Here is a 114,003-nt window from a genome sequence, read left to right on the forward strand (position 1 = left end):
GTCTCGACGGCCGGGACACCCGGCGCAGCGTGGCGGGCGGCTGGCACACGCACCTGGACCTCCTCGTGGACCGCCTGGAAGGGCGGCCTTCGCCCAACTTCTGGGCGACCTACGAGCGCGTCCACGCGGAGTACAACACGCGCCCGGGCTTCGACTGAGGCCGCTGGCGCCGCGCGGGGCAGCGCGTCTCCGGTCGAGTGGCTCGGCGGAGCAACGGAGGCTCGGGTGCGGCCCTGGGGGGGCCCGCACCCGGCGTTCAGCGCTTACGGCAGGTGCGGCGTCGGGTCCTCGGGCGTGAGGAAGCAGTCAGGGTCTCGGGTGAGGCACCGCGAGTTGCAGCAGCCGTCCGCGCGGCAGCTGCAGACGGGCTCGAGGATGGGCGAGCAGGACGAGGAGATGCCGTTGCACGTCACCGTGCCATTGTTGGCGCCGCTGGCGGAGCACGCGAACCCCGTTCCGGCGCACGACCTCGACGTGCCATTCGCGCACTGGATGCTGACCGTACAGTCTCCGGTCAGCGCGGACTCCTGCGTCTGGAAGTGGTCCTCGGAGGTGACCTCGTTGCCTCCCTGGACCTGCTCCTCGGCGGGCAGGGGCCCGCAGGACGTCAGCACCACCAGCGCCATGACGACAATTCCGGCCATCGACTTCATGAGGACCTCTCTTCGGTTGGGGGACACCGCGGGGGCTCCCGAGCGCGCTCGGGAGATGGCCTGACGTCAGTGAATCACTGGAGGCCATGGCGGCAGGGAATATGAGAGGAATTCCCTGTCGTCAATAGAGGGTGCCCGCGAGGGTTGGGTGTCTTTTCCAACTGGATGAGAGTGATTTGTGGCGTTTTATGTCTCGCCCGATGCGTCACCAGGCGTAGTCCTCTGGCGCGGGCTTGTGGCCCGGGAAGATGTCATCCAGTCGTGACAGTGTCTTGGTGTCCAGGGTGACGTCGAGCGCGCGGACGGCGGCGTCGAGCTGCTCGGACGTTCGAGGTCCAATGATGGGGGCGGTGACGGCGGGCTGGTGGAGCAGCCACGCCAGCGCGATATCCCCGGGCGCATGCCCCAGCTCGTCGGCGAGGGCCTCGTAGCGCTCGATGCGGTCGCGGTGCTTCTGGAGGGCTTCCTTGGCGCGCCCCTCCAGGCGGCGCTTGCCCTCCCGTTCCTTGCGGAGCACGCCGCCCAGGAATCCGCCATGGAGCGGAGACCAGGGGAGGATGCCCACGCCGTGGAACTGCGCGGAGGGAATCACCTCCAGCTCCACGGTGCGGGCCATCAGGTTGTAGAGCGATTGCTCGCTGACCAGGCCCATGAAGTTGCGCCGTGCCGCCGCGGCCTGGGCCTGGGCGATGTGCCAGCCCGCGAAGTTGCTGCTGCCGACGTAGAGCACCTTGCCCTGGGCGACGGCCACCTCCATGGCCTGCCAGATTTCCTCCCAGGGCGTGGCGCGGTCGATGTGATGGAACTGATACAGGTCGATGTAGTCCGTGCGCAGCCGCTTCAGACTGGCGTCCAGCGCGCGGCGGATGTTGAGCGCGGACAGCTTGCTCTCGTTGGGCCACTCGCCCATGGGGCCGTAGAGCTTGGTCGCGAGCACGGTGCGCTCACGCCGCTGGCCTCCTTTCGCGAACCAGTTGCCGATGACCTGCTCGGTGCGCCCCTTGTTCTCTCCGAAGCCGTAGACGTTGGCGGTGTCGAAGAAGTTGATGCCGTGGTCGAGCGCGGCATCCATGATGGCGTGGGACTCCGGCTCCTCGGCCGTCCAGCCGAAGTTCATCGTGCCGAGGCAGAGCCGGCTGACGGAGAGTCCCGAGCGGCCCAGGTGCGTGTACTTCATGGCGACTCCTCGATGGCCGGAGGCAAGGTCAGCTGCCATGGAGGACGGCCCGGCCGGTCGCCGTCCTCCGGGGCGCGGTGCCTGCTCCCCGCGGCGGGACGCGAGCGGTCCCCACCGGCCGCGAGCGCCATGCAAGGATGGGGCGACGCATTCAGGGCATCTGGAGCGGACGCCGGCCAGGGTTTTGCGATGGGCCTCGCGCCGGATGTCGAGCAGCCAACCGGGGCCGCCTCCCGCGCCGGGTGGACCGCGTCGGACCTGTCTGCGAGGGCGCGCTCCCGTCAGCACTGCGTGCCCGGGAGCCGACAGCGGTGGGGCCCTGGAGGGGGGCTCCCAAAACAACAGTGGGCCACCGCCGCGAAGGCAGTGGCCCACCGGTGCATCAGTCTGCGGCGCGGATTACGGGTACAGCGTGCGGGCGCCGCTGCGGTCGCTGCTGGTCAGCACCAGGTCGCCCGTCTGGGTGCCGCTGCACTGCGGGTAGTGCATGACGGAGCTGGCGTCATACGGCGTCAGCGCGCGCCACGCGTTGTCCTCGTAGCAGCCGGTGGTGGTGAGGCGGGTGTGCTCGTGGCGGAAGCCCAGCACGTGGCCCAGCTCGTGGCGGAGCACGCCCTCCAGCGTCCAGGGCGCGATGTTCTGGAACGACGTCGTCGAGATGAGGACGTTGGCGTTGCGGCGGGTGCTGTTGGGGAAGAAGGCGCGCGCCAGGTACTGGGCCGTCTTGGTCTGGTTCACGTCGAACACGACGTTGTTGTTGCGGTTGGTGCAGTTCGAGTCCTGGGAGCTGACGTGGACGAACTTCACGTTGGCGGCCGCTTCCCACTCCGCGGCGGCGCTCTTCATCGCGTTGACCACGCGCGTGTAGTTGTTACCGAACTTGGTGCTCACGCAGTACGTGAGGTTGAGCGCCTGGCTGGCGCTCCATTTGATGTCCCGGCCGCCGCTGTAATACACGGCCAGCTCGCCCCGCTGGGTGCCGATGCCGCTGACGGCCTGCTCGTAGAACTCGCGCAGCTCCGACTCCGTCGGCAGGAAGATGTCGCCGTCGACCACGAAGCCACCGGACTCGGGCTCCTGGTAGGCGCTGGCGCGGAACTCCTCGAAGGTGACCTGCTGCGTGTCCTGTGTCTCGGTCTCAGGGGCACCACACGCGGAGCCCAGCAGGGAGATGCCAGCCAGAAGAGCAACGGAGTGAAACTTGAACATGGTGAGCCCTCGAAGTGCATTCTCGGAATTGAATTGGAATGCTGGAAAAAGACCCCGGGACCGCGATATCGGACACACAGGACCAACCGAATTTTGAACCCAGCGTTTCGAGTCTCATCGGAGTCGTGGGGTCTTCGCTGACTCAGGAAATGTGCTCGAGGTTGTTCCAACTCCCAGCGGCTCTCGGTCCGCTCCGCTGAGACGCGACGGAGGCAGGGAGCGACGCCGATATTTGCGGGACGCTGGTTCACGGTGAGGAGGGGCTTGGTGATGCCATCTGTGAAGCCGCCACGTCCCTGGTGCCCGTGCCGACGCGTGTGTGCCGACGCTGGCATCCGCGCGGTGGCGCGGTAGCGGCCATCCGCCAGGTGCTGGCTCCCTGCGGACTCCATCTTCAGGTCGTAGGGCACGACCTCGGTCAGCCGTTGGTCCACGAGCGGCCGCGTCGTCCCGGTGGCCGCGTCATTCAGCAGGACGAGCAGGTCGCTCACGGAACTGCGGCTGGTAATCGGGAAGAAATCCCCGGGAAAATGTCGGTCGATTCCTGGGGGTTCCGTTCGACCACGGAAGCAGGGAGGCTCTTCTCCCCGCTGCCGTGAGGAACGACCCATGAAGTACCTGTTGATGATCTATGAGAACGAGAAGGCCTTCGAGTCGCTGCCCGAGGCCGAGCTCCAGCGGGTGATGGGGGAGCACGCCACCTTCACCGAGGCCCTTCAGAAGAATGGCAACTTCATCGCGGGCGAGGAGCTGGAGCCCACGGCGGCGGCCACGACGGTGCGCATCCGCGATGGCAAGCGCCTGACGACGGACGGCCCCTTCGCCGAGACGCGCGAGCAGCTGGGCGGCTTCTACCTGGTGGAGGCGCGGGACCTCGACGAGGCCATCGGCATCGCCTCCCGCATTCCGACCGCGCGCAGTGGCTGTATCGAGGTACGGCCGGTGCGAGAGTTCTCCCCGCCCCAGGGCTGACCGCCGGCCGGGCTGGCCACGCGCGTGATGACGGACCCTGCCTCCATTCTCGAACGGGTGCACCGTGAAAACTACGGGCGCATCGTGGCCACGCTCATCCGCGTGCTGGACGGCGACTTCGGCGCGGCGGAGGAGGTGGTGCAGGAGGCCTTCACCGCCGCGTTGACGCAGTGGCCACGCGAGGGCATGCCGCGCGAGCCGGCTGCCTGGGTGATGCGCGCGGCACGCAACAAGGCGGTGGACCGCGTGCGGCGCAACACGCGGCTGGGGACTCGCGTGGGCGAAGTGGAGGCGGTGGCGCGCATCGAACAGGCGCTGGCACCGCCTCCGGACGGTACGGAATGGCAGTCGGTGCCCGACGACTCGCTGCGGCTGCTCTTCACCTGCTGCCACCCTGCCTTGTCGAGCGAGGCACAGGTGGCGCTCGCGCTGCGCTGTCTGTGTGGGCTGACGACGGAGGAAATCGCGCGCGCCTTCCTCGTCTCGCCGGCCACCCTGGCCCAGCGACTGGTGCGGGCGCAGCGGAAGATTCGCGCCGCGCGCATTCCCTATGTCGTTCCGGAGCCGGATGCGCTGGCGGAGCGCACCGCGGGCGTGCTGCACACGCTCTACCTCGTCTTCTCGGAAGGCTATGCGGCCACGGATGGGCCCTCGCTGCTGCGGGTGGACCTCTGTGAAGAGGCCCTGCGGATGGCCCGGCTGGCGCGCTCGCTGCTTCCGGAGGAGCCGGAGGTGGCCTCGCTGCGAGCCCTGATGTTGCTCCACCATGCACGCCGCCGGGCGCGGGTCGCGGCGGATGGTGGGCTGGTGCTGCTGGACCGGCAGGACCGCGCGCTCTGGGACCGCGAGCAGCTGGCGGAGGGACTCTCCGAGCTGGACGCCGCGCTCGCCATGGGGGCCCGGGGCACGTACACCGTCCAGGCGGCCATCGCCGCGCTGCACGCCCAGGCGCCACGCGCGGAGGACACGGACTGGGCGCAGATTGCCGCGCTGTATGAGCGGCTGTCCGTCCTGACGCCGGGCCCGGTGGTGGCGCTCAACCACGCCGCCGCCGTGGCCATGGCGCGCGGGCCCGAGCACGGCCTCGCGCTGGTGGACGACCTGGAGTCCTCCGGGCTGCTGGCGGGCTACCACCTGCTGCCCGCCGCGCGCGCGGACCTGCTCCGGCGTCTGGGCCGGAAGGCCGAGGCCGCGGAGGCGTACCGGCGGGCCCTGGCGCAGGTCCGGACCGCGCCGGAGCGGCGCTTCCTGGAGGCGCGGCTGTGCGAGGTCGCGGGCGAGGCGTGAAGAAGCGCGCTCCCGCGACGGGGCCCGGGGCGTCACCTCGGCCAGCATCGAGGTGACGCGGTGGCGGCCGGCGCTCGATTCAGGGCGCCCGGCGTGTGCCTATAGCGCCACGGTCATCGCGCCGTCGATGACGAAGGTGGAGCCCGTCAGGTAGGGGTGGTCGTCCGAGGCGAGCATCAGCGCCGCCTGGGCGGTCTCCTCCGCGGTGCCGATGCGCTGGAGCCCGTGGACGTTCGCACGCGCCCACTCGGCGGCGAGCGCCTGGACTTCCTCCTCGGGGAGATGTTCCACGCCGAGCTGTCGCCGGACCAGGGGCGTGTCGATGGTGCCCGGGCAGAGGGCGTTCACCCGGATGCCCAGGGTGCCGTACTCCAGCGCGGCGGCCTGGACGATACCCACCAGGGCGCGCTTGCTCGCGGTGTAGGCCGAGCTGCCCTTTCGCGTGGCGAGCGCCTGCACGGACGAGGTCACCACAATCGAGCCGCCACCCCCGCTCAGCATGTGGGGGATTTGTGCATGCATCGCCGCGAACACGCCGCGCACGTTGGTGTCCATGAGGTCGTTCCACTCCTCCATGGACACCTCGTGGAGCCCCTTCGCCATGCTGATGCCCGCGTTGTTGAACGCGACATGCAGGCCCCCGTACTGCCCGACGACCGCGTCCACGAAGTCCTTCACCTCGCTGGGGTTGCGCACGTCGACCCGGTAGTAGGTGGCCTCTCCGCCCGACTGGCGGATGCGCTGTTGCACCTCCTGGCCCAGGTGCTCCCGCCGGCCGCAGAAGGCCACCTTGCCTCCTTCGGCGGCGAAGGCGATGGCCGCCGCGCGGCCAATGCCCGACGTGGCACCCGTCACCAGCACGACCTTGTTCTCGAAGCGTCTTCGGTTGGTCACCGAGGGCACGCCCACGGGCGAGCCGCACGCGACGTCCGCGGCGAGCACCGCGGTGCTCCCCAGTGCCGCCGTCAGCAAGGTCCTCCGCTCGAACCGCATGGTGTCCTTCGTCGTCATTCCAGCCTCCCAGGGCGAGTCCCGTTGAGGGCTCCACGAGTAGCAGCGCTGGACTGTGCGGATAATCCGCGTTAGTCGGCACGAGGCATGCGCTCCAGCTTCACAATGAAGCGAGACCAGCTCGACGGGGTGATGACGCTGCTGAGCGTCGCGCGGCTGCGAAGCTTCCGCGCCGCGGCGGCGGAGCTGGGCCTTTCTCCTTCCGCCGTGAGTCAGATTGTGCGGAGCCTGGAGGCCCGCGCGGGCGTGCCGCTGCTGTCGCGGACGACGCGCAGCGTGGGGCTCACCGAGGCCGGGAAGCGATTCCTCGAGCGCGCCGCGCCCGCGGTCGACGAGCTGCTCGCGGCCTTCGACTCGGCGCGCTCGCTGGGGGACAAGGCCAGCGGCCTGCTCCGCCTCAACGTGCCCCGCGCCGTCATTCCCTTCGTCATCGAGCCCATCCTCGAGGGCTTCTGCGCCGCGCATCCGGACGTGCAGGTGGAAGTCCATGCGGCGGACCACATGAGCCGCATCATCGAGGAGGGCTTCGACGCGGGCGTGAGGATGGGCGAGGCCGTGGACGCAGACATGGTGACCGTCCGTCTGACGCCCGCCTTTGGCTTCGCCGTCTTTGGCGCTCCGGCCTACTTCGAGCGGCACGGGCGTCCCAGGAAACCCGAGGACCTGCGCGCGCATACCTGCATCAACTACCGTTCGGGGGATGGCGCGTTGTACCGCTGGCAGTTCATGCGGAAGGGACAGCCGCTGGAGATGGCCGTCCAGGGGCGCGTCATCGTCAACGACTCCGCGCTCAACCTGTCCGCGGCCGTGAAGGGCCTGGGGCTGGCCTACGCGGCCGAGCCGCTCGCCGTGGAGCACGTGCGCGCGGGCCGACTCGAGCGCGTCCTGGCGTCGTACTGCCCGGGCACTCCCGGTTTCTTCCTCTACTTCCCCAGCCGCCATCAGGCGCTGCCGAAGCTCCGCGTCTTCATTGATTACGTGCGCAAGCACCTGCAGGTGCCGCGGCCCTGAGGCGCCGCGGCGGGCGGGGATGCGCCGCCCGCCGCGGTGTTGCGTGCCTCAGGCCGCCAGCCGCTGGAGGACATCCTCCAGTCGGACGTGTCCCTGGAAGGCGCCGCTGCCGCGGGGCGTCTCGCCCTTCTCGATGGCGTGGGCGAACTGTACGGCGGGGTCGGCCTCCAGCCGCTCGAACAGGGCCTGGAGCCCCGGATAGTCGCGGCGGTTCAGCACGTCGTGGTACTGGGTCCACCGGGCGATGCCGATGAAGTAGGCATCCGCCAGGGTGCGCTGTTCGCCCAGGAGCCACGGCTTGTTGTCCAGCAGCGTCTCGAGCTTCTGGTGCGCGGTGATGACCCTGCGCGCGCCATACGCGCGCAGGACCTGCTTCTCGGCCTCCGGCATCGAGTCGTGTTCGATGGCGTACCAGAGCGACCCGAAGGCGCTGAAGAACGTGGTGTTCAGGTAGCCGAGCATCTGGTTCAGGCGGTCGAAGCCCGGGGTGCCCTGGGCGAACCCCAGGCCCTTGTCCACGCCCCGCGCACCCAGGTGGTTGAGGATGGCCATGCTCTCGCTGATGAGCGCGCCCTTGTCGGTCATCAGGGTGGGCGTCTCCTCGACGGGGTTGATGCGGCGGTAGGTCTCGGTGGTGACCTCCTCGGGCATGACGATGCGGCACAGCCGGTAGGGCTGGCCCAGCCATTCCAGCGCGACGATGGAGCCGAACGAGCAGCCAGAGGGGACGCCGTAGAAGAGGGTAGGCAGTTCCATGGAGATTCTCCTGTCGAAACCCGAAGGCGCGATGCCTTCGATGCGGACAAGATGGCCGGGGGAACGTGCGCCGTGTAGACAGCGGAACGTGAACGCAAGGTCCACACCCGTGGACGATGAGGCGGGCCTTGAACCTCAATGACCTCCATATCTTCGTCCAGGCGGTGGAGAGCGGTGGCTTCGCCGCGGCGGCGCGGCGGCTGCGCATCCCCAAGTCCACGGTCAGCAAGCGGGTGGCCGAGCTGGAGGACGGGCTCGGCGCCCGGCTGATTCAGCGCACGTCACGGAGCTTCACGCTGACGGACGTGGGGCGGGACTTCTACGACCATGCCCGCGCGGCGGTGATTGAAGCAGAGGCCGCGGAGAACGTGGTCCGCCGCCGGCAGGTGGAGCCCAGCGGCGTGGTGAAAATCACCACCGCGGTGCCCACGGCGCAGTTCCGGCTCGCCGAGCGCCTGCCGCTGCTGGCGCGAACCTACCCCAAGCTCCGCGTCGAGCTTCACGCGACGGACCGCTTCGTGGACGTGGTGCAGGAGGGGTTCGACATCGCCGTGCGCAGCCACTTCGCGCCCCTGCCTGCCTCGGGCCTCGTGCAGCGGCGGCTGGCGGTGGAGTCCATCATCCTGGTGGCGTCACCGGGCTACCTGGCCGAGCACGGCAAGCCTCGCCATCCCGAGGACCTGAGCGAGCATGACGGCTTGCCGACCAGCGCCACGGCCACCACCTGGAAGCTGCGCGGCCGGAGCGGTGAAGCCGCCTTGGTGGTGCCGCGCGCGCGCATGATTGCCGACGAGTCCATCGTGCTGTTGAAGGCGGCCATCGCAGGGCTGGGCATCGTCTGCATGCCAGAGACGCTCGTGCGCGCGGACGTGGAGGCAGGGCGCCTGGTGCGCGTGCTGCCGGGCTGGACGGCGGGGATGGTGACGACGACGATTCTGACGCCGCACCGCCGGGGGCAGCTCCCCGCCGTGCGCGCGGTCATCGACTTCCTGATGGAGGGCGCGGACGCGGCGTGAGCGCCTCGGCCTCCGTCGTCACCCGCTCGAGCGTGGCGAGCCAGGCCTGCGCCCCCTGCGGGTCCGTCTGCTCGTAGTGCGCCTCCCGGATGGCCTGCACGCGCCAGCCCTCGCCAAAGGCGGCGCGGAGGGCCTCCGGGGAAACGGCGCGTGGGCCCTCCCGGAAGTACAGCGCGTGGTAGCGCCCGCCTGGGCGGAGCACGCTCGCGATGCTGGCGGCGAAGGCGGACCGGTCTCCGGGCTCGAAGACGTGCAGCAGCGCCGAGTCGATGACGGTGTCGAAGCGCCGTCCCAGCGTGGCCAGCGCCAGGGCGTTGCCCACGCGCAGGTCCACCGCGAGCCCCCGGGCGTAGGCCGCCTCGCGAGCCCGGGAGATGGCCGGCTCCATCATGTCCACACCGCACACCCGCAGCCCCTGGGCCGCGAGGAAGAGGGCGTTCTCCGCGAAGCCGCACCCCACATCGAGCACCTCGCCGGCAATCTCCCCGGCCTCCCACAGCTCGACGAAGGCCCGCTGGGGCCGCCCGATGTCCCAGGGCGCGCCCAGCATGTACGCCGAATGGAAGAACGCGCGCCGGACATCGCCCCCTTCAGGCACTTGCGACATGCCGCACCTCCCTGTCCTGTCCCTTGTGGGCGCGGGGCCTGGGAATCAGCCGGACGCCGAGCGGCTGGAGCGCCAGGGCGGGCCGGGGCCGCACCACGCAGCCCGGCGCCAGCTCCAGCCGGAACCGCCGCACCACGCACGCGGTGATGAGCACCGTCTCCATCATGGCCAGCGCCGAGCCGATGCAGAACCGGGGGCCGCCTCCAAACGGGAAGTAGACATACCGGTGCATGCGCTGGATGTCCTCGGACAGCCAGCGCTCCGGGCGGAAGGACTCGGGCGCGTCGAAGTAGCGCGCGTCGCGGTGGGTGACCCACTGGCTCACCGCCAGCATGGTGCCCGCGGGCACGTGGAACCCGCCGAGCTCGCAGTCGCGCAGGGCCTCCCGGCTGGTAATCCAGGCCGGCGAATACAGGCGCATGGCCTCCTTCACCACGGCCTCCGTGTAGCGCAGGCGCCCAAGGTCCTCGGCCCCGGGACGCCGGCCGCCGAGCACCGTGTCCAGCTCGTCCACCAGCCGGGCCTCGGCCTCCGGGTGCTGGGCCAGCAGGTACCAGGCCCACACGAGCGCGTCCGCCGTCGTCTCGTGTCCGGACATGATCATCGTCGCCAGCTCGTCGCGCAGCTGGGCCTCGGAGAGGGGCTCCGGCGCGGACAGCAGCAGGGCGAGCAGGTCCGTGCGCGACTCCGGCTGCTCCCGGTAGCGGCGCACCAGCGTCGCGAGCAGCGCGTTGAGCTGGTTCAGGGCCCGCCGCAGGCGGAGGTTGGTGGGCGTGGGGACCCAGATGGGGGGCCGCAGCGGGCTGTCGGTGTGCCGCATGACGGCGTCCACGGCGGCGGCGACGTGCCGGGCCTCGTCGTCGATGGGCGTGTGGAAGAGGAAGCGGCTGACGATGTCGAGCGCCAGCGCGGACACGTCCGCGTGCACGTCACGCGCATGTCCGGGGTGCCAGGCCTGGAGCATCCGCTCCGTGAGGGACACCACCGTGTCCCCGCACGCGGCCACGTGCTTGCGATGGAACGCGGGCTGGACGAAGCGCCGCTTGCGCAGCCAGTCCTCGCCCTCGCTGTTCATCATCGCCTCGGGAAAGCCACCTTTGTGACGCTTGCCTTGCCCCACACCCGCGAGCTTCACGAAGTTGCCGTCGCCGTTGACCAATACCCTCTCGATGAGGTCCGGCGCGTTGAGGAGGAAGTTCCGCTTTCCCAGACGCACCACGTCGCCGTACTCCCGGGCGCAGCGGGTGAGGAAGCCCAGCGGGTCTTCCGAGAACTCCACCAGGTTGCCAGCGATGAAGTGGCCCTTGGGCCCCGGGGGAAGGCGCACCTGCGGCATGGCAGATTCCTGAGAGGAGATGCAGGGGACGGAAACGGGGCAGGTGGAGCAAACCGTGTGCTCCACCCGCGTCGACCGGGTCATCCGACCCAACCGTCAGGGCGCATTGCCTGACGGTTGTTGACTAGTAATAGATATACGGGGCGGAGAGCTTGTCCGCGCGAGCAAACCGCATCAGCACAGCCAAAGAGTACAGAGCCTTCTTCATGGCGAACTCCTGGGTTGAAGTGTGGGCGTGTTGCTGTTCGCTGCCGCGTTGGCCAGCGCGGTGGAATGTGGCACAGCCCCGGAAGGCGGTGCAAGTGTCTGTGATTAATTATTGAGAGTGAGTTGTTTTCTGTCTTCGAGGGAACGGCGCGCGTGATTCTCTGAAGTCTTTACAGCCTGCTCGTGGAAACCCCTTGCATCCGGGCGTGGCGCGGTGTGCCGCGGTGTCATCGGTAGTGTGTGGCAATCCAGTCACCGTCAATCTGCTGGACGGAGATGTCGAGCTCGTAGATGGCGCGCAGGACGTCGGGCCGCATGATGTCCTCCGCGCGGCCCTGGAACGCCACCTGGCCCTCGCGCATGGCCACGATGTGGTCGGAGTAGCAGGAGGCGAAGTTGATGTCGTGCAGCACCAGCACGAAGCTCTTGCCGAGCGCGTTGGCGGCGTGCCGGAGCCGCTTCATCATGGACACCGCGTACTTCAGGTCCAGGCCGTTGAGCGGCTCGTCCAGCAGCACGTAGTCCGTGTCCTGGCAGAGCACCATGGCCACGAAGGCGCGCTGGCGCTGGCCTCCGGACAGCTCGTCCAGGAAGCGGTCGGCGAGCGCGCTCAGCCCCATGTGCTCAATCGCCCGCTCCACGTGCTCGCGGTCCTGCACGGTGGGCCGGCCCTTGGAGTGGGGGTAGCGGCCGAACGTCACCAGCTCGCGGACCGTCAGCCGCGCGGAGAGGGTGTTGTCCTGCCGGAGGATGGCCAGCCGCCGCGCGAGCACGTCTCCGGGCGTGGTGGTGACGTCCAGCCCATCCACCTGCACGGTGCCCGAGGACATGGGGAGCACCCGGCTCATCATCGACAGCAGGGTGGACTTGCCCGCGCCGTTCGGCCCGATGATGGAGGTGATTCCGCCCACGGGCAGCCGCAAGGTGACGCCCGCCACCACCACCGTCTCTCCGTAGCGCTTGGTGACGTTGTTCGCTTCAATCATCTCGTGGCCTTTCTCATCAGCATCGCGATGAACACGCCCCCGCCCACGAACTCGATGATGACCCGGGGGTTGGTGTCCAGGCGGAAGACGCGCTCCAGGATGAGCTGGCCGGCCACCAGGGCGATGGCGGCCACGAGCGCGGCGGCGGGCAGGACGAAGGCGTGCTTGTACGTCCGCATCACGGAGTAGGTGAGGTTGGCCACCAGCAGGCCGAGGAACGTCACCGGCCCCACCATCGCGGTGGACACGGCGACGAGGATGGCCACCAGCGCCAGCACCCATGACACCGTCTTCGTGTAGTCCACGCCCAGGTTGATGGCGGCCTCGCGGCCCAGCACCAGGACGTCGCAGGCGCGCAGGAGCCGCAGGCCCAGCACGGAGACGCCCAGCGTCACCACCGTGGAGAGGAGCAGCAGCTCGTGCTCGGGGTCGTTGAAGCTCGCGAAGAAGCGGTCCTGGAGGAAGACGAACTCGTTGGGGTCGATGATGCGCTGGAGGAACGCCGACAGGCTGCGGAAGAGCACGCCCATCACCACGCCCGTGAGCAGCAGCAGGTGGACGTTGCCGCGGGCCACGCCGAAGAGCCAGCCGTGCAGCAGCGCGGAGAAGGCCACCATGATGACGACCTCCGCGCCGAAGAGGAGCCAGGGGTCCAGGCCCGCCACCGCGGTGGAGCCCAGCAGGAAGACCAGGCACGTCTGGATGAGCACGTAGAGGTAGTCGAACCCCATGATGGCGGGCGTCAGCACGCGGTTGCCCGTCACCGTCTGGAAGAGCACCGTGGAGACCGCGACGGCGTAGCCCACCAGCAGCGCGGTGGCGACCTTCTTCCCCCGGAAGGCCAGCACGAAGTCCCACGGGCCATTCACCTCGACGAGCATGAACAGGGCCACGCAGGCCAGGGTCAGCCCGCAGAGGACGAGCAGGGGCCGCACGGGGCTGGTGGACGTGGCGCTAGCCGACACGGGCGCCTCGCTTCAGCAGGAGGTACAGGAAGAGCACGCTGCCGATGACGCCGGCGATGGTGCCGCCGGGAATCTCGTACGGGTGCCGCACCACGCGGCCCACGATGTCGCACAGCAGGATGAAGGCGGCGCCACTCACCGCGACCCAGGGGATGGAGCGCCGCGCGTTGTCGCCCAGGACCATGCTGACGAGGTTGGGGACAATCAGGCCCAGGAAGGGAATCATGCCCACGGTGACCACGACCATGGCGGTGACCAGGGCGACGATGACGAGCCCGAGCGCCACGATGCGCGGGTAGTTCAGCCCCAGGTTGGTGGTGAATGCCTCGCCCATGCCGGCCACGGTGAAGCGGTCCGCGGCGGCGTAGGCGGCGCAGGTGAGGCCCAGCGTCACCCATAGCAGCTCGTAGCGGCCGCGAAGGACGGTGGAGAAGTCGCCCGTGGTCCAGGCGTTGACGGACTGGAGCAGGTCGAACCGGTAGGCGAAGAAGGTCGTCGCCGAGTCGATGATGCCCCCCAGAATCAGCCCCACCACCGGGACGATGAGCGCCGAGGGCAGCGGAATCCGCCGCAGGACGAGGAGGAACAGCGCGGTCCCCGCCACGGCGAAGGTGGTGGCCACCAGCATCTTCCCGAGCACGGGCAGGGCGGGGGCCACGAGGGTGGCGGTCAGCAGCCCCAGGCTCGCGGACTCCGCGGTGCCCGCCGTCGTGGGCTCCACGAAGCGGTTGCGGGCAATCATCTGCATGATGAGGCCGGCGACGCCCAGGGACGTGCCCGCCAGCATGAGGGCGAACAGGCGCGGCAGCCGGCTGATGACCAGCACCTGGAGGGCACGGTCATCCGGCTGGGGCGCGAAGAGGGCGCTCCAGGACACGTCGCTGGCGCCGATGAGGAGGCTGACCACCGCCAGCGTGACGAGGACGGTGGCCGCGAGGAATGCGCGCTTCACGGCAGGGCGTGGCTACGGGGCCTGGGCGTAGGCGCTGGCGACCTGGTCGCGCAGCAGCTTGACGGAGTGGATGCCTCCACCCGTGAGGTAGATGGTCGCCGGGTCCAGGTAGACGACCTGCCCCTTCCGCCAGGCCGTGGTCTGCCGCACCAGCTCGTTGTCCAGCACCTGCCGGGCGTTGCCTTCCTTCTGGCCCGTGGCGGCGTCGCGGTCGATGACGAACAGCCAGTCCGGGTTCTTCTCGCGGATGAACTCCGCGCTGATGGACTCGCCGTGCAGGGAGATGTTCAGGCCCTCGGCGGCCTCGGGGACGCCGAAGTCGCCGTGGATGACGCCGAAGCGCGAGCCCGGGCCGTAGGCGCTCATGCGCCCGCCGGTGACGAGCACGACCAGGCCCTTGCCGCGCGCGGCCGTCACCTGCTGGAGCTCCGCCACCGACTTGCGCAGCGCCTCGGTCAGCTCGCGCGCCTTCTCCTCCTTGCCGAAGATGCCGGCCAGCAGCTCCGTGTTGGCAATCACCGAGGCGAGGTAGTCCTTGCCGCTCATCGGCACGTCGACAGTGGGCGCGATGCGGGAGAGGTTCGGGTACTTCGCGCTGGAGCGGCCCCCGGTGATGATGAGGTCTGGCTTCGCCGCCTGGAGCGCCTCGTAGTCGGGCTCGAACAGGGTGCCCATGCGCGGGTACTTCGCGTCACCGAACTTCGCCAGGTGCTGGGGGAACATGTTGCCGGCGACGGCGTAGACGTCCACCTCCAGGGCGTTGAGGATGTCCAGGGCCACCAGGTCGAACACCACCACCCGCTGCGGCTTCAGCGGCACCACGGTGGTGCCCTGGCCATGCGTGACGGTGCGGCCCTCCGCGGCGGCCTGCGAGGCGGGCGCTGCCGAGGGCTCGGCGGAGGTCGGACGCTGGAACCTCACGCCCACCCACAGGACGGCCAGCACGACGATGACGGAAAGCAGCGCGAAGAGGGGAAAGGGACGCCTGTCGGATGAACTCACGGTGGTCGCGGGAAAGGAGGGTGATTTTGAAATTGAGAATCAGTTTCACATCTTAGGCGCTGACGTGCGCACCGTCAAAGCCTGGATGGGGTGCGAGGTCCTGCCCTCGGGTCTGTCGCGCTCTGGGGCGGTCCCTCGCGCCGGGCTTCGGGCCGCAGGGCTGGCTGCTTGAATCCGGCCGCGCCGGCATGACCTTTCGCGCGAGGGGGGAGGACGCCATGCGCGAGGCACCGACGATTCGCACCGGCGCCGAGCCGGGCGTGCCCGAGCGCTTCTTCGGGGACCCGGACTTCGACTTCGAGGCACGGCTCGCGCTCGGGCTCGCGGCGCAGGGTGTGGGGGATGTTGGCCAGGTGTGGGTAACGCTGGCGGCCATCGAGGATGGCAGCGCGGACGGCTGGTTCCGCGCCTGGCACGCCCGGGGTGAGCGCCTGCGCGCGCAGGCGGAGGCGAGCCTCGCCACGGAGCAGGTGGAGCGCGCGCGGTGGGCCTACCTGGCCGCGTCAGAGGCCTATTCGCGGGCCCTGGTCTTCACCACGGGCATGGCGGACCCGCGCGTCCTGACACCGACATTCTCGCTGCACCGCAAGTGCTGGGAGGCGGTCGTCGACCATTCAGGGGGCTGCTTCCTGCGGCTGGAGGTCCCCTATGAGGGAGGCACGCTCCCGGGATACCTGCTCCGGCCCGACGCCACCGGCGCGGCCCGGCCCACGCTGGTGCTGACGAATGGCAGCGACGGTTCACTCACGGCGCTCTGGGGCTCGGGCGTCGCGGGCGCGCTGCGGCGCGGCTACAACGCCTTCGTCTATGACGGGCCCGGGCAGCAGTCCATGCTGTTCGAGCGAGGCATTCCCTTCCGGCCCGACTGGGAGGCGGTGCTCACGCCGGTGGTGGACGTCCTGGTGTCCCGCGCGGACGTGGATGCCCGGGCCCTGCTGGCCTATGGCATCAGCCAGGGCGGCTTCTGGCTGCCGCGGGCGCTGGCCTTCGAGCACCGCTTCGTCGCCGCGGTGGCGGACCCGGGCGTCATGGACGTCTCCACGTCGTGGACGTCGAACCTGCCGCCGGAGCTGGTCGCGTTGCTGCGCGCCGGAGACCGTGAGGCGTTCAACGAGGCCATGCGCCAGGCGGACGCGGACCCGGTGCTGGCGCGGGTGCTGGCCTTCCGCAGCCGCCCCTATGGCATGCGGACGCCCTTCGACACCTTCACGGAGGTGGGGCGCTACCACCTGCGCGACGTCGTGGACCGCATCACCACGCCGCTGCTCATCACCGACCCGGATGACGAGCAGTTCTGGCCCGGCCAATCCCAGGCGCTCTACCACGCGCTTCCGGGCGAGAAGGCGCTGGCCCGCTTCAGGCGGGAGGATGGCGCGAACTTCCACTGCCAGCCATTGGGCCGCACGCTCACCGACGCGCGCATGTTCGACTTCTTCGCCGAGCGGCTCGCCCGTCGCGTGCACTGAGGCGCGGCGAGGTCCGCGCCACGTCAGGGAGGCCGTGACGGTCGGGGCTCCGGGCGGCGGTCCGTGTTGGCCCGCTCGCCCAGGGGCACGAAGAGCGCACGGACGCCGTCCGCGAGCACCGGCACGGCCACCGTTGGCTGGAGGACGGCGCCCAGCCCCGTCTGGAGATGGAGCACGCGGTTGAACTGATGGTGGACGGCGGCGTCCCGGGAGGTCCGCTCCATCAGCCGCCGGATGTACCACTGCACCACCCCCAGGCCGGGCCAGCGCCGGCCCAGTGCCTGGGGATACTGCAGGTCCAGGCTGGTGCCCATGAACCAGGGCAGGCGGATGATGTCGGGCAGCCGCTTCCGGAAGCGCCGGGCCACGCCTTCGAGTGTCCCTGGCGCGCGTCGGGCCTGCTCGTGCAGGCAGTCGTCGAGCAGCGCCGCGCCCCGGGCCGCCACGGACATGCCCTGACCGAAGACGGGGTTGAAGGCGCACACGGCGTCACCGACGATGGCCCAGTGCTCCGGGAAGCGCGCGAGGCGCTCGTAGTGCCGCCACCGTGTGTCCTTCACCTTGTGCGTGGTGAGGGGCCCCAGCGGCCGGGCCTCGCGCAGATAGGCATGGAGGTCCGGCTGGCGCAGCGACCGGGCGAACGCGAGGAAGCCTTCGTCCTCCGTGGGCGGGTGGTCTCCGAAGTAGCCATTGAGGGTGACAATCCAGCGGCCCCCCTCCACGCTCGAGATGAAGCCGGAGCGCCAGCTCGCCGGAGGACACGGGTACTGCATGAGGACCTTCCACTCGCCCTGGAAGCGCGCGGGGGGCTCGTAGAGGCGGGTGGTATAGGCCAGGTCGACGTGAACCTGCTCCTCCTCGGGGCGCTCCAGGCCCATGGCTTCCAGCCACTGGGGCGCGCGCGAGCCCCGGCCCGTGGCCTCCACGACCAGCGCGGCCTCCAGCGGCGCTTCGCCACCGGCGGTGCGCAGCCGCACCCCCGTGACGCGCGAGCGGGACGCGTCCGTGAGCAGCCCTTCCACGGAGCAGCCTTCACGGACCTCGACGTTGGGCAGCGCCCGCACGCGGCGCAGCACGCTCCACTCCAGGAAGGGGCGGGTGCAGACCAGCAGCGGAAGGCCGCTGGTGTCGCGCGTCTTCCAGACGCCGAAGTGGTGCCACGCGACGTCTCGGCTCGAGTCGATGAGCCCGGCCCCCTGGGCCTGGAGCTCCTGGAGGAGGCCTGGGAAGAAGCGCTCCAGGAGGCGGTGGCCCGCGTCCAGCATGACATGGACATGGGTCCCCTGGGGGACGCACCTGCGCGCCGTGGGCGCTTCGGGGAGCGAGTCCCGCTCCAGGACGAGGACCTTCTCGAAGTGGTCCGCGAGCACGCGGGCGCTCAGCAGCCCCGCCATGCTGCCACCGACGACCACCGCCATTCCCAAGCGACGTCCAGATGTTTCCACGTTCCAGGCCCCCGACGTTCCATCCGACGCGCCGGCAGGGAAAAGGTGCTTCCCTTTTCCCTGCCGGGCTTCATCCGGGCGGCCATTTCATGCCGCGGGTCTGACGTGTGCCGTTGGAGGCGCTGCGCTTTGTATGGACTGGACGCGGCGCCTACTCGAGCGGGTTGCAGCCGGGGATGCAGTGCCGGACGTTGATGAGCGTGCGGGTGCTCGACATGCTGGACTGACACGCCGCGTACTGGACCGCCGGCTGGCCGGGCTTACGCGTCGTGCCGCACTGCGGCATACAGCCCTGCACATTCTCGAACCAGTAGATGAGGTCGTTGTTCGGGCAGTGCGGCGGGTAGCCCAGGTCCTGCTCGACGCTGACCGGCGCCTCGCCCTCGGGCGCGTCCATGGGGATGTCACCGCCGCCGCAGGCGATGAGGGACAGGGAGAAGCAGGCGGTCAGTGAGGTGATGAGGCGAGAGGTCTTCATGGACGGCTCCTTCCAGGTGAGGAAGCCATGGATGATGCACCATCCCCGGGTTTCACTGAAAGCACGTGCCGGGTGCGACTACGGAGGACAACCGCACCAGCACTTCCCATCGGGAGCGCAGATGCCACAGCCGGTGCCCGCAGCAGCCGCAGTCACACTGCCGCATTCGTTTCGTCCACGGGCCTGGCGCCAGCGGTGAAACCCATTCCCAGTCCCAACAGCAAAGAGGCTCCCAGTAACAGTCGATTCATTGCGTCATCACCCCGGGTCTGGCGCGAACCATTCGCGCCGCTTTGGATGGGTAAAGCGATACACATTCGCTGAATCGATAGCGGTACAGGTATGGAGGGAGAATTGAGTTGGTGGTGTTTGCGTATTTTCATTGATTTGCGAGTGGGTGTCTGGCTTCAGGCGAGGAGCCTCATCCCGCCGGCTCTGTCGACGAGCCGCTCTCTCCCTCTCGAAGGAGGCGCACGTGAACACACGAACTTCATTCTCCGCTTCGGTGACGGCCTTCGGACTCTGCCTGCTGACCGCCTGTGGCCCGGGTGGCGAGGACGTCCTGACTCCAGGCGCGGACCCTGGACCCGCGGCCCCGACAGCACAGCCGCTCGCCGCCGTGCACTGGGTGGATGACGATGGCGACCAGGCCCGGGCGGAGGGGCTCTCCTCCTGGTCCACCAGCATCGCCACGGCCATTTCCCAGGCCGCGTCGGGAGACACCATCCGTGTCCTTCCCGGCACGTATCGGGGGGCGTTGCTCATCAACAAGCCCCTCACGCTGGTGGCGATGAAGAACGCCACCACGCCGGTCAACCCGGGGTTCGACCCGAACCACTCGGACTGGCCCGTCATCATCGAGCCGAAGGCGGGAGAGACCTCCACCCTCATCCAGGTCAACGGCAACGGCGACGGGACGACGGTGCGCGGCTTCTACGTGCGCAACGCCGGGAGCAACGGCATCCAGGTGCGCATGTCCGGAAGCGCGAATGCGTTCACCAATCTCTGCGAGGACGTGCGCATCCAGGGCAACAGGGTGGAGAACAGCCGGCTGGATGGCATCAAGGTCCACCAGTGCAACCGCATCTTCGTGGAGGGCAACCGGGTCGCCGGCTTCAGCAGGGGGAGCGACTCCGGAAGCGAGCACGAGCACGGCATCGACTTCGTGGCGGTGGGCAACTCCATCATCCGCAACAACGTCATCACCAACACGGGCTGGGTCTCCGGACGCGGCGCGGGCATCACGGTGAAGAGCGGCTCCGTCAACGTGGTGGTGGAGGACAACCAGATTGGCGGCGGCCTGGGCTGGGTGGCCATCTCCGCGGGCGAGCCGGTGTCCACGACGTCGTCGTGGATATATCGCTCGGCGGTGACGGCTTCGCCGCCGTACGTGTCCCGGAACATCTGCATCCGTGACAACACGCTGACGGGGAGCCACCGCGACGCGGTGCTCATCGGCTGCCAGGAATGCGACGTCATGGGCAACACGCTGGGGAATGGCCGCATCCGGGTCGCGCACAACGACCCGTTCAAGAGCGCGGGCGTCTGCTTCTCCGGCAACAACCTCACGGCGCTGGAGAACGAGGTGGGCGGCGCGGTCGCCACCAGCGGCTGCTCGTGCCAGTGGACCCCCGCCGCGAAGGTGGACGCGGGCGGCTCGTTCGGGTGGACGCTGCGCCCCGGCACCACGTCCACGGCCATCCCGGCGGACCCGACGCAGAACCCGACCTCGCCACCGCCGCCGCCTCCGCCGCCGACGGGCTGTGACGCTTCGGGCTGCTCCCTCTACTTCGAGGCGGAGTCCGGCAGCGGGCGGTATGACGTGTTCGAGAAGCGCGCCTCGAGCGCCGCGTCGGGCGGGCAATACGTCCATGCCACGGCGGCGAACTACAACGCCGCCGCCGGGGACTCCGCGACGGCGGAGACGCTGACGTACTCGCTGCAGGTGAGCACCTCGGGCGTCCACTACTACTGGGTGCGCCTCATCGCTCCGGACAGCCTCCAGAACTCGTTCTTCGTGTCCATCAACGGGAGCGCCTTCGTGGCGCAGGACATGACAGTGGGCGCCGGCTGGCACTGGGTGAAGCTGCGCAACCTGGACACGCTGTCGCTCCAGCCGGGGACCGTCACCTTCCGCGTGAAGAACCGCGAGAAGGACGTGTCCATCGACCGGTTCTTCCTCACCAGCGACTCCAGCGCCGTTCCGTAGCCGGTTGCGCGTGCCGGCGGCGGGCACGGAAGCGTCGGGTTTTCTCCAGTGCATTGCCCTTCAGGGCACTGGGCGCTCGCCGCCGGGCTTCCCACTGTCCCCGGGCTTCGGGGCCGGCGAGGAGTGCACGTGCGTGTGAAAATCTGTTGTGTCTTGGTGACGCTTGGCGGTCTGGGCTGCGGCGGGGCCCTGGAGGAAGTGAGCGCCACCGGAGACGAGGCCGTCCAGGCTCTGGCCTGCGCTCCCGGGGGCGCCGTCTACAAGGTGAAGGACATCCTTCCTCCGGGCGCGCCGCTCCCGTCCCCCAGCATGCCGGTGCCGGACTGGCTGACGAACGCGCAGGGCACGCTCTACTTCGTGTCGGACCTCTACGGCGACCGCGCCACCCTGTGGCGCAGTGATGGAACGTCCGCGGGCACCGTGCCGGTGAAGGAGTTCCCCGCGTCGGGGCCGGGCTACCAGGGGCTGGGCGAGCTCACGCCGGTGGGCACCCGCATCTTCTTCATGGTGGATGCCCCGCCGTTCGGCCGGGAGCTGTGGGTCAGTGACGGGACGGAAGCGGGCACGCGGCTCGTCGAGGACCTGGAGCCGGGGGCCGCCAGCCCCGTGCTGTCCTCCTTCGCCCAGACGGGAGCCGCGTTGACCTTCTTCCGGAGGTCCCTCATGGCGCCCGGGTTGTCGTTGTGGCGCTCCGATGGGACAGAGGCCGGCACGTCCCAGGTCACGGACTTCGGCACGGGGCAGGAGGTGGCGCTGGATTCGCTTCCCGTGGCGGGGAGGCGCTTGTTCGCGCTGCGCAACGCCGCGGATGGCACGTCGCTGTGGCGCACGGATGGAACGGCCGTGGGAACCACGCGCGTCAAACGCCTGGACGCGGGGCAGGTCTGGATAACGGACGCGGCACACACCGAGACGGGCCTGGGCGTCTTCACCTTGAGCGACGCGGGGCCCATCACCGAGGTGTGGAAGACGGATGGGACGCCGGAGGGCACCGTGCGCCTGGAGTCTTTCGGCGGCGACTATCGGCTGCTGGGCGCCCTGGGGGCGCACGTCTACCTGGCCACCGCCATCAATGACGGTGCGGCCCTGCGGCTGTCCCGGGTGTCGCTCGCGGGCGGTGGCAAGGAGACGGTGACGACGCTGCCCAACCGCTACGCGGGCGAGCCCGGCGCGTGGCCCTTCGTGCAGATGGCGGTGCGCGCGGGCGGGAAGCTCTACCTGTCCGTGGGCATCGGTACGCCGGGGCCCGCCCCTCGCGAGGTCAGCCTGTGGGTGACGGATGGCACGGCGGTCGGGACGCGGGAGCTCAGCCGGGGGCTGTCGACGTCCGATGAGCGGGCCTCGCCGCTCTTCGACACCGGCGCCGGGACGCTGGTCTTCAGCTCGAGCGAGGATGGCACGGGGCTGGAGCCCTGGGTGACGGACGGCACGCCCGAGCGGACGGGCCTCATCGCCGACCTCGCTCCGCTGGGGAGCTCCCGGCCCGAGGCCTTCACCCGGGTGGGGAGCACCGTGTTCTTCCGCGCCTACTCCAACACCTGGGGCGACGCGCTGTGGGCCATGCCCGCCACCGTGGCATGCCCCACCCAGGCGCTTCACGCGCGCTGACGCGGACGCTCAGACCTTGGAGGGCACGGGGCGTCGCGCGCAATCAGGCCCTCCTGTTTCAGCGTCTCCCAGAAGGCGTCCGGACTGCTTGGACGTGAAGCCCCCAATCCCACGCATGGGGCGTGGGGGCTTCACGGGGCGCATCACCAGGGACCGATGCCCTTCTTCTCGTTGGGCGTCTCCGAGTAGGTGGACTTGTACACCGAGGCCAGCGCGTTGACGCCGGAGCCGAAGGCCTCCACGCTCGCCTGCTTGTAGTTGCCCTGCCTGGCGCTCTGGAAGGCGTCCCGGCCGAAGTTCATCGCCTCGCGCTGGTGGGCGTTGACCTCGCTGCGTGCCCCCGTCTCCACCTTCTTCACGTTGTCGATGACGCTGGCCTGGGAGCGCGAGGAGATGCCGATGTTGCCCCGGTCGAGAATCTGGTTCACGCCGCCGACCGCGTGGGCGTAGTCGCTCGTCTTGCCCTGCGTGGTCTCGTCGATCTGCTGCCGCCTCGGGTTCTGGAACGAGTGGTTCTGCTTGACCTTGAGCATGGCATCCCCCCCTGGGCGGCCTTCGCCGCCCGTAGCATGTGGTTCGTGTGAGTATTGTCGGGGCGTGTGGGTGAGAGTTTCCTGATTGCGTTCTTTTGTCCACAGGCGCGCCTGCTTGGCGGGGATGTCCGCATGCGTCAGTGGAGGAGGTTGCAGGCCAGGGTCCTGCAGCTCTTGAGTGGGATTGGGGCCTTGAGGGCCAGGACGAGCCCCACCTCGGTTCCATGGGCGGTGCGCTTGGGCCCGCCCGGGGCGGAGCTTCCCCAGGTACCGAGCGGGATGCCGAGGCGGAGCCCGATGGATGAGCCGAGGAAGCCGATGAACGAAGCAATATGCAGTCCCGTCGTGGCCAGGCGCGTATCCGTGCCTGTCTCATGCTTCACTCCCAACTCCAGCCCTCTGCCCGGGCCCAATATCAGGATGTCGCCACTGCCCAGTCCCGTCATCTGGATGCCGCCACAGAACCTCGTGTGGCCGCCTGTCATCCACTGCACCTGGCTGAACACGCCCGTAGCGGCAAGGGGGCCACCAACGTTGAAGGTTGCCTCGACTCCCAGTCCCAGCTGGGGGCTTCCCGAGCGGCCTGCCACGCTCAGCATGGGGCCGACGAAGAGCCAGGGCCTCTCCTTCAGCAGCTCCATCCCTGATGGATACGCATGGGCCGCAGGGGCGGCCAGAAGCAATAGCACCAGGATGTGTTTGGTCATACCCCGCGAGATTGCAACGGGCGTTCCCAGGTCTGTTTCAGTGAAAATGACAGGTTGCCCCGTGCAGTGATTTGCACAGCGCAAAGCGAGTGATGCACTGACTCGGTAGCGCCGGTGGCGGGTCTGTCTGGCCCCCTGAAACAGGGGTATGAAAACATATACAGATGGGTTCGAGATGGGTCGGTACAGTCATTGGGCTTGTATCAATCTCAGATATGCAGCGGGTCTCCAACCGCGCGCAGGCGCAGGTCCGCTGATGCCAGGGCCCCAAAGCATGACGGGATGCGTCAGGTTCGGCGGACTCGGGACCGCGGGCTGCAGATGCGCTGCGGGTGCATTCTCTGCTCAGCGTGGAGTGGCTATGCTGGTTGCCTCCATGCCCACGGATTCCACCTCCAGACGCACCGCTCAGGCGCCTGCCGCGTCCGACCTTCCCCGAGGCATCGGGAGGCCCGCGACGAGCGCGCTCGCCGTGGAGGGCGTCACGCGGCTCGACCAGGTCACCCGCTTCTCGGAACGGGAGCTGCTGGCGCTTCATGGCGTGGGGCCCAAGGCCGTGGGTATCCTCAAGGAGGAGCTGGCCGCGCGTGGGTTGTCGCTGGCTCCCGCGAAGCAGAAGTGAAGTAACGCGCCGCTGCCTGGCACGATTCAGGAGGCACCCATGTCCACATTCCTGCTGTGGCTGGCCTGGACTGTCTGCGGTTCGCTCCTCTTCCTGGTCCTCATCTTCGCCAGTGAGTCGCTCCATATGCGGGCACTGCGAAGACGGGCCCGCCTGCTGCGTTGCTCCGACTGTGGTGGTGGCTATGACCTGGCTTCGGTCATGAAGGTCGTTCCCGCCCTAGTTCGGGCAAATCCTCCTCCCGGCGTGAGCCGGTCCCCGTCGCCGCCGCCCTCGTTCAAGGTGACCTGCACTGTGTGTGGGCACGTCACCGCGTACGCGGAGGACGTCGTCCCACCTCAGGGTGTGCCGCTGGACGGGGCCCGCTGACCCGTGCCGTGCTTCACGGGGCACGTCTTGGGGAAGGTGCCCAGCGACTCGACGGCGAAGCCGTCCGGGTAGCTGCGGATGTTGGGGCGCTGCCTCGCGTAGAGGGGTTCCCTGCGGGGTGACAGCGCGTAGCGGACGAACTTGCCGCGGGCCTTGAGCGCGAGCCGGAACACCGTGCGGCTCAGCCTGGACGGGTGGGGGTATTGGAAGGCGTCGAGCAGCGCATCCTCCATCAGCGCCCGCGCGAACAGATGGACCAGCCGCTTGGGCGCGAGGTTCGTGGGAGGAAAGGTGGTGAGCAGCTCCAGCGTGGCGTCGGCCACCGCCTTGCCGCGCGCGTCGTAGGCGAAGTGCGCGGCTTCATAGTCATCCAGGAGCGTGGAGAAGGCGTCATACGTCTCCGGGATGTCCCGGATGCCCATGTGGCGGCCCACGGCGCGATAGTAGTTCACCCAGGCCGTCACCTCGTGCGGGGTGAGTGCGCGCCAGCCGAACTCCGCCAGCCAGCGCACGGGCATCACCACGAAGGTGGAGAGCACGTAGCGCATGTCGTCGTTGGAGATGTCGTAGGCGCCGTGCATCTGGTTCATGCGCCGGAAGGCACTCCGGCCCGCCGGGCTGGACATGCCGTGCTCCAGGATGGTGTCCAGGATGAGCACGGTGTCGTCGTAGCGCTTCTGGGTGCGCTGGTTGAACTCACCCGTCTCGTGCAGGAGCACGCCGATGCTGGGCACCGCATAGGTCCGGAACAGCGCGAAGCTGAGCGCCTGCTCGATGTCCCAGGGGAACTCCCGGGTGGAGAGGAGGCGGACAATCTCCTCGCACTGCGTCTGGGCGTCGAGCCGGTCCGTCTGGTCGCGTACCGCGAATCGGTTCATCGGGGGTCCTCCGAGGAGTCCGCCACGAAGTCTACCCGCCGGCCATGTCCTGATGCTCGCGGGGCACCGTCTCTGTCCACCGCCGGGCGCTCAGGCGGCCGGTGCCCCTGGTGCTTCGTCTTCGGGCCCAGTCCGCTTCGTCGGGGCCTTGCCCGCAGGGTTGCTGCGGCCCGCGTCCGGGTTGGCACCTTTCCGGCGGCGTCCGTCCGCGGACGTCCCACCAAGGAGCACAGAACCATGAACCTGGACCCTTCGACCCAGAAGTTCGTCTCGGACCTGGCCGCCTCGAACAGCCCGCCGCTGTACACGCTGACGCCGGACCAGGCACGAGACGTCCTCCTCAAGGCGCAATCCATCCCGGTGTCGATGCCGGAGGCGGACGTGGAGGAGCGCAAGCTGCCCGTGGGGCCCAAGGGTTCCGTCCGGACGCTGCTCTTCCGGCCGAAGGGAAGCAAGGAGCGCCTGCCGGTCATCATGTTCATCCACGGCGCGGGCTGGGTGATGGGTGACAGCAGGACGCATGAGCGGCTGGTGCGGGAGCTGGTCAAGGGGGCGAATGTCGCGGCCGTCTTCGTGGACTACAGCCGCTCCCCGGAGAGCCGCTTCCCGGTGGCCATCGAGGAGGCCTATGCCGCGACGAAGTACGTGGCGGAGCACCCGGATGAGTTCAACGTGGATGCCAGTCGAATGGCCATCGTGGGGGACAGCGTCGGCGGCAACATGACCACCGTGGTCAGCATGCTCGCGAAGGAGCGGGGTGGGCCGCCCATCCGCTTCCAGGCGATGTTCTATCCTGTCACCGACGCCAACTTCGAGAGCGGCTCCTACCAGGAGTTCGCCGAGGGACCGTGGCTGACGCGCAAGGCGATGAAGTGGTTCTGGGACGCCTACCTCCCGGAGGCGTCCAGGCGCGCGGATCCGCATGCGTCGCCGCTGAAGGCATCGCTCGACCAGCTCAAGGGAATGCCTCCCGCGCTCATCATCACCGACGAGAACGACGTGCTGCGGGACGAGGGCGAGGCCTACGCCGCGAAGCTCTCCGAGGCGGGCGTCAACGTCACCCAGGTCCGCTTCCTGGGCACGCACCATGACTTCGTCATGCTCAACGCGCTGGCCCAGACGCCCGCGACCCGGGGCGCCATCGAGCTCACCGTCACGAAGCTGCGGGAGTGGCTCCACCCGAGCTGAGGCTCGGGACGCGGGGCCTGCTCACCGGGCCCCGCGCCGTGCCACACGGAGCGGCTCACACGCGCTCGAGCACCGCCGCCACCGCCTGACCGCCGCTGGTGCACAGGGTGACGAGCGCCAGCGACTGGCCTCTTCGTTCCAGCTCGTCCAGGGCGGTGCCCACCAGGATGCTGCCGGTCGCGCCCAGGGGATGACCCAGGGCGATGGCGCCGCCGTTGACGTTGACGCGCTCCAGGTCCAGCTCCAGCGCACGCATCGTCTGGAGCACCACGGCCGCGAAGGCCTCGTTGATTTCCCACAGGTCGATGTCGCGAGGCTTCAGGCCCGCGGCGTCCAGTGCCTTGCGCGCGGCCACCGCCGGTCCGGTCAGCATCAGGACGGGGTCGCTGCCCACGGCGCTCACCGCGCGGACCCGCGCGCGGGGCTTCAGCCCGTGCGCACGCAGGTAGTCTTTGGATGCGACGAGCACGGCGCCCGCGCCATCCGCGATGCCGCTGGAGGTCCCCGCCGTGTGCAGGTGGCGGACTGCTCCCGCGCGGGGGTAGGCGCGCAGCGCCAGTTCGTCCAGCGTCTCGCCCGCGGGGCCCTCGGGACGGGCGCCGAGCTGGATGAAGGAGGGCGTGAGCGCGGCCAGCTTCTCCGCGGTCGTGTCCGGCCGCGGATGGTCATCCACCGCCAGCAGCACCTCGCCCGTCTGGGGATGCGTCACCGGGAACAGGCTGCGCTGGAACCGTCCCTCGGCCTGGGCCCGCGCGGCGAGCTGCTGCGAGCGGAGCCCGAAGGCGTCCAGCTCCTGCCGGGTGAAGCCCTCCAGCGTCGCGATGAGGTCGGCGGAGATGCCCTGGGGCACCTGGAAGAAGCGCCGTCGCAGGTCGACGTTGCCCCCATCCGTTCCGCCGCCGTCCGCGTTGAGGCCGTAGCGGCTCATCTGCTCCACGCCGCCCGCGACGACGAGGTGCTGCACCCCGGACGCCACGCCCATGGCGGCCAGTGACAGCGCCTGGAGTCCCGAGCCGCAGAAACGGTTGAGGCTGAAGCCGGGAATCCCGATGGGCCACCCGGCCGCCAGCAGCGCGTTGCGCGCGAGGTTCGCGCCCTGGGCTTCAATCTGGGACACCACGCCCACCACCACGTCGTCCAGGTCCGCGACGTCCACGCCCGTTCGCAGCGGGAGCTGCTTCAGCGTCTGGGCCAGCAGCTCCTGCGGGTGCAACCCGCTGAGCGCGCCCTTTCCGGGCCGGGCCCGGGCACGAGGGGTACGGACCGCATCCAGAATGTAGGCCTCCATCGACGAACCCTCCTGTGGCGGGGCCGCGTCATGGCGCGCCCTCGGGAGTCATGAATATGATGGTCATCATATTTTCGCAACGCCGAGTTGGCGACTGCGGCGAGGACTGGCGAGCGGCGGACGAGGGGCGGCCCTTCGAGGCAATGGCTGTCGTGAGGGGCGCTCTCAATCTTGGCGCCTCCCCCGCCGCTGTCCTGGAGGTCTCCATGAACCGCCTCTCTCTCAAGAGCTCATTCTCCGTTCTCAATTGCGTGAGTGGCATTGCCGCCATGCTGGCATCCGCTGTCGTCCCCGCGACGGCGTCCGCACAGGTCCTCCCGCCCGAGTTCACGCTGGTCGAGTGCTCGCAGGGGAATCAAAGCCAGAAATATTCACCCGCCATCTCCCTGTTTGCCCGGGCGACGAACGTGACGGGGACGGGGCAGTTCACCTCCTGTCTGGACCCAGCAGACCCTGGGATTGCCTTTGGCGCGTTCACCATCACTGGCAATGGCACGGCGAGCTGCCTGCTCGCGAGCGTGCCGACCCAGGACACAGTGACGTGGAGCGATGGCTCCCAGAGCATCATCGAGTTCGTCGGCGGCGCGGACGTGCGGCCCCCGGGAATGACGACCATCACCCTCCTGGGGCGCGTCTCCACCGGTCGCTATGAGGACGCGATCGCCATCAAGACGATGGACCTCTCCTCCGTGCCCGGCGTGACGCAGTGCCTGCTGGGCGGCGTGCGGTCCGCCAGCGCGAACATCTCCCTGACGCTGTTGCGGCTGTTCTAGGCGCTGCTCGCGGTGCCCGCCTCGCTGGGGCCGCCGCCTCCGGTCCCAGCGAGGCGGGCGGGGACGTGGCTGTCAGGATTGCGCGGCCAGGGGCGACGCGGGGCGCCGTGCGAATCCTGAAGCTCGAACCGGAGCCGTTGTCCCTGTGGCCCTACCTTGCCGCCGCCCCCAGGGGTGGTGCCGAAACCCAGAGCCTGCCTCTCCTGAAGGGGCAGGTCGACGCGCTGCCGGCGGGGCTGGATGCCCTGGTGGTGACGTCGGACCTGCAAGGGGTCGCGCCTTGCGCGTTGCGAGGAGGCGCGGTGGCCCTTCCTGGGGGAAGTCCTGGCGGATGGCCTCGCGGCCTTGAGCGAACAGGGCGCATTGCCTCCCTTGGCGCACACGGGCGTCGTGCTGGCGGGGGACCTGTATTCGGACGACACCGCCATGGTGAGGGGCGCTTCCGGGGACGTGCGGTCCGTCTGGGAGGCCTTCGGGCAGCAGTTCCGCTGGGTGGTGGGCGTGGCGGGGAATCACGACACCTTTGGGGGCACACGTGAGCAGGCGCGGTTCTTCCGCCAGCGCCCGGCGTTGCGGTTGCTCGATGGCGATGTGGTCGAGATGGATGGTCTGCGAATGGGCGGCGTGGGCGGCATCATCGGCCGCCCGGACAAGCCGGGCCGACGCGACGAGGAGACTTTCCTCCGGGAGGTCCGCCGCGTCATGCGGCAGCCGCCCGAGGTGCTGGTGTTCCACCAGGGGCCGGATGTGCCCGGGACGCGCATGCGTGGCAGCGCCGCCATTCGAGAGGCGCTGCCGGCCCGCGAGGACCTGCTGGTGATTTGCGGTCACGCGCACTGGGACACGCCGCTGGTCTCGCTACCTGAGGGGCCTCAGGTCCTCAACGTGGACAGCAGGGCCGTGCTCCTCACCCGCTGACGGTGGTGCGCTCAGCGCCAGCTCGCGGCGTGGGCCCTGGCGAAGTCCTCGAAGGAGCGCGGCTCGCGCCCCGTCACGCGTGACACCGTTTGTGTCACCCGGTCCTCCGCTCCATTCCGTATCGTCTCCTCGAGCTGGGCGAGGAACCTGGCGTAGGGCGCCGGCATGCCTCCCGCTTCCATGAATCGCTGTGCCTCGTCCGTGCTCACGGCCTGGTGCCGTACCGGACGTCCCGTCACCCGGGTGAGGATGGCCGCGATGTCGTCGTACCCCAGTGCTTGAGGTCCGGTGATGACGTGCGCGGTGTCATGGGCGCGCTCATCGGTGAGCGCCCGCACGGCCACCTCCGCGATGTCGTGCGCATCGACGAAGCCGACGCGGCCCTGGCCCGTCGCTGTCACCATCAAGCCGTCCCGCCGGATGGCCGCGCCGAAGTGATGCTTCGGGTCGGCGAAGTTCTGCATGAACCAGGAGGGCTGGAGCACCGTCCATTCGGGCATGCGCTCGCGAAGTGCCTGGTGCACCGTCCCATGGCCTGGTGTGCCTTCCGGGATGGCGGAAGCACTGAGCAGGACCGCGCGCCGGACGCCCCGCGCCAGCGCGCGCTCGATGAAGGGCAGCATCAGGGCGGAGGGGTCCTCCACCTCTCGCGGGGCAATCAAATACATGCGCTCCACGCCCGCCAGCGCCGCGTCATGGCTGGTCGCGTCCGCCCAGTCGAAGCGCACCGCCTCGACGGAGCCGCCCGGCAGCCCACCCTGGCGCGTCGCCGCGCGGACGGGCACGCCAAGCTCCGTGAGGCGCGAGACGATGTACCGCCCCGTGTTGCCCGCCGCCCCGATGACGAGGACGCGGCCACCGTTCTGTCGCTGAGGCGCCGTCATGACGGGTTCACCATCTGCTGGAGGTTCTCGGTGCCCCCGAAGGCCCTGAGCCCGAGGATGGGGTCCCAGTACTCGCGGTAGTGGACGATGCGCCCCTCCCGCGATTTCAGCACCAGGATGTAGTCCTGCTCGTACGGCTTGCCCGTGAGCGCGATGGTCGCGGAGCCGTGCACCTCCGCGATGGCCACGTCAGGGTCCGTCGTGAGGTAGCGCCGGACGTTCGAGAAGACGAGCCCCAGGAAGTGCTTCGGCGTTTCCGCGAAGTAGCCGCGGATGGCCTCCCGGCCAACCAGGCGCTCGGGCGCGCCGAGCGACGGCGCATAGGGGAACTCGACGACGGCGTCCTCGGCGAAGAGGCCGAGCCAGCGTTCGATGTCCGTGCCAATCAGCGCCAGGTGGGCGTCCATCAACGCCCCCGCATCTCGCGCAGGTGAAGAGAGGTTCATGTCTTGCTCCGGGTTTGTGATGGACGAAGGGTGCCGCCGGGGCTATGGATTCTCAATGCCAGTACGTCCATCTTTATTGCCCGAGCGTCCAAGCCCGGTGGCGGACCCGCCGGATGTCGTCTCCGACGTCCTGGAGACGCTGCGCCTCTCCACGGTGCTCTTTGGCCGCTTCGAGCTGGGGGCGCCCTGGGCGCTGCGTCTGCCGAAGAAGGAGAACGCGACCTTCTATGTGCTGGCGCATGGCCAGATGCGGCTTCGGGTGGATGGCGTGGCCCCGTCATTCCAGGTGTCCGCGGGCGACGTGGTGTTGGTGCCTCAGGGCTCGGCGCATGTGTTGGATGACGGCACCCGGCGAGCGCCCGCGGCCCGGGACTTCATCCCCGCCGAGGCGTTGCGAGGACCGGTGGCGGCCCCGTGCCGGCTCGGTGGCGCGGGACCGGTCAGCACGCTCATCACCGGATGCTTCCGGTTCAGCTCGGGCGTGCAGAGTCCGCTGCTGGCTTCGCTCCCGCCCGCCATCCACCTGTCGGCGCAGGAGCCCCAGGTGGCTTCGTGGCTCTCCTCGACGGTGCGGCTCATCGACGCCGAGAGCCAGGCGCGCAAGCCGGGCAGTGCGCTGGTCCTGGGACGGCTCGCGGATGTCCTGCTCGTCCAGGCGTTCCGCGCGCGGGCAGAGACTTCCGCCACGGACGGCGCGGGATTGCAGGCCCTGTCGGACCCGACCATTGGCGCCGCGCTCGGGTTGATGCACGGGCGCCTGGGCGAGCCCTGGACGGTGGAGCGGCTGGCGGCCTCGGTGGGGGTGTCACGCTCGGGCTTCGCGGCGCGGTTCCACCAGCTCGTCGGCGAGCCGCCGCTCCAGTATCTGGCGCGGTGGCGGATGACGAAGGCCGCGCAGTGGCTGCGAGAGACGCAGGACACCCTCCCCGAGGTGGCCGAGCGCGTGGGCTACGTCAGCCCCGTGGCGTTCAACAAGGCCTTCAAACGGTGGCACGGCGTGGGGCCGGGCGGCTACCGGCGCATGCAGGACGAGGTCCGTTACTGAAGCGCGAGCGGCGCACGGTAGTTGCCGCGCTCCATCTTCACGCCCAACCGGGAAAGCAACGCCGGCACGTCGACGCCGATGCGCTCGTAGTACGCACGCGCCTCCGCGCCCGCTTTCTCCAGTGCATCCGGGCTCTCCCAGGCCGCCACGGTCATGAGGTTGTAGCCCGAGGTGTCGTTCTGCCGTTCGAGGACGACGTGTCCGAGGAAGCCCGGCTGCGTCCGAAGGAACCGGGTGCTGCGATGGATGGCCGCTTCGAGCTCCGGCCGCGCGGCTTCGGGCACGGAGAAGCGGTCGATGCGGAACTGGATGTCCGGGTTCTGTTCGAGGTCGATGGTCAGCTTCATGGGCGGGGTGTTCTCCGGGATGGCGCGCGCCGCATGGGGGGTGGTGCAGGCGATGAGGAAGGAGGCAAGGGCCGCGGTAGCGAGTCTGCGAAGCATGGGCGCACCGTACCGATGGTGGCTCGCGGCGGGCTTGGACGAATTCAGTGCAGACCGTCACGTCGCCCGGCATGCTCGAGGCCGCCCATGGCCGTGACGGTGTTCACCCCAAGCGAGAGGCTGGCGCCCTTCGTCCGCGTCTTCGAGGTGATGGAGACGCAGGAGGAGATGACGCGTGTCCTCATTCCCGAGCCGAGCATCGTCATCGGCTTCCGCTTCCGAGGCGCCTCGCAGCTGGTCGAAGGCGGGGAGGCGCGCACCGTCCCCGACAGCGTCATCTCCGGACTGCGCGTCAGCGCGAGGCGCATGCGCACCCTGGCGGGCAGTGGCATCATCCTCGCCAAGTTCCGCGCGGGCGGTGCGGCGTTCTTCTTCGACACGCCCATGCACCTGCTCTTCGGAGAGACACTCGCGCTCGACAGCCTGGTGCCCCGTGCGCAGGTGGACCGCGTGGCGTCGCGAATCGCGGACGCCGGAGATGATGCCCGGCGCGTGGCCCTCCTGGATGCGTTCCTGCTCTCACGCTTGCGCCCCCATGCGGTCCCCGGCGCCGTCCAGGCCGCGGTGCAGGCGCTTCAGTCGGAGCCGGGAGCGGTGCGCATCGCCAGGCTCGCGCGCGACCTGGGACTCAGCCAGGACGCGCTGGAGAAGGGCTTTCGCCGTGCGGTCGGTGCCTCGCCGAAGCGGCTCGCTTCCATCCTGCGCCTGAAGAGCGCGGTGTCCGCGTACAGGCCCGGCATGCGCCTGTCCCAGCTCGCGCACGAGGCTGGTTACTACGACCAGTCACACTTCAACCGCGAGCTGCGAGCCGCTGTCGGCGAGGCACCGACGCGCCTGCTGGGCTCGAGCGACTATTGCTGAGCCCCGGGCCTCAAGGTTTCACTGACTTGGACGTGGGCAGCCGGGCTCACGGCTTCAGGCGAAGGAGGAACCCATCCCGCGGGCGGGGGTAGGGCGTGCCCTCCGGGTAGATGCGCGCGAGCGCGCCGGCCACCACCGCGTGGCCACCCAGGTCCACCGCCACCGAGCGCGCCTGCGGGGCGCTGGGACTGGAGAACGTGCGCACCCAGAGCGAAGCCCCGTCCTCGGGGTGGAGCCGTGCCACGTAGAGCCCCGCGGGGGCGCCGCCGCGTGCGCCCAGGTCCAGGCCACCATCATGCGAGCCCACGAGGGTGAGCTGGCCCGCGTCGTCCGTGGCCAGCGCGGAGGCGGTGGCCGCGAAGGAGCGCGCCCAGCGCTCCTTGCCGGCGGCGTCAAAGGCCGCCACGAAGCCCTGGGCGCCGCTGGACGTGTGAGGCTCTCCCCGGAAGTAGAAGCGCCCGGAGAAGTTGCCGCCGACGAAGACGCGGTCGGGGCCCACCGCCACGGCGCTCGCGGTGCCCTCCGTGCCGCGCAAGTCCCGGCTCCACACGTGGGCCCCCTCGGGCGAGAGCTTGAGGGCAAAGGGCGTGCGCTGCCGCACCGTGACCAGCGCCGGGCCGCCAAAACAGACACCGCCCGCGTAGGCGCCCGTGACGTAGACGCCGCCAAAGACATCCACGGCCACCGCCCGGGCCGTCACCAGGCCCTCGGCGCGCGCGCTCCACACGCGGCTCCAGCGCGTCTGGCCATGGCCGTCCAGGCTCACCACGAAGGCGGAGCGCTGGCCCTCGGGCGCCTGCCTCACGGCGTCCCCGAAGTGCCGCTGTCCGCTGAAGTCTCCCGCCACCACCACGCCGCCGGTGCCGTCCGGCGCCAGGGCGTTGATGGCGAGCGTGCCTTCTCCGTCGAAGCGCCGCACGCGCTCCAGCGCGCCCTGGGGTGAAAGCCGGGCGAGGAAGGGCCCCGCGGGCAGCTCCCGCGCGCCCAGCGTGAAGCCCGCGGACGTGCCGCCCAGCCACACGTTGCCCTCGCCGTCCACCGCGAGCCCGCCGACGCGTGCGCGCGTGGATGCCATTGCAGGCGTCAGCCCGTGCGCCCAGCGCAGGGTGCCGCCCGGTGAGAAGCGCGCCACCACCAGGTGCGGCGCGTTCGATACGTGGTTGAAGGGCAGGGGACCTCCCCCAAGGTCCAGAGGTTCACGGTAGGTCGCCGCGACGAGGACGTCCCCGTCGGGAGCCACCACGGTATGTGGCGCCTCGCTGTCCCCCAGCACCAGCGGACGCGTCCACGCCAGGACCCCCTCGCCCTCACCTGCGGCCGACCCCGCCACCTCCAAGCCCGGAGCGCGGGCCGCCGCGTGCGCCCGCTCCCCGCACCCCGCGAGGAGAAGCCCGCACGACAGCACCCCGATTGCCCATCGCCACCCCTCCATCCCCGCCCCGGCCTCTCCCCCAACCCCAGCCCCGACAGCCCCCTGCCCCTCAACCGGAGTGGTGCTTGTGCAAGGGCACTGCCAGATGCCCCTCCGGGGCGGATTCCCTCGGGAGCGCAGCGGAACATTGCCCCCGGGGCAGAGCGGCGTGTCGGGTGTGCTGAAAAAACTCCCTGTCCTCCAGGGAACGTCGGGGGAAAAACGACGGACCTGGAGGGCAGATGTCTGTCCATGGCCCTCCAAAGCGAACGCCCGCCAGGTGGTCTGGCGGGCGCCGGGTGCTTCGGCCTGCTTCAGGCGCGAATCAGAGGACCTTGACCTGAATCTCCTTCAGGACCTGGTCACCGCGCAGCACCGACACCGTCCAGGCGCCGGGCTTGCTCAGCCGCAGGCCCGTCCACTGCCGCGCGCGCCAGCCCTCGCCCTTGATCTTCACGTCCTTCGTCTCGCGGACGACGGTGCCCTGCTTCGACTGCACCATCAGGTCATCGATGGCGTCGCCCTGCGGCACCAGATAGGCCTGCCACAGCATGACGGTGGTGCCGGCCTTGATGCCCTCGGGGCCCACCTCGGCGATGCACTCGTACTTGTTGGGGCCTTCCTTGGCGACCTCCGTGCAGACCTTGGCATCCACCAGCACCGGGCCCTGGCCCTGGCCCTTGTAGAAGTAGTTCCAGGTGTCGCGCACCGCGTCCGCGTCCGGCGCCTTGACCGGCGTGGCGGCGGGCGCTCCGGCGGCCGGCGCCGCGTCCTGCGCCAGTGCCACCGACGACATCCCCAGCACCGCGCACAGCAGGCTCCGCGTCAGCATCTTCGCCATCTCAAGTCCCCTCGTTCTCGTGATGAGGCGGGCCCCCAGGCCCACCATGCAAGAGGGGGTGTAGCACAGAATCACGCCGCTTCCTTCCGCCACGCCCCCGCGCCGCTCAGCCGAAGAGGAAGAAGGCCAGCGTCACCAGCGGCAGGTACACGAGGAAGGCCACCAGCAGGAAGCCCAGGAGCTCCTTGAACTCCAGCCGCGCCACCGCCAGCAGCGGCAGCGCCCAGAAGGGCTGGATGAGGTCGGTGGCCATGTCTCCCCACGCATACGCCAGCACGACCTTCTGGGGTTCCACGCCCAGCCGTGTCGCGGCGTCCAGCAGGTAGGGCGCCTCGATGGCCCACTTCGAGCCGCCGGAGGGGACGAAGTAGTTCACCACGCCGCTGTAGAGGTAGACGATGGCGGGGAAGGTCTCGCGGGTGGACAGCGACACGAACAGCTCGCCGATGCGCTCCGTCAGGCCGGTGGCCTTGAAGATGCCGTAGATGCCCGCGTACAGCGGGAACTGGAGGACGATGCCGTGCAGCACGGTGCCGGCCTCCTCGCTGGCCTTGAGCAGCCGCGCGGGCGTGCCGTGCAGCAGCACCGCCAGCACCAGGAAGGTGAAGTTCACCACGTTGAGGTTGAGCGCGCGCCAGCCGCCATTCATCCACAGGTGCCGCGCCAGCCACAGCAGGCCCAGCACGCCGATGAGGGTGTTGAGCAGCCGCGAGTGGTCCAGCCAGAGGGCGAAGCTCCGCTCCGAGGGGCGCGAGGGGGGCACGAAGTCGCCCAGCGACTCCAGCACCGCCGGGTCCACGCGGACGGTGTTCTCCGGCCGCGGGTGCAGCACCCACGCGAGCAGCGTCAGCCCCGCCACCACGGCGAGCGTGAGGCCCACGTTGAAGGGGGAGAACAGCGTCGTGTCGATGGGCAGCACCCCCAGGCTCTTCTCCAGGAAGTGGCCCGGCGTGGCCACCAGCAGCGGCGCGGAGGCGGACAGGCCCGAGTGCCAGGTGGCGCCCAGGCCGAAGTACGCGCACGCCACCAGCAGCCGGTAGTCCACGTCCGGCCGGCGCTTCACCATGAAGCGGACCAGCATCGCGCTGGCCACCAGCGACAGGCCCCAGTTGATGTACGCCAGCGCCATGGAGACGAACGCCATCCACGCCGCCGCGCCCCGGGGCGTTCGCGGCACCCGCGCCGCGCGCTCCAGCAGCGCGCGCACCGGCGCCGTGAGCGCCAGCAGGTAGCCGGTGAACATCACCAGCGCCATCTGCATGGAGAAGCCGAGCAGCTCCCAGAAGCCGCTGCCCCAGGCATCCAGCACCGCGGGCGGCGCGGCGCCGGCCCAGCCCGTGGCCAGCGCCATGGTGAACAACGTGAGCAGGACGGCGATGGCGAACGCGCTGGGCACGAAGCGCGACGAGAAGCGGCCCAGGCCTTCGGCGATGCGGACGAGGGTCTCCACGAGGTGTCGCTCCTTGGCGGGGACGACACGTTACGGCATGTGTGGCGCGGCCGGTCCGTGAAACCCTTTTTCGGAACGTGTGGCCGCGCGGGCCCGGGCGCCCTGGCTCCCCTGGCCGCTGGGGTGCCCGGAGGAGAAGGGCAGAGGTTCCTTCCGCGCCTCACGTTGCCAACGCTCTCAGGATGCGCCGACTGTTTCGACACCTGCGCTCCGTTCTCCGGGTCCGGCCAGGCAAGCCCGCCGTCGGGGCGGGGCTCCGGACCGCGCTGGCCACCGCCGTCCCCCTGGTCCTCGCCTTCCTGCTCGGCGTGAAGGATGCGAGCTGGGGAGGCTTGTCTGGACTCCTGGTCTCGCTGGCCGACAAGGGCGGCTCGTACCGGGCGCGCGCGAAGGAGCTGGGCGCGGTGACGGTGCTGGGCGCCGTGGTGGGGGCGCTGGGCGCGCCGGGCGGGTCGACGCCCTGGCTGGACGTGACCCTGATGTGGCTGGGCGTGACGGCCGCCGCCTTCGCGCGCAGCTACGGCGAGACAGCGGGCTCGGTGGGCGGGCAGCTCGCGGTCATCTTCGTGGTGTCGCTGGGCGCGCCCGCGGTGGAGCTGGAGGCCACGCTGGCCCGTGGGTTCTGGCTGCTGTTCGGCGGCGTCTGGGCCATGACGTTGTCGCTGGTGCTGTGGCCCCTGCGGCCCTACCGCCCGGCGCGCCGGGCCATCGCGCGCGTGTACCGGGAGCTGGCGGAGGCGTGCTGGGACCTGAGCCGGCTGTCGCGCGAGAGCGCCAGCTCCCAGGAGTGGGTGGAGGCGGCCGAGCGGCACCTGGGCGTGCGGCCCCTCATGGAGCACGCGCGCGCCACCCTGGGCGCCACCCGCGGCAGTCACCTGGGCAAGTCCCGGCGGGGCGAGCATCTGCTGGTGCTGCTGGAGACGTGCGAGCCGTTGTCCGCCCAGCTCATCGCCCTGGCCGAGGCCATGGAGGCGGCCGTGCGCGAGCCTCGCTTCCTGCCGCTCCGGGCGCGGGTGGAGTCGCTGTGTGATGCCTACGCGGCCATGGCGTCCTGGGTGGAGCAGGTGCTGGTGTACGAGCGCAACGAGGGGGCGCCACGCGCGCCCCGGCTGGTGCCTCGCTCGCGCCGACGCCGCGGCTACCACCGGCCCTCGTCGGGCATCCGCACGCGCGAGGACCCGCTGTCGCTGCACGTGGACGTCATCTTGAGGAAGCTGCGGGAGATGGCCGGGGTGGTGCACGAGACGGCCGCGGGCCTCTTGCACGGGGACCCCGTGTCCGACCGCGGGCGCAGCGTGGTGGGGAGCGAGCCGCGGCATGCGCGCTCCTGGCTGGCGCCGCTGCGCGACCACCTCCACTCGGACTCGCTGGTGTTCCGGCACGCGCTGCGGGTGGGGCTGGTGGCCACGGTGGCGCTGGTGGTGACCCAGCTCGTGGGCATCCGTGACGCCCACTGGGTGAGCCTCACCGTCATCGCCATCCTCCAGCCCTATTCGGCCATCACCGAGGAGCGCGCGCTCCAGCGCGTGGGCGGGACGCTGCTGGGCGCGTGCCTGGCGGCGGTGATTGCCACGCGCGTACATTCCCCCTCCGCGCTGCTCACCGTCATCGTCCTGCTGACGGCGGTGTCGGTGGCGCTGCTGCCCATCAACTTCGGCGCCTTCCAGGTGCTGCTCACGCCGGACTACCTGCTGCTGGCCACGTTGAGCTCGGGAGACTGGAGCCTCGCGGGACAGCGCGCCCTGGGCGTGCTGCTGGCCTGCGCGCTCGCGCTGATGGGGGCGTGGCTCCTGTGGCCCATGCCGGAGCGCCGGCGCTTCCCGGAGGCCGCGGCGGCGGCGCTGCGCGCGGATGGGGACTACCTGCGGGAGGTCATCTCCCGCCACAACGCCGCCCTGCCGGAGGCCGCCGCCGCGCGCCGCCACTTCGGCCTGGCCCTGCTGGACGCGGAGGCTTCCTTCGAGCGCCTCACGGCCGAGTTCCACGGGCCGCCCCAGCAGCTCGAGTCCGGCATGGCCGTCATCACCTATGCGCGCCGCTTCGCCACCGTGGTGACGGCCCTGGGCATGGAGCGGCCGGAGGCGGAGGTCCCCGGCCAGCTGAAGCTCCTGGCGCACCAGGCCGGCCGCGCGCTCGACGACCTCGCGGAGGCGTTGCGTGCCCGGCGCGTGCCGCCGCCGCTGCCCCCGCTGCAGGTCTCCTGCAAGACGGACGACCCCGTCTTCGGCGCGCTGCTCGAGAGGGTGCCCCGCCAACTGGGCATGCTCCATGGCGCCGTCACGCGGCTGAGCAGCGGTCCCATCCTGCGGTGAGGCCCGTCAGGGCCGCGCCTCGTGCCGCGCCCGCGGGGAGAGCACGGGGAGCGAGACGTAGAACGTGGAGCCCCGGCCCGGCTCGCTCTCCACCCAGATGCGGCCGCCGTGCCGCTCGACGATGTCGCGGCAGACATAGAGGCCCAGCCCCAGTCCTCCATAGCGGGACACGGGGGCGTTGCGGGCGCGGAAGAAGCGCTCGAAGAGGTGCGCCTGCTCCTCCTTCGGAATGCCGATGCCCACGTCCGCCACGGCCAGCAGGGCGTCCGCGTCCACGTGGGCCAGCGTGATGCGCACGGTGCCGCCCTGGGGGCTGTACTTGAGGGCGTTCTCCATGAGGCTGGTCAAAAGCTGGGTCAGCCGGCCCCGGTCGCCCATCACGACGAGCTCCTCCTGGGACAGCTCGCACGCGAAGTCATGGTCCGGGCTGATGGCGCGGAAGTCCGAGCACACCTCCCGCGCCACCTCGAGGAGCGGCACGGGCGCGCGCCGCAGCTTCAGCCGACCCGCCTCCACGCTGGAGGCGTCCACCAGGTCGTTGACGAGCGACGTCAGCCGGTGCACCTGGGCCATGGCCTTGTCCACGCGCTCCTCGGGGATGCCGGTCTTCTCCTTCAGGGCGCGCTTCATCAGCTCCAACTGGAGGCGCAGCGGCGTCAGCGGGGTCTTCAGCTCGTGCGCGGCGATGGAGAGGAAGTCGTCGCGCACGCGGATGGCCTCGTGGGCTTCCCCCAGCAGCCGCTCCTGCGTGCGCTCCGCCCGCACGCGCTCGGTGACGTCGCGGAAGCTCCAGACGCGGCCGGTGATGGTGCCCCGGTGCCACTGGGGCAGCGAGTAGCGCTCCAGGAGGCGTCCGTCGCGCAGTTCGATGACATCGAAGCTCTCCTCGGCCGGTGCCGTGTGCAGCGCCTGGAGCCGCGCGAAGAAGGCTTCCGGGTCCTTCACCTTCTCTCGCACCGCCTCCAGCACGGCCGCGTCCTGCACGAAGCCCTGCAGCTCGCTCAGGCCCCAGAGGCGCTTGAACTGGCGGTTGTGGGCGGTGATGCGCCCGTGCCGGTCCACCACCAGGAGCCCGTCCGTCGTCGAGTCCAGCGTGGCTTCCAGCAGGGACACGGTCTGCGCGAGCCGCTCCTGGGCGCTGTGCTGTTCGGTGACGTCGACCATGATGCCGTGCAGCCTGAGGGCGCGGCCGTCCTCGGACTGCACGGTGACGATGTCGCGCAGCCAGACGGTGCGGCCGTCGGCGGCCAGCATCCGGTACTCGAACTCGTGGGGACGGCCTTGCCTCGCCGCGGAGAGACAGTAGGCGGACGCCCAGTCGCGGTCCTCCGGGTGCAGGTGCTCCACCCAGAAGTCAGGCTCGTCGAGCCAGCGCTCCACCGGGTAGCCGAGCAGCCGCTCCGCCTGCTTGCTGACGAAGACGAAGCGGAAGGAGGGGTCGGCCTCCCAGACGATGCCGTCCAGGTTGTCCACCAGCGCGTCCTCTCCCCGACGGGCGCGGGGGCTGCCTCGCCCGCCTGTTTCCAGGCCTGGCTCCGTCTCCGCCATGGCGCGCTCCCTCCCCTGGAGCGGGGCTTTGTCCCCATCAATCAATGCACCCTGGCGCGCGCGTGCCACCGGACCCAGCCTCCGACAGGCGCATCCACGGACGAATCCCCGGGGCGTCGCTCGGTCATGCGAGGATGCGCGCCGAGCAAGCCCATGACACCTCCTCACCGCGCCCGCCGAAGCCCGCGCGCCTCCCGGCCGGCACAGTGGCTGGGGCGCGTCTTCTTCGGCGCCCGGTGGTTGATGTACGCCGGGCCGCTGGCGCCCACCGACCCGCACGCGCACCCGACCTTCCAGGTGCTGCTGTCCCTGGGAGAACCGGTGCGCCTGCGCGACTGCGTCCAGCGGGAGGTCGAATGCCGCGCGGCTGTTGTCCCTCCGGACGTCGAGCATGCCGTCGTCCAGGGCGCGCTCGACACGGTGCTGCTCCATGTCCCCGCGGAGGACCTGGTGGGGCGCCGGCTCCGGACGCTGGGCATTGCCGCGGACGCGGCGGCATGGGGCCGCGCGGGCGACGCCCTGCGGGGCTGTGGCATCGGCCGGCTGCCCGTGCGCTGGGCGGAGGCCGAGGCGCAGACGCAGGCGCTGCTTCAAGCGCTCCAGGCCAACGCCGGGCTCGCGCCGCCCACCCACCCCGCGGTGAAGAAGCTGCTGCGGCTCTTGCCGGACGCGCTCGATGAAGACGTGCGCCTGGCCGCGCTGGCGCCGCGCGTGGGGCTGTCGGTGGGACGGCTGTCTCACCTCTTCACCGCCGAGGTGGGCTTCCCCTGGCGCCCCTACGTCGTCTGGCTGCGGCTGCACCGTGCCGCCGAGCAGCTGCAGCAGGGCGCGTCGCTCACCGAGGCCGCGCACGCCGCCGGCTTCACCGACAGCGCGCACCTGAACCACGCCTTCCGTCGCACCTTCGGGCTCAGCCCCTCGGAGATTGCCGGCGTGGTCGAGTGGGTGCGCCCGCCGTCGCGATAGCGCGTTCCTACAAGCCCGCGCGGGCCTTGTGCGGCCAAGGTGGCGTCATTCCCTGTCCGAGAGGAATCGATGTCGATGAAGCCGATGCTGCGCGCCGCCTTCGAGCGCGAGCTGCGCGAGGCCACCGGGGCCGAATCCCGTTCGGAGCTGGCGCGCGCCTGGCGGCATCTGGAGCGAGCCCATGTCCTCAGCCAGGCCCACGCGGGGCCTCATGTCCGCGTGCACTGGCGCATGCTGGCGTTTGGCTGGCGCCGTCGGGATGCGGCCGAGCTGTGGGGGCAGGTGGTGAGGCTGCTGGTCGCCGCTCCGGGCTCGTGGCTTGGCCGGGCCCCGCTGGGCAACACGGGAGGCGCCAACGTGGGCATCCTGACCCCCATGCCCATTCCCGAGGACCTGCAGGCCCTGTTGGACGCGGACGTCCGCTGAGACCCGGGTCATGCGGCCCGCCTCGGGCTGATTTCTTTGCACATCAGCAGCGGCGCGCCCAGGCGAATTACGGTATGCAACGGGGCATCATGTCCTCTTCCGAGCAACCCTCGCGGCAGGACGCACGCGTCTCCACCGGTGTTCCTGGGCTCGATTCCGTGCTGGGCGGTGGTCTCGTCGCCTCGGGTGTCTACATCATCGTGGGCGAGCCGGGCGCGGGGAAGACCCTCTTCGCCAACCAGCTCTGCTACCACCAGGGCCGCGCGGGTGCGCGCTGCCTGTACGTCACGCTCCTGGCGGAGTCCCACGCTCGCATGTTGGCCAACATGCGGGACATGGCCTTCTTCGACTCGGCGCTGCTGCCCGAGGGGGTCTACTACGTCAGCGGCTTCCGCATGCTGGAGGAGCAGGGCCTGCCAGGCCTCCTGGAGCTCCTGCGGCGCGAGGTGCGCAACCACAACGCCAGCATCCTGGTGCTGGACGGCCTGGTGCAGGCACAGGAGGCCGCGGGCAGCAGCCGTGACTTCAAGAAGTTCATCCACGAGCTGCAGGTCGCCGCGGGCCTGGCGCGCTTCACGGCGCTGCTGCTGACGAGCGCCAACGGCCCGGCCGTCCACCCGGAATACACCATGGTGGATGGCATCCTGGAGCTGCGCGAGCGCACCCTGGGCGTGCGCTCCTGGCGCGAGCTGCAGGTGCGCAAGTTCCGGGGCAGCGCCACGCTGCAAGGCGTCCACACCTTCCGCATCTCCAATGAGGGACTGGAGGTCTTCCCGCGCCTGGAGTCGCGCGTGTCGCGCACGCCGCCGCCGGACCCCGGTGCCCAGCGCGTCCACTTCGGCGTGCCGTCCCTGGACGCGCTCTTCCCGGAGGGGCTGGCGGCGGGGTCCACCTCGCTGGTGCTCGGTCCGCCGGGGGCGGGCAAGACGCTGCTGGGCAGCAGCCTGCTGGCCGAAGGCCTGAAGCAGGGCGAGCCGTGCCTCTACATGGGCTTCTACGAGGCGCCCAACCGGCTGCTGGGCAAGGTGGCTGCCGCGGGCATCGACCTGGGGAGTGCCTCGGGCGACGAGCGGCTGCGCATCCTCTGGCAGCCTCCCGCCGAGTGCGTCCTGGACATGCTGGCCGATCAGCTCCTGGCGGACGTGAAGCGGCGCAAGGTGAAGCGGGTGTTCGTGGACGGGCTCAGCGCGATGCAGCAGTCCTCGCCGGACCCCATGCGCATCAATTCCTTCTTCGCCGCCCTCACGCAGGAGCTGCGCTGCGCGGGGGCCACGACCCTCTTCGGCATGGAGACGCCGCGGCTCTTCGGTCCGGTGTTGGACGTGCCGATGGAAGTGGGCCCTTCCGCTGTGGCGGAGAACCTCTTCTTCTTGAGACATGTCGAGCTCGAAGGCCGCCTGCGCAGGCTGCTGAGCATCTTCAAGATGCGTGACACCCACTATGACCCCACCCTGAGGGAGTTCGTCGTCACGCCCCAGGGCATCGAGGTGCTGCCACCCTTCAAGAACGTTGTGGATACCCTGCTCACGGGACTTGCCCGCCACCCGGGCACTGGCCATTTCTGAACGAACCGCGAGGAGTAGTGCCACCTGTATGGAGACGGTCCTGGTGGTGGATGACGAGCAGGGCATCCTGGAAGCCCTGGCGGACCTCCTTCGAGAGGAGGGCTACCGCGTTCTGACCGCCTCTCACGGACGTGAGGCGCTGGAGCGGATGGCGGAGCTCCGGCCGGACCTGGTCCTCACCGACTGGATGATGCCTGTCATGGATGGACCGGCCCTCATCGAGCGCATCCGGGCCGAGCCGGCCTACAAGGATGTCGCGCTCATGGGGATGAGCGCCGTGGACGTCTCCGCGCTGCGGCGCCTGTACCCAGGGATGCCTTTCCTCCAGAAGCCCTTCGATATCACCGCGCTGATGCGACAGGTCCGCAAGGCCCTGGATGCGAAGCGCGCCTGAGGCCCTCATGTACTACCTGTTCAAGCTGGGCCCCGTGCCACTCAGCCAGGGCACCACGCAGGTGCAGGTGTACCTGCGAATCTCCGAGTCCGGCGAGCCGGCCGCTCCCGTGTTCGAGGCGGAGGATGACGTGGGGCTGCGGGCCCTGCTGGACGGCGTGGACGCGGCGGAGGTCCGCTGCGAGCCGGCCCTGGCCGCCGCGGGCGCGGCGCTGGGACTGGCGGTGGCGGAGCCCTCGCAGGCGGCCCTTGCGTCGTGTGCGGCCATCGCCACCTTCCTGGCGTGGGGGCAGCGAGGCTTGTCGGGGCTGGGGTCCGACAAGGCGCTGCTCTTCGTGCAGGCGGCGACGGAGTACTGGGAGGCGCGGCCCTGGACGCACTGGGACGACAGCCAGCCCTTCGAGGTGGCCGTCACCGGGCCCCTGACGCACACCTTCGAAGGGTGTGTCTTCCACATGGGCGACGGGCGCGCGGGGCTGGCGCTGTACTTCAAGCCGGGCGCGCTCCAGATGCTGATGGAGATGCAGGCGCGCGGCCAGGGTGACGCGGCCACCAGTCTGCCCGCGATTGCCGTCACGCTGGACACGTCTCCCGCCTATGCCGTGGAGGCGCTCACCGCCGCGGGCCGCGCGCCCCGCTTGCCCTTGCCGTTGAAGACGGGGCCGGACGGCATCAGCGTGCCCACCACGCTGGAGTCCCTGGTGCTGGTGGCCGCGCTGCGCGCCGTGGCCCGGCTGTCTCCCACGCAGCAGGAAGTGCTCAGCAACGTGGTGGCGGGCGAGGCGCAGATGCAGGTGCGGGTCCGCGCGCCAGCGCCGCGCGTCCGGAACTGAGCCTGCCTGGCCATTCCGCGCGAGCGCCGCAGCTTCACGCCGTGTGGTGCCTCGCTCCAGGCAATGTTGGCTGCCCGACGAAGGGCTTCCGGAATGTCGCCTGATGGCCAGCCGAGCTGCCCGGGGGGGCTGGCTCAAGTATGCGAAATCGGGAGAGAACGAGCTCCTGCTGCGAGATTCCCGCAGGCCGGCAGCCGGTGCTTCGCCGTCCCGGGACCGACCAGGAACGCATATGGCCACGAAGAAGGTTTCCTCCCGCCGCGCACCCGTCGCGGCTCCCCCTCCGCCGCGAGCCCGGGAGGATGATGCTCAGTCGCTCGATTCGCGTCAGTTGCTGCGCGTCCTCACCGCCGTCCGCAAGGGCGACTTCACCGTGCGGATGCCGGTGGACAAGGTGGGCAGCGCCGGCAAGGTGGCGGACACGCTGAACGAAATCATCGAGCTCAGCGAGCGCATGGCCCGCGAATTCGCCCGCATCGGCACCGTGGTGGGCAAGGAAGGCCGCATCACCCAGCGCGGCAACGTGGTGGGGGCCCTGGGCTCCTGGGGCGACTGCGTCGAGTCGGTGAACACGCTGGTGGCGGACCTGGTCCAGCCCACGACGGAGATGGGCCGCGTCATCGGCGCGGTGGCCAAGGGCGACCTGTCGCAGACCATGGCCCTGGAGGTGGACGGCCGGCCCCTGCGTGGCGAGTTCCTCCGCACCGCTCGGCTGGTGAACGGCATGGTGGAGCAGCTCGGCGCCTTCGCGTCGGAAGTGACGCGCGTGGCCCGCGAGGTGGGCACCGACGGAAAGCTGGGGGGGCAGGCCAAGGTGAAGGGCGTGGCCGGCACGTGGAAGGACCTCACGGACAACGTGAACTCCATGGCCTCCAACCTGACGGCCCAGGTGCGCAGCATCGCGGAAGTCACCACCGCCGTGGCCAAGGGTGACCTGTCGAAGAAGATCACGGTCGACGTGCGCGGCGAGATTCTGGAGCTGAAGAACACCATCAACACGATGGTGGACCAGCTGTCGTCCTTCGCCTCGGAAGTGACGCGTGTGGCGCGTGAGGTGGGTACGGAGGGCAAGCTGGGCGGTCAGGCCGTGGTGAAGGGCGTGGGCGGTACGTGGAAGGACCTCACCGACAACGTGAACTCGATGGCGTCGAACCTGACGTCCCAGGTGCGCAACATCGCCGAGGTGACGACGGCGGTGGCCAAGGGCGACCTCTCCAAGAAAATCACGGTCGACGCCAAGGGCGAGGTGCTGGAGCTGAAGAACACCATCAACACGATGGTGGACCAGCTCAACTCGTTCGCCTCGGAAGTGACGCGTGTGGCGCGTGAGGTGGGTACGGAGGGCAAGCTGGGCGGTCAGGCCGAGGTGAAGGGCGTGGCCGGCACGTGGAAGGACCTCACCGACAACGTGAACTCGATGGCGTCGAACCTGACGTCCCAGGTGCGCAACATCGCCGAGGTCACCACCGCCGTGGCCAACGGTGACCTGTCGAAGAAGATCACGGTCGACGTGCGCGGCGAGATTCTGGAGCTGAAGAACACCATCAACACGATGGTGGACCAGCTGTCGTCCTTCGCCTCGGAAGTGACGCGCGTGGCGCGTGAGGTGGGCACGGAGGGCAAGCTGGGCGGTCAGGCCGTGGTGAAGGGCGTGGGCGGTACGTGGAAGGACCTCACGGACAACGTGAACTCCATGGCCTCCAACCTCACGTCCCAGGTGCGCAACATCGCCGAGGTGACGACGGCGGTGGCCAAGGGTGACCTGTCGAAGAAGATCACGGTCGACGCCAAGGGCGAGGTGCTGGAGCTGAAGAACACCATCAACACGATGGTGGACCAGCTCAACTCGTTCGCCTCGGAAGTGACGCGTGTGGCCCGCGAGGTGGGCACCGACGGAAAGCTGGGTGGTCAGGCCGACGTGAAGGGCGTGGCCGGCGTGTGGAAGGACCTCACGGACAACGTGAACTCGATGGCGTCGAACCTGACGTCCCAGGTGCGCAACATCGCCGAGGTCACCACCGCCGTGGCCAACGGTGACCTGTCGAAGAAGATCACCGTCGACGTGCAGGGAGAAATCCTGGAGCTGAAGAACACCATCAACACGATGGTGGACCAGCTCAACTCGTTCGCCTCGGAAGTGACGCGCGTGGCCCGCGAGGTGGGTACGGAGGGCAAGCTGGGTGGCCAGGCCATCGTGCGCGGCGTCGGTGGAACGTGGAAGGACCTCACCGACAACGTGAACTCGATGGCGTCGAACCTGACGTCCCAGGTGCGAAACATCGCCGAGGTGACGACGGCGGTGGCCAAGGGCGACCTGTCCAAGAAGATCACGGTCGACGCCAAGGGCGAGGTGCTGGAGCTGAAGAACACCATCAACACGATGGTGGACCAGCTGTCGTCCTTCGCCTCCGAAGTGACGCGCGTCGCGAAGGAAGTGGGTACGGAGGGCAAGCTGGGCGGTCAGGCCATCGTGCGCGGTGTCGGTGGAACGTGGAAGGACCTCACCGACAACGTGAACTCGATGGCGTCAAACCTGACGTCCCAGGTGCGCAACATCGCCGAGGTGACGATGGCGGTGGCGCGCGGTGACCTCTCCAAGAAGATCACCGTGGACGTGCGCGGCGAGATTCTGGAGCTGAAGAACACCATCAACACGATGGTGGACCAGCTGTCGTCCTTCGCCTCGGAAGTGACGCGCGTGGCACGCGAGGTGGGTACGGAGGGCAAGCTCGGCGGTCAGGCCGTGGTGCGCGGCGTTGGTGGAACGTGGAAGGACCTCACGGACAACGTGAACTCGATGGCGTCGAACCTGACGTCCCAGGTGCGCAACATCGCGGAAGTGACGACGGCCGTGGCGAACGGCGACCTGTCGAAGAAAATCACGGTCGACGTGCGCGGCGAGATTCTGGAGCTGAAGAACACCATCAACACGATGGTGGACCAGCTCAACTCGTTCGCGTCGGAAGTGACGCGTGTCGCACGCGAAGTCGGAACGGAAGGAAAGCTGGGCGGTCAGGCCGTGGTGAAGGGCGTGGCCGGCACCTGGAAGGACCTCACGGACAACGTGAACTCGATGGCGTCGAACCTGACGTCCCAGGTGCGAAACATCGCCGAGGTCACCACCGCCGTGGCCAAGGGCGACCTGTCGAAGAAAATCACCGTGGACGTGCAGGGAGAAATCCTGGAGCTGAAGAACACCATCAACACGATGGTGGACCAGCTCAACTCGTTCGCGTCGGAAGTGACGCGCGTGGCGCGTGAGGTGGGCACGGAGGGCAAGCTGGGCGGTCAGGCCGAGGTGAAGGGCGTGGCCGGCACGTGGAAGGACCTCACGGACAACGTGAACTCCATGGCCTCCAACCTCACCACCCAGGTGCGTGGCATCGCCAAGGTCGTGACGTCGGTGGCCAACGGCGACCTGAAGCGCAAGCTGGTGGTGGACGCGAAGGGTGAAATCGCGGAGCTGGCGGACACCATCAACGGCATGATTGACACCCTGGCGGTGTTCGCCGACCAGGTGACGACGGTGGCCCGCGAGGTGGGTATCGAAGGGAAGCTGGGCGGACAGGCGCGCGTGCCTGGAACGGCCGGCATCTGGCGCGACCTCACGGACAACGTGAACCAGCTCGCCGCCAACCTCACCACGCAGGTGCGCGCCATCGCCGAGGTGGCCACCGCCGTGACGAAGGGGGACCTCACGCGGTTCATCACCGTGTCCGCCCAGGGCGAAGTGGCCGCCCTGAAGGACAACATCAACGAGATGATCCGCAACCTGAAGGACACCACGCGGAAGAACACGGAGCAGGACTGGCTCAAGACGAACCTGGCCAAGTTCACCCGCGTCCTCCAGGGGCAGCGGGACCTGCTCACGGTGTCCAAGGTCATCCTGTCGGAGCTGGCGCCGCTGGTGGATGCCCAGCACGGCGTCTTCTACATCTCCGAGCGCGCGGACGGCGGCGACCAGATGCTCAAGCTGCTGGCGTCCTACGCGTACCGCCAGCGCAAGGGGCTGGCCAACACCTTCAAGTACGGCGAGGGGCTGGTGGGCCAGTGCGCCCTGGAGAAGGAGCCCATCCTCCTGTCGGACGTGCCGGACAGCTACATCCGCATCTCCTCCGGGCTGGGCGAGGAGGTGCCGCGCAACATCGTGGTGCTGCCGGTGCTCTTCGAGGGCGAGGTCAAGGCCGTCATCGAGCTGGCCTCGTTCCACAGCTTCAGCGAGGTCCACATGGGCTTCCTGGAGCAGCTCACGGAGTCCATCGGCATCGTGCTCAACACGATTGCCGCCAACATGCGCACCGAGGCGCTGCTGAAGCAGTCGCAGGCGCTGACGGACGAGCTCCGCAAGCAGCAGGAGGAGCTGACGGAGACGAACAAGCGGCTGGAGCAGCAGGCCACCTCGCTCCAGCAGTCCGAGGAGCTGCTCAAGCGCCAGCAGGAGGAGCTGCGCAGCACCAACGAGGAGCTCCAGGAGAAGGCGCGGCTGCTCTCCGAGCAGAAGTCGGAGGTGGAGCGCAAGAATGGCGAGGTGGAGCAGGCCAAGCTCGCCCTGGAGGAGAAGGCCGAGCAGCTCAGCCTCACGTCCAAGTACAAGTCCGAGTTCCTGGCGAACATGAGCCACGAGCTGCGCACGCCGCTCAACTCGCTGCTCATCCTCAGCCAGACGCTCAGCGACAACGTGGACGGCAACCTCACGTCGCGGCAGGTGGAGTTCGCGAAGACGATTCACGCCTCGGGCGCGGACCTCCTGGAGCTCATCAACGACATCCTCGACCTGTCGAAAATCGAGTCCGGCACCATGGCCGTGGACGTGGGGCCGCTGCGCTTCGGCGACCTGCGCGAGTTCGTGGACCGCACCTTCCGGCAGGTGGCGGACAAGAAGAGCCTGGAGTTCCACATCGCCCTGGCGGACTCGCTGCCGGGCGAACTGGAGACGGACGCCAAGCGCCTCCAGCAGGTGCTCAAGAACCTGCTGTCCAACGCCTTCAAGTTCACCGAGGCCGGCTCGGTGGCGCTGCACATCGGCCTGGCGAAGAGCGGCTGGTCCACGGACCACGCCACGCTGTCCGCCGCGCCCGCCGTGGTGGCCTTCACCGTGGTGGACACCGGCATCGGCATCCCCAAGGACAAGCATCAAATCATCTTCGAGGCCTTCCAGCAGGCGGACGGCTCCACCGCGCGCAAGTACGGTGGCACCGGCCTGGGGCTGTCCATCAGCCGCGAAATCGCGCGGCTGCTCGGCGGCGAAATCCGGCTGGAGAGCGACGTGGGCAAGGGCAGCGCCTTCACCCTCTACCTGCCCCTGGCCTTCATGGCGGAGCGCCCGCAGCAGGAGTCGGTGCGCTGGGAGTACAACCCGCTGGCCGCCCCCGTGGCGTCCGCGCCGGTGGAGGCGACGTCCGTCGAGTCCCCCCTCCCGTCGCTGAACCGGATGGACATCGATGACGACCGGGCGTCCATCCAGCCGGGAGACCGGGTGCTGCTGGCGGTGACGCACCTGGCGGACCATGCCGCGCGCCTGCGCGCCGCGGCCCAGGGCACGGGCTTCAAGCTGCTGGTGTCCACCGAGGTGGAGGGCGCGCTGGACGCGGTCCGCAACGCGCGGCCGGCGGCCGTGGCGGTGGACCTGGACCTGCCGGAGATGGCGGGCTGGGTGGTGCTGGACCGGCTGAAGCATGACGCCTCCACCCGCGCGCTGCCGGTGTACACGGTGTCCGTGGAGGACCACCGCGAGCGCTCGCTCAACCTGGGGGCCATTGGCCACCTGCGCGCGGCGGCGGACCCAGAGGCCGCCCAGGCGGCGCTGGAGGCCCTGAAGCACTTCGTGGAGCGCAAGGCGCGCGGGCTGCTCATCGTGGAGGACGACCCCGTCCACCGCCAGACGTTGATGGAGTTGCTCGGCAGCGACGACGTGGAGATGGTGGCGGTGGGCACCGCGGTGGAGGCGCTGGCCGCGCTGGCCGAGCGCCGCTTCGACTGCATGGTGCTGGACCTGGGCCTGCCGGACATGCCCGGCACGGAGCTCATCCGCCGCATCCGCGAGACGCACGGCGCGGGCGGGCCGCCCCTCATCGTCTACACGGGCCGCGAGCTGACGCGCGCCCAGGAGACGGAGCTGCGCCAGGTGGCCGAGGCCATCGTCGTGAAGGACGCGCAGAGCCCGGAGCGGCTGCTGGAGGAGACGAGCCTCTTCCTCCACCGCTCGCCGGCGGAGCTGACGGAGCCCAAGCGCCGCATGCTGGAGAAGGCGCGGGAGCGCGACCCGCTGCTGGTGGGGCGCAAGGTGCTGGTGGTGGACGACGACGTGCGCAACATCTTCGCCCTCAACACCGTGCTGGAGCGCTACGGCATGAAGGTCGCCTTCGCGGAGAGCGCGCGCGAGGGCCTGGAGCAGCTGGAGAAGTCCTCGGACATCGAGCTGGTGCTGATGGACGTGATGATGCCGGAGATGGACGGCTACCAGGCCATGCGCGCCATCCGGCGCATGGAGCGCTTCGCCCACCTGCCCATCCTGGCGCTGACGGCCAAGGCGATGAAGGGCGACCGCGAGAAGTGCCTGGAGGCCGGCGCGTCCGACTACATCACCAAGCCGGTGGACATCGAGAAGCTGCTCAGCCTGCTGCGCGTGTGGCTGCACGCGCCGCGAGGCACGTCGGGCAAGGGCGCGCGCACGGAGGTCTCCGGATGACGGGGCCCGGTGCGCGCGGCGCGGAGCTGGAGGCGCTGGAGGTGGACCTGCTCCTGGAGGGCGTGGCCCGGCAGTGGGGCTTCGACCTGCGCAGCCGGTCGCGTCCGCAGCTCCTGCGGCGGCTGCGGCGCCACCTGCGCGAGGAGCGGCTGGACAGCTTCTCCGCCCTCCAGGGCCGGGTGCTGCACGACGCCGAGGCGATGGACGCGCTGCTGCGCACGCTGTCCTGCACGCCGCCCGCCCTGTTCTCGGATGCCGCCTTCTTCCGCGACTTCCGCGCCCGCGTGGTGCCGGTGCTGCGCACCTGGCCGTCCGTCCGCGTGTGGCACGCGGGCTGTGGCACCGGTGAGGACACCTATGCCCTGGCCATCCTGCTCCATGAGGAGGGCCTGTGGGGCAGATGCCGGCTGTATGCGTCCGACACCAGCGAGGGCCTGCTGGCGGACGCGCGCACCGGCGTGCTGCCGCTGCCGACCCCGGAGGACGCGCGCCGGTACGTGGAGGCGGGCGGGAAGGGCGCGCTCACCGACTACTACACGCGCGACGGCAACTGGGCGCTGCTCCAGCCGAGGCTGCGCGACGGCATCTTCTTCACCCAGCACAACCTGGCCACGGACGGCTCGTTCAACGAGTTCCACGTCATCGTGTGCCGGGACACGCTGCTGACCTTCAACCGCGCCCTGCACAACCACGTGCACGGCCGCCTCTTCGAGAGCCTCGCCCGCTTCGGCTTCCTGTGCCTGGGCCGCAAGGAGTCAGTGGCGCGCACGCCCCACGCGGGGGCCTACGAGGCGCTGGAGGACTGCGGCCGCATCTTCCGGAGGGTGGCATGAGTCCCTTGGGCTTGCTGGTGGTGGGCGCGCCGCGCAGCGCGGCGGCGGACGTGGAGTCGGTGCTGGCGCTGCTGCCGCCGCACCTGACGGTGCCGGTGGTGGTGGCGCTGCACCGGGGGCCGCTGGATGCGCTGGCCGCGCCGCTGGGCCGCCGCTGCGCGCTGCCCGTGGTGGAGCCGGACGACAAGGACGAGCTGCAGCCGGGCTGCGTGTACCTGGCCCCCGCGGGCTACCACCTGCTGGTGGACGGAAGCAGCGTGGCCCTGTCCGTGGAGCCGCCCGAGCACGGGCAGCGGCCCGGCCTGGACGCGCTCTTCGAGTCCGCGGCGGACAGCCATGGCGCGCGGGCCGCCGGGCTGCTCTTCGCGGGACACGAGGACGGCGTCGCGGGGCTGCACGTGCTCCAGGCGCGCGGCGGGCGCGTGGCCGTGGTGGGAGCGCTTCAGAGCGGGGGAGAAGGAGAGGAGGGCGAGATGGAGCAACTGACCCTGGGCACCGTGGGAGGGTGGCTCGCGCGGCTGGCCTATGTGCCGCGTTCCAAGGTGCAACCGTGAGCGGTGGGCGCACGCTCACGGCGCCGGAGCCCGTGTCCCTGTTGCTGGTGGACGACCAGCCGGAGAACCTGCTGGCCTTGGAGGCCACCCTGGCGCCGCTGGGGCAGCGGCTCGTCACGGCGCGCAGCGGGCGGGAGGCGTTGCGCCACCTGCTCACCCAGGACTTCGCCGTCATCCTCCTGGACGTCGTGATGCCGGACATGGACGGCTTCGAGACGGCCCAGCTCATCCGCGAGCGCGAGCGCAGCCGGGGCACACCCCTCATCTTCCTCACCGGCCTGTCGCGCGGCGTCCACCCCGAGCTGCGGGGCTATGCCATGGGCGCGGTGGACTACCTGCTCAAGCCCTTCGAGCCGGCCATCCTGCGCTCCAAGGTCAGCGTCTTCGTGGAGCTGTTCCGCAAGACGGAGCTGGTGCGGCGCCAGGCGGAGGCGCTGCGGGACGCGCAGCAGCGCGAGCATGCCCGGGAGCTGCTGGACGCGCAGCGGCGCATGGAGGCGGAGCGCTTCCGCTCGGAGTCCCACCGCAACCAGCAGCGCTGGCTGGAGGCGGTGTTGGCGGCGCTCCCCATGCCGCTGGCGCTGGTGGAGCCCCAGAGCGGGCGCACGCTGCTGGCGAACAAGGCGGCCCAGGGGCTGGCGGGAGGAAGCCTGGCGTATCGCGAGGCACGTGCGCTGCATGCGGACGCGCGCTTCCGGGGCGCGGACGGACGTCGGCTCGACGATGACGCCTTGCCGCTGCCGCGGGCCGCACGGGGCGAGGTGTTCCAGGCGTACCCGGTCGAGTGGGAGTTGAACGGGCAGCGAGGCTCGGTGCTTGCTTACAGCGAGCGGCTGCCGCGCATGCATGGGCGTCCCGAGACGATGCTGCTGGCGTTGATGGACGTAAGCGCCCTGCGAGCCACCGCCAGCCACGGTTGGCTCCCGCTGCCGGTGACGGAGCACATCGCTACACTGGAGGCACGGGGTGAGGACACGGAGCCGCTCACCCGGCTCATCGACGTGCTGCGGAACCTGCCGGGCCTGGCCACCGGGAGGCCCGCCCAGGAGCATGGGAGTGGCTCCTCTCCAACGGAGGACAGCGGCCAGGCGAACAACCCCGACGCCCCGAGCGATGAACATCGCCGGGCGAGAAATGGTTGACGCACAAAATAACATGGGCAAGGTGGACGTGTGAGTGACGCCGGAATCCCTCAGCGGGTCCAGCGCTTCATCACGACGCACATCGATTCCCTGGAGAAGCTGGAGGTGCTCCTCCTGCTTCGTGCGCGCGCGGACAGGGAGTGGACGGCATCGGCGGTGAGTCTGGAACTGCGCATTACAGATGCTTCCGCCGCCTCCCGACTGGAGGACCTGACCAACCGCCGCATGTTGGTGAGCGATGGTGGTACGCCTCCGTCGTATCGCTACAGCCCGGCGTCTTCGGAGGATGTCCAGGCGGTGACGGAGCTGGCGGCGGTGTATAGCGTGAAGCGCGTCAGCATCATCTCGTTCATCTTCTCGCGGCCGCTGGACAAGGTGCGAGGCTTTGCCGAGGCATTCATCCTGAAGAAGGACAGGGACGGCGATGGCTGAAGCGGTCTACATGCTCTGCGCGCTGACGAGCCTGGCGTGCGCGGTGTTGCTGCTGCGGGCCTACAAGCGCACGGGGACGCGGCTGCTGCTGTGGAGCGGCCTGTGCTTCGTGGGGATGGTGGTCAGCAACGTGCTGCTCTTCGTGGACCTGGTGCTGCTGCCCACGACCATCGACCTGTACATGCCGCGCATCATCGCCACGCTGTCCAGCGCTTCCATCCTGCTCTATGGCCTCATCTGGGACGCATCCTGAGGTGCCCTGATGCTCAAGCCCATGCTCAATGGTGCGGTGGCGATGGCGTGGCTGGCCTGCGCGCTGTTCTTCCTGCGCTTCTGGGTCCAGTCGAAGGACCGGCTCTTCGCCTTCTTCGCGCTGGCCTTCACGATGCTTGGGGGCAACTCGGTGGTGGCGGCGCTGCTGGACGCGGATGACGAGCGGCGCCACTACATCTACGTGGTCCGGCTCTTCGCCTTCCTGCTCATCCTCTACGCCATCTGGGACAAGAACCGCGCGGGCCGCCGCGGGGCCGGCTAGGGCCGCGCCGCCGTCCGGCAGGTCGCCCACCTGACAGTTGTCTCAGACCGGCGTCCGAGCGCCGTTGTCGCCACCACGACGGCGTCATTATCTCGGGCTCGCATGTCGCGCCGCCCATCTGCACCCCTGCGGCCCACGTCCGTGGACGCGCGCGCGCCCGAGGGGCCTGGCTCCACGGAGAGGGAAGCGGTGTGCCCACCGCCAGTGGCAGACGGCGTGGCGGGGAGAGTCGGGCAGGCCGCCCGCCTTCGCGGGAGCGATGACGCGGAGGAGCGCCTCGCCTTCCTGGCCAGCGCGGGCGAGCTGCTGTCCTCGTCCCTGGATTCGCGCACGGTGCTCCAGCGGCTCGCGGAGCTGGCGGTGCCGCTGCTGGCGGACTGGTGCGCGGTGGACGTGCTCACCTCGGACGGGCAGGTGGAGCGTGTCGCCGCCGCGCACCGCGTGCCGGACCGGGTGGCGCTGGTGCACGAGCTGGCGCGCCTGCACCCCCTGGACCTGACGGCCCCGGGCGGCATCCCGGAGGTGCTGCGCACCGGGAAGGCCGCCCTCCTGCCAGAGGTGCTGGACGCGCTGCTGCCGGGGCTGGTGCACACGGAGGCGCAGCTGGCGGTGGCGCGGCGGCTGGGCATCCGGGCGGGGCTCATCGTGCCGTTGCTGGCGCGCGGCCGCGTCCTGGGCGCGCTGTCGCTGGTGCGCGGCGACGGAGACGGCGTGCCGGGCGCGTCCGACCTGGAGCTGGCGCTGGAGCTGGCCCGGCGCGCCAGCCTCTCCTTGGACAACGCGCTGCTCTATGCGGAGGCACGCGGCGCGCAGCAGCGCACCGAGCGGCTCCAGGCCGTCACCGCGGCGCTGTCCCGCGCGGCCACCGCCGAGGACGTGGCGGAGGCGCTGATGCGCGAGGACCTGCGCCCCGAGGGGCCAGCGCGCGGCGCGGTGCTCGGCATGCTGGAGGATGGGCGCCTCCACGTGCTGGGCTCCTTCGGCTATCCGCCGCAGGTGCTCGACAGCCTCCGGGGGCTGTGGGCGGACCAGGTGCCCCTGGTGGAGCAGGCGCTGGCGCAGCTCGAGCCCCAGTGGTTCTCCTCCCACGAAGCGCTGCTGCGCGCCGCGCCGGAGTCGGCGCGGGGCATCATTGGCGTCATGGGGACGGGCGCGGGGGCCGTGCTGCCCCTGCGGGTGGAGCACCGCATCCGGGGCTTCCTGGTGTTCGCGTGGGACGCGCCGCAGGTGTTCCCCGCGGAGGAGCGCGGGCACCTGGCCTCGCTGGCGCAGCAGTGCGCGCAGGCGCTGGAGCGCGCGGCGCTGTACGAGGCGCTGCGCGAGCGCGGCGGGAAGCTGCACCTGGCGCTGGAGGCCGGCAAGGAGGCCGAGGAGCGGCTCTTCTTCCTGCTGGAGGCGAGCCGCGCCCTGGCCGAGCACCTGGACGACGTGGAGTGGACGCTGGAGCAACTGGCGCGGGTGGCCGCGCGGAACGTGGCCACCTACTGCCTGGTGGAGCTGGTGGGCGCGGACGGCGTGCTCCGGTGCGTGGCCGCGTCCCATCGCGAGCCGGAGCGGGACGTGTCGGTGCTGGCGTCGCTGTCGCCGTCCTGGGTGGAGGGCACGCTGAATCCGGCGCGCGAGTGCTTCCTGTCGGGCGAGACGCGCTTCCTGCCGGAGGTGGGCCCGGCGCTGCGCGAGCGCATGTATCAGGGGCCCGAGCACCGCGCGTTCCTGGAGGCCCTCAACCCGCACTCGGTGCTCGCGGTGCCGGTGCACACGCGCGGGCGCACGCTGGGCGTCATCACGCTGGGCACCTCGGCGCCCTGCCGCAGGCTGGTCACCGCCGACGTGGCCATGGCGGAGGAGCTGGCGCGGCGCGTGGCGGTGGCGCTGGAGAACGCGTCGCTCTACCGGGACGCGCAGGCCGCGGTGCGCCTGCGCGACGAGTTCCTCTCCGTGGCCAGCCACGAGCTGAAGACGCCGCTCACCAGCCTCAAGCTGCAGCACGGCCTCATCGACCGCGCCATGGGCGAGGACTGCCGGGAGAAGGTGCAGCCCCGGCTGGCCACGGCCATGCGGCAGGTGCAGCGGCTGAGCGCGCTGGTGGAAAGCCTGCTGGACGTCAGCCGGATTTCGCTGGGGCGGCTGGCGCTGGAGCCGTCGGACGTGGATCTGGGGCAGGCGGTGCGCGACGCCGTGGACCGGCTGGAGGAGGTGTTCACCCAGGCGGGGTGTCCGGTGCGCGTGGAGGTGCCGGGCCCGCTGCCGGGCCGGTGGGATTCGCTGCGGCTGGACCAGGTGCTGGTGAACCTGCTGACCAACGCGGCCAAGTACGGCGCGGGCCGGCCCGTCCTGGTGGAGGCGTCCTCCGACGGCGAGGAGTCGGTGCGGGTGTCGGTGCGCGACGAGGGCATCGGCATCGCCGCGGAGGACCTGCCGCGCCTGTTCGGCCGCTTCGAGCGCGCGGTTTCCGACAGGCACTACGGCGGCCTGGGCCTGGGGCTCTACATCAGCCGACAGATTGTCGACGCCATGGGTGGGCGTATCGAGGTGGAGAGCCAGCCCGGCGCGGGCTCCATCTTCACGGTCCGTCTGCCTCGCGGCGGCCCCGGGGCTCGCTGAGCGGGTCGCGGCCCGCGTCGGGAAGTCGTCAGCGTGCAGGTAACGCGTGCCTGGCGCGCGGGCCACGGCACAATGCGCGCCATGGTGACTTCAGGGACGGGGCCCGGCGCGCCGGGAAGGGCCGGGGTGCCCCAGGTGCTGTCGGTGGCGAACCTGCGCAAGGCGTATGGCGACAAGGCCGCGGTGGACGGGGTCTCGTTCGAGGTGAAGCGGGGCGAGATTGTCGGGCTGCTGGGGCCCAACGGCGCGGGCAAGACGACGACCATCAACATGGTGCTCGGCGTGCTCGAGCCCACCGCCGGCACCATCCACATCGAGCGGTTGAATCTGGCGGCGCAGCGCTCCGCCGCGCTGGAGCTGACGAACTTCGCCGCCGTGTACTCCCCGCTGCCCGGAAACCTCAGCGTGTACCAGAACCTGCGCGTCTTCGGCCTCATCTACGGGGTGAAGGACCTGGGGGCACGCATCGCGGAGCTGCTGGAGCAGTTCGACCTGGTGGAGTACCGCGACGTGAAGTGCGGCGTGCTGTCCTCGGGAGAGCAGACCCGCGTGGCGCTGGCGAAGGCGATGCTCAACCGTCCGCACCTGCTGCTGCTGGACGAGCCCACCGCGTCGCTGGACCCCGCGACGGCGCGGGACCTGCGCGCCCGCATCCGTGAGTTCGCCGCGCAGGGCACCGGCGGCGTGCTGTGGACGTCCCACAACATGTACGAGGTGGAAGAGGTCTGCGACCGCGTGCTCTTCCTGTCGCACGGCAAGGTGCTGCTGGAGGGGGACCCGCGGTCGCTGCCCCGCGAGCACGGGCAGCCTTCGCTCGAGGAGCTCTTCATCACCGTGGCGCGCGAGCCGCTCGCGCTGGAGCGGAGCTGACCATGCGAATCCACCGCGCCGCCGCCGTCGCGCTCCGTCACTACTACCTGCTGCGCGGCAGTCTCGCGCGCTTCCTGCCGCTCTTCGCCTGGGTGGCCATCGACATGGTGCTGTGGGGCTTCATGAGCCGCTACCTCAACACCGTCACCTCGCAGGCGTACAACTTCGTCCCGGCGCTGCTGGGCGCGGTTCTCCTGTGGGACTTCTTCATCCGCGTCATGCAGGGCGTGACGATGGTGTTCTTCGAGGACGTGTGGTCGCGCAACTTCCTCAACATGTTCGCGTCCCCGCTCTCCATCTCCGAGTACCTGGGCGGACTGGTGCTCTCCAGCATCGCCACCAGCACCATTGGCCTGCTGGTGATGCTCGTGCTGGCCAGCGCCGTCTTCGGCCTGTCCTTCGCCGTGTACGGCGTGCTCTTCGTGCCCTTCCTGCTGGTGCTGTTCCTGTTCGGCATCGCGCTGGGCATCTTCGGCTGCGCGCTGGTGCTGCGGCTGGGGCCGGCGTCGGAGTGGTTCGTCTGGCCCATCCCCGCGCTGCTGTCGCCCTTCGCTGGCGTCTTCTATCCCCTATCCACGCTGCCCGCGTGGATGCAGATCATCTCCCACGTCCTGCCACCCTCGTACGTGTTCGAGGGTATGCGGGCGCTCGCCGCGGGTGGCACGTTCCAGGTGTCGACGTTGCTATGGGGCGGAGGGCTGGCCGTGGTGGAAATCCTGCTCGCATGTGCCTTCTTCACGCGGGTTCACCGACAGGCCGTGCGCACCGGACTCATCGCGCGATACAGCGCCGAAAGTGTGAGCTGACAGCGCACGTTTTCATTGTCGTTGTTGCGCGGCGCGCCACCTCGCTTCGTGGGTGGCCGGAGTGACGCGGGGTGGGTCTCTTCTTCGCAGTGCCGATATCCGCGGGGGGCTGAGTCCTGGGCGAGCCGCGCGGGCGGTGCCAGGCGCGGGACCTTGACCGCTGCCTGGCGATGCCGTGCACGCGGGGTGAAGGAGGCTCGTCGCGGGAGGAGGCCCGGCGCGGTTGGCGGTACTCGTACCCCCGTACCTGGAGCGTAACGATGCGAAGCCTCAAACTTGTTTTCTCGTCCGCGGTGGCGGTGGCCCTGTGCTCCTTGCTCGCGGGTGGTTGTGGTGGTCCGCCGGCGAGCGACGACTCCCCTGACACGCAGGTCCCGCAGAGCGGGGGCCTGGGTGGCAAGGCGGGCGATGGCGTGACGTCCGGCGAGGGCGAACCGTCCTACGACGAGGCCACGCCGGGCAAGATCACCATCTGCCACTACCCGCCGGGCAACCCGGCCAACGCCCACACCCTGTCGGTGGGCGCGCCGGCCTGGCCCGCGCACGAGCGGCATGGCGACACGCTGGGCCCGTGTGAGTGGAGCGGTGAGCCGGACGCGGGCAGCGGCGAGGAGCCGGGCGGCGAGGCGCCGGGTGGCGAGGAGCCGGGTGGCGAGGAGCCGGGTGGTGAGGAGCCGGGTGGTGAGGAGCCGGGTGGCGGCGAGCCGGACGGGGGCGCTCCGACGTGCGCGCCCATTGGTGAGACCTGTGGTGATGAGGCCTCCTGCTGCTTCGGCCTGATGTGCGGTGTCGACGGCTTCTGTGAGCCCATCATCGGCTGAGGAAGCGTCGACGGCGTGCCTCCCTGCCTCGCCCCGGGCAGGGAGGCACCGCCCTTCGGGTGCCATGCCCGAGGATAGTGCGGCAAGGAGACGCTGGGCGCCGCATACGTGAGCCCATCGTCGGCTGGGGGAGCCGGTGTTGCGCCTCTCTGTCTCGGCCCGGGCAGGGAGGCACCGCTGCTCGGGCTCTGCGCCCGAGGACGGTGGGGCGGGGGGACGTTGAGCGGTGCACGCGTGAGCCCATCGTCGGCTGGGCGGCCGGTGGTGCGCTTCCCCGCCTCGGCCCGGGCAGGGAGGCCCCGCTGCTCGGGCTCTGCGCCCGAGGACGGTAGGGCAGGGGGACGTTGAGCGCCGCACACGTGTGCGCGCTCCGTTCCGCGGCGCGACCTGCTCCGCGCGCGGATGGAAACTTCCGCCGCATGACGCTTGGACCGCGTGCGTGCTCCGGCCAACACCGCGGCCGTTGCGCGTTCGACGCACGCTCGGAAGGGGCCTCGCGAGCCGTGTCGCCGCGTCGTTAGGGTTTCCAGGCCGCTGGCGGTTGCCCGTGTACGAAAGGAGGGGGACTTCGGAGCGCCATCGCGCGCGTTCCGCACGGTGCCGTCACAGCTCCAACTCTCTTTCGCGCTTGCTCGCGCGCGGTGTCGGCCTCGTGCTTCGTGGGGCGGAAACCGGCTGCGCGGAGGACTGCACCTCCATGTCCCGGATGGACCTCACCACCTCCGTCCCCGTGTTTGCTCCGGCCCTCGGGTCCCCCTGTGGCTGTGTGCCCGCGCACGCGCGCCCCTGTGCATGTCCGGCCCGGGCGCGGCCGTACGCCGTGGAGGGCGCGCCCCGCTTCCTGATGCCTGCCGCCGCGGAGGCGCGAGGCCCTTCCGGTGCGGCCTCGCTGGTGGGCCAGCAGTTCGGGCACTTCCGGCTGCTGCGCGAGCTGGGCCGCGGCAGCCTGGGCACGGTGCTGCTCGCGGAGCATGCGCTCATCCAGAAGCGGGTGGCCATCCAGGTGCTGCACGCGCACGTGACGTGGGACGCGGCCCGGGTGGCGCGCTTCCTCTCCGAGGCGCGCACCTTGACGCTCATCCAGCACCCGAACGTCGTTTCGCTGTACGACCTGGGCCTGCGCGAGGGGCGTCCCTACCTCGTCAGGGAGTACCTGGAAGGGCAGAGCCTCGCCTCCTTCGCGCAGGGGCCGCTGGCGCCCGCGCTGGTGGTGGACCTGCTGTGCCAGGTGTGTGACGCGCTGGCGGCCGCGCATGCGCATGGCATCGCCCACGGCAGCCTCCAGCCCGCCAACGTCTTCCTCGTCCCCGACGCACTGGGACGCCAGCACGTGAAGCTGCTGGATTTCGGCATCGCCAGGCTGCTCCCGCCGTTCGAAGGCGCGGCGACGGACGCGCTCGACACGCCGGCATCCGCCGCTGGCGACGACACGTCGCGGGCCCTGCGCGCCGACCTCCATGCCGTCGGGGAGCTGGGGGCCCTGCTCGCCACCGGCCGCGCGTCCGCTCTCGGGGGCGCGGCGGAGGACGCCCTGCCGGGCCCTGCGCGGCGAGCGCCGTCAGCTCCCCGGGACATGCCCTCGGCGCTGTCACGCGTGCTGCTCAAGGCCATGGCACGCCGCCCGGCGGAGCGCTACGCCAGCGCGGGTGCGCTCCGGGACGCCCTGCAGGCGTCGCTGGCGCTCGACGGGGCCGCGGTGGGCCTGGGCCCCGCCAGCCTCCAGCGGCGCGTGGGCTGGGACGCGCCCGCCTCCAGGTAGAGCGGCCTGGCTGTCGCCGTGAGGCGACATGCCTTGCGTCTGGCGAGGCCCTCCTCGTTAATCCACCTCGTTCCCATGGCTTCGGACTCCGACGACAAGCTTCCTCCCCAGGGGCGCTTCAACCGCCTGCGCAAGCTGGCGGGCCTCTCCATGCAGGTGGGCACGGACGTGCTCAAGAGCGGCGCGAAGCGCCTGGCCGGCGGCGCGCCCGACATGCTCAGCAAGGAGGCCGCCGAGAAGCTGGTCTCCACCCTGGGCGAGCTCAAGGGCGCCGCCATGAAGCTGGGGCAGGCCGTGTCCATGGACCCTGACCTGCTCACCCCCGAGGTGCGCCAGGTGCTGGCGCGGCTGCAGAACCAGGCGCCCGCGATGTCCTACGCGCAGGTGGCCCGCGTGGTGGAGGAGGAGCTGGGCGCGCCGCCGGAGTCGCTGTTCCGCGAGTTCAGCCAGCAGCCGCTGGCCGCCGCGTCGCTGGGGCAGGTGCACCGCGCGGTGCTGGAGGACGGGAGGGCGGTGGCGGTGAAGGTGCAGTACCCCGGCATCGACGCGTCCCTGGCCCAGGACATGCAGAACCTGGAGCTGGTGTCGAAGACGGCGTCGAAGGTGCTGCGCGTGTCCAACGCCGCCGCCTACTTCCACGAGTTCCGCGACGAGATGCTGCTGGAGCTGGACTACCACCGCGAGGCCGAGCTGGCGCAGGGCTTCGCGCGCGGCGTGGCGACGCGGCCCGAGCTGTGCGTGCCCGGCGTCGTCACCAGCCACAGCGCGAAGCGGGTGCTCACGCTGGAGCTGCTGGAGGGCCTCACCCTGAAGGACTGGCTGCCCACCCAGCCCTCGAACGAGGAGCGCTTCCGTGTGGCGCGCCAGCTCATCCTCGCCACCTACGTGCCCTTCTTCGGCGCGGGCGAAATCCACGCGGACCCGCACCCGGGCAACTACATGGTGATGCCGGACGGGCGGCTGGGGTTGCTGGACTTCGGCTCCATCAAGCGCTTCTCCCCGCGCTTCGTGGAGACCAACCAGCGCATGCTCCGGCAGACGATGCGGATGGAGCCCCTGGACATCCTGGCCCTGAGCCGGGAGGTGGGCTTCACGGTGGAGCTCCCGGACGAGGAGGCCGAGGCGCTCATCGCCGAGGTGCTGCGCATCGCCGGGCGCCCCATGCGCATGCCGGACTACGACTACGCGGCGTGCGAAATCACCCGCGACATGCGCAACCACTTCTCGCGCAACGCGCCGCGCTTCCTCAAAATCCGGCCGCCGCCGGAGGCCATGATGTTCTTCCGCGCCACGGGCGGGCTGGCGCAGAACCTGCGGCTCATCGGCGCGCGCGGTGACTTCCGCGCCGTCTTCCTGGAAGTGACGGACCTGCCCGTCTGAGGCCGGCGCCGCGGCTACCGGGCGGCCGGCACGGGCTCGGGGGCCGCGGGCTTCTGGTGGAGCGCTTCCAGCTTCCGGACCAGGTCCTCGCCCTGCACGCTCTTGCTGATGTAGCCATCCGCGCCCGACGCGCGCGCCAGGGCGCGCAGCTGCGACTCGTCCGAGGCGGAGTAGAGGATGAACTTCGTGCCCCGGGGCGCCTGCCCGCGCGCGAGCGTCAGCACCCTGTCGCCACTGAGCGCGGGGATGTTCACGTCCAGCAGCACCAGGTCCGGCTGGGTGGTGCGCACCAGGTTCGACACGCCCAGGGAGGAGCGGTGGGTGCGGACGTCGAAGCCGAAGGCGGAGAGGGTGCGCTCCACGAGAGAGAGCTGGTCCTGCTCATCGTCCACGATGAGGACGCGGATTTTCGACTCCGGCATGGCTTCCCCCTTCAGCGTGTGGATGGGCACTACGGAATCTCCCTGACGTCCCCGCCAGGGCAGGCAACGTGGAGAGTATCCTCCAGACGTCATTCCGTGTCGCCCCCCGCCTGAGGGAATTCCCTTAGAGGGGTTGAACTTCGACGGACGAAGGAGAAGTGTGGTGCTGTCAGCCGTCGTCCCGTGCCCGGCCCACCACGGGGACGCCATCTGACACCCGCATCTGAGCGGTGGCGCGCGCCACGTGGCTGGAAGGGATTCTCGGGAGTCGGACTGCCATGGAATCGGAACGCATCCGCGTCGCCATCCTCGAGGACCAGCAGGTCTTCCGGGAGGCCTTGGTGGCTGTGCTGGAAGGTGCGGGCATGGACGTGGTGGCGGGCTTCGGGGAGCCGGCGCCCTTCTTCTCGCGTGTGCGTGAGACGCTGCCCCACGTCGCGCTGGTGGACCTGCGGCTGGAGCCGTCGGAGCGGGATGCGCCCGCCAGCGGCATGTCGGCGCTGCAGTGCCTGCATGACTTCTTCCCGGCGGTGAAGCCGCTGGTGCTGTCGGGCCACCGGGAGACGGAGCTGGTGGAGCAGTGCCTCCAGGCCGGCGCGGCCGGCTACCTGTGGAAGCAGAACATCGGCTGCGCCGAGGTGGTGGAGGCGGTGGAGCGGGTGGTGAAGGGCGAGCGGCTGCTGCCCGTGGGGCTGTCTCTGTCCCCGCCGTCATGGGGCTTCCAGCCGCAGCCGGAGGCGCCTTTCCGGGGAGAGCTGAGCCGGCTGACGCCGCGTGAGCGCGAGGTGCTGGGCTACATCGCCGCGGGCGCGGACAACCTGCGAATCGCCACCCACCTGCGCATCACCGAGCGCACGGTGAAGGCGCACATCACCAGCATCTACAAGAAGCTGGGCTCGGAGAACCGCACGCAGCTGGCGGTCCTCGGGTGCCAGCTGGGTGTGCAGCGCCCGGCAAGCCTCTGAGGCTCCAGGGCCTCCGCGTGAGACCGCGGGGCGGCGGCTCCTGGACCGCTGGCCACTGGGAGCGCGCCACGCGCCATGGCACCGTGCCAGATGCCTCGGCGTCAGGCGCACCCGCGCCTTCTCCCCCCACGTCAGGGCGTCCCCTGGGGGCCAGGGCAGCGACGCTGGCTGCCCTGGCCCGCCATCTCAGCGAAAGCGTGCGTCAGCCTCCGGCGACGCGCTGCTCGGGCAGGGACTCCCAGCGGGGCGCGCCCAGGTGCTGGAGGAACCACAGGCAGGCCAGGTCCACCATCTGCGTCAGCGCGCCGGGCTCCTCGAAGCGGTGCGTGGCGCCGGGGATGACCTCCAGGCGCTTCTCCGCCGTCATCGCGCCAAAGGCGCGGCGGTGCGGCTCCAGCGCGGAGCTGTCCTCCGCCCCGACGATGAGCAGCGTGGGCGCGCGCACCTTCGACAGCGTGGCGCCCAGCTGGCCCAGGCGCCCGCCGCGGCACACCACCGCGTCCACGAGCTCGGGGCGCATGGCCGCCGACGCCAGGGCCGCGCCCGCGCCGGTGTACGCCCCGAAGTAGCCGATGCGCAGGCCCTGGGTTCGCGGCGAGCGCCGCAGCCAGCGCGCCACGCCCGCCAGCCGCCCGCCGAAGAGGCCCAGGTTGAAGCGCAGGTCGCGCTCGCGGCACGCCTCCTCCTCCGCCGCCGTCAGCAGGTCCACCGCGAGGGTTCCCAGGCCTTCGTTCCGCAGCAACCGCGCGACCTTCAGGTCCGTGGCGCCCCGGCGGCTGCTGCCGTGGCCCCGGGCCAGCACCACCACGCCCGTGGCGCCCGGTGGCACCTGGAGCAGGCCTCGCAGCTCCAGGCCCTCCTCCACGGGGATGCGGACCTCCCCGTCCGCCATGGGGGGCGTCCAGGCCGCTGTCCCGGGCTCCGGCGTCACCAACCCGCGGACCGCCTTCCCCGAGCCTTCATCCGACCTGCGTGAACCCTGCTTCTTCATGCGGAGTCCCTCCTCTTTGTCGGACTGCGTCGCTGCCGTGCTACGTGCTCTGTCTTTGAAGATTTGCAGAACCCGTGCCAGGGCTTCAACGAACAGGGGAACGCCTGGCTGGCCTCCTGGGGGCCCGGGGATGGGCCCATTCTACCAGGGCTTCCGCGCCGCGATGCGGCAGCCCCGGTGACTTTTGGGGGGCAAACGGATGGACCCACCCAGCAGGTCCTGTCGTTTTTACCGGCGCGCGACGATGAGCTCGAAGGGACCGGGGAGGACCTCGGCGTCCCGGAAGCCGGTCTCCTCCAGCACGCGCAGGTAGTGCTCCACCTCGCGCAGGCGGCTCACGCAGGAGTCCACGCCCATGAGGAAGTAGGACCAGAAGAACTGGGCGGCGAGCCGCTCCGGCGTGCGGAACTCCTCGCAGATGAGGACGCGGCCTCCGGGGGGCAGCGCCTCGTACGCGGCGGCCAGCAGCGTGCGCGCGGTGTCCGCGGGCCAGTCGTGGAGCACGCGCACGAAGCAGAGCGCGTCGTAGCCCCGCGGCAGCGGCGCCTGGAGGAAGTCGCCGCCGCGGAAGCCCAGCCGCGCCTCGGGAAGGCCGAAGCGGGCGCGGGTGCGGGCCACCAGCGGCGCGGTGGCGGGCAGGTTGAAGACGTCCACCTGGAGGCGGGGGTGCTCGCTCGCCAGGTGAGCGGCCAGCGTGCCGTCGCCGCCCCCCACGTCCAGCACCCGGCCTCCGTCCGGCCACAGCCGGGGCGCGTGGGCGCGGAACGTCTCCAGGATGGGGGGGAGGCCCGCAGCCATGCTGGCCTCGAAGCCCGCCACCTGCTCGGCGGTCCGCGGCGGCCAGTCGAAGGCGGCGGGCGGCATGGAGCGCTCGCCGCGCAGCACCTGCGGCAGCTGCCCGTGCAGCTCGCGCCACGCATAGCGCTCCCTGTCCTTCTCCAGCGACTGGGGGCCCAGCACGGCCTGGGCGGCCGCGCGCAGCCCGGGCACGGCCTGGTAGGACGCGGACTCCAGCGCGTCGGTGGGCTGCTCGCGCCGCACCAGCCCCAGGCTCTCCAGGCAGTCGAGCAGCTTGTAGAGCCGCCCGGGCACCAGCTGGTGCCGCGCGGCCAGCGCTCCCAGGGTGATGGGGCCGGGCTCCAGCGCGTCCAGCAGTCCCAGGTTCAGCGAAGCCTCCAGCACGTCCACCGCGCGGGCGCCGTTGTAGAGCAGGTGCAGCAGTGCGCGAGGGGAGGGGGCCAGGGCCGTGGCCGCCTCCTTCATGGCCGCTCCACCTGCTCGGTGCGGGCCGCGTGGGCCATGGGACAGCCGCCGCCCTGCGGCACGCGGCGGGTGCCCGGGGCGATGCCGCCCTCGCGCTGCCACCCGGCCGTCAGCTCCAGCCGCACGTCCCAGAGCTGCCGGAACAGCGGCAGCGTCATCCGGCCCTGCAGCACCTGCGTGGGCAGGCCGTCCAGCGCCTTCACGGTGCGGTCCACGCCGATGGTGCGGCGCACCAGCTGGAAGTGCGCGTGCAGCCAGCCCTGGAAGGCCTCGTCCATGTCCAGCAGCTGCTCGCAGATGCGCTTGAGGTCGTCCGGCCCGCCGGCGGCGTAGACGGACGCCAGCGTCTGCTCACGCCGCGCGAGCAGCCGCTCCAGGGCGCCCTCCAGCCCCTGCGCCACCCGCCGCAGCATGTTGTAGCCGGGGGACTCCTGGCCGCTGCCGTTGCCCAGGCTGCGCCGGATGACCTGGTAGGTGTCCGGCGTCATCGTCTCCAGGATGGCCAGCTCCTGCTTCACCGCCTGGAGCACGCGGCAGATGCGCTCCAGCCGCGCCGAGGCCGCCCACAGCGCGTCCCGGTCCAGCTCGGCCACCACCTCCACCGCCTCGCGCGAGGCCAGCTTCAGCCAGAGCTCCTGCGCCTGGTGCACCACCTGGAACATCAGCTCGTCGTGCGCCACCCGCTCGCCGTCCGCCGCCTGGAGCGACAGCAGCGTGGGCGTCTTCAAGTAGACCTCGTAGTCGAGCTCGCCCTTGCCGACCCACTTCTTCAAGAGGGGGTTGAAGAGGGGCTCTGCCAGTTCGAGTCGTAGTTTTTCGGCGTGACTGTAATTGATGGACGCGCTCATGCGGCCCTCCAGAGTGGGGGGAGGCTCGGAAGGTGTGGAAGCGCGGGCCCCGTGCCAGGGGGACCCGCGGGCATGTCAGCAGCCGGCGCTCAGGTGGCGGGAGCAGGCGTCGGTGTGGGCGGCCGGGGCTTCAGGTGGAAGGCGCGCAGGCGCTGAGCCAGCTCCTCGCCCTGCACGCTCTTGGAGATATATCCGTCCGCACCGGACGCCAGCGCCAGGGAGCGCAGCTTCGATTCGTCGGATGCTGAATAGAGGATGAACTTCGTCTTCGGCAGCGCGTACTGGCGGGCCAGGTTGACGACCTTGTCGCCCTTGAGGGCGGGGAAGTTCACGTCGATGAGGACGAAGTCCGGCTCCGCGGAGCGGACGAGGTTGGAGACTCCCAGCGCGGAGGTGTGCGTGAGCACCTCGAAGCCGTAGGCGCTCAGCGAGCGCTGTACGAGGTCGAGCAGGTCCGGGTCGTCGTCCACCACCAGGACGCGCGCTTTTTCTTCAGACATGGGTTCTCCCTAGATGCTTTCGAATCATCTCGAGCAACTGGTCACGATCAAGGGGCTTGGTCAGGTACGCGGTGCAGCCCGCCGCGTGTGCCTTGTCCTGGTACTCCCGCCCCGCGTGCGCCGTCACTGCGATGACAGGAACATTGGCCGCGGCCGGTAGGGCACGCAACCTGCGGGTGACCTCCCAGCCGTCCAGGCGGGGAAGCGACAGGTCCATCAGGATGAGGTCCGGCGCGTCGCGGATGGCGCGCTCCAGGCCGTGCTCGCCGTCCTCGGCCTCGATGACCTCGAAGTGGCCGTTGAGGTAGCGGCGGACGATGTCCCGGTTCTGCGCGCTGTCCTCCACGTAGAGCACGCGGGGCAGCTTGCCGGCGGTGGCGGCGCGCTGGGACAAGAGCAGGCCCTTGGCCTGGGCGATGACGTCCTCCAGCGCGTGGCCGCCCTTCTTCACGAAGCCGGCGAAGCCGTCGCGCAGCAGGGCCTCCTCCTCCGAGGACAGCGTCTTGCCGGTGAGCACCACCACGGGCACCTGGAGCTTCTCCGCGCGCAGCCGGCGCAGCACCTCGAAGCCGTCCAGGTTGGGCATCATCAAGTCCAGCACCACCAGCGCGGGCGGCGAGACGCGCGCCTTGAGCAGGGCGTCCTCGCCGCTGCGGGCCTCCGTGGTGGAGAAGCCGGCGCGGCGCAGGTTGCGGCTGACCAGCTCGCGGGTGGCCGAGTCGTCGTCCACCACCAGCACCTCGCCCACGCTGGTGGACGTGCCGCGGCTCTGGCTGAGGCTGCGCTGCACCACCTCCACCAGCCGCTCGGGCTCCACCGGCTTGACGAGGTACTCGCACGCGCCCAGCGAGAAGCCGCGCGCGCGCTGCTCCTCCACGGAGATGAGGATGACGGGGATGCCGGCCAGCGAGGGCTCGCTCTTGAGCTGGCTGAGCACGGACCAGCCGTCCAGCTTGGGCAGGTGGATGTCCAGGAGGATGGCCTGGGGGCGCAGCTCCCGGGCGCGCTTGAGGGCGGCGATGCCGTCCTCGGCCACCACCACCTTGAAGCCCGCGGGCTCGAGCTGCCCGGCGACGAGCTGCTGGATGAGCGGGTCGTCGTCCACCACCAGCACCGTGCTGCCCGGCTGCGCCATGGCGCCCACGTGCTGGGCCACCTCGGCCACGGGCACGCCGCGCTCCAGGTGCGCCCCGCCGCCGTTGTCCGGCATCTCCAGGGTGGTGGGCAGGCGCACCGTGAAGGTGGTGCCGCGGCCCAGCGTGGACGTCACGGACACGTTGCCGCCCAGCACGCGGGACAGCTCCCGGACGATGGCCAGCCCCAGGCCGGTGCCGCCCACCTTGCGGGTGGTGGAGCCGTCCACCTGGCGGAACTTCTCGAAGATGAAGGGCAGCTGGTCGGACGGGATGCCGACGCCGGTGTCCTCCACCGTCATGATGACCTCGCCGCCCGCCGGCACCACGCTCAGCGACACCTCGCCCGCCTCGGTGAACTTGGCGGCGTTGCTGAGCAGGTTGAGCATGATCTGCCGCAGCTTCAGCGCGTCCGAGCGGAGCATGCGCGCGGCCGGGTCGATGTTCGTGGTGAGGGCCACGTCCTTGCCCTTGAGGTACTCCTTCACCGTGGCCAGGCACTCGTCGGCCAGCTCCTGCACGTCCACCGGCTCGGTGACGACCTCCACGCGGCCGGATTCAATCTTGGACAGGTCCAGGATGTCGTTGATGAGCGCCAGCAGCGTCTTGGCGTTCGTCTTGACGACGTTGAGGTCGCGGCGGCCGTGGGCCGTCAGCCGCTGGCCCTCCTCGCGCATCAGCAGGTCGCAGTAGCCGATGATGCCGTTGAGCGGGGTGCGGATTTCGTGGCTGAAGTTGGCCAGGAACTCGCTCTTGAGGCGGGCGGCGGCCTCGGCCTCGCGGGCGCGCTCCTCCTCGTTGCGCTTGGCCACCGCCAGCTCCTGGGCCAGCCGGTCCAGGTCCTCGTTCTGCTGGCGGATGATCTCCATCTGCAGCGCGCGCTGCTGGTAGGACGCCAGCGAGCGGGCGGAGACGGCGCGGGTGCGCTTGATTTCCTCCAGGCTGGCGGCGAGCTGCTTGTTGGCCGCCTCCAGCTCCGCCTTGGAGGCGCGCAGCATCTCCTCATGCTGCTTGCGCTCGGTGATGTCCTCCGTGACGCCCATCACGTAGCGGGCCACGCCGTGCTCGTCGAGCAGGGGCAGCTTGCGCGTGGAGAAGATGCGGTCCACGCCGTCGGCGCGGGCCACCTCCTCGAAGGACTTCATCTGCTTGGTTTCCAGAATCTCCGTGTCGATGGCGATGAACGACTCGGCCTGCTCCTTGGGGAAGTAGTCGTGGTCCAGCTTCCCGAGCAGCCACTGCTTGGTGACGCGGAAGGCGTCCGCGAAGGTCTTGTTGGCCACCACCAGCCGGCGCGTCTGCGCGTCCTTCACGAAGAGGACGAACGGCAGCGCGTCGATGATGTTCTCCATCAGGTAGTGGGTGCGCTCCAACTGCTCCGCGGTGGCGGTGTGGCGGCGGCGGTCGGCCGTCATCGCCAGCTCGCGCTGCACCACGGGCACCAGCCGGCTGAAGCGGTCCTCGGTGATGTAGTCCAGCGCACCGGCGCGCACGCTGGCCTCCAGCGTGTCCTCGCTCCAGTCGCGCGACATCACCACGAAGGGCAGCTCCTTGCCGTGCTTGCTCCAGAGCGCCCGCACCTCGGCGAAGCCCATGCCGGGCACCTCGGAGCCGCACAGCACCAGGCCCCACGTGCGCGACAGCGCCGCTTCCGCCGCGTCGGCCGTGGTGGCGCGCTCGGTGGGCACCGACACGCCCGCGCGCGCCAGGGCCTCCTCCACGCGCTGGCACTCGCGCTCGCTGGCCACGAGCAGCAGGGAGGCGTTGTCCGCCGGAGCGTCGGCGGAGGACTGCGAGGGAGGCTGCGTTGAGGCCATGGCTCAGTTCGCCCCGAAGACCAGCGTGGTCAGCGTGGTGTTGATGTGGAACCCCGAATAGATTTCGAAGTGCACATTCATACCAGCGGCGGTGGGTGCGGCCCTCAGCGTTTCCGCCAATTGCTGCACGGTGTTGGTGGCGCTGGCGTACCACATGCGTCCACCGCAGTGGAAAAGGAGGGCGGCCTGGGGGTTCTGCACCCGACGGGGCACCTCGTCGGTGAAGAAGCTGCGCGTCATGCCGGCCATGTCGCCCAGCTTCATCAGCTCCAGCTCGGTGCCTTCCTCCAGCAGGTTGGCGAAGAGGATGGAGCCATCCTCCTGCGGGCTCCAGGCGGCGCGGATGAAGTACTCGCGGCCCACGCGCAGGGCGGTGGGGCGCACGGCGAAGCCGCGCGGGGTGCCGAACTCCAGCTCGTCCACGCCCACGCCCAGGATTTCCGCGTAGCGTCGGGCGGCCGGGTGCCCGTCGATTTCGAGCGCGCGGGTGTGGCTCTCGTCCACCTTGGTGATGGTGATTTTCTCGCCGGTGGGCACGTACCAGTGCGAGCGCAGCGCGGCCCAGGGCGCGTTCGTCCTGAAGAGGGCCACCAGCACCGCGTCGGTGGCGACCTCGCCGTCCACGTGGACCATGGCGGACTGCTTGGCCGGGTCGCGGTTGGCGTCGCTGGCGCCGCCGCCCACGAGCACCAGCGTCTGGCACTTCTCCAGGATGCCCAGCAGCAGCTCTTCCTTCTTGTAGCGGAAGCCATCGTCGATGACGAGACCGACGTAGCGGCGCGGGTCCAGGTCCTGCTGCCGCACGCCCAGGTCGTCACAGGCGTGCTTGATGGCGGCGGCGCCCGCGCTGATGGCGTCCACCGTCAGGCCCTTGCCCAGGCCCAGGCCCACCTCGATGTCACCGAAGAGGGCGCTCATGACGACGCTGCCCTCGTGGATGCCGGTGTTGTCCAGCTCGCCCGCGGTGGTGGCGCCAATCAGGCGCGTGCCGGGGGGCAGCCGCTGACGCACCGCGCGGTTGAGCGCCTGCTGGTCGCGCTCCCGCGAGGCGAACATCGTCACCAGCCGGGGCGTGCCCGCGCCCAGCTGCCCCAGGAGGTCCTCCGCGGCTGCTTCCGGCTCCTTCAACGTGGTGCGAGCCGTCTGCATCTTCACTTGGGCCATGGGGAGGACCTCCGAGGGTGCGCGAGCGGGGGTTAGAGGCCGCTGCCGGGGTGGCGAGTATGACAGGCGCCGGTGCACTGCTGGAAAGACTCCGCGCCTCCACCCACGTACATGCTCTCGATGGGTCCGAACTGCGCCACGTGGCTGTCCGGGTAGCTCTTGTGGCAGGACAGGCAGGCGGCCTTGCTGGTGCGCTGGATGCTCTCCTTCGTCAGGTGGCAGGACGAGCACTGGTGGAGCGGCGCGTCAAAGCGGTTCGAGCGCGAGTGGATGAAGTGGGTGCGCACGAAGATGGGGCCCTCCAGCTCGAAGGCGAGCGGGGCGTGGCACCCGGCGCAGGCGGCGCGGTTCTCGTTGCCGTGCAGCACCTCGCTCAGCTCGCCGCCCTTGCTGTGGCAGGACGTGCAGGGGCCGGTGGTGAGCTGGGGCTCGGTGCGCTGGCGGGTGCCCACCTGGATTTCGATGGTGGTCGACGCCGGGAGGTCCTCGCCCAGGTACGCGCGGCGGCCCTTCACGGTGACGAGGTAGGTGCCGGGCGCGGCGTTGTCCGGCAGCTTGAACTGCCAGGTGTCCGTGTTGGGCACGTCCCACAGGGCCGGGTCCACGAAGGCGCCGCCGAAGAGGACGTTGGCGAAGGGCAGGGTGGCGAACTGCGAGAAGACGCCGTCGCGCTCGGGCGTGGCCACCACCTGCTCGTCGACGGCCGGGTCCAGGAACGCCTCCAGCGCGACGATGGAGCGGATGGGCTGGATGTCCTGCGCCGGGCCGATGATTTGCGTCATCAGCATCCGCTCGCGGTGCTTGCGCCGGTAGTAGGTCGCCGTCGCGTCGAAGAAGGCCCGGTAGTACTGGAGGCCGGACTCGGTGCCGTCGGGCGCCACCTGGTTGTACGGCGGCAGGTAGCCCCGGGGGTGGAGCGGGTTGCCGGCGCCGTCCCGCAGGGTGAGCTGGAAGGTGATTTCCGTGCCGGGGGCATAGGTGCCGTCCGGGCCCGGCGGGGTGAGGGGCTCCACGCCGATGCGGAAGCCATAGGCATACGGCGCGTCGCGCACCTGCTCCACCGGGATTTCATAGGGCGCGGCCGGGCGCAGGCTCCAGCGCAGGCGCAGCTTGCGGGTGTCGGGGCGCAGCGTCAGCGTCTGGCGCCTGGCGTGCTCGTAGGCGTTGCGCAGCTCCAGGATGGCCTCCTCCTCGAACGAGGTGGACGCCGAGCAGTCGTCGGGCGTGGCGCAGCCGGTGGCCGTCTGGATGCCGCGGAAGCGGCGGATGAAGAAGTCGTCCACGTTGGAGCGGCGCTGGTGCTCGGAGCCCGCGTTGAGGATGATGGGCACGCCGTTGAGCCGGCCGCGCGCGTCCACCTGCTCCACGATGAAGTGGCTGGGCAGGGCCATCCACGCCGCGTCCCGGTAGAAGCGGCGGCGGGTGTAGGGCCCCGGCGCACCGATGGACTCCTGGTCCACCTGGCGCACGCCCAGCCAGCCCAGGCCGCCGAAGTCGCTCTGGCGGATGAGGTTGCGCAGGCCCTCGTCCTTCGTGGACGTCACGAAGGCGCGGATATCAATCTGGTTGATGAAGAAGGTGGTGCCCTCCTTCACGCGCAGGGGCTTGCCCACCCCGTTCTCCACCTCGAGCGCCAGCGCGACCGGCGGCGTGGTGGGTCCCGACGGCCGGGGCCAGCCGCCCAGCAGCGCCTGGGACTCCTCACCCAGGAAGGCCTCCTCCGATTGCGGCGGCAGCGTGTCCACCGAGGCCTCGTCCGTGACGTCCTGTCCGCCGCAGGCGACCAGCAGCCCAGCGAGCGACGCGAGCAGGGCCCGGGGGGCTCCAAGTCCACCCATGGTGCAACTCCTCGTACGTGTAAAAACCGACGCCGGCATGGCGCCTGGGCCAGTGGGTCCTGTAGCCCGTCGCCTGTGGGACGGTGTGGGCCGGACCTCTCCCGTTTCCGGGTTTCCCCGGTTCGAGCCTTTTTAGCCGTACGAAGATTATCTGCAACGAGCAGATTTGTTCAACTTCTGGGAAAACAATCCACCCAGAGTCGAACCCCAAGTGTTTTCAAGGAGATGACTCCCTGCCCTCCAGGGTAGGCCCTCCTACAGCGTCACACCTGTGCTTCAGTCATCAAGCAGGATTCCTTGTTTACCGCGCGGGGGAGTTCAATAGTGAACTCCGCCCCCTCTCCGGCCCGGCTCTGGACGTGGACGGTGCCCCCGTGGGCCTCGACGAGCTGCCGGACGATGTAGAGGCCCAGGCCGGTGCCCGGGTGCTGGGCCCCGGGGTGCACGCGCTGGAAGCGGTGGAACAGGCGCTGCTGGGCCTCCACGCCAATGCCGATGCCGCCGTCGCGCACGCTGAAGCGCACGCAGTGGGCGCTGGCCTGGACGCGCAGCTCCACCGGGTGGCCCCGGCCGAACTTGAGGGCGTTGCTCAGCAGGTTGGTGATGACGCGGTCCAGGCGCTGCCGGTCCCACTCGCCCGTGGCGCCCTCGTCCACGCGGAGGGAGAGGGCGCAGCCCGCGGCGGTGGCCTGGTCGCCGTGGCGCTCGGCCACCTCGCGCACCAGCTGCGCCAGGTCCAGCTTCTCCGTGTCCAGCACCATGCGGCCGGCGGACAGGCGCGACAGGTCCAGGAGGTTGTGGACCAGCCGGCCCAGGCGCCGCGTCTCGCCCTCGGCGCCGGCCAGCCCCTCGCGCAGCCGCGCGTCGGGCGTGGTGGCGCTCTGCAGGACCAGGCGCCGCAGCCGCAGCTGCAGCGAGCTGAGCGGGTTGCCCAGGTCATGCGCGGCGATGCCAATGAGCTCGAGCGCGTCCTGCGCCTGTGACAGCAGCCGGGCGTTGTCGAGCGCGAGCGCGGCGCGCGCCGCCAGCTCCTCCATGAAGGCCCGGTCCACCTCGCCGAAGCGGCGGTGCGTCCCCGTGGTGGACATCAGGCACAGCGCCCCCAGCACGCGCGAGCCCACCGCCAGCGGCACCGTGAGGGCGGACGTCACCCCCAGCGCGCACAGCAGCTCGCCGTGCGCGGTGCCCGCCAGCGCCTGGGGCGGGCGGGTGGCGTCCAGCTCCGGCACGAGCTCGCTGCGGCCGGTGCGCACCACCCGGGCGGGCCCCACCTCGCCATCCTCCGGACAGCGCAGGAGCGGCTCCCACATGCGGTGGGACGTGGCGGCGTCCGCGCAGGCCACCGCGTGCGGCCGCACCGTGCCGTCCTCGGAGGGCAGGAAGAGGATGCAGGCGTCGGCCACCTCGGGCACGCACAGCCGGGTGAGCGCCTCGCCCACCTCGCGCGCCCCCGACAGCGGCTGGAGCACGCGCCCGGCCTCCGCGAAGAGCGCCTGGGCCCGCTCGATGCGGCGTCGCTCGGTGATGTCGCGCGTCACCTTCACGAAGCCGCGCAGCCGCCCGTGCGCGTCGTACAGCGCGGTGAGCAGCGTCTCCGCCCAGAAGCGGCTGCCGTCGCGGCGCATCCGCCAGCCTTCCGCCAGCAGGCGCCCCTCGCGCGCGGCGCGCTCGAGGTGGGCGCGGGGGACACCGGCGGCCACCTGGTCGGCGGGGTAGAGCCGGTCGGCGTCGCGGCCGGCGAGCTCCACCTCGGCCCAGCCGGTGAGCCGCTCGGCGCCGGCGTTCCAGGCCGTCACCCGGCCGTGCCGGTCGAGGAAGCACAGCGCGTAGTCCGTCACCCCATCCATGAGGAGCTGCAGGTGCTGCTCGCTGGACTCGTGCCGCGCGTGCAGCGGCGCCAGCGCGCGGTGGAGCACGAAGCCCAGCGCCGCCACGCACCCCAGGCCCAGCAGCCCCGCGAGCAGGGCCTGCGGGAGGGCGCCGCGCCCCACCGGGGTGGTGGCCTCCGCGTACACCGCCGACAGCAGGGTCGCGAGCAGCAGCAACCCGGCGAACAGGCAGGCGGACAGGCCCGCGCTCACTCGCTGGGCGAACGTCCAACGGCGCATCATGTGGCACTCCCCCCCAAGGCACCCCTCCGGGCGTGCCGTCGGTGAAGAAAGCATCACCCATACTGCACGCTGGAAGACATCGTCCCCCTGGACGGGGCGGCTCCACCCCAGGGTGTCCTGGGGCAGGGCAGCCCGAGGGCCCGGGGAGGCCCGTTCCAGACGGGCGCCACGGAATGGCCTTCGTCAAGACAGGGGGTTATGAGCGGACCCTCCATGTCTCTCGTCGAAGGTTCGAAGGTCCGTTACCTCCCGCAGCCCGAATGGGGTGTGGGTCATTTGTTGTCGCTGCAGGAGGACGGCGCCAAGGCGCTCGTCGCCTTCCCCGCCCGGGAGGACGCCCCGGTGCTGGTGTCCACCAAGGGCGGCGCCCTGGTGCAGTACCCGCTGCCCCCCGGGGAGCCGGTCATCACCTACAAGGGCCGCCTGGCGGTGGTGGTGCGGGAGGAGCCCGGCGCCCGCGGCCTGCGCCGCTACGTGCTGCGCTACGTGGAGACCGGGGAGGAGGACGAGCTGCCGGAGTCCTCCGTCCGCGCGCTGCCGCCCCGCTCGGACCTGCTGTCCACGCTGCGTGAGGGCCGCGTGGGCGAGGCGCGGGCCTTCACCCTGCGCAAGCAGGCGCTGGTGCTGGACGACGAGCGGCGCTGCGACGCGCTGGGCGCGCTGCTGGCCAGCCGCATCATGGTGAAGCCGCACCAGGTGGGCGTGGTGCAGCGCGTGCTGTCCGCCCGCCGTCCGCGCTTCGTGCTGGCGGACGAGGTGGGCCTGGGCAAGACGATTGAGGCGGGCATGGTGTTCAGCGCGCTGCGCCTGTCCGGGCTGGCGCGCCGCTGCCTCGTCGTGGCGCCCAGCCACCTCACCGTGCAGTGGCTGGTGGAGCTGTTCCACAAGTTCAACCAGCTCTTCACGCTGATGGACTCGGACCGCTACGCGCAGTCCCTGAAGGAGGCGCCGGACGTCTCGCCGTGGGCGCGCTTCCCGCTGGTGGTGACCAGCCTGGAGATGCTCCAGCGCAGCGAGGAGCACCGCCGCGCGCTGGCCCGCGAGGACGCCTTCTGGGACCTGGTCATCATCGACGAGGCGCACCACCTCAAGGGCGAGCGCGCCTTCGAGGCCGCGCAGGTGCTGGCGAACAATTCCTGGGGCCTGCTGCTGCTCACCGCCACGCCCATGCAGCTGGACCCGGCGGAGTACCACGGGCTGCTCACGCTCATCGACGCGGCGACGGCGCCCACCGTCGCGGGCTTCGAGGAGCGGCTCAAGCGCCAGGAGGAGCTGTCCGCCGCGGTGCGCGCGCTGATGGAGGGCGGCAAGCCGTCCGCCGCGGTGCAGGCGCTGGCGAAGCGCTTCCCCGAGGACACGAAGCTGTCGTCGCTGAAGGACCGGGACGCGCTGCTCCAGCACCTGGCGGAGACGTACAGCCTGAGTGACCGGCTGGTGCGCAACCGCCGCGCGGTGGTGGGCGGCTTCTCCACGCGCCGGCTCCACCGCCACCCGGTGACGCTGCCCGCCGAGGAGCTGAAGGTCCGCGACGCCGCGCTGGCGGTGCTCGCGGGGGCCAGCCTGCGCGGCGCGCCGCTGGGCAACGTGCTGCGCCGGCTGGAGTCCAGCCCCGCCGCCTTCGCGGGCGCGGTGCGCGCCAACCCCGTGTTCAAGGGCCACGCGGACGCGCTGAAGCTGCCCGCGCGCGACGCGAAGTTCGGCGCCTTCCTGGACGTGCTGCGCGGCATCTGGAAGTCGGAGCCGGCGGCGAAGGTGCTCGTCTTCACGGAGAGCCGCGACACGCTGGACGCGCTCCAGGCGGAGCTGGGCCGCGAGGGCGTGGAGGCGCTGGGCTACCACGGTGACCTGCCGCTGGTGGAGCGCGACCGGCAGGTGGCGCGCTTCCGGGACCCGGAAGGCCCCAGGGTGCTGCTGTGCACCGAGGTCGGCGGCGAGGGCCGCAACTTCCAGTTCGCCCACCACCTGGTGCACTACGATTTGCCCTGGAGCCCGGCCACGGTGGAGCAGCGCATCGGCCGCCTGGACCGCATTGGCCAGACGCACCCGGTGGACATCCACGTCTTCGACCCGGCGGGCACGCTGGCCTCCGACGTGCTGATGCTGCTGGCGGACGCGGTGGGCGTCTTCGGCGAGACGGTGGGCGGCCTGGACGCGGTGCTGGAGGAGGTGGAGGCGCGGCTGGCCGAGCTCGCGCTGATGCCGCGCGAGGCCCGCATGGCCTACGCGCAGGAGCTGAAGGCCCGCGTGGAGGCGGCGCGCGCGCAGGTGAAGCGCGCGTATGACCCGCTGCTGGACGTGCGCAGCTTCGACCGGCCCGCGGTGGAGCGCCTGGTGAAGCGCGCCCAGGAGCGCATGGGCATCGAGGCCGACGAGGACGAGGACGGCGAGGCGGAGGCGTCCAGCGTGGAGGATGGCCTGTGGGGCATCGCGCGCGACCTGGACGAGCGGCTGGAGGAGACGGTGACGGAGCTGGCGCGCCGGGTGGGCATCGGCGTGGACACCGACGAGCAGGTCGAGGCCTTCCAGGTGGCCTTCCAGTTCGGCCACGCGCTGAAGGTGGACGGGCTGCCGGGCATCGACGTCATGGAGGACCGCACGCAGCTGGGCACCTTCTGGCGCGACACCGCGGTGGAGGCGGAGGAGCTGGAGTACTTCGCCACCGGCCACCCGCTGGTGGAGGCCCTCTTCGGCTTCCTGCGCGACGGCCCCTATGGCCGCAGCGCCTTCCGCTTCATCGAGCGGCGCGGGCCCCAGAAGGGCCGCGGCGTGGAGATGCTCTTCCACGTCCAGCTCCCGGAGCCGGAGGACACCTCGCCCGGCGCCCGGGTGCCCAGCCGCCAGCTGGCCCGCTTCCTGGAGCGCACGCTGGTGCACGTCGCCGTGGCGGACGCCGCCGGAGGCCCCAGGGCCGATGCCGCGCTGCTGCCCGCGCTGGAGAAGGAGGGCAAGTCGCTCAAGGGCGACGAGGTGTCGCTCGCGTTCCCGGGCTTCGCGAGCTTCGTCGACGCGGCGGTGCCCGTGGGGCAGAAGGCCGCGGAGGCGGAGCTGGCGAAGCTGGCCTCCCAGGCGCGCAAGGCGATTGAGGCCGAGCGCGACGCGGCCGTGGCCCGCCTGCGCCTGTCCCTGGGCCACCAGGGCCTCTCCGCCGAGGCCGTGGAGGCGCAGCTGGACGCCGAGCGCACCCACTATGAGCGCCTGCTCGGGGCCCTGGCGGGCGCCAGGGTGGTGCTCGACTCCGCCTGCGGCTTCGTGCTGAACCGTTGAGGCGGGACGGGCCCGGGGAGTGTCCACTGTCGAGGTGTGAGCGTTTGTTGCTGGGGGTTCAAGGAATACTTGTTTTGTTCTCCCAGTGAAATCGGGCGTCTTCGCGCCGCCGGGCCATTTGACCGATTCCTCAATCAACGAGAAATAGGATGGTGGAGGCACGCATGATCCACCGGGGCACCCCACGCACACGACGACAGTCGGGACAAGCCGCGGTGGAGGCGGCGCTGACCCTTCCGCTGGTGGTGTTCCTGGTGTTGGGGACGCTGCAGCTCTTCATGATGCTGCAGGCGCGCATCCTGGCGCAGGTGGCGGCGTACCGGGCGGTGCGCGCGGGCAGCATCAACCACGGCAACTGCCTGCCGATGATGCACGCGGCCCTGGTGACGATGCTGCCCACGGTGGCGCGCACCGACAGCCCGGAGACGCTCGCGGCGGCCTTCTCTCCGCGGCGCCACAACCACTACCGGGTGCGCAGCTCCTACGGCCGGGACTTCAACGAGCCGCTCATCGAAATCGTCCGGGAGTCGCCGGATGCGGGGTGGGCGCAGGAGCTCACGGGGGGCGAGGACCTGCTCTTCGACCAGCCCACGGACAACGCGGCGGCGCTGCGCGCGCGCACGTTGGAGATCCGCATGGTGGCCTGGTACTACATGCGCGTCCCGTTCGCGAACTGGGTGATGAGCCGCATGCTGCTCGCCCACTTCCGGCTCCAGCGCTACACGGCGGCCAACCCGCTGATGCCGGTGCAGCGGCGCTCCGCGTGGTGGGGCGAGACGGACGCCACGCTGGGCCGTGACGGCTGGCCCGGTGGGGACCTGGGCACGCGCATGCTGCGCTGGAGCGAGCAGGGCCACTTCCTGTTCCCCATCCAGGTCAACGCGGCCATGCGGATGATGACGCCCGTCATGTCCGAGTACTTCATGGGAGGTCCCGCATGCAATCTCCACGGCTCGTGACGCGCGCGCGGCGAGGGCAGGCGCTGGTGCTCTTCGCGCTGACGCTGCTGCTCCTGGCGCTGATGGTGCTGATGACGCTGGGCTTCGGCATGCGGGCCAAGGAGCGCGTCGAAATCCAGATGGCCGCGGACGCCGCCGCCTACAGCCAGGCCGTGGCGACCGCGCGCGCCTTCAACGCCATCGCGGTGATGAACCGCGCGCAGGTGGCGCACATGGTGGCCATGGCCGGCACCCAGGCGCTCATCAGCCACAGTAGCCAGGTGTACGCGGCCCATCAGGTGGCCTGCCCCGGGGTCATCCCGCCGCCCGCGTGGTTCGCCGCGGACACGGCCGCCGCCACGCAGGTGCAGCAGCTCCAGGGCCGGGCCGGCAGCCTGTACCGGGCGAGCCTCAACATCTACGGCAAGCTCCTGAGCGAGCACATCGCGGGGCAGGAGCTCACCCGGCGCGTCGCCCAGGCGGTGCACCCGGAGCTGCGCGCCCCACCCGAGGGCGCCGCCAAGAGCTTCTCCGAGCTCAACGGGGGAAACGACGTCCCGGAGCGCGACGCCGTCATCAACTCCATCAAGGCGGGCACCTATAGCTGTGGCGTGGGCGATGGCACGATGTGCCCCTCCGGCGGCGGCACCCCCGCCCTCAACGCCACCATGGGCAGCATGGGGTGGACCTGGGTCCACAACCGCCCGGGCGGCACCGCCGGCTTCGGCACCGGAGGCGCGGCCGTCTCCACCGCCTTCCGCCGCTACAGCTCGGTGTCGCAGATGGATCCGTCGACCTACGACACCGTGTCGGGCCGCAACTCGACGGCGCATGACCACGGGCGCGTCGTCATCCCCACGCTCTGCCCGTCGGCGCCGCCCATCCTTCCCGTGGCGACGGACGCGTGGGTGATGTCCGACGAGGAGCAGACGCACGAGGACCAGCACGTGTACGGCGCGCGCCTGCCGCCGGGCCAGGCACCAGAGGATGGCAAGCCCCCCTACGAGACGCACACGCTGGGCGCGTGCGTCGTCTGCCCCGGCATCTGGCCCTACTCCGTGGGCTACAACGTGGACGAGCTCCAGGCGGGGGCGTCCAACCACTACGGCCAGCCCAAGCTGTACAGCATCCTGTACCGCGATTACGCGAGCGCCGAGCGCCGCGCCCGGCCGGACCCGTGGAACCTCTTCTTCCGCTTCAAGTTCTCGGACGAGTCCGACACGGTCTTCGACAACAGCAGCCCGCTGGGCCGCATCCGCCCCACCGGCCGCGAGGACGTGCACCGCAACCAGGTGGCCCTGTCCGCGGGGCAGGTCTACTACCACCGGCCGCGAGCCCCGGTGGCCGGTGGTGGATGGCGCGAGCCTCCCAACTTCCTCAACCCCTTCTGGCGCGCCACGCTGGTGAGCGCGGAGGGGGCGCGGGACGACCGGCCGGCGGACAGCCTGGGCGCGGCGGGCTTCGCGGGGCACGCGCGGACGCTGCGTGAGCTGCACTCCGTGGGCTACCGGGGCGGTGGCCCCAGCGACAGGGGCTACTGACATGCGGAATCGCCACGCACGAGGCCAGTCGTTGGTGGAGACGGCGCTGGGCGCGATGGTGTTCGTCACCATCCTCCTGTTCGGCATCTACTTCGCCGAGGTGGGCGTGTTGACGCTCAAGGTGCAGGAGGCCGCCAACTTCGCCATGTGGAACGCCACCGGCCGTGTGGCGCACGACCCACAGGACAACGAGTGGGGCCGGCGCGGCACGGTGCTCGGCGCCGAGGCGGAGGCCAACAACCGCTACTCGGACTTCGACGGGCGCGAGCGCATGGGCGCCACGGGTGTGGCCATCCAGCAGGCCATCGCCCGTGCGCAGCGCATCCAGGTCGACTGCCGCCCGGAGCTGCCGGGCGACATGCGCGGCCTCTCCATGGCGGACGCGGACCCGGACCTCGGGGGCACCCTCGTCATGGGCACGCAGGGCATGGGGTGCACGGCGTCCTCGAGCATCCGCGGCGTGCGCATCGGCCGCTACCTGGAAGACGGGCGGTCGGGCTTCTTCCAGGTGTCCCAGCGCCGCATCGCCGATGCCTTCACGGTGTGCGCCGCGGGGCGTGCCTCGGGGGGGCGCTGCACGGCGCGCTTCGGCATGCTGCTGGACGACTGGGGCCTGGGGGGCGTGGACGAGGGGCGCGCCTGCGCGCTCAACATCGACGGCGCGCGCCGGTGCGCCAACCCGGACTACTACGAGTGGGCCCAGCGCGTGTACCGGGCCAACGGCGGCGGTGGCAACGCGGGGTCCGCGCTCGCGGCGCTCACCGGCACGACTGGCGTCAACGAAGACCAGTTCTTCATGAGCTTCCGTGGCGAGGAGGACCGCTACGAGGAGAACCTCGGCTCCACGCACGCTGGGGGCCAGACGCGTTGGGAAGTGACGCCCTTCGATGCGCCCAACATCCGCTCGCACAACGTCAATCGGGCGAACCGCTGGCTCGGGGTTCCGCGGTGACGTGGCGGTGGGGGCTGTTGGCCGCGGCGTGCCTGCTGGGCCCGGCACCCGCACTGGCCCGTGACACAGATGCGAGCAAAGTGTCCGGTGCGGCGCCTCGGGACGCGGGGGCGAGCAAGGCCCCCGCGGCTGTGCCGGCGCCGTCCGCTGCGTCCTCGCGACCGCGCTTCGCCTGGCCGCGGGTGCAGGTCCTTGAATCCGTCGAGGCGAGCGAAATCGTCGAGGCTTCGGGCATCCCTGTCGCGCTGCGCGCGGTGCACGCGAAGGAGCGGATGGACGACCTGGTGCAGCGCTTCGCGGATGCCTTCATCCAGGCGGGCCTCCACGTGCCGCCGGGCAAGGAGCAGCCGCAGCTCGCCAGCGGCGCGGTGATGCTCACCGCCATCGACGGGCACCGGGGCATCACGTACACCGTCATCTTCCAGCCGCGGCCGGACCACACGACGCTGCTGTACCTGGGCGAGGCCAACCACGCGCTGCGCAGGGACCCCGCGGCGGCGGGCGATTTCGCGCCCATGCCGCCCAACGCCAACCAGGTGCTGCGCGTCAACGGCGAGGGCTCACGGACGCTCGCCTTCCATGTCCCGCTGTCCGGCGCGGAGGTGGACGCCTTCTATGTCGACGCGCTGAAGCGCGCGGGCTGGCGACTGGAGGAGGGCGAGACGTCCTTCTACGTGCGCCCGGGCGAGGAGCTGCGCGTGGTGCACGAGCCCGGTGAAGCCAACCAGCGCGCGGTGGTGCTGGTGTACCGGAGCGGGCGGAGCGTGGTGCCTCCGGAGCCCGGGCCCGGCCCCGCCGTCGTCCGCTGAGGCCCGCGCGGCGATGTCAGGCGCGCAGCTTCTCGCGCAGCGCCTTGGCGCGGCCCTGCATGTCCGGGTCCATGCTGGTCAGCTCCACGGACTTCAGGCGCTGGTCCAGGCTCTGCGGCACCTTGGTCTTCAGCTTGCCCTCCTCGCCCAGCATCTCCAGCTTCGCCAGCGCCTTGTCGACGATGCGCTCACGCGGGTGGTCCAGCAGGCTGTCGAGGAAGTACGCGTCGTCGGGCAGCTCCGGGTACTTCTCCAGGTAGTCCACCACGGCCTTCACCCAGTCGGCGCGTGTCTCGGACTCCGTCACCTTCTGCATGGCCTGCTTCTGGGCCTTGCGCTTGCCTTCGGGGTCGAACGTCTTGGCCAGCCCCTCTGGCAGCTCGCCGCCGGTGAAGAGCGCGTCCGCGGCGGCCTTGTACTTCTGGTAGCTCGCGCTGCGCTCCAGCTTCTGCTGCGCCGGGTCGTCCTGGCGGGAGGTGTACCTGCTGCCCTTGCCGCGCCCCGCGTCGATTTCGCGCCAGGTCTTGGAGCGCTTCCCGGAGAAGCCGCCGCCGTTGTCGTCCCTGTCCTTGGCCATCCTCATCTCTCCTTGCGAGCGCCCCAGAGCGCCGCGAGTCCGCGATGGACGAGACGCCGCACCGCCTCCAACTCCTGGGAGGACAGGGGTTGCTCCTCGTCCTGCTCCGCCTCGAAGAGCGCCTCGTCCGCGTAGTCCTTCAGCGGTTGGGGCACTGGCGGGGCATCCGTGTCCGCCTCCAGCACCGCCGGGCTGACGGACGTGAGTCCCGGCGGCCAGCCCAGCTCCAGCATGGCGTACAGCTCGAGGAGCAGGTGGCGGGCGACGCCGTATCCTTCGTCCGTGAGCGCCGCCGCGTCAAGCGCGCCCAGCAGCGCGTCCTGGCGGTTCTCGAAGGCATGGTTCAGGCGCGTGCGCGCCTTCTCGTCGTCTTCCAGATAACGCCAGGCCGCCTCCACGAATTCGCTCGTGGGAACCCCCGGGTGGAAGGGCGCGGGGGCGGGGGCCTTCACCTTCTTCGGGCGGGGCGGGCGCGCGCCGTCGTCCAGCCGGATGTGCTTCCCTTCCGCCACCAGCTCCCAGAGGCCCAGCAGGTTCTGGTACAGGCGCCGGGCGATGTCGGGGGAAGGGAAGCGCGGCTCCTCGTCGAACAGCGTGGGGATGAAGTCGCTGGACGGCGTGCCCTGCGCATGGGCAGCCCGCATGCGCTCGAGGACCTGTGCGCTGTCCAGCGCGGCCCCCGTCAGGTCCAGCAGACCATCGAGCGTGGGGGCGCCCTCGAAGTGGCGTTGGAACTCGGCACCTCTGTCACGGGAGCGGCTCATGGGGACGGCACGCTAAGCACAGCAGGCAGGCGGGCGCACGCGGCTTCATGACTCTTCGGGCCACTCGCCCATCAGCGCGTCCTGACGTTCCTTGGGATTGGAGGTCCAGGCGTAGTCCTCGGGCACGTGTCCGCCACCGTGGGCGGCCCAGCCGTCCCAGCTCACCTGCTCCTTCATGAAGGCGTCGGTGGGCTCGTCCGTCACCTCGGGACGGTTGCTGGGGACCTCGAACGGGGTCTCGATGGGTTTGCTGGGGACGATGATGGACATGGGCCTGCTCCTCCGGGGAGACGCCGGACGCGCGGGATGTCCGCTGCCACACGCGGCGTGCTCCTCTCAGGCAACGTAGGACGGCCAGGGCCGCGCGAGGAGCGGGGATGCCGGGCAGACGAGCGGTGGGCCGTCTTCCGTTTCCGGCCCTCCGCCCCTAGTCTCCGTTCACACATGGCAGAAACCTCCGTGGAGACGCTGAAGTCCGCGGTGCAGGCGCTCTACCGCGTCCACGCGGTGGAGGGCCCGCCGGGCGAGAATGGGCTGCGCACCGTCTGGCACCTGTGCCCGGACGGCGCGGAGCTGATGTCCCTGGTGGACTCGGAGGGCCGCGTCCGCCGGCAGGAGCTGACGCTGCTGGAGGACCACTACGTGTGGTCCAGTGGCGAGGGCGTGCGCACCGGCTACCTGGAGCGCGGGTCGGGCGGCAAGGCGTCAGCCACCGCGGTGGTCCAGACGGACCCGGAGCTCGTCCCACAGCGGCTGATGCGCGCGGCGCTTGCCATGGGCACGTACACGGGGCAGGACCGCTACCTGCTCCACATGCAGCGCGTGCTGGCGCTGGCGCGAGAGGGACTGGAGATGAGGGGTGACACGCAACGTCCGTCGGAGCCCACGCTTCCCACGGTGGAGTCGCCGCCGGTGACGGCTCAGGCCCTCTTCGACGTGCCGCCGGCCGAGGTGGTGGTGGAGGAGGTGAAGCCGCCGGTGGTGCGGCCCTCCGAAGGCATGACGATGGTGTGGGTGCTCTGCCTGGGGCTGCTGGTGGGCCTGGGGATGCTGGCGTTCATCCTGATGGGCTGAGCCGGAGGTGCTTCCCGTCCGGACGGTGCCTGGGGCGTCCCCGACGAGGGGATTTCGCCGGGCTCGGCGGGAATGGCCACCGGCGCGTGCTCGGTGGCGGAGCTCACCGGGTGGGCATCCAGCACCAGCAGCGCGCCCACTGCGATGGCCGGGACGAGCCGCGCGGACCAGCCCAGCGGCGTGTGGGCGTCCTCGCCGGCCCGCCGCGCCATCAGCGTGAGGCCCAGCGCCGCCAGCACGCCGGTGCACGTCCACCGCAGCGCGCGCAGGTTCGCCGTCGCCGCCAGGCCGGCGGCAATCAAGTCCGCGCGCTCCGACTCCGGCATGCGCGCCAGCCCCGTGAGGCACCCCAGCAGGTGACGGGCCTCGAACGCGCCCACCATGGCCACCGACGCCAGGGACGCGGACACGCCGCTGGCCAGCAGCAGCCCCCGGCCGCGGTAGCCCGTGACTTCCCGGAAGCTCACGGCCCCGACGTGCACCAGCACCAGCCCCAGGGCCACGCCCAGCAGCAGCGCGGTGCTCGTCCACGCGCCCAGCAGGCGCGGCGCCATGGCCTCTCCAGTGCTGGCCGCCAGGACGACGCCCGCCTCCACCGCGTCCAGCCGCGGCAGGGTCGCCAGCGCCCGGTCCACCAGGACCTCGGTGCCCATCAACCCCAGCATCCACGGCAGCGTGGCCAGCCCCAGCATGGCGGACAGCGAGACCCGGCGCTCCATGCCCAGGCTCACCAGCGCCATCCCCAGCAGCGGCACCTCCAGCAGCAACACCCCTCCCACCAGCGCGGCGAACGGTCCGGCCGCCCGGAACGCGTGCATCACCCCTGCCGTCCCCTCGAGCAGGGGACCCAGGGTGAAGCACCCCACGAGCACTGTGAAAGGCACGGCCAACGCGACGGGGAGACCGGACGCGAGGCGGAGCCGGAGCGGAACGAGCATTTCAGGAGAGAGTAGTCTCTCCAGTTAAGCCTGTGAAATTAGACCGGGGGACGACCCACGAGCCAGTAGATGACGCTCGCCAGGGCCCCGGCGACGGGAGAGATGAGCACACCCATCAGGTAGAGCCTGGGGCAGCCGCCCTCCTCGCAGCCGATGCGGCCGTAGGCCAGCACGCCGGCCAGCAAGAGCGGCACGTGCATGCCCATGAGGAAGACGCCGACGCCGCGCAGCACCAGCCCGCGGTACCAGGTGCGTGTCCACAAGCGGAAGACGACGGGGAGCAGCACCAGCGTCAGGGTGGCCGCGATGGCCAGGCTCACCTGACGGGCCGATACAGCCACACACGCCACGGCCGCCAGCACCAGCGCGGGGACGAGCAACAACGCGTTGAGGGACAGGGGCTCCCGGGGACGCATCGAACCTGGAGGGGACCGTGGCAGAGCGGCGGTGCCCGTGCAAGGACGGAAGCGGGGAGGGTGTCCGGCAGCGGCCAGGTCGCGCCCTGGCCCCGCACCGCGGGTGTCAGGCTGCGACGGCGCCCTCTCCCAGGAGCTGGGTGTAGCGGCCCCGCAGGGCGAGCAGCTCCGCGTGGGTGCCGGCCTCCACCACGCGGCCGCCCTCCACCACGGCAATCAGGTCCGCGTCGCGCACGGTGGACAGCCGGTGGGCGATGACCAGCACCGTGCGCCCCTGCATCAGCGCGACGAGGCCCTCGCCCACCGCCGCCTCGCTCGCCGCGTCGAGCGCGCTGGTGGGCTCGTCCAGCAGCAGCACCGACGGCCGGCACAGGAAGGCCCGCGCCAGGACGAGCCGCTGCCGTTGTCCGCCCGACAGCCGGCTGCCGCGCTCGCCCACCGGTTCATCCAGGCCGCCGGGCAGCGCGCGGACGAAGTCCTCCGCGTGCGCCAGCCGCAGTGCTTCCCACAGCTCGGCGTCCGTGGCCTCGGGCCGGCCCAGCCGCAGGTTGTGTCGCACCGTGCCGGAGAAGAGCACCGGCTCCTGCGGCACCCAGGCCACCTGTCCGCGCACGCTGGACGGCTTCAGCGCCGTCAGCGGCGCGCCGTCCCACAGCACCTGTCCGCCCGACGCTGGCAGGAAGCCCAGCAGCACGGAGAAGAGCGTCGTCTTGCCCGCACCGGACGGGCCCACCAGCGCCACGCGCGCGCCGGCGGGCACCACCAGGTCCACGCCGCGCAGCGCCTCGCGCCCGTCCGCGTAGGTGGCCCGCACGCCCACGAGCTTCAGCTCGCGCGACAGCGGCCCGGCCACCTCGCCCACGTCCGGCGGAGAGGGCGCGTCCGCCATGGCGAAGAGGCGCTCGGCCGCGGCCAGTCCCGTCAGCACCTGGGACAGCGTGCCGCTGAGCGACTTCACCGGCTGGTACAGCAGCAGCGCGGCGGCCATGAAGGAGAGCAGCCGCCCCGCCAGCGCCGGGTCCGCCGCCACCGCGCGCGCGCCCCACGCCACCGCCAGCGCCACGCCGGCGATGCCCAGCAGCTCCACGGTGGGGCTCACCGCGCCGCGCAGGAAGAGCGAGCGGCGCATCTCCCCCAGGTACTTGTCCGCCTCCACCTCGAAGGCGTCCAGCGCGCGCGGCTGCCCGTTGAAGGCCTGCACCACCGGCAGGTTCTGGAGCTGCTCGGCGGTGATGGCCGTCAGCGAGCCCAGCCGCTCTTGCGAGCGCGCGGCCACCTTCTTCAGCGAGCGCGCGAAGCGGTTGATGGGCAGCACCGTCACCGGCACGACGATGAAGGTGAAGAGGAACAGCGTCTTGTCGATGAAGAAGCAGGTGGCGAGCAGCGCGATGATTTGCAGCCCGTCCTTCACGTAGGACGTGAGCGCCTGCGTGATGGAGAACTCCACCAGCGGCACGTCGGCGGTGAAGCGCGACAGCAGCTCGCCGGAGTGGCGCCGCTCGAAGAACGCGGGCGGCTGGCCGAGCAGCCGTCCGTAGAGGAAGCCGCGCAGGTCCGCCATCACCCGCTGCCCCAGCCGTTGCATCAGCCCGCCCTGGAGGAACTGGGCGGTGGCCTTCACCGCGGCCACCGCCACCACCAGCAGGGGCAGGCGCCGGAGCAGGGCATCCCCTGGCAGGGACACCCCGGCGACGGTGACGGGCTCGTGGGTGAGCACCGCGCGCAGCAACGGCCCTACCACCCAGGCATAGGCGGAGGTGGCGACGGCGGCGGCCACCGACGCGCCGACGCCCGCGGCGAGCAGCAGCCGGTAGGGCCGGAGGTAGCCGAGGAGTCGGCGGTAGACGTGAGGAGAAGGACGCGGAGCCACTGTTCGGCGGCGGACTCTGTCACCGAGTCGCCGCGACGTCCAAGGCTACTGGTCGTCCGGGGCAGGTGCCCTGTCGGCTGCCCTGCCACCGGGCACATGCAGCGGCCAGGCCAGTTCCATTGCCCACCTTCAACCCTGCGGACAGGTTCAGGGGAGCCATGGAAACGAATAACGAAAAAGAGGCCCTGTTCAATCCGGGCTGTGAGCCGGTGGTGGAGGACGAGGAGCGCCGGCGGCTCCTGTGGCTGATGGCCGAATACTTCCGAACCATCGGGTACACGGACATCAAGGCGCGCCTCCCCGGTTTCATGCCTCCTCCCATCCTGTCCGGGACCATCGAGGACCATCGCCCCGACTTCACCTGCCGGCAGTCGGACTCGGCTCGCACGCCCATCATCCTGGAAATCGTCACCCCCGGCATGGTGGAAGACCCCACCGCGGAGAACCGCTGGAGCCTGCTGGCCAGTGCCGCCAAGCTCTACAACGCGGAGCTCCACTTCGTGGTGCCCAAGTGGGCCGCCACCGGCGCGGTGGACCCGGGGCTCAAACGCAGGCTGGCCCGGATGGAGCTGACAGCCAACCGCGTCTGGACCGTCTGACCCGGGCTTCCCGCCCCAGGCCGTGCCCCCGCCCGGTTGCCCACCCGGCGCCGGGTGGGCCAGGGCGCCTTGTTCCCCCGCTGGATTGCTGGTGCGTTTCGCTGCGTTATAGTGACTCGAGATTCCACGCAGCGAAGAAAAGCACAGCAAATTCCAGGGGTTGTAATCGATGCCAGCGGCGGCGGGTCAGAAGCGCGACTACTACGAGGTCCTGGGCGTCCAGAAGTCTGTCTCCGCGCAGGAGCTCAAGAGCGCGTTCCGCAAGGTGGCGCTGCAGTACCACCCGGACCGCAACCCGGGGAACCAGGAGGCCGAGGAGAAGTTCAAGGAAGCCTCGGAAGCCTATGAGGTGTTGAGCGACCCCGAGCGGCGGGCGAAGTACGACCGCTTCGGGCACGCGGGCAACCCCTTCGAGGGCTTCGGCGGCGCCGGCGGCGGGTTCCAGGGCGTCAACATCAACGACATCTTCGGCGAGATTTTCGGCGACATCTTCGGCGGTGGCCGGGGTGGGCGCCGGACGAGCTCGCGTGGCGCGGACCTGCGCTACAACCTGGAAATCACCTTCGAGGAGGCGGCCTTCGGCTGCCGGCCCAAGGTGACGATTCCCCGCCCGAAGAAGTGCGACACGTGCTCCGGCTCGGGCAGCAAGAGCAACACGGGGCCCAGGGCGTGCTCGGCGTGCGGCGGCAGCGGCGAGCTGCGCTACACGCAGGGCTTCTTCGCGGTGTCCCGGCCCTGCGCGGACTGCGGCGGCACGGGCGCGGTGGTGCCGGACCCGTGCACGCGCTGCAAGGGCTCGGGCAAGGTGCCCTCCGAGGAGGTCATCGAGGTGGCCATCCCCGCTGGCGTGGACAACGGCACGCGCGTGCGCCTGTCCGGCATGGGCGAGCCTGGCGACCGGGGCGGCCCGGCGGGTGACCTCTACGTCACCGTCATCGTGAAGGAGCACCCGCTCTTCCAGCGCGAGGAGTACGAGGTCTTCTGCGAGGTGCCCATCTCCTTCACGCAGGCGGCGCTGGGCGCGAAGATTGACGTCCCCACGCTGGACGGGAAGGTGAAGATGACCGTCCCCAGCGGCACCCAGTCCGGCAAGGTGTTCCGGCTCAAGGGCAAGGGCGTTCCCCACCTGCACAGCCAGCAGCGGGGCGACCAGCACGTGCGCGTCGTCGTGGAGACGCCCACCGAGCTGTCCTCGAAGCAGCGCGAGCTGCTGGAGAAGTTCGCGGAGGCCTCCGGCGAGGAGTCGCACCCGCAGTCGAAGAGCTTCATCGCCAAGGTGAAGGAGCTGTTCGGCTGACGACGGTTGCGGGCGCGGGGCCGCGAAGGTGTGGCCCTCGTGCCGCGCCCGCCGGGTAGGCGGGCGCCGCGCCGCGGCGAGCGGCCGTGGGCACGGGCGCTGCAAAACAGCGGGCTCTGACAGTGGAATCTTCCCCCCGCTCGGGTGTCGACGGGGGCGCACCCCACTGCTATGCACGGCCCTGCCATGGATGTCCTGCCCACCCTGCGCCGCTCGCTCGTCATCGCCCTGGCCCTGCTGCTGACGGCCTGCCCCCGGTCCACCCGCACGCCCTCCGGAGGTGACACCGGCGGGGCGCTGCCCACGGGAGACCCGTTCCCCAAGCGCCCCGCGGTGGAGGCGAAGAAGGACCCCGCCGCGGACGCGGCGCTGGCACAGGCCTCCCAGACGGCCCGTGCCACCCCGGACAAGAAGAAGGCCGCGGAGGCCTTCCTGTCGGTGCGCAAGGCGTACCCTTCCACCACCGCGGGACAGGACGCGCTGTACCAGGCGGGCGTCCTCTTCTTCGAGTCGAAGGACTTCGTCAACGCGCGCAAGAGCTTCAACGAGCTGCTCTTCGAGAACCCGCTCCACCCGCAGGCGGATGACGCCAAGCACAAGCTGGCCGTCTCCGCGATGGAGGTGGGCGCCTACCGCGACGCGTACCAGACGCTCGCCAGCCTCGCCGAGCGCGCCAGCGGCGCCGAGCGCACCCAGCTGCTGAAAGAGGCGGCCCGCGCCGCCGAGGGCGCCGGCCTCTACGGGCAGGCGCTGCAGATGGCCGTGGACGAGGCGGGCCAGGCCCAGGGCGCCCAGGCCCAGGCCGACGCGGTGGCCAAGGTGGAGGCGCTGGTGGAGGGCCGCGCGGGCTTCGTGGACGTCGCCCGGGTGGCGGAGGGCCTGTCGTCGTCCAACCCGGCGTGGCCCGTCATCACCTTCAAGCTGGCGCGCATCTACTACCACCTGCGCGACTGGACGCGGCTGGAGGAGACGCTGAACCGCTTCCTCGCCGAGGCGCCGGGCCACGCCTTCGCGCCGCAGGCCCGAGAGCTGCTCGCGCGCGCCACGCGCCGGGTGGAGGCGCGCCCGCGCACGGTGGGCGTGCTGCTGCCCATGACGGGCCGCTACCAGCCCATTGGCGAGGCGGTGCTGCGCGGCATCCAGCTGGGGCTGGAGGGCAGCGGCGTGGAGCTAGTGGTGAAGGACACGCAGGGGGATGTGAACAAGACGGGCCAGGCCATGGAGCAGCTCGCCTTCGACGACGGCGCCATCGCCGTGCTGGGGCCCCTGCTGGGAGACGACTCCAAGCGCGCGGCGCTGCTGGCCGAGGAGCTCCAGGTCCCGCTGCTGACCATGACGCGCCAGGACGGCATCACCGACCTGGGCGGCTACGTCTTCCGCAACATGCTCACCAACGCGGCCCAGGCGGAGGCCATCGCGGACTACGCGATGAACGTGAAGGGCTACAAGCGCTTCGCGCTGCTCTACCCGAACATCCCCTACGGCGTGGAGCTGGCGGATGCCTTCTGGGACCAGGTGGTGGCGCGCGGCGGCGGCGTGCGCGGAGCGGAGCGCTACGCGCACGACCAGACGACCTTCACCAACGAGGCCAAGAAGCTGGTGGGCCGCTACTACCTGGATGACCGCGGCGACTACATCGAGGGCCTGCGCGACGTGCAGGGGGAGAACCTGGACGCGTACCGCCGCCGCAAGGCGCTGGAGAAGGTGAAGAGCGGCGTGGAGCCCATCGTCGACTTCGACGCCATCTTCATGCCGGACGACTGGCGCCGCGTCAGCCTGGTGGCGCCCGCGCTGGCGGTGGAGGACATCGTCACCAACGCGTGCGACCCGCGCGACCTGGAGCGCATCCGCAAGACGACGGGCAAGAAGGAGCTGAAGACGGTGACGCTCTTCGGCGCCAACCAGTGGAGCAGCCCCAAGGGCCGCTCGGGGCTGCCGGAGCTCGTCGAGCGCGGCGGCAAGTTCGTCACCTGCTCGGTGTACGTGGACGGCTTCTTCGTGGACTCGCAGCGCCCGGCCACGCGCCGCTTCGTGCAGCAGTACCGCGAGGCGTACCGGGACGAGACGGGCCGCGACCCGGGTCTGCTGGAGGCGATTGGCTACGACTCCGGCCGGATGTTGCGCCAGCTCATGGAGCAGAAGGATGCCCCTCGCACCCGCGCGCAGATGCGTGACGCGCTGGCCAACCTGAAGGACTTCGACGGGGCCACCGGGCGCACGTCCTTCAACGAGAAGCGCGAGGCGGTGAAGCAGCTGTTCCTGCTGTCCATCGACAGCAAGGGCGTGAAGGAAATCAACGTCGAGAAGGAGCGGCGGGAGGCCGCCTCGGCGTCGGGAGGCTCTGGGACATGAAGTTCGTGAGGGGGGCGTTCGCGCTGCTGGCGAGCGGGGTGGTGGCGGTGGGCTGTGCACACGCGCCCCCGCGGGTGTCCCCCGAGCTGAGCGCGCGGCTGGACGCGGAGCCGGGCACCTGGCTGTCCGGCAGCGCCGCGGGCCTTCAGCGCAAGGCCGTCCTCAACAACAAGGACTTCATCTGGGGCCTGGCCTTCGCGCCCCGGGGCGGCCGGGTGGCGTACTCGCGCCTGGGCAGCCAGTCCTACTTCCTCTCCGTCTGGGAGCTCGGCTCCGCCGAGCCGAGGATGCTGGCGGATCCGGCCATCAACCCCTACGAGTTCGACGTGGAGGGCGTGGCCTTCTCGCCGGACGGCACGCGCGTGGCCACCGCGGGCAAGGACGGCGTGGTGCGCCTCTTCGACGCGGCCACCGGCGCGCTCGTGGGCGAGCGCCGCACCGAGGAGCCGCTGTCGGTGGTGGCCTTCCACCCGGAGGGGCAGTGGCTGGTGGTGGGCAGCTACAAGGGCCTGGTGACGGTGCTGTCCGCGCCCGCGCTGGAGTATGCCTCCGAGGAGCGCGGTCACGTGGGCCCGGTGAGCGCGCTGGCCTTCGCGCCGGACGGCACGCTGTACTCCGGCGGCTGGGACAAGCACGTGCGCGCGTGGCGCACCTCCGTGGAGGCGTTGCGCCCGGGGCAGACGCGCGTGCGCTTCGAGCGGCGCGCCGGCTCGGTGGTGCTGGGCGGCACGGTGAACGGCAAGGCGCCGCTGTCCTTCGCGCTGGATGCGCGCGCTCCCGCCCTGGTCCTCACCAGCGAGGCGGCCGCGGCGGCGGGCATCGACGTGCCCTTCCTGAAGGAGACGGTCAACGTGCCGGGACCGCTGGGCACCATCGCCGCGCGGCTGGCGCGGGCCCAGTCCCTGCGCTTCAAGTCCATGCAGGTGGAGGGCGTGGACATCGCCGTCTGCGACGCGTGCGTGCCGCAGGGCACCCAGGGCGTGCTGGGCGCGCCCTTCTCCGAGCGGGTGGAGGTCGCCTTCGACGAAGTCACCCAGGAGGCCGTGCTCACGCGCAAGGGCGGCCCTGCCGAGGGCGCGCCCACGGTGGATGCGCTGGTGCTCGCGCGCCGCTCGGACTTCACCTTCCCGGCCTACGTCAGCGACGTCACGGTGGACGCGCGCGGCCAGCGGCTGGGCGTGGGCCTGTCGGAGCAGAAGCCGGAGCGCGACCGCGCGGTGTACGAGCGCGAGCGCAAGGGCGTGGAGGAGCCGCAGGGTCCTTTCAACGCGGGGGCCATCGTGGACGCCGCGTCCGGCCAGGTGCTGGCGAAGTGGCCGCTGCACCGGGGCGTGGTGGCCACGGCGGCCATCTCTCCGGATGGGCGCTCGCTGGCCAGCGGTGGCTGGGACAAGCGCGTGTACCTCTTCACCGAGGGCGACGCCGGCGCGCGCGGCGAGCACCGCTTCGACTGGTCCGTGCGCCGCGTGCGCTTCAGCCCGGACGGGCGCTGGCTGGGCGTGGCCGCGTGGACGCCCCAGGCGGCCAGCAAGGATGGGGACAGCGACCCGGCGGCGGTGCTGCTGGACGTGGCCTACGAGTCGCCCACCGTGGACGGGCCGGGAGCGAGCGCCGCCGCGGCTCAGTAGTTGAGGTGGATGCCGCCGGCGGGCATGCCGAGCGCCTGGAGCGTCTTCATCACTCCCTGCACCATCTCCTTCTGGCCGCAGAGGAAGGCCACGGCGTCGGACCGCAGCGGCCCTTCGCCCAGGTGCGCCTGCACGTAGCCGGTGAGGCCCTGCCAGCCGCTGGCGCCGGGCTGGCTGACGGTGCGCACCACGCGCACGCCGCCGGCTTCCCACTCGTGCAGCTCATCGGCGTAGGCGAATGCACCCGGGGTGCGCGCGCCGAAGTAGAGCGTCACCTGCCCGTAGGCCTGGCGTTCGCGCTGGATGCTGGTGATGACGGAGCGGATGGCGGAGATGCCCGAGCCGGTGGCGAACAGCAGCACGTCCTGGCCTCTCGCGCGCTCCAGGGGGAAGCCCCGGCCTTCTGGCCGTGAGACCTCGACCTGGGCTCCTCTGGGAAGGCCGATGAGCGCGTCGGGCAGCGGGCTGCCGTCCTTGAGGAGGAACTCCCACTGGGTCCCCGGGAGACCGGGCGGGGAAGCGATGGCGAAGAGGCCCTGTCCCACGCCGGGCAGGCGCAGGTGCACGTACTGTCCGGGTCGCTCGTGCGTCCCGGCCAGAGGCGTTCCCCGCACGTCCAGCACGAGGTCGGTGAGGCCGTCGGCGGCGGGTGCACTTTCAGTGACGATGGCCGGGTGCCAGTCGGGCATGTGGCGGTTCTAACCCACACGCCGCTCGCGTGCTGCCCCTGGTAGCCTGAGGGGGTGAAGAGTCTGCTCTGGATAATCCTGTTCCTGCTGGGCCTGGCCGGCGTGGTCATCCCGCTGACGTACCTCTACACGGCGAGCAAGCTGCCGCAGCTCGAGAGCGAGTTCGACGTGGAGAAGCAGCTCAAGCACAGCATCGAAGGCGAGCGGATGAGCCTTCGGGCCGGGCAGTACGAGCGCAACCCGCGGCCCATCACCTTCGTGCGGCCGGACTTCTCCAAGCTGCCCAAGGATTTGGTGGCGCTCTACATCCGCCACATGGAGTGCCCCCGGTACTTCCAGACGCCGCGCGAGGACGGGCCTGCGTGGGCCTGGCGCCTCTTCGTGGGCGCCACCCTGGGCACGACGCCGCCGGGGGACGGTGCCTGCGAGCGCATCCTGGCCATGCGCATCGCCGACGCGCTGGGCATCAAGGGCACGCGCGAGCAGTCCGTGGCCGCCCACCGCATCCATGCCTTCATGCAGAAGGACCAGCTCATCGCCTATGACCTGGCCACCATCTACTTCGAGCGCGGCATCGTCGGCGTGGAGGACGCGGCGCTGAAGCTCTTCGGCCGGGAGCTGGGCGAGCTGAAGCTGGAGGAGCTGGCGGAGCTGCAGCTGGCCCTGCCGCCGTACAACGACTACCACGGCATCAAGGTCTGCAAGAACCCGACGGTGCTGCGGCAGAACCGCAACATCCTGCTGGAGGACCTCGCGGGCTGGCGGCTGGTGAGCGAGGACCGTGCCCGCAACGCCATGGCCCAGCCGCTGGCGTGCGCGCGCTGAGCAGCGCTCGCGAATGGCCCCGGCCACGCTCGTCATCTGCTTGAGCAGGTGGTGGCGAGCATGGCCGCTTGCGAATCATGTCCGGTGCGCCTGTTATCTGCGTGAGCAGGTGGTGGCGAGCGTGGCCGCTTGCGAATCATGTCCGGTGCGCCTGTTATCTGCGTGAGCAGGTGGAGGCGAGCTCGGCCGCTCGCGAATCATCTCCGCTACGCCCTGTATCTGGGTGAGCAGGTCGATGCGAGCGCAGCCGCATGCGAATCATCTCCGCTGAGCCTGTTATCTGCGTGAGCAGGTCGATGCGAGTGCGGCCGATTTCGAATCATCTCCGCTGCGCCTGTCACCTGATCTAGCAGGTGGAGGCGAGCTCGGCCGCTCGCGAATCATCTCCGCTACGCCAGTTCGCAACTTGAGCAGGTCGACGCGAGCGCAGCCGCTACCGAATCATCCCCGCCACGCCCGTCACCTTCTTGAGCAGGTCGATGCGGGCGTGGGCGCTGGTGTCGGCCCGGGCGTCGTCTCGGTACTTCGCCAGCAGGTTGCGCGCGGCGTTCGCCTTGGGCCCGTCCAGCTTCCCGGACGTCTCCAGCCGGTCGACCCGGCGCTCCAGCCGGTCGATGCTCTCGAGGATGTCCTCCAGGCTGGGCGCCGACGCCTTCATCGGCCGAGGCGGCGCGACGGGTGAATCGACTTCGGAACGCGCCCGCTCCACCCTCGCGCGCGTGCTACCCACAGCACGGGCCGGCGCGGTGGCGACCAGCGGCTGGAGCGGGATGTCCTCCACCGGAGGCTCCTGGACCTCGGTGGGCGTTGGGGCCACCGCGACCTGCGCTGGCGTCGCGGGCTCGGCCGCGGGTGGCGTCGGCCCCGCAGCGGCCTCCGCCGGGGCCACCTGGGCCGCTGCCGTCACCGGCGCGGCGGGCGGCGTCACCAGCGCGGGGGCGTCCGCTTTGCGGACGATGATGGCCGCCGCGCCGATGAGCAGCACGCCGGCGAAGCCCAGCGCCGCCACCAGCGGCAGGTGCTTGCGCCGCGGGCCGCGGACGCCCACGGCGCGCAGTTCCTGGGACGTCAGCTCCGCGCTCAGCTCCGGGGGCACCGGCACCGGCGTGGTGGGACGACGCGAGTCCGCCTCCGCCTCCGCGGGAGACTTCTCGAAGCCTGGAGCGGGCGCGCTGGGGTTGGAGCGCGTGGAGGCCCGGAGGGTGCGTCGCAGCTTGTGCAACTGCTGCCGCAGCGCGTCCGCGGAGTTGGGCCGCGTCTCCGGGTCCTTGGTGAGCATCTGCAGGATGAAGGCGTCCAGCGCGGGCGGCAGGTCGGAGACGAACTCCGAGGGCCGCGGCGGTCGCGCCTCCACGTGCTTCATCAGCAGATCCACGGGCGAGCTGCCCACGAAGGGGAGCCGGCCGGTGACGATTTCGAAGGTGACGACACCCAGGGCGTAGAGGTCCGTCATGGGCCCCACTTCCTGGCCGCGCGCCTGCTCCGGCGCCATGTACTCCGGCGTGCCCACCACCATGTCCGTGCGCGTCTGCGCGGTGCGGCCGGTGGGGCCCTGGCCCCGCTTGGCGAGCCCGAAGTCCAGCACCTTCACGTAGCGCGAGCCGTCCGGTTGCTGCACCAGGAAGATGTTGCTCGGCTTGAGGTCGCGGTGCACCACGCCCGCGCCGTGCGCGGCGGCCAGCGCGGCGAGCACCTCGTCGAGCAGCGCCAGCGCCTCCTGCACCGGCAGCCGGTTCTTCTCCGTCAGCACCGCGTCGAGCGCCTGGCCCTCCAGGTACTCCATGATGATGTACTGCCGGCCGTCGGGCACCTGGCCGAAGCCGAAGATGTCGATGATGCCCCGGTGGCGGATGGCGTTGACGGCGCGGGCCTCCGCGAGCAGCCGCTCCACCTGCTCGGTGGAGTGGGCCAGCTCCGGCCGCAGCACCTTCACCGCCACGCGCTTGCCGATGAGCGGCTGGATGCCTTCGTACACCAGCCCCATGCCACCCACGCCGATGCGCGAGCGCAGCTCGTACTCACCCAGCTTCAAGCCGATGAGCGGGTCCTTGTGGGGGACCGCCGCCGGAGGCTCCGAGGACTGCACCACCACGTTCGGCTCCTCCACGCGCGAGGACACGTCGAACGACGCCAGCACCACCGTCCCATCGCGTGGGCACACGGCGGTGTCGGGAGGTACGGCCTGGCCACAGGTATCGCAGATCAACTCGGAAGCCATCTCAAACCGGGATGCAGCGTAGCAGGAGGACCCGGGTGGGGCGATGTGCTCAGGCCTGGAATGCCTGTCGAGCGGTCAAGCGCAGCACGCCGCATCCCCCCGACAGGCACCCCAACGTCGGACAACGGACGCTAGGGGTTGGGCGTGGCGCAGTCGACCTCGCGCCGCTGCTCACCCTCCTGGCCTCCCAGCCCGGGGCCGACGCCGCCGGGGCCTCCGAGGCCCAGGTCGAAGGTGACGCCCTCCTCCGTGAGGACGATGCCCGAGCCCGGCCCACACCACACCCCCACCGAGGGACCACCGCCGCCGCCACCGCCGCTCCCGCCCGGGCCACCATTCCCTCCGGGACCGCCTGGACCGCCCCTGCCTCCGGTCGTCTGGTACCGCATGACGGGGGCGGTTCCTCGCTCCCGGGTGACCCGGCCGCCAATGCTCCCCTGGCCGCCTTCACCGCCCAAGCCGCCGGGCCCCCCTTCACCGCCGGGCCCTCCCTGTCCGCCACCGAGCGTCCGCAGGACGCTCCCTTCCTCCACGGCGACCTGGGCTCCGATGAGCAGCAGCGAGATGGAGGCGCCACCGCCGCCCCCGCCACCGCCCCCTTCTCCACCGCAGCCGCCCGAGCCGCCCGCGCCACTGCCTCCGCCGCTGGCGACGCTCACCCCGGTGCCGTAGCAGCTCCCGCCGGACCCGCCACCCCCTCCGCCACCGCCCGGCGTACCTCCGCCACCAGGCTCACCTTCCTGGCCAGGGACCCAGGTCTCCTCCTGCAGCAGGCCCAGCCCCATGCCACCCTGGCCCGCGGAGCCCGTGCCGCCGTCCGCGCCCGCCAGGCCCGCCATGCCCGGGCCCGGATTGCAGATGCAGAGGTCGCCAGAGCAGGCCGCATTCCCATTCTCTGCGTTGCCACCCGCGCCACCCGCGCCGCCCCCGTCCTCGGGGGTGCCCGTGCCGCCATCCTTTCCTGGATCGCCGTCCGCGCTGCCACTGGCGCCAAACCCACCGGTGGGCATGGTTCCATCCGGGCAGATGAAGTCAGCGGGCAGGCCTCCCTGGCCGAAGTCGGAGTTGTCGACGCCTCCGTCCTGGCCGCTGCCTCCGGGGAGGCCCTGCTTGCCCTGCGCCCCCGGCGTGCCTGGAGCCCCAGGGCCGCCGCGGCCCGCCGTCAGGGTGACATGGCGCATGCGGAACCCGGACGAGTCCACCATGCGCACGGCGATGGACGGCTCGCCGGGGCCCGCCGCGCTGGCGGCGCTGACGTGCACGTACTCCATGACCACGCCGGCATCCTGGAGGCCGCGCACCGTCATCCCCAGGGTTCCGGCGTCGACCTGGGCCACGTGTTCCGCGCTGCGGCGCCAGCCGCCCCTGCGCCCGGCATAGCCGCCGTGCAGCGACACGGGCACGTCCAGCACCAGGTCGGCCTCGTCGTAGGCGCCACCGGCCAGGAACAGGTGGCGCGCGCCGCCGTCCGTCTGGCGCAGCATCGCCAGCGCCCGGCCCACGGTGCGCAGCGGCGCCGTGCGCGTGCCGGTGCCCGCGTCGTCATCGCCATCCACCGGGTCGATGAAGAGGCCCGCGTCCGCCTGTCCGTCCACGCCGTCACAGTCGGTGTCCTTGAAGGCGTCGTCGGGCAGGTCCTCGCCGGGCACCGGCGTGCAGGCCGCGACGTGGGGCTCGCAGCGGCCCTCGTCACTGCAGCGCTGCCGCGCGCCGTCGAAGTCGTAGCACGCGCCCACGGCGAACACCGCCACGAGCGCGGTGCCCGTGGCGCCGAGCAACTGGGTCTTCCGCATGGCTCTCCTCGAATTCAAGGCAACGTCCCGGACAGGCCCACCATGCCTCCACCGGGAAGGGGGGCGGCGGAGGGCTGCAGCTTCGGGGCCTCCTCGCCGGGAAGCAGGAACATCACCGCGCCCGTGACGAGCCCCGCCGCGCCCAGGCCGAAGGCCACCCGGCTCAGCGTCTGCGCCCGGCGGCCCGACGACGCGAGCCCATCCGCGTCGGTCAGCGGCGCGTCCGGCGTGCCGCCGCGGTCGAGCTGCTCGTACTTGTCACCGGCCTGCAGGTAGAACACGGTGCCCACGCCGACCAGCGCCGCGCCGCCCACCGCGGGCAGCCACGACCAGCGGCGCAGCGGGCGGATGCGCTCGGGCTCCGGCTCCGGAGCCAGCGGCTTCGCCTCGACCACGGTGGGGGAGGACGGGGGCGGCGGCTCGACGGCCGGCGGGGCCGGAGGCGGGCCGCGCAGGGCCGTCTGCGCCACGGGCAGCACCGCGTCGAGCGACTGCGTGAGCGAGTCCAGCAACTGCTCCTCGCGCACGCCCGGGATGAGGTGCTCGGTGACGAGCGCGCCGTCGTTGGAGGTGTAGATGCGCGCGCCGGTGCGATAGCCGCTGAGCAGCTGGCCCAGCTCCGTCACCAGCACGAGCTCCGTCTTCCCCGCGGCGCCCAGCGAGCGGATGCAGGCGGCCTGGGTGCGGTTGCAGCGCAGCAGCGGGCGGCGCTTGGCGGCGGTCAGCTTGCGGGTGATGTCCTCGATACGGACCACCACCAGCCCGCGGGCCCGGAGCTGCTCGGCCACGTGCTCCTGGGCGAACTCGACGACGTGGGAGGGCACTCCCGCCGCGTCAGGCGGCGCGACCAGGACGGAGAGGGGCGGCGGCGGAGCCGCGGCGGGGGCCTGGGTGGCCAGGGTGAGCGCGGCGAGGAGGGAGATCCACACCCAATCACTTTCCCCCCGACACGCGCTCCTCGCAAGGTCGGGAATCACCGCTCGTGCTTCGAGTGAAACCCCACGGAGCCCGGAGCGCGTGGTGGGAGGCCACCCCACCGGCCCGGGTCGCATTCGACGCGCCGGGCCGGGGCGGAGGGCTTCAGCGCCGGGGGCGCTCGGACGGCGCCGGGCGAATCTGCGTCTTCTCGGAGCCGCCGCTGGCGTTGTGCGAGCCGCCGGTGTCGTCCTCCTCGTCCTCCACCACGGACGAGGGGCGGGACGGCGGCGGGCGGCGCGCGCCCAGCGCCGGGCGGGAGCCCGTGGCCAGGTTGGGCGAGGGCGCCCGTGCGGGCGGGGTGAAGGGCGGCGGCCGGCGCGGGGGCACCGTGCGGGGGCTGTCGTCCTCGGCGAGCAGGTCCTCGGAGACCTCGACCTTGGCCTCCAGGGGCGCGGCGGCGGTGCGCGTCTCGTCGGGCGCGTCCGCGAAGGGGTTGCGCGTGGGCGGCGGCGTCGCGTCGTCGTCCACGTCCGGCGGCGGGGGCCGGGGAGGCGCGGCGGTGGGCCGGGCCACCGGCGTGGCGGGCCTCACCGCGGGAGGCGGTTCGGGCGGGCGAACGCGCGCGGACGGCGGCGGGGTGGGGTGGCTGGCGGGCACCTGCACCTGCACGGGCGGCGCGGCGGGGGGCGCGGGCGGCGGCGGCGGCGCGGCGGCCTTGCCCGCCTTCTTGTCGCGGGCCTCGTCCTTGAGGCGCTGCTCGAAGGCGGCCCACTCCTCCTTGAAGTGCGCGGGGTCGGGCTTGCCCGACTCGCGGTGCTTCAGCGACGGCGCCCAGCGCACCGTGTACGACTCGCCCGCGTGGAAGGTGGGCGGCGGGGGCAGGCCGTAGGTGGCCGGGTCGAAGAAGGACTCGTCCAGGTCGTGGAAGCCGTACGCGCGCGCCTTGCTGACGAAGTTGGGGATGATGCCGGTGGGCGCGTGGTAGCCGAGGATGTGGTCGTCCTCGTCCTTGGTGACGGGCGTGAAGACGAAGATGTCCTGGGTGCGGTAGTCGCCCTTCTCGTTGAGGGGCAGCACCTCCGACAGGGCAATCGTCTTGCGGCTGCCGTCGTGGAGGCGCTCGCAGCAGATGATGAAGTTGATGGCGCTGGCCACCTGGGCGCGCACGGCGACCATGGGCAGCTCGACGCCGGACATGAGGCACAGCGACTCGATGCGCCGCAGCGTGTCCGTGGGCGTGTTGGCGTGCGTGGTGGCCAGCGAGCCGCCGTGGCCCGTGTTCATGGCCTGCATGAGGTGGAAGGCCTCGCCGCCGCGCACCTCGCCGACGACGATGCGGTCGGGGCGCAGACGCAGCGCGGAGTGCAGCAGGTCGCCCATGTCCACCGCGCCCTTGCCGAACTTGTCGGGCGGTCGGCTCTCGAAGGGCACGACGTGGGACTGGTTGAGCTGGAGCTCGGCGGAGTCCTCGATGGTGAGGATGCGCTCCTCGTCGGGGATGAGCGACGACACGATGTTGAGCAGCGTCGTCTTGCCCGAGCCCGTGCCGCCGGCCACCAGCATGTTGAGCTTGGTGGCGATGCCCGCCTCGATGAGGCGCGCCATCTGCGGCGTGAGCGAGCCGAACTTCATCAAGGAGTCGATGGTCAGCTTCTCCTTGAAGAACTTGCGGATGGAGATGGTGGTGCCCTTGCGCGCGATGGGCGGAATCACCACGTGGATACGGCTGCCATCCGGAAGGCGCGCGTCCAGGCGCGGGCGCTCCTCGTTGAGCATGCGGCCGACGAACTGCGCCATGTTGCGGGCGGCGCCGAGCAGACCTTCGTCGGTGAACGATGCATCCACTTTCGTGAGCCGGCCCTTGCGTTCAATCCAGATGTCGGTGGGGCCGTTGATCATGATTTCCGACACGGCCTCGTCGTCCATGTAGGGCAGGACGGGCTTGAGGAACGCGCGGAGTGACTCGGTGTACATCGTCATGGCGCCCCCAAGGCTAGCGCGCTCTGGCCCCAGGGCCCAAGAACCGGCCCTGCCTGCCCGGCAGGTTTTCGGGCAGGGGCCGCTTTCGGACGGAGCCGGGCCGAAAGCAGTGGGCCCCTGCGTCACCCCGGTGTTTCAATGCCGCCGCCGCTGGATGGGGAGGTGTGAGTGCTCGCGGATCGGCTGCCGGAAGACTGGAAGCAGGTGCTGCGCGCGGCGCTCGAGGCGCCCTCGTTCCAGGAGCTGGAGCGCTTCGTCGAGTCGGAGCGGCGGGAGGCCACCGTCTTCCCGTCGGAGGAGGACCTCTTCTCCGCCTTCCGCCTCACGCCGTATGCGGACGTCCGGGTGCTGCTGCTGGGGCAGGACCCGTACCACGGTCCCGGACAGGCACACGGCCTGGCCTTCTCGGTGCAGCCGGGCGTTCCGCCTCCGCCCTCGCTGGTGAACATCTTCAAGGAGCTGCGGAGCGACGTGGGCGCGCCCCGTCCGAAGGACGGCTCTCTGATTCCATGGGCCCGGCAGGGCGTGCTGCTGCTCAACGCGGTGCTGACGGTGCGGCAGGCGAAGCCCAACAGCCACGCGGGGCACGGCTGGGAGGACTTCACCGACGCCGTCATCCGCGCGGTGAGCGCCAAGGACTCGCCCGTCGTCTTCGTCCTGTGGGGACGCTACGCGCAGAAGAAGAAGAAGCTCATTGATTCGAAGCGGCACGTCGTCATCGAGGGCACGCACCCCTCGCCGCTGTCGGCCAGCAACGGCTTCTTCGGAAGCCGCCCCTTCAGCGCGGTGAATGAGGCGCTGAAGTCCCACGGCCTTCCCCCCGTGGACTGGCGCCTTCCGGCCTGAGACTCGGTCCGGACAGGGCGGGGACGCGTTGATACGCTGCGGCGCGACATGACCGCCGCCTTCCTCGCCGCCACCACCCCCGAGCCGCTCTCCCAGGGCCGCTACGGCATCCGATTCACCGCGCCCTGGTATCAGGGCAAGGGCGCCTTCGGTGGCGTCGTCGCCGGCGCCGCGCTGCGCGCGCTGGAGCACACGCTGGCACAGGCGCAGCAACTCGGGCGTCCGGTGCGTACGCTCACCGCGCACTTCTGTGCGCCTGCGGTGGAGGGCGACGCGGAAATCCAGACGCGCATCGAGCGGACGGGGCGGCTGGTGACGCATGCCACGGCGCGCATCGAGAGCGCGGCGGGCGTGCTGTGCGTGGCCAGCGCCACGTTCGGCGCCTCGCGCGGCGGCGCGCTGGAGTACTTCGACGTGAAGCGCCCGGTGGTGCCGCCGCCGGAGGAGGTTCCCGCGGTACCGGACGACGTGCCCATGCCCACCTTCTGCAGCTTCTTCGAGTACCGCTTCTGCGTGGGCTCGGCGCCGTATGCTGGCGCGGACGTGGCGGAGACGGGCGGCTGGATTCGCCCGCGCGAGCCCATGGTGCTGGACGCGCCGCTGTGCGTGGGGCTGATGGACGCCTATCCGCCGTCGGTGCTCGCGCGCGTGGATGGCTTCCACGCGGCGGCGAGCGTGGACTTCACCGTGCACTTCTTCCACGACCTGCCGCGCCCGGGCCTGCGCGAGGACGCCCACTTCCTGCGCACGGGACGCTCACGGCAGGCGGCGGAGGGCTACTCGGAGGACTTCCAGCAGTTGTGGACGCAGGAGGGCGAGCTGCTGGCCCAGTGCCGCCAGCTGGTGGCCGTGCTGGGCTGAGCGGCGCGTGTTTCTCAGGCCGCCACGGACGCGAGCTGCTTGACCAGCAGCCGCACCAGCTCCACCGGCTGGATGGGCTTGGGCAGCAGCTCCGCGCCGTAGCGGATGGCCACGGACACGAGGTCATCCAGCTCCTCGTGTCCGGTGAGGAAGACGAACGGCACGTGGCAGTTCTTCAGCTCACGCATCACCGTGAGCACGTCGGAGCCGTTCATGTCCGGCATGTTGTAGTCGCAGAGGATGGCGCAGATGCTGGACAGGTCCAGGTTGAACGCCTCGGCGGGGGACTGCACCGTCACCACGCCGTAGCCCGCGCTCTCGAGGATGTCCCGCACCACCGAGAGCACGAAGGCGTCGTCGTCAATCACCAGCACGGTCTGCATCAGGGACCTCTCCGAGTGCGGTTCAGCCCATCCTATCCGAGCTTTGTCGACAGGACTGTCGCGTGCGACATCGGCTCACGGCACGGGGCTGAACCGACCCCATCACGGCGTCCCGGGGGCCGGGGAGGGGATGAGCACCAGGTCCTCCTGCGGTGGGATGAGGTACTCCGCCCCCGTCTCGGTGACGACGGCCATCTCCTCCACGGAGATGATGCGCTGGGCGCCCTCGCCGCCGTCCGGCCACGCGTAGAAACCGTCGAAGGCGAACACCTGGCCGGGCCGCACGATGCGCGCCGCCTGCCCCTTCGCGGGCGCGCCGTTCTGCGCGCCGGAGAGCGCCGGGCCCACGTCATGCGCCCAGTAGCCCACCGGGTGCCCCGTTCCCCACATGACGGGGGCCGAGCCGGCCTCGCGCATCCAGTCACGCTGGGCCTTGTCCACGTCCCAGCCGCGCACGCCGGGCTTCAGCGTGGCCAGCGCAACCCGGCTGCCCTTCTTGCCCTTCTCCCACTTCTCCAGGGCCTCCTTGGGCGGCTGCGTCTGGCCCGGGGCCAGCACGTAGGCGAAGCGCTGGATGTCCGTCACCCACATGCCGCCCACGCGGATGCCGAAGTCCGTCTGGATGAAGTCGCCCGGCTGGATGACGCGCTCGGTGGCGTGGGAATGGCCACGGGTGGGACCGCTCTGGACGTTGGGGTTCTGGTCCGGCGCCCACGCGTCGCCCACGCCCAGCTCCGCCATGCGCCTGCGGAGGAAGCGGGCCACGTCCACGTCGCGCGTCTTGCCCGGCACCACCGCGCGGTAGGCCTCCTCCTGCATCTGGGACGTCAGCGCGGCGGCCTTGCGGAGGATGTCCACCTCCTCGGGCAGCTTCACGGAGAGCCACTCGGAGACGAGGTCCTCGGAGGAGACCAGCTTCTTGCGCAGCGCGGGCGTCAGGGCCTTCTCCAGCGCGGCGCGCTGCGTGGCGGACAGGCCGTCCGCCACCGTCACCGAGGTGGAGGAGTTGATCGCGATGCGCTGGGGCTTCGCCGCCGCCAGCCGCGTGGCGACCTGCGCGTAGAGGTCCGTGCCGCGCGCCAGCGGTACCACCTCGTCGAGCGGGGCCACGTCCTTGAGCGCGGTGGCCTCGCCCGCGGGGGACAGGGCCACGCCGCGCACCGCCGCGCCCTGCTTGAAGAACAGGAAGGCCGCGGTGCCGCCGGCGTTCTCGCAGCCGACATGGATGGCCAGCGGGTCGTTATCGTTCTCCCGGCAGATGACCACCCAGGCATCCACGTTGGCGCGGGCCATGGCCTGGGGCAGCAGCTTCTGGATGCGCTCCTTCCGGATGCGGGGCCAGGCGTCCTCGGAGACGATGGCGCTGTCCGGGGCGGCGCTGGCGACGGGCGCGGCGAGGAGCAGGGCGGAGAGCAGGGCGGACCGGACTGGGCGCATGCGGAGCGGTTCCTTTCGGGAAGAGGGCGCCATCTTCCCCGAGCCGCCTGCGGGAAGGGACTCGCGCTGCGTGAAGTCGTTTGGCGTGCGTGCGAAGAACCGTGCAAAGCCCGTTATCCGACGGGGCCATGCAAGCGCTGGCGCCGTGGCTCGTTTAAGGTGTGTCCATGGCCAAGAGCTCCTCCCAGAAGCGTTCGTCGAAGGCGAAGCAGCCCTCCGCGCGCGGCCCTTCCGCCGCGACGTCGAAGTCGAAGGCGAAGCAGCCGGCCGCCCCAAGGCAGGCGGCCGCGAAGAAGAGCGCCGCGCCAGGGCAGGGCCCCGGGAAGAAGAGCGCGGAGCCGAGGCAGGCCGCCGGGAAGAAACAGGCAACGCCGGGGCAGGCCGCGGCGAAGAAGCACGCCCCGTCGGGGCAGGGTGCTGGCGCGGCCTCGAAGAAGAGCGCCGCGCCAAGGCAGGCCGTCGGGAAGAAGGCGAACGTGTCGAGTCCGGCACCCGAGCCGCGTCGTGCCACCACGCCCGATGCCGAGCCCGTGGCCACGCAGCCCGTGATCGAGGCGCGCCCCGTGCTGGAGGCCGAGCCCGTGTTCGCCGACGAGCCCGGAAAGGGGCAGCCCGCGCCCAAGGCGCTCCCCTCCGGTGAGGCGGCGGGCCGCGTCCTGCCCTTCGAAATCGACCCCAAGCGGATGGAAGAAGGGCTGCGCAAGCTCCAGGGAGAGATGGTCCACTGGGCCAACAAGGGGCGCTACACGCGGGTGCGCTTCAAGTTCCGGGGCAAGCAGCTGCTCCCGGACCTGCCCCTGGCCGCGGTGGTGGCCGCCGAGGGCCTCACGTTCTACTGGGGCGGCATCCTGCGCGTGCTCATCGCCAACGTGGTGGGCGGCAGCGTGTTCCAGGTGGAGCTCGTCAACGACGCGGAGAAGCGCGTCCAGGCGGGCAAGGAGGCGCTGCTGTCGGGTGACGTGGACCAGGCGCTGGCGCTCTTCCGCGAGGCCGTGGCCATGGACCGCGACCTGCCTTCCGCGCACCTCAACGTGGGCGTGGCCCTGAAGCTCAAGGGCGACCGGGACGGGGCGCTGGCGGCGTTCGAAAAAGCGAAGGAAAAGGACCCGGAAGGACCCCTGGGCGCGGAGGCCGAGCGCCTGGCCGCTCCCCTGCGACCGCAGGGCTGAAAATCGCCTGCACAAGCGTTCAAAAAAGAGTCCCTCGCGGGCATCCCGCCGTTCGGGGCGCGACCCCCTTGTTTCCTCTGTTGACGCTGGGAAATCCAGGGGTTACGAACGCTCACTCACTGGATGGCGGCCCCCATTCGCGGGCCCCTCCGCAGACTTCCAGAGCTCATGGCTGACGACACGACCGACAAGCCGGCATCGCCCTCCGCGCCTCCTCCTCCGGACAGCGCCGGAGAGCTCATCCCCGTCAACATCGAAGACGAGATGCGCCGTTCGTATCTCGACTACTCCATGTCCGTCATCGTCGGGCGCGCGCTGCCCGACGTGCGGGACGGACTCAAGCCCGTGCATCGCCGCGTGCTGTACGCGATGAACGACCTGGGCAACCTCCACAACCGCGCCTACAAGAAGTCCGCCCGCGTGGTGGGTGACGTCATCGGTAAGTACCACCCGCACGGCGACGCGTCGGTGTACGACGCCATGGTGCGCCTGGCGCAGGAGTGGAGCCTGCGCTACCTGCTGGTGGACGGCCAGGGCAACTTCGGCTCGGTGGACGGCGACTCGCCGGCGGCCATGCGTTACACGGAAGTGCGCATGGAGCGGCTGGCGGAGGACCTGCTGGCCGACATCGACAAGGAGACGGTGGACTTCGGTCCCAACTACGACGACTCGCTGGAAGAGCCGCTCGTCCTCCCGTCGAAGTTCCCCAACCTCCTGGTCAACGGCAGCAGCGGCATCGCGGTGGGCATGACCACCAACATCCCGCCGCACAACATGACCGAGGTCATCAGCGGCACGCTGCACCTCATCGACAACCCGGGGTGCACGGTCCGGGACCTGATGGAGTTCATCACCGGTCCGGACTTCCCCACCGGCGCCATCATCACCGGGCGCGAGGGCATCATCCGCGCCTACGAGACGGGGCGCGGGCAGATCACCATCCGCGCGCGCTCGGAAATCGAGACCTCCAAGAAGGGTGACCGCGAGGCCATCGTCTTCACGGAGATTCCGTACCAGGTGAACAAGGCGCGGCTCATCGAGAAGATCGCCGAGCTGGTGCGCGAGAAGAAGCTGGAGGGCATCAGCGACATCCGTGACGAGAGCGACCGCCAGGGCATGCGCATCGTCATCGAGCTCAAGCGCGACGCGATTTCGCAGGTGGTGCTCAACAACCTGTATGCGATGACCTCGCTGGAGACGACCTTCGGCGCGGTGATGCTGGCCATCGACGGCGGCCAGCCGCGCACGCTGAACCTGAAGGAGCTGCTCGACCGGTTCATCGCGCACCGCCGCGACGTGGTGACGCGCCGCAGCCGCTACGAGCTGCGCAAGGCGCTGGCGCGCATGCACATCGTCGAGGGCTTGCTGGTCGCGCAGGACCTCATCGACCTGGTGGTGAGCCTCATCCGCGCGTCCAGGGACCCGGACGAGGCGCGCTGGGGCCTGATGAACATCCTGTCGCCCGCGCTGTACGAGCACGAGCGCTTCGCCAACCTCCAGCGCATCGACTACGACAAGGCGAAGGCGCAGATGGAGCTGCTCGTCTCACGCGCGCGCAACGAGGAGCCGCAGTACGGCGGGCTGGCGCACAAGTACGAGGGCGCGGGCTTCAGTGAGACGCAGGCGCAGAACATCCTGGAGATGCGCCTGCAGCGCCTCACCGGCCTCCAGCGCGAGGAGCTGTTCCGCGAGCTGATTGGCCTGGTGCGCGACATCGCGCGGCTGCAGGACATCCTGGCCAACGAGCGCAGCCTGCTCAACGTCATCAAGACGGAGTTGCTGGAGATTCGCGAGCGCTACGGCGACAAGCGCCGCACGGAAATCACCGGCGCCGTGGACGAGATGACCAGCGAGGACCTCATCGCCGAGGAGACGATGGTGGTCACGCTGTCGCACACCGGCTACATCAAGCGCTCGCCGCTCAGCGAGTACCGGGCGCAGAAGCGCGGTGGGCGTGGCAAGACGGGCGCGGCGACGAAGGAAGACGATTTCGTCAGCAAGCTGTTCGTGGCCAGCACGCACGCGTACCTGATGCCCATCACGACGAAGGGCAAGCTGTACTCGCTGAAGGTGCACCAGATTCCGCAGGCCAGCCGCACGTCGCGCGGCAAGGCGATGGTGAACCTGGTGCAGTTCGGCGAGGGCGAGCGGCTGGCGCAGGTGCTGGTGACGCGCGACTTCCCGGAGAACCGCTACGTGTTCTTCGTCACCAAGCGCGGCGTGGTGAAGCGCACGGACCTGAGCGCGTTCGAGAACGTCCGCTCCAGCGGCATCATCGCGCTGGGCATCGACGACGGTGACGAGCTGGTGGCGGTGATGATTACCGACGGCAGCAAGGACATCCTGCTGTCGACGGCGTCGGGCATGAGCATCCGCTTCCCGGAGTCGGAGGTCCGCTCCATGGGGCGCCAGGCCTACGGCGTGAAGGGCATCACCCTGGAGGACGGCGACGAGGTGGTGGGCGCTGACGTGGTGGAGGCGGACACGGCCATCCTCACGGTGACGGAGAACGGCTACGGCAAGCGGACGCAGGAGTCCGAGTACCGGCAGCAGGGCCGCGGCGGCAAGGGCATCATCGACATCAAGACCACCGAGCGGAACGGCAAGGTGGTGGGCCTGCTCCAGGTGAAGGAGTCGGACGAGGTGATGCTGGTCACCAACGGCGGCATGCTCATCCGCATGCGGGTGAAGGAAATCTCCGTCATCGGCCGCAACACGCAGGGCGTGCGGCTGATCGCGCTGGAGAATGACCAGGAGAAGGTCATGGCCATCTCCAAGCTGCCCGAGAGCGATGAGTCGGAGGAGAACGGCGAGGCGGTGACGGCGCCGGTGGAAGGCGCGGCGCCCACGGCGGAGGCCAGCGCTCCGGCGGCCGCCGAGGCCACGGCAGAGGCCGCGGCGCCTGTGGAGGCCACGGGGGAGGCCGCGGCGCCCGCGGAGGCCCCGGCCGAGTCGGCTCCGGCGACGGACGGCAATGGCTCCACGGGTGGTGAGGAGCCCACGCAGGGCTGAGCCATCCGCGGTGAGGAGCGGGGGCCCTGTGGGCTCCCGCTCCGGAATCCCGTGAGGCCGTGGCTCAAGGCCTCACGGGCGTTGAATCGCCAGGATGCGGTGCTCCGCGACCTCCACGGCGTAGGTCGAGCCCATGTCCGCGGCAGGGCCTGCTTCGTCACACGCTCAAAGCAGGTCCGCCGGAATCGAGCGGGCATCCAGCTTTGGCACACCGACCTGCGTCACCGCCTGCGCGCCGAACCAGTTCGCCAGCGAGGCACAGCGCTCGAGCGGCAACTCTCGCAGCAGCCCCAGCGCGAACCCCGCGAGGAAGCAGTCCCCCGCGCCCGTGGCATCCACCTCCTCCACGGGGACGGCGGGCACGTCGATGCGCGCATCCGCCGTGAACACCGAGCAGCCCCGGAGCCCGCGCGTCACCACCAGGCACGTCCGCTGGCGCACCCGCTCGATGTCCATGGCCCGGGCTTCTTCCTCGCTGGCCTTCACCACCCGGAGCCGCTCCAGCAGGCCGTCGAAGGGCGTGTCCTCCAGGCGCAGGTTGACGACCCGGCCGTCGGCGTCCAGCGTCCGGAGCAGCCCCTGCGCATCCGCCAGCACGTGCCGGGCCCGCTCGGAGACGCGGCGCAGTGTCTCGGGCAGCACCTCACCCGCGACGCCGCACGCCAGCGCCACGCGCGCGTCCACGGTGATGTCCTCCGGGCGGACGGGCTCCGACTTCGCGCCGACGTGCAGCGTCCGCGCCTCCCCGTCGAAGTCCGCGATGAACTGCGTGGTGCGCGTACCCGGTACGATGCGTGGGGGATGGCGGACCTGGCCCGCGTAGCGGAAGTCGTCGCCCGCGACGGCGGCCACCGCGTAGTCCACGCCCACCGCGTCCAGGACGGCGGAGATGTACGCCGCCGACCCGCCGAGTGCGTGCGTCTCCCGGCCAGGGCCGTGCCTGAGCAGGTCATGGCAGTAATTGCCGACCACCAGAACGTCGCGGAGTGGGGGAGCGCGCATGCGGCACCTTCGCCTGGAAGCCGGGAAGCCCGTTCGTTAGGGTGCCGGCCCATGGTACGTCTACTCCTGACCTCCCTGGTGCTGGCAGTGTCCTCTCCCGCGCTCGCGGCCGAGACGCTGACCGTCTACTCCGGCCGCAACGAGAAGCTCGTGGGCCCGCTCCTCGAGAAGTTCACCCAGAAGACGGGCATCGAGGTGAAGGTGCGCTACGGCGAGACGCCGCAGCTCGCCGCCACGCTGCTGGAGGAGGGGGCGAAGACGCCCGCCGACGTGTTCTTCGCGCAGGACGCGGGAGCGCTCGGCGCGCTCGCGAAGGCTGGCCGGCTCCAGGCGCTGCCCCAGGAGACGCTGGGCAAGGTGGACGCGCGCTTCCGCTCGCCGCAGGGGGTCTGGGTAGGCACCAGCGGCCGGGCGCGCGTGGTGGCCTACAATACGAAGAAGGTGAAGCAGGACGCGCTGCCCATGAGCATCCTCGGCTTCACGGATGCGAAGTGGAAGGGCCGCCTGGGCTGGGCGCCCACCAACGCCTCGTTCCAGTCCTTCGTCACCGCGCTGCGGCTGCTCAAGGGCGACGAGGCCGCGACGCAATGGCTCAAGGGCATCCAGGCCAACAAGCCGCGCGTCTACAAGAACAACTCGGCCATCATCGAGGCGCTGTCGCGCGGTGAAATCGACGCGGGCTTCGTGAACCACTACTACCTGTTCTCCGCGAAGAAGAACAAAGCCGACCTGCCCGTGGCCAACTACTTCGTCGCCGCGGGCGACCCGGGCGCGCTGGTGAACGTGGCGGGCGTGGCCATCCTCGAGGGCTCGAAGAACGCGGACGCGGCGAAGAAGCTGGCCGCGTACCTGCTGGACACCGAGGCACAGACGTACTTCGCCCAGCAGACCTACGAGTTCCCGCTGGTGCCGGGCGTGAAGATGGCCGAGGGCCTGCCCGCGCTCGACAAGGTGGGCTCGCCCGACCTCGACCTCTCGAGGCTGGACGACCTGCGCGGCACCGTGAAGCTGCTCCAGGACACCGGCGTCCTCTGATGCGCCGTCGTGCCCCGGCCGGGTTGTGGGTGGCGGGCGTGGCCATGGCCGCGCTGGCGCTGGTGCCCGCGGTGTACCTGTGCGTGCGTGCCGCGGAGGCGGACGCGGACGCCTGGGGCTTGCTGCTGCGGGACAGGACGTGGGGCCTGCTGGGGCGCACGCTGGGGCTCGCGGCGGCGGTGACGACCTGCGCGGCGGTGCTGGCGCTGCCGCTGGCGTGGCTCACCGCGCGCACGGACCTGCCGGGGCGGCGCCTGTGGACGGTGCTGCTCTGCGTGCCATTGGCC

98 protein-coding genes (2 of these 98 running past the window's edge) are annotated in these 114,003 nt (G+C 70.7%); 51 read left to right on the forward strand and 47 right to left on the reverse strand.

Annotation, left to right across the window (positions count from 1 at the left end):
* A protein-coding gene (locus VZL07_RS17735; protein WP_426756738.1) for an SRPBCC family protein crosses the window boundary here: on the forward strand, positions 1-158 show its 3' portion. The gene continues 388 nt to the left of window position 1, outside the view; the window shows 158 of its 546 coding nt (coding positions 389-546); its start codon lies beyond the left edge, outside the window; it ends in the stop codon at positions 156-158.
* A 105-nt stretch (positions 159-263) separates the two neighbouring features.
* On the opposite strand, the gene VZL07_RS17740 is transcribed toward VZL07_RS17735, so the two are convergent.
* From VZL07_RS17740 to VZL07_RS17750, 3 genes are all read right to left on the reverse strand, one after another.
* Positions 264-653, reverse strand: coding sequence for a hypothetical protein (locus VZL07_RS17740; protein ID WP_426756739.1), 390 nt, complete (start codon positions 651-653; stop codon positions 264-266).
* Between the two features lie 205 nt (positions 654-858).
* On the reverse strand, positions 859-1,830 hold the full coding sequence (locus VZL07_RS17745; RefSeq protein WP_426756740.1) for an aldo/keto reductase: 972 nt from the start codon (positions 1,828-1,830) through the stop codon (positions 859-861).
* A 399-nt stretch (positions 1,831-2,229) separates the two neighbouring features.
* A complete protein-coding gene (locus VZL07_RS17750; protein WP_426756742.1) occupies positions 2,230-3,039 on the reverse strand; it encodes a M57 family metalloprotease in 810 nt (269 codons plus the stop codon).
* Positions 3,040-3,648: 609 nt separating this feature from the next.
* On the opposite strand from VZL07_RS17750, the gene VZL07_RS17755 reads away from it, so the two are divergent.
* Both VZL07_RS17755 and VZL07_RS17760 read left to right on the forward strand, forming a co-directional pair.
* Positions 3,649-4,011 (forward strand): YciI family protein, encoded by a 363-nt coding sequence (locus tag VZL07_RS17755; RefSeq protein WP_426756743.1) that lies wholly within the window; start codon positions 3,649-3,651, stop codon positions 4,009-4,011.
* Between the two features lie 27 nt (positions 4,012-4,038).
* Positions 4,039-5,298: an RNA polymerase sigma factor gene (locus VZL07_RS17760; protein WP_426756744.1), complete on the forward strand. Its 1,260-nt coding sequence runs from the start codon at positions 4,039-4,041 to the stop codon at positions 5,296-5,298.
* A gap of 99 nt (positions 5,299-5,397) precedes the next feature.
* Here VZL07_RS17760 and VZL07_RS17765 read toward each other — a convergent pair whose 3' ends face one another.
* Entirely contained in the window at positions 5,398-6,309 is a 912-nt protein-coding gene (locus tag VZL07_RS17765) for an SDR family NAD(P)-dependent oxidoreductase (protein ID WP_426756745.1), read from the reverse strand.
* Positions 6,310-6,396: 87 nt separating this feature from the next.
* Here VZL07_RS17765 and VZL07_RS17770 point away from each other — a divergent pair, with 87 nt between their 5' ends.
* Positions 6,397-7,320, forward strand: coding sequence for a LysR family transcriptional regulator (locus VZL07_RS17770; RefSeq protein ID WP_426756746.1), 924 nt, complete (start codon positions 6,397-6,399; stop codon positions 7,318-7,320).
* Positions 7,321-7,368: 48 nt separating this feature from the next.
* Here the strand turns inward: VZL07_RS17770 and VZL07_RS17775 are convergent, their stop codons facing one another.
* Positions 7,369-8,076, reverse strand: a complete 708-nt coding sequence (locus VZL07_RS17775) for a glutathione S-transferase family protein (RefSeq protein WP_426756747.1) — start codon at positions 8,074-8,076, stop codon at positions 7,369-7,371.
* 128 nt (positions 8,077-8,204) lie between these two features.
* On the opposite strand from VZL07_RS17775, the gene VZL07_RS17780 reads away from it, so the two are divergent.
* Positions 8,205-9,092 (forward strand): LysR substrate-binding domain-containing protein, encoded by an 888-nt coding sequence (locus tag VZL07_RS17780; protein ID WP_426756748.1) that lies wholly within the window; start codon positions 8,205-8,207, stop codon positions 9,090-9,092.
* Here the strand turns inward: VZL07_RS17780 and VZL07_RS17785 are convergent.
* The 7 genes from VZL07_RS17785 to VZL07_RS17815 all read right to left on the reverse strand — a co-directional run bounded on the left by VZL07_RS17785 (position 9,055) and on the right by VZL07_RS17815 (position 15,147).
* Positions 9,055-9,699: a class I SAM-dependent methyltransferase gene (locus VZL07_RS17785; protein WP_426756749.1), complete on the reverse strand. Its 645-nt coding sequence runs from the start codon at positions 9,697-9,699 to the stop codon at positions 9,055-9,057. The two genes, VZL07_RS17780 and VZL07_RS17785, sit on opposite strands and share 38 nt — an antisense overlap.
* Positions 9,683-11,035: a cytochrome P450 gene (locus tag VZL07_RS17790; protein ID WP_426756751.1), complete on the reverse strand. Its 1,353-nt coding sequence runs from the start codon at positions 11,033-11,035 to the stop codon at positions 9,683-9,685. Before VZL07_RS17790 ends, VZL07_RS17785 begins: the two co-directional genes overlap by 17 nt.
* Positions 11,036-11,159: 124 nt before the next feature.
* On the reverse strand, positions 11,160-11,243 hold the full coding sequence (locus tag VZL07_RS17795) for a cittilin family RiPP precursor (protein WP_225888965.1): 84 nt from the start codon (positions 11,241-11,243) through the stop codon (positions 11,160-11,162).
* Positions 11,244-11,469: 226 nt separating this feature from the next.
* Positions 11,470-12,228: an ABC transporter ATP-binding protein gene (locus VZL07_RS17800; RefSeq protein ID WP_426756752.1), complete on the reverse strand. Its 759-nt coding sequence runs from the start codon at positions 12,226-12,228 to the stop codon at positions 11,470-11,472.
* Positions 12,225-13,193, reverse strand: a complete 969-nt coding sequence (locus tag VZL07_RS17805; protein WP_426756754.1) for an iron chelate uptake ABC transporter family permease subunit — start codon at positions 13,191-13,193, stop codon at positions 12,225-12,227. The genes VZL07_RS17800 and VZL07_RS17805 overlap by 4 nt, the downstream gene beginning before the upstream one ends.
* A complete protein-coding gene (locus VZL07_RS17810; protein ID WP_426756755.1) occupies positions 13,183-14,145 on the reverse strand; it encodes an ABC transporter permease in 963 nt (320 codons plus the stop codon). Before VZL07_RS17810 ends, VZL07_RS17805 begins: the two co-directional genes overlap by 11 nt.
* 12 nt (positions 14,146-14,157) lie before the next feature.
* Positions 14,158-15,147, reverse strand: coding sequence for a siderophore ABC transporter substrate-binding protein (locus tag VZL07_RS17815; protein WP_426756756.1), 990 nt, complete (start codon positions 15,145-15,147; stop codon positions 14,158-14,160).
* A 218-nt stretch (positions 15,148-15,365) separates the two neighbouring features.
* On the opposite strand from VZL07_RS17815, the gene VZL07_RS17820 reads away from it, so the two are divergent.
* A complete protein-coding gene (locus VZL07_RS17820; RefSeq protein WP_426756757.1) occupies positions 15,366-16,613 on the forward strand; it encodes an alpha/beta hydrolase family protein in 1,248 nt (415 codons plus the stop codon).
* Between the two features lie 23 nt (positions 16,614-16,636).
* On the opposite strand, the gene VZL07_RS17825 is transcribed toward VZL07_RS17820, so the two are convergent.
* Together VZL07_RS17825 and VZL07_RS17830 are read right to left on the reverse strand one after the other, a co-directional pair.
* Positions 16,637-18,031: an NAD(P)/FAD-dependent oxidoreductase gene (locus VZL07_RS17825; protein WP_426756758.1), complete on the reverse strand. Its 1,395-nt coding sequence runs from the start codon at positions 18,029-18,031 to the stop codon at positions 16,637-16,639.
* 178 nt (positions 18,032-18,209) lie between these two features.
* Positions 18,210-18,536, reverse strand: coding sequence for a hypothetical protein (locus tag VZL07_RS17830; RefSeq protein ID WP_426756759.1), 327 nt, complete (start codon positions 18,534-18,536; stop codon positions 18,210-18,212).
* 475 nt (positions 18,537-19,011) lie between these two features.
* On the opposite strand from VZL07_RS17830, the gene VZL07_RS17835 reads away from it, so the two are divergent.
* Together VZL07_RS17835 and VZL07_RS17840 are read left to right on the forward strand one after the other, a co-directional pair.
* Positions 19,012-20,745: a right-handed parallel beta-helix repeat-containing protein gene (locus tag VZL07_RS17835; protein WP_426756760.1), complete on the forward strand. Its 1,734-nt coding sequence runs from the start codon at positions 19,012-19,014 to the stop codon at positions 20,743-20,745.
* 135 nt (positions 20,746-20,880) lie between these two features.
* Positions 20,881-22,353 (forward strand): hypothetical protein, encoded by a 1,473-nt coding sequence (locus VZL07_RS17840; RefSeq protein WP_426756761.1) that lies wholly within the window; start codon positions 20,881-20,883, stop codon positions 22,351-22,353.
* A 143-nt stretch (positions 22,354-22,496) separates the two neighbouring features.
* Here VZL07_RS17840 and VZL07_RS17845 read toward each other — a convergent pair whose 3' ends face one another.
* Together VZL07_RS17845 and VZL07_RS17850 are read right to left on the reverse strand one after the other, a co-directional pair.
* Positions 22,497-22,886 carry a hypothetical protein gene (locus VZL07_RS17845; protein ID WP_426756762.1) on the reverse strand — a complete coding sequence of 130 codons (390 nt, stop codon included), beginning with the start codon at positions 22,884-22,886 and terminating at the stop codon, positions 22,497-22,499.
* Positions 22,887-23,023: 137 nt separating this feature from the next.
* Positions 23,024-23,593, reverse strand: a complete 570-nt coding sequence (locus VZL07_RS17850; RefSeq protein WP_426756763.1) for a hypothetical protein — start codon at positions 23,591-23,593, stop codon at positions 23,024-23,026.
* Positions 23,594-23,969: 376 nt separating this feature from the next.
* Between VZL07_RS17850 and VZL07_RS17855 the strand changes: the two genes are divergently transcribed.
* Positions 23,970-24,215, forward strand: coding sequence for a DNA-binding protein (locus VZL07_RS17855; protein WP_426756764.1), 246 nt, complete (start codon positions 23,970-23,972; stop codon positions 24,213-24,215).
* A gap of 338 nt (positions 24,216-24,553) precedes the next feature.
* Here VZL07_RS17855 and VZL07_RS17860 read toward each other — a convergent pair whose 3' ends face one another.
* Complete coding sequence (locus VZL07_RS17860; protein WP_426756765.1) at positions 24,554-25,462, reverse strand: oxygenase MpaB family protein; 909 nt, start codon at positions 25,460-25,462, stop codon at positions 24,554-24,556.
* Positions 25,463-25,699: 237 nt separating this feature from the next.
* On the opposite strand from VZL07_RS17860, the gene VZL07_RS17865 reads away from it, so the two are divergent.
* Positions 25,700-26,650 carry an alpha/beta hydrolase gene (locus VZL07_RS17865; RefSeq protein ID WP_426756766.1) on the forward strand — a complete coding sequence of 317 codons (951 nt, stop codon included), beginning with the start codon at positions 25,700-25,702 and terminating at the stop codon, positions 26,648-26,650.
* Positions 26,651-26,705: 55 nt separating this feature from the next.
* On the opposite strand, the gene VZL07_RS17870 is transcribed toward VZL07_RS17865, so the two are convergent.
* Positions 26,706-27,938, reverse strand: coding sequence for an acetyl-CoA C-acyltransferase (locus VZL07_RS17870; protein WP_426756767.1), 1,233 nt, complete (start codon positions 27,936-27,938; stop codon positions 26,706-26,708).
* Between the two features lie 206 nt (positions 27,939-28,144).
* Between VZL07_RS17870 and VZL07_RS17875 the strand changes: the two genes are divergently transcribed.
* Together VZL07_RS17875 and VZL07_RS17880 are read left to right on the forward strand one after the other, a co-directional pair.
* On the forward strand, positions 28,145-28,711 hold the full coding sequence (locus VZL07_RS17875) for a hypothetical protein (RefSeq protein WP_426756768.1): 567 nt from the start codon (positions 28,145-28,147) through the stop codon (positions 28,709-28,711).
* Between the two features lie 363 nt (positions 28,712-29,074).
* Positions 29,075-29,629 (forward strand): metallophosphoesterase family protein, encoded by a 555-nt coding sequence (locus VZL07_RS17880; protein ID WP_426756769.1) that lies wholly within the window; start codon positions 29,075-29,077, stop codon positions 29,627-29,629.
* Between the two features lie 11 nt (positions 29,630-29,640).
* Here the strand turns inward: VZL07_RS17880 and VZL07_RS17885 are convergent, their stop codons facing one another.
* Entirely contained in the window at positions 29,641-30,513 is an 873-nt protein-coding gene (locus VZL07_RS17885) for an NmrA family NAD(P)-binding protein (RefSeq protein WP_426756770.1), read from the reverse strand.
* Positions 30,510-30,959 (reverse strand): nuclear transport factor 2 family protein, encoded by a 450-nt coding sequence (locus tag VZL07_RS17890; protein ID WP_426756771.1) that lies wholly within the window; start codon positions 30,957-30,959, stop codon positions 30,510-30,512. The genes VZL07_RS17885 and VZL07_RS17890 overlap by 4 nt, the downstream gene beginning before the upstream one ends.
* 76 nt (positions 30,960-31,035) lie before the next feature.
* Between VZL07_RS17890 and VZL07_RS17895 the strand changes: the two genes are divergently transcribed.
* The gene (locus tag VZL07_RS17895; protein WP_426756772.1) at positions 31,036-32,004 is read left to right on the forward strand and encodes an AraC family transcriptional regulator; all 969 of its coding nucleotides are present in this window, start codon (positions 31,036-31,038) and stop codon (positions 32,002-32,004) included.
* On the opposite strand, the gene VZL07_RS17900 is transcribed toward VZL07_RS17895, so the two are convergent.
* On the reverse strand, positions 31,998-32,447 hold the full coding sequence (locus VZL07_RS17900) for an antibiotic biosynthesis monooxygenase family protein (protein WP_426756774.1): 450 nt from the start codon (positions 32,445-32,447) through the stop codon (positions 31,998-32,000). The two genes, VZL07_RS17895 and VZL07_RS17900, sit on opposite strands and share 7 nt — an antisense overlap.
* Before the next feature lie 87 nt (positions 32,448-32,534).
* Here VZL07_RS17900 and VZL07_RS17905 point away from each other — a divergent pair, with 87 nt between their 5' ends.
* Positions 32,535-33,308, forward strand: coding sequence for a helix-turn-helix domain-containing protein (locus tag VZL07_RS17905; RefSeq protein WP_426756775.1), 774 nt, complete (start codon positions 32,535-32,537; stop codon positions 33,306-33,308).
* A 46-nt stretch (positions 33,309-33,354) separates the two neighbouring features.
* On the opposite strand, the gene VZL07_RS17910 is transcribed toward VZL07_RS17905, so the two are convergent.
* From VZL07_RS17910 to VZL07_RS17920, 3 genes are all read right to left on the reverse strand, one after another.
* Positions 33,355-34,551, reverse strand: coding sequence for a hypothetical protein (locus VZL07_RS17910; protein ID WP_426756776.1), 1,197 nt, complete (start codon positions 34,549-34,551; stop codon positions 33,355-33,357).
* 493 nt (positions 34,552-35,044) lie between these two features.
* Positions 35,045-35,560, reverse strand: a complete 516-nt coding sequence (locus VZL07_RS17915; protein ID WP_426756777.1) for a hypothetical protein — start codon at positions 35,558-35,560, stop codon at positions 35,045-35,047.
* Between the two features lie 106 nt (positions 35,561-35,666).
* Positions 35,667-37,010, reverse strand: coding sequence for a short-chain fatty acid transporter (locus VZL07_RS17920; RefSeq protein WP_426756778.1), 1,344 nt, complete (start codon positions 37,008-37,010; stop codon positions 35,667-35,669).
* 182 nt (positions 37,011-37,192) lie between these two features.
* Between VZL07_RS17920 and VZL07_RS17925 the strand changes: the two genes are divergently transcribed.
* Positions 37,193-39,322: an FUSC family protein gene (locus VZL07_RS17925; protein ID WP_426756779.1), complete on the forward strand. Its 2,130-nt coding sequence runs from the start codon at positions 37,193-37,195 to the stop codon at positions 39,320-39,322.
* 6 nt (positions 39,323-39,328) lie between these two features.
* On the opposite strand, the gene VZL07_RS17930 is transcribed toward VZL07_RS17925, so the two are convergent.
* Positions 39,329-40,870, reverse strand: a complete 1,542-nt coding sequence (locus VZL07_RS17930; protein ID WP_426756780.1) for a PAS domain-containing sensor histidine kinase — start codon at positions 40,868-40,870, stop codon at positions 39,329-39,331.
* A 153-nt stretch (positions 40,871-41,023) separates the two neighbouring features.
* Here VZL07_RS17930 and VZL07_RS17935 point away from each other — a divergent pair, with 153 nt between their 5' ends.
* The 18 genes from VZL07_RS17935 to VZL07_RS18020 all read left to right on the forward strand — a co-directional run bounded on the left by VZL07_RS17935 (position 41,024) and on the right by VZL07_RS18020 (position 63,477).
* A complete protein-coding gene (locus tag VZL07_RS17935) occupies positions 41,024-41,836 on the forward strand; it encodes a helix-turn-helix domain-containing protein (RefSeq protein WP_426756781.1) in 813 nt (270 codons plus the stop codon).
* A 75-nt stretch (positions 41,837-41,911) separates the two neighbouring features.
* Complete coding sequence (locus VZL07_RS17940) at positions 41,912-42,262, forward strand: DUF3703 domain-containing protein (protein WP_426756782.1); 351 nt, start codon at positions 41,912-41,914, stop codon at positions 42,260-42,262.
* 89 nt (positions 42,263-42,351) lie between these two features.
* Entirely contained in the window at positions 42,352-43,827 is a 1,476-nt protein-coding gene (locus VZL07_RS17945; protein ID WP_426756783.1) for an RAD55 family ATPase, read from the forward strand.
* Between the two features lie 28 nt (positions 43,828-43,855).
* Positions 43,856-44,221 (forward strand): response regulator, encoded by a 366-nt coding sequence (locus VZL07_RS17950; RefSeq protein ID WP_426756785.1) that lies wholly within the window; start codon positions 43,856-43,858, stop codon positions 44,219-44,221.
* 7 nt (positions 44,222-44,228) lie between these two features.
* Positions 44,229-45,053, forward strand: coding sequence for a hypothetical protein (locus tag VZL07_RS17955; RefSeq protein WP_426757312.1), 825 nt, complete (start codon positions 44,229-44,231; stop codon positions 45,051-45,053).
* Between the two features lie 232 nt (positions 45,054-45,285).
* Complete coding sequence (locus tag VZL07_RS17960; RefSeq protein ID WP_426756786.1) at positions 45,286-51,741, forward strand: HAMP domain-containing protein; 6,456 nt, start codon at positions 45,286-45,288, stop codon at positions 51,739-51,741.
* The gene (locus VZL07_RS17965) at positions 51,738-52,574 is read left to right on the forward strand and encodes a CheR family methyltransferase (protein WP_426756787.1); all 837 of its coding nucleotides are present in this window, start codon (positions 51,738-51,740) and stop codon (positions 52,572-52,574) included. Before VZL07_RS17960 ends, VZL07_RS17965 begins: the two co-directional genes overlap by 4 nt.
* Entirely contained in the window at positions 52,571-53,128 is a 558-nt protein-coding gene (locus tag VZL07_RS17970; RefSeq protein WP_426756788.1) for a chemotaxis protein CheB, read from the forward strand. The genes VZL07_RS17965 and VZL07_RS17970 overlap by 4 nt, the downstream gene beginning before the upstream one ends.
* On the forward strand, positions 53,125-54,270 hold the full coding sequence (locus VZL07_RS17975) for a response regulator (RefSeq protein WP_426756789.1): 1,146 nt from the start codon (positions 53,125-53,127) through the stop codon (positions 54,268-54,270). Before VZL07_RS17970 ends, VZL07_RS17975 begins: the two co-directional genes overlap by 4 nt.
* A gap of 30 nt (positions 54,271-54,300) precedes the next feature.
* Complete coding sequence (locus VZL07_RS17980) at positions 54,301-54,702, forward strand: hypothetical protein (RefSeq protein WP_426756790.1); 402 nt, start codon at positions 54,301-54,303, stop codon at positions 54,700-54,702.
* Positions 54,695-54,955 carry a DUF5985 family protein gene (locus VZL07_RS17985; RefSeq protein WP_426756791.1) on the forward strand — a complete coding sequence of 87 codons (261 nt, stop codon included), beginning with the start codon at positions 54,695-54,697 and terminating at the stop codon, positions 54,953-54,955. The genes VZL07_RS17980 and VZL07_RS17985 overlap by 8 nt, the downstream gene beginning before the upstream one ends.
* 9 nt (positions 54,956-54,964) lie before the next feature.
* On the forward strand, positions 54,965-55,237 hold the full coding sequence (locus VZL07_RS17990) for a DUF5985 family protein (protein WP_426756792.1): 273 nt from the start codon (positions 54,965-54,967) through the stop codon (positions 55,235-55,237).
* A gap of 216 nt (positions 55,238-55,453) precedes the next feature.
* Entirely contained in the window at positions 55,454-57,841 is a 2,388-nt protein-coding gene (locus tag VZL07_RS17995) for an ATP-binding protein (RefSeq protein ID WP_426756793.1), read from the forward strand.
* 72 nt (positions 57,842-57,913) lie between these two features.
* Positions 57,914-58,711 (forward strand): ABC transporter ATP-binding protein, encoded by a 798-nt coding sequence (locus VZL07_RS18000; RefSeq protein WP_426757313.1) that lies wholly within the window; start codon positions 57,914-57,916, stop codon positions 58,709-58,711.
* A gap of 2 nt (positions 58,712-58,713) precedes the next feature.
* Positions 58,714-59,517 carry an ABC transporter permease gene (locus VZL07_RS18005; protein ID WP_426756794.1) on the forward strand — a complete coding sequence of 268 codons (804 nt, stop codon included), beginning with the start codon at positions 58,714-58,716 and terminating at the stop codon, positions 59,515-59,517.
* 260 nt (positions 59,518-59,777) lie between these two features.
* Positions 59,778-60,338, forward strand: coding sequence for a hypothetical protein (locus tag VZL07_RS18010; RefSeq protein ID WP_426756795.1), 561 nt, complete (start codon positions 59,778-59,780; stop codon positions 60,336-60,338).
* A 697-nt stretch (positions 60,339-61,035) separates the two neighbouring features.
* Entirely contained in the window at positions 61,036-62,097 is a 1,062-nt protein-coding gene (locus VZL07_RS18015) for a serine/threonine-protein kinase (RefSeq protein WP_426756796.1), read from the forward strand.
* A 75-nt stretch (positions 62,098-62,172) separates the two neighbouring features.
* The gene (locus tag VZL07_RS18020) at positions 62,173-63,477 is read left to right on the forward strand and encodes an ABC1 kinase family protein (RefSeq protein WP_426756797.1); all 1,305 of its coding nucleotides are present in this window, start codon (positions 62,173-62,175) and stop codon (positions 63,475-63,477) included.
* A gap of 14 nt (positions 63,478-63,491) precedes the next feature.
* On the opposite strand, the gene VZL07_RS18025 is transcribed toward VZL07_RS18020, so the two are convergent.
* Positions 63,492-63,899, reverse strand: a complete 408-nt coding sequence (locus VZL07_RS18025; RefSeq protein ID WP_426757314.1) for a response regulator — start codon at positions 63,897-63,899, stop codon at positions 63,492-63,494.
* Positions 63,900-64,177: 278 nt separating this feature from the next.
* On the opposite strand from VZL07_RS18025, the gene VZL07_RS18030 reads away from it, so the two are divergent.
* The gene (locus VZL07_RS18030; protein ID WP_426756798.1) at positions 64,178-64,864 is read left to right on the forward strand and encodes a LuxR C-terminal-related transcriptional regulator; all 687 of its coding nucleotides are present in this window, start codon (positions 64,178-64,180) and stop codon (positions 64,862-64,864) included.
* Positions 64,865-65,066: 202 nt separating this feature from the next.
* Here VZL07_RS18030 and VZL07_RS18035 read toward each other — a convergent pair whose 3' ends face one another.
* From VZL07_RS18035 to VZL07_RS18070, 8 genes are all read right to left on the reverse strand, one after another.
* The gene (locus tag VZL07_RS18035; RefSeq protein ID WP_426756799.1) at positions 65,067-65,855 is read right to left on the reverse strand and encodes a dienelactone hydrolase family protein; all 789 of its coding nucleotides are present in this window, start codon (positions 65,853-65,855) and stop codon (positions 65,067-65,069) included.
* 228 nt (positions 65,856-66,083) lie between these two features.
* The gene (locus tag VZL07_RS18040; protein ID WP_426756800.1) at positions 66,084-67,118 is read right to left on the reverse strand and encodes a methyltransferase; all 1,035 of its coding nucleotides are present in this window, start codon (positions 67,116-67,118) and stop codon (positions 66,084-66,086) included.
* Positions 67,115-67,966, reverse strand: a complete 852-nt coding sequence (locus tag VZL07_RS18045) for a tryptophan 2,3-dioxygenase family protein (protein ID WP_426756801.1) — start codon at positions 67,964-67,966, stop codon at positions 67,115-67,117. The genes VZL07_RS18040 and VZL07_RS18045 overlap by 4 nt, the downstream gene beginning before the upstream one ends.
* A gap of 89 nt (positions 67,967-68,055) precedes the next feature.
* A complete protein-coding gene (locus VZL07_RS18050; protein WP_426756802.1) occupies positions 68,056-68,466 on the reverse strand; it encodes a response regulator in 411 nt (136 codons plus the stop codon).
* Positions 68,459-71,416, reverse strand: a complete 2,958-nt coding sequence (locus VZL07_RS18055) for a response regulator (RefSeq protein ID WP_426756803.1) — start codon at positions 71,414-71,416, stop codon at positions 68,459-68,461. Before VZL07_RS18055 ends, VZL07_RS18050 begins: the two co-directional genes overlap by 8 nt.
* 3 nt (positions 71,417-71,419) lie before the next feature.
* Positions 71,420-72,580: an FIST signal transduction protein gene (locus VZL07_RS18060; protein WP_426756804.1), complete on the reverse strand. Its 1,161-nt coding sequence runs from the start codon at positions 72,578-72,580 to the stop codon at positions 71,420-71,422.
* 32 nt (positions 72,581-72,612) lie between these two features.
* Positions 72,613-74,418: a cytochrome C gene (locus tag VZL07_RS18065; protein ID WP_426756805.1), complete on the reverse strand. Its 1,806-nt coding sequence runs from the start codon at positions 74,416-74,418 to the stop codon at positions 72,613-72,615.
* 263 nt (positions 74,419-74,681) lie between these two features.
* The gene (locus VZL07_RS18070) at positions 74,682-76,529 is read right to left on the reverse strand and encodes an ATP-binding protein (RefSeq protein WP_426756807.1); all 1,848 of its coding nucleotides are present in this window, start codon (positions 76,527-76,529) and stop codon (positions 74,682-74,684) included.
* Between the two features lie 213 nt (positions 76,530-76,742).
* On the opposite strand from VZL07_RS18070, the gene VZL07_RS18075 reads away from it, so the two are divergent.
* The 5 genes from VZL07_RS18075 to VZL07_RS18095 all read left to right on the forward strand — a co-directional run bounded on the left by VZL07_RS18075 (position 76,743) and on the right by VZL07_RS18095 (position 84,033).
* Complete coding sequence (locus VZL07_RS18075; RefSeq protein ID WP_426756808.1) at positions 76,743-79,793, forward strand: helicase-related protein; 3,051 nt, start codon at positions 76,743-76,745, stop codon at positions 79,791-79,793.
* 149 nt (positions 79,794-79,942) lie between these two features.
* Positions 79,943-80,752, forward strand: a complete 810-nt coding sequence (locus VZL07_RS18080) for a TadE/TadG family type IV pilus assembly protein (protein WP_426756809.1) — start codon at positions 79,943-79,945, stop codon at positions 80,750-80,752.
* Entirely contained in the window at positions 80,731-82,272 is a 1,542-nt protein-coding gene (locus tag VZL07_RS18085; RefSeq protein ID WP_426756810.1) for a pilus assembly protein, read from the forward strand. Before VZL07_RS18080 ends, VZL07_RS18085 begins: the two co-directional genes overlap by 22 nt.
* Position 82,273: 1 nt before the next feature.
* Positions 82,274-83,224: a hypothetical protein gene (locus VZL07_RS18090; RefSeq protein ID WP_426756811.1), complete on the forward strand. Its 951-nt coding sequence runs from the start codon at positions 82,274-82,276 to the stop codon at positions 83,222-83,224.
* A 182-nt stretch (positions 83,225-83,406) separates the two neighbouring features.
* Positions 83,407-84,033, forward strand: coding sequence for a hypothetical protein (locus tag VZL07_RS18095; RefSeq protein WP_426756812.1), 627 nt, complete (start codon positions 83,407-83,409; stop codon positions 84,031-84,033).
* Between the two features lie 16 nt (positions 84,034-84,049).
* Here the strand turns inward: VZL07_RS18095 and VZL07_RS18100 are convergent, their stop codons facing one another.
* From VZL07_RS18100 to VZL07_RS18110, 3 genes are read right to left on the reverse strand one after another with little or no spacing between them, the layout of a single operon-like run.
* On the reverse strand, positions 84,050-84,610 hold the full coding sequence (locus tag VZL07_RS18100; RefSeq protein WP_426756813.1) for a hypothetical protein: 561 nt from the start codon (positions 84,608-84,610) through the stop codon (positions 84,050-84,052).
* A 2-nt stretch (positions 84,611-84,612) separates the two neighbouring features.
* Positions 84,613-85,374 (reverse strand): hypothetical protein, encoded by a 762-nt coding sequence (locus tag VZL07_RS18105; RefSeq protein WP_426756814.1) that lies wholly within the window; start codon positions 85,372-85,374, stop codon positions 84,613-84,615.
* Positions 85,375-85,419: 45 nt separating this feature from the next.
* Positions 85,420-85,644, reverse strand: coding sequence for a hypothetical protein (locus VZL07_RS18110; protein ID WP_426756815.1), 225 nt, complete (start codon positions 85,642-85,644; stop codon positions 85,420-85,422).
* A gap of 174 nt (positions 85,645-85,818) precedes the next feature.
* Between VZL07_RS18110 and VZL07_RS18115 the strand changes: the two genes are divergently transcribed.
* Positions 85,819-86,448: a hypothetical protein gene (locus tag VZL07_RS18115; protein ID WP_426756816.1), complete on the forward strand. Its 630-nt coding sequence runs from the start codon at positions 85,819-85,821 to the stop codon at positions 86,446-86,448.
* 976 nt (positions 86,449-87,424) lie between these two features.
* Here the strand turns inward: VZL07_RS18115 and VZL07_RS18120 are convergent.
* Positions 87,425-87,802, reverse strand: coding sequence for a hypothetical protein (locus tag VZL07_RS18120; protein ID WP_426756817.1), 378 nt, complete (start codon positions 87,800-87,802; stop codon positions 87,425-87,427).
* A gap of 106 nt (positions 87,803-87,908) precedes the next feature.
* Positions 87,909-89,672 carry an ABC transporter ATP-binding protein gene (locus VZL07_RS18125; RefSeq protein ID WP_426756818.1) on the reverse strand — a complete coding sequence of 588 codons (1,764 nt, stop codon included), beginning with the start codon at positions 89,670-89,672 and terminating at the stop codon, positions 87,909-87,911.
* A 158-nt stretch (positions 89,673-89,830) separates the two neighbouring features.
* Here VZL07_RS18125 and VZL07_RS18130 point away from each other — a divergent pair, with 158 nt between their 5' ends.
* From VZL07_RS18130 to VZL07_RS18145, 4 genes are all read left to right on the forward strand, one after another.
* Positions 89,831-90,271, forward strand: a complete 441-nt coding sequence (locus VZL07_RS18130) for a hypothetical protein (RefSeq protein ID WP_426756819.1) — start codon at positions 89,831-89,833, stop codon at positions 90,269-90,271.
* Between the two features lie 169 nt (positions 90,272-90,440).
* Complete coding sequence (gene dnaJ / locus VZL07_RS18135; RefSeq protein WP_426756820.1) at positions 90,441-91,568, forward strand: molecular chaperone DnaJ; 1,128 nt, start codon at positions 90,441-90,443, stop codon at positions 91,566-91,568.
* Positions 91,569-91,754: 186 nt separating this feature from the next.
* Entirely contained in the window at positions 91,755-93,920 is a 2,166-nt protein-coding gene (locus VZL07_RS18140; protein WP_426756821.1) for a penicillin-binding protein activator, read from the forward strand.
* The gene (locus tag VZL07_RS18145) at positions 93,917-95,548 is read left to right on the forward strand and encodes a WD40 repeat domain-containing protein (protein WP_426756822.1); all 1,632 of its coding nucleotides are present in this window, start codon (positions 93,917-93,919) and stop codon (positions 95,546-95,548) included. Before VZL07_RS18140 ends, VZL07_RS18145 begins: the two co-directional genes overlap by 4 nt.
* On the opposite strand, the gene VZL07_RS18150 is transcribed toward VZL07_RS18145, so the two are convergent.
* The gene (locus VZL07_RS18150) at positions 95,542-96,237 is read right to left on the reverse strand and encodes an NAD-binding oxidoreductase (RefSeq protein WP_426756823.1); all 696 of its coding nucleotides are present in this window, start codon (positions 96,235-96,237) and stop codon (positions 95,542-95,544) included. The genes VZL07_RS18145 and VZL07_RS18150 overlap by 7 nt on opposite strands.
* A 54-nt stretch (positions 96,238-96,291) precedes the next feature.
* Between VZL07_RS18150 and VZL07_RS18155 the strand changes: the two genes are divergently transcribed.
* Positions 96,292-97,062: a transglycosylase domain-containing protein gene (locus VZL07_RS18155; RefSeq protein ID WP_426756824.1), complete on the forward strand. Its 771-nt coding sequence runs from the start codon at positions 96,292-96,294 to the stop codon at positions 97,060-97,062.
* Positions 97,063-97,495: 433 nt separating this feature from the next.
* Here VZL07_RS18155 and VZL07_RS18160 read toward each other — a convergent pair whose 3' ends face one another.
* The 4 genes from VZL07_RS18160 to VZL07_RS18175 form a co-directional block, all read right to left on the reverse strand.
* Complete coding sequence (locus tag VZL07_RS18160; protein ID WP_426756825.1) at positions 97,496-99,280, reverse strand: serine/threonine-protein kinase; 1,785 nt, start codon at positions 99,278-99,280, stop codon at positions 97,496-97,498.
* A gap of 131 nt (positions 99,281-99,411) precedes the next feature.
* A complete protein-coding gene (locus tag VZL07_RS18165; protein ID WP_426756826.1) occupies positions 99,412-101,073 on the reverse strand; it encodes a hypothetical protein in 1,662 nt (553 codons plus the stop codon).
* A 14-nt stretch (positions 101,074-101,087) separates the two neighbouring features.
* Complete coding sequence (locus VZL07_RS18170; RefSeq protein ID WP_426756827.1) at positions 101,088-102,002, reverse strand: hypothetical protein; 915 nt, start codon at positions 102,000-102,002, stop codon at positions 101,088-101,090.
* Between the two features lie 151 nt (positions 102,003-102,153).
* The gene (locus VZL07_RS18175) at positions 102,154-103,971 is read right to left on the reverse strand and encodes a CpaF family protein (protein ID WP_426756828.1); all 1,818 of its coding nucleotides are present in this window, start codon (positions 103,969-103,971) and stop codon (positions 102,154-102,156) included.
* A gap of 168 nt (positions 103,972-104,139) precedes the next feature.
* Between VZL07_RS18175 and VZL07_RS18180 the strand changes: the two genes are divergently transcribed.
* Entirely contained in the window at positions 104,140-104,817 is a 678-nt protein-coding gene (locus VZL07_RS18180) for a uracil-DNA glycosylase (protein WP_426756830.1), read from the forward strand.
* 48 nt (positions 104,818-104,865) lie between these two features.
* A complete protein-coding gene (locus tag VZL07_RS18185; RefSeq protein WP_426756831.1) occupies positions 104,866-105,678 on the forward strand; it encodes an acyl-CoA thioesterase in 813 nt (270 codons plus the stop codon).
* A 14-nt stretch (positions 105,679-105,692) separates the two neighbouring features.
* On the opposite strand, the gene VZL07_RS18190 is transcribed toward VZL07_RS18185, so the two are convergent.
* The gene (locus VZL07_RS18190) at positions 105,693-106,061 is read right to left on the reverse strand and encodes a response regulator (RefSeq protein ID WP_426756833.1); all 369 of its coding nucleotides are present in this window, start codon (positions 106,059-106,061) and stop codon (positions 105,693-105,695) included.
* Between the two features lie 102 nt (positions 106,062-106,163).
* The gene (locus VZL07_RS18195; RefSeq protein ID WP_426756835.1) at positions 106,164-107,498 is read right to left on the reverse strand and encodes a M24 family metallopeptidase; all 1,335 of its coding nucleotides are present in this window, start codon (positions 107,496-107,498) and stop codon (positions 106,164-106,166) included.
* 530 nt (positions 107,499-108,028) lie between these two features.
* On the opposite strand from VZL07_RS18195, the gene VZL07_RS18200 reads away from it, so the two are divergent.
* Both VZL07_RS18200 and gyrA read left to right on the forward strand, forming a co-directional pair.
* Positions 108,029-108,667, forward strand: coding sequence for a tetratricopeptide repeat protein (locus VZL07_RS18200; RefSeq protein ID WP_426757315.1), 639 nt, complete (start codon positions 108,029-108,031; stop codon positions 108,665-108,667).
* Positions 108,668-108,835: 168 nt separating this feature from the next.
* The gene (gene gyrA, locus VZL07_RS18205) at positions 108,836-111,679 is read left to right on the forward strand and encodes a DNA gyrase subunit A (RefSeq protein ID WP_426756836.1); all 2,844 of its coding nucleotides are present in this window, start codon (positions 108,836-108,838) and stop codon (positions 111,677-111,679) included.
* A gap of 165 nt (positions 111,680-111,844) precedes the next feature.
* Here gyrA and VZL07_RS18210 read toward each other — a convergent pair whose 3' ends face one another.
* Positions 111,845-112,681, reverse strand: a complete 837-nt coding sequence (locus VZL07_RS18210; protein WP_426756837.1) for a PfkB family carbohydrate kinase — start codon at positions 112,679-112,681, stop codon at positions 111,845-111,847.
* Between the two features lie 51 nt (positions 112,682-112,732).
* Here VZL07_RS18210 and VZL07_RS18215 point away from each other — a divergent pair, with 51 nt between their 5' ends.
* Positions 112,733-113,716, forward strand: a complete 984-nt coding sequence (locus VZL07_RS18215; protein WP_426756839.1) for an iron ABC transporter substrate-binding protein — start codon at positions 112,733-112,735, stop codon at positions 113,714-113,716.
* Positions 113,716-114,003, forward strand: the 5' end (the start) of a protein-coding gene (locus tag VZL07_RS18220) for an ABC transporter permease (RefSeq protein WP_426756841.1). The gene runs 1,278 nt beyond the window's last position; the window shows 288 of its 1,566 coding nt (coding positions 1-288); the start codon lies at positions 113,716-113,718; the stop codon falls past the right edge of the window. Before VZL07_RS18215 ends, VZL07_RS18220 begins: the two co-directional genes overlap by 1 nt.

Source organism: Pseudomyxococcus flavus (assembly GCF_050038885.1).
Classification (GTDB): Bacteria; Myxococcota; Myxococcia; order Myxococcales; family Myxococcaceae; genus Myxococcus; species Myxococcus flavus.

Bases quoted from the DNA above. Each gene is read 5' to 3' on its own strand.
- VZL07_RS17925 (WP_426756779.1), top strand. From the start codon at position 37,193: ATGCGCCGACTGTTTCGACACCTGCGCTCCGTTCTCCGGGTCCGGCCA.
- VZL07_RS18185 (WP_426756831.1), top strand. From the start codon at position 104,866: ATGACCGCCGCCTTCCTCGCCGCCACCACCCCCGAGCCGCTCTCCCAG.
- VZL07_RS17940 (WP_426756782.1), top strand. From the start codon at position 41,912: ATGAAGCCGATGCTGCGCGCCGCCTTCGAGCGCGAGCTGCGCGAGGCC.
- VZL07_RS18025 (WP_426757314.1), bottom strand. From the start codon at position 63,899: ATGCCGGAGTCGAAAATCCGCGTCCTCATCGTGGACGATGAGCAGGAC.
- VZL07_RS17955 (WP_426757312.1), top strand. From the start codon at position 44,229: ATGTACTACCTGTTCAAGCTGGGCCCCGTGCCACTCAGCCAGGGCACC.
- VZL07_RS18140 (WP_426756821.1), top strand. From the start codon at position 91,755: ATGGATGTCCTGCCCACCCTGCGCCGCTCGCTCGTCATCGCCCTGGCC.
- VZL07_RS17970 (WP_426756788.1), top strand. From the start codon at position 52,571: ATGAGTCCCTTGGGCTTGCTGGTGGTGGGCGCGCCGCGCAGCGCGGCG.
- VZL07_RS18115 (WP_426756816.1), top strand. From the start codon at position 85,819: ATGGCAGAAACCTCCGTGGAGACGCTGAAGTCCGCGGTGCAGGCGCTC.
- VZL07_RS17795 (WP_225888965.1), bottom strand. From the start codon at position 11,243: ATGAAGAAGGCTCTGTACTCTTTGGCTGTGCTGATGCGGTTTGCTCGC.
- VZL07_RS17900 (WP_426756774.1), bottom strand. From the start codon at position 32,447: ATGCTTCGCAGACTCGCTACCGCGGCCCTTGCCTCCTTCCTCATCGCC.
- VZL07_RS17790 (WP_426756751.1), bottom strand. From the start codon at position 11,035: ATGCCGCAGGTGCGCCTTCCCCCGGGGCCCAAGGGCCACTTCATCGCT.
- VZL07_RS18040 (WP_426756800.1), bottom strand. From the start codon at position 67,118: ATGAAGGAGGCGGCCACGGCCCTGGCCCCCTCCCCTCGCGCACTGCTG.
- VZL07_RS17855 (WP_426756764.1), top strand. From the start codon at position 23,970: ATGCCCACGGATTCCACCTCCAGACGCACCGCTCAGGCGCCTGCCGCG.
- VZL07_RS17850 (WP_426756763.1), bottom strand. From the start codon at position 23,593: ATGACCAAACACATCCTGGTGCTATTGCTTCTGGCCGCCCCTGCGGCC.
- VZL07_RS18075 (WP_426756808.1), top strand. From the start codon at position 76,743: ATGTCTCTCGTCGAAGGTTCGAAGGTCCGTTACCTCCCGCAGCCCGAA.
- VZL07_RS18130 (WP_426756819.1), top strand. From the start codon at position 89,831: ATGGAAACGAATAACGAAAAAGAGGCCCTGTTCAATCCGGGCTGTGAG.
- VZL07_RS18100 (WP_426756813.1), bottom strand. From the start codon at position 84,610: ATGGCCAAGGACAGGGACGACAACGGCGGCGGCTTCTCCGGGAAGCGC.
- VZL07_RS18030 (WP_426756798.1), top strand. From the start codon at position 64,178: ATGGAATCGGAACGCATCCGCGTCGCCATCCTCGAGGACCAGCAGGTC.
- VZL07_RS17885 (WP_426756770.1), bottom strand. From the start codon at position 30,513: ATGACGGCGCCTCAGCGACAGAACGGTGGCCGCGTCCTCGTCATCGGG.
- VZL07_RS18010 (WP_426756795.1), top strand. From the start codon at position 59,778: ATGCGAAGCCTCAAACTTGTTTTCTCGTCCGCGGTGGCGGTGGCCCTG.
- VZL07_RS18175 (WP_426756828.1), bottom strand. From the start codon at position 103,971: ATGACGATGTACACCGAGTCACTCCGCGCGTTCCTCAAGCCCGTCCTG.
- VZL07_RS17830 (WP_426756759.1), bottom strand. From the start codon at position 18,536: ATGAAGACCTCTCGCCTCATCACCTCACTGACCGCCTGCTTCTCCCTG.
- VZL07_RS17985 (WP_426756791.1), top strand. From the start codon at position 54,695: ATGGCTGAAGCGGTCTACATGCTCTGCGCGCTGACGAGCCTGGCGTGC.
- VZL07_RS17890 (WP_426756771.1), bottom strand. From the start codon at position 30,959: ATGAACCTCTCTTCACCTGCGCGAGATGCGGGGGCGTTGATGGACGCC.
- VZL07_RS17785 (WP_426756749.1), bottom strand. From the start codon at position 9,699: ATGTCGCAAGTGCCTGAAGGGGGCGATGTCCGGCGCGCGTTCTTCCAT.
- VZL07_RS18110 (WP_426756815.1), bottom strand. From the start codon at position 85,644: ATGTCCATCATCGTCCCCAGCAAACCCATCGAGACCCCGTTCGAGGTC.
- VZL07_RS17740 (WP_426756739.1), bottom strand. From the start codon at position 653: ATGAAGTCGATGGCCGGAATTGTCGTCATGGCGCTGGTGGTGCTGACG.
- VZL07_RS18210 (WP_426756837.1), bottom strand. From the start codon at position 112,681: ATGCGCGCTCCCCCACTCCGCGACGTTCTGGTGGTCGGCAATTACTGC.
- VZL07_RS17845 (WP_426756762.1), bottom strand. From the start codon at position 22,886: ATGCTCAAGGTCAAGCAGAACCACTCGTTCCAGAACCCGAGGCGGCAG.
- VZL07_RS17965 (WP_426756787.1), top strand. From the start codon at position 51,738: ATGACGGGGCCCGGTGCGCGCGGCGCGGAGCTGGAGGCGCTGGAGGTG.
- VZL07_RS18070 (WP_426756807.1), bottom strand. From the start codon at position 76,529: ATGATGCGCCGTTGGACGTTCGCCCAGCGAGTGAGCGCGGGCCTGTCC.
- VZL07_RS17950 (WP_426756785.1), top strand. From the start codon at position 43,856: ATGGAGACGGTCCTGGTGGTGGATGACGAGCAGGGCATCCTGGAAGCC.
- dnaJ (WP_426756820.1), top strand. From the start codon at position 90,441: ATGCCAGCGGCGGCGGGTCAGAAGCGCGACTACTACGAGGTCCTGGGC.
- VZL07_RS18145 (WP_426756822.1), top strand. From the start codon at position 93,917: ATGAAGTTCGTGAGGGGGGCGTTCGCGCTGCTGGCGAGCGGGGTGGTG.
- VZL07_RS18120 (WP_426756817.1), bottom strand. From the start codon at position 87,802: ATGCGTCCCCGGGAGCCCCTGTCCCTCAACGCGTTGTTGCTCGTCCCC.
- VZL07_RS18080 (WP_426756809.1), top strand. From the start codon at position 79,943: ATGGTGGAGGCACGCATGATCCACCGGGGCACCCCACGCACACGACGA.
- VZL07_RS18160 (WP_426756825.1), bottom strand. From the start codon at position 99,280: ATGGCTTCCGAGTTGATCTGCGATACCTGTGGCCAGGCCGTACCTCCC.
- VZL07_RS17915 (WP_426756777.1), bottom strand. From the start codon at position 35,560: ATGGCGAAGATGCTGACGCGGAGCCTGCTGTGCGCGGTGCTGGGGATG.
- VZL07_RS17745 (WP_426756740.1), bottom strand. From the start codon at position 1,830: ATGAAGTACACGCACCTGGGCCGCTCGGGACTCTCCGTCAGCCGGCTC.
- VZL07_RS18215 (WP_426756839.1), top strand. From the start codon at position 112,733: ATGGTACGTCTACTCCTGACCTCCCTGGTGCTGGCAGTGTCCTCTCCC.
- VZL07_RS18035 (WP_426756799.1), bottom strand. From the start codon at position 65,855: ATGAAGAAGCAGGGTTCACGCAGGTCGGATGAAGGCTCGGGGAAGGCG.
- VZL07_RS17820 (WP_426756757.1), top strand. From the start codon at position 15,366: ATGCGCGAGGCACCGACGATTCGCACCGGCGCCGAGCCGGGCGTGCCC.
- VZL07_RS18105 (WP_426756814.1), bottom strand. From the start codon at position 85,374: ATGAGCCGCTCCCGTGACAGAGGTGCCGAGTTCCAACGCCACTTCGAG.
- VZL07_RS17770 (WP_426756746.1), top strand. From the start codon at position 6,397: ATGCGCTCCAGCTTCACAATGAAGCGAGACCAGCTCGACGGGGTGATG.
- VZL07_RS18045 (WP_426756801.1), bottom strand. From the start codon at position 67,966: ATGAGCGCGTCCATCAATTACAGTCACGCCGAAAAACTACGACTCGAA.
- VZL07_RS18005 (WP_426756794.1), top strand. From the start codon at position 58,714: ATGCGAATCCACCGCGCCGCCGCCGTCGCGCTCCGTCACTACTACCTG.
- VZL07_RS18000 (WP_426757313.1), top strand. From the start codon at position 57,914: ATGCGCGCCATGGTGACTTCAGGGACGGGGCCCGGCGCGCCGGGAAGG.
- VZL07_RS17935 (WP_426756781.1), top strand. From the start codon at position 41,024: ATGACACCTCCTCACCGCGCCCGCCGAAGCCCGCGCGCCTCCCGGCCG.
- VZL07_RS18065 (WP_426756805.1), bottom strand. From the start codon at position 74,418: ATGGGTGGACTTGGAGCCCCCCGGGCCCTGCTCGCGTCGCTCGCTGGG.
- VZL07_RS17875 (WP_426756768.1), top strand. From the start codon at position 28,145: ATGAACCGCCTCTCTCTCAAGAGCTCATTCTCCGTTCTCAATTGCGTG.
- gyrA (WP_426756836.1), top strand. From the start codon at position 108,836: ATGGCTGACGACACGACCGACAAGCCGGCATCGCCCTCCGCGCCTCCT.
- VZL07_RS17755 (WP_426756743.1), top strand. From the start codon at position 3,649: ATGAAGTACCTGTTGATGATCTATGAGAACGAGAAGGCCTTCGAGTCG.
- VZL07_RS18060 (WP_426756804.1), bottom strand. From the start codon at position 72,580: ATGGCCCAAGTGAAGATGCAGACGGCTCGCACCACGTTGAAGGAGCCG.
- VZL07_RS17870 (WP_426756767.1), bottom strand. From the start codon at position 27,938: ATGGAGGCCTACATTCTGGATGCGGTCCGTACCCCTCGTGCCCGGGCC.
- VZL07_RS17800 (WP_426756752.1), bottom strand. From the start codon at position 12,228: ATGATTGAAGCGAACAACGTCACCAAGCGCTACGGAGAGACGGTGGTG.
- VZL07_RS17860 (WP_426756765.1), bottom strand. From the start codon at position 25,462: ATGAACCGATTCGCGGTACGCGACCAGACGGACCGGCTCGACGCCCAG.
- VZL07_RS17930 (WP_426756780.1), bottom strand. From the start codon at position 40,870: ATGGCGGAGACGGAGCCAGGCCTGGAAACAGGCGGGCGAGGCAGCCCC.
- VZL07_RS17765 (WP_426756745.1), bottom strand. From the start codon at position 6,309: ATGACGACGAAGGACACCATGCGGTTCGAGCGGAGGACCTTGCTGACG.
- VZL07_RS17775 (WP_426756747.1), bottom strand. From the start codon at position 8,076: ATGGAACTGCCTACCCTCTTCTACGGCGTCCCCTCTGGCTGCTCGTTC.
- VZL07_RS17750 (WP_426756742.1), bottom strand. From the start codon at position 3,039: ATGTTCAAGTTTCACTCCGTTGCTCTTCTGGCTGGCATCTCCCTGCTG.
- VZL07_RS17960 (WP_426756786.1), top strand. From the start codon at position 45,286: ATGGCCACGAAGAAGGTTTCCTCCCGCCGCGCACCCGTCGCGGCTCCC.
- VZL07_RS18020 (WP_426756797.1), top strand. From the start codon at position 62,173: ATGGCTTCGGACTCCGACGACAAGCTTCCTCCCCAGGGGCGCTTCAAC.
- VZL07_RS18090 (WP_426756811.1), top strand. From the start codon at position 82,274: ATGCGGAATCGCCACGCACGAGGCCAGTCGTTGGTGGAGACGGCGCTG.
- VZL07_RS17905 (WP_426756775.1), top strand. From the start codon at position 32,535: ATGGCCGTGACGGTGTTCACCCCAAGCGAGAGGCTGGCGCCCTTCGTC.
- VZL07_RS18050 (WP_426756802.1), bottom strand. From the start codon at position 68,466: ATGTCTGAAGAAAAAGCGCGCGTCCTGGTGGTGGACGACGACCCGGAC.
- VZL07_RS17760 (WP_426756744.1), top strand. From the start codon at position 4,039: ATGACGGACCCTGCCTCCATTCTCGAACGGGTGCACCGTGAAAACTAC.
- VZL07_RS17945 (WP_426756783.1), top strand. From the start codon at position 42,352: ATGTCCTCTTCCGAGCAACCCTCGCGGCAGGACGCACGCGTCTCCACC.
- VZL07_RS17865 (WP_426756766.1), top strand. From the start codon at position 25,700: ATGAACCTGGACCCTTCGACCCAGAAGTTCGTCTCGGACCTGGCCGCC.
- VZL07_RS17990 (WP_426756792.1), top strand. From the start codon at position 54,965: ATGCTCAAGCCCATGCTCAATGGTGCGGTGGCGATGGCGTGGCTGGCC.
- VZL07_RS18055 (WP_426756803.1), bottom strand. From the start codon at position 71,416: ATGGCCTCAACGCAGCCTCCCTCGCAGTCCTCCGCCGACGCTCCGGCG.
- VZL07_RS17825 (WP_426756758.1), bottom strand. From the start codon at position 18,031: ATGGCGGTGGTCGTCGGTGGCAGCATGGCGGGGCTGCTGAGCGCCCGC.
- VZL07_RS18015 (WP_426756796.1), top strand. From the start codon at position 61,036: ATGTCCCGGATGGACCTCACCACCTCCGTCCCCGTGTTTGCTCCGGCC.
- VZL07_RS18190 (WP_426756833.1), bottom strand. From the start codon at position 106,061: ATGCAGACCGTGCTGGTGATTGACGACGACGCCTTCGTGCTCTCGGTG.
- VZL07_RS18165 (WP_426756826.1), bottom strand. From the start codon at position 101,073: ATGCGGAAGACCCAGTTGCTCGGCGCCACGGGCACCGCGCTCGTGGCG.
- VZL07_RS18085 (WP_426756810.1), top strand. From the start codon at position 80,731: ATGCAATCTCCACGGCTCGTGACGCGCGCGCGGCGAGGGCAGGCGCTG.
- VZL07_RS18150 (WP_426756823.1), bottom strand. From the start codon at position 96,237: ATGCCCGACTGGCACCCGGCCATCGTCACTGAAAGTGCACCCGCCGCC.
- VZL07_RS18195 (WP_426756835.1), bottom strand. From the start codon at position 107,498: ATGCGCCCAGTCCGGTCCGCCCTGCTCTCCGCCCTGCTCCTCGCCGCG.